The 115343-nt window shown below is 67.5% G+C and carries 111 protein-coding genes and 1 tRNA gene (2 of these 112 running past the window's edge); 60 read left to right on the top strand and 52 right to left on the bottom strand.

From position 1 onward, the window contains the following. The 3 genes in view from V9G04_17425 to V9G04_17435 are tightly spaced (each overlapping or abutting the next) and all read right to left on the bottom strand, a layout consistent with a single transcriptional unit that may run on beyond the window. On the bottom strand, positions 1-479 hold the beginning of the coding sequence (locus tag V9G04_17425) for a patatin-like phospholipase family protein (GenBank protein ID MEI2715017.1). The gene continues 505 nt to the left of window position 1, outside the view; 479 of the gene's 984 nt are visible here — the first part of the coding sequence; it begins with the start codon at positions 477-479; its stop codon lies off the left edge, out of view. Beyond that, positions 476-1126, bottom strand: coding sequence for an ArgP/LysG family DNA-binding transcriptional regulator (locus V9G04_17430; GenBank protein MEI2715018.1), 651 nt, complete (start codon positions 1124-1126; stop codon positions 476-478). The genes V9G04_17425 and V9G04_17430 overlap by 4 nt, the downstream gene beginning before the upstream one ends. Continuing rightward, positions 1020-1349: a LysR family transcriptional regulator gene (locus V9G04_17435; GenBank protein MEI2715019.1), complete on the bottom strand. Its 330-nt coding sequence runs from the start codon at positions 1347-1349 to the stop codon at positions 1020-1022. Before V9G04_17435 ends, V9G04_17430 begins: the two co-directional genes overlap by 107 nt. Before the next feature lie 78 nt (positions 1350-1427). Between V9G04_17435 and V9G04_17440 the strand changes: the two genes are divergently transcribed. Then, positions 1428-2027: a LysE/ArgO family amino acid transporter gene (locus V9G04_17440; GenBank protein MEI2715020.1), complete on the top strand. Its 600-nt coding sequence runs from the start codon at positions 1428-1430 to the stop codon at positions 2025-2027. Positions 2028-2234: 207 nt separating this feature from the next. On the opposite strand, the gene V9G04_17445 is transcribed toward V9G04_17440, so the two are convergent. Beyond that, positions 2235-3560 carry an aspartate aminotransferase family protein gene (locus V9G04_17445; GenBank protein MEI2715021.1) on the bottom strand — a complete coding sequence of 442 codons (1326 nt, stop codon included), beginning with the start codon at positions 3558-3560 and terminating at the stop codon, positions 2235-2237. 39 nt (positions 3561-3599) lie between these two features. On the opposite strand from V9G04_17445, the gene V9G04_17450 reads away from it, so the two are divergent. Both V9G04_17450 and V9G04_17455 read left to right on the top strand, forming a co-directional pair. Continuing rightward, positions 3600-5417, top strand: a complete 1818-nt coding sequence (locus V9G04_17450) for an endonuclease/exonuclease/phosphatase family protein (GenBank protein ID MEI2715022.1) — start codon at positions 3600-3602, stop codon at positions 5415-5417. Further along, positions 5414-5815 (top strand): hypothetical protein, encoded by a 402-nt coding sequence (locus V9G04_17455; protein ID MEI2715023.1) that lies wholly within the window; start codon positions 5414-5416, stop codon positions 5813-5815. Before V9G04_17450 ends, V9G04_17455 begins: the two co-directional genes overlap by 4 nt. A 26-nt stretch (positions 5816-5841) precedes the next feature. Here V9G04_17455 and V9G04_17460 read toward each other — a convergent pair whose 3' ends face one another. Together V9G04_17460 and V9G04_17465 are read right to left on the bottom strand one after the other, a co-directional pair. Then, on the bottom strand, positions 5842-6297 hold the full coding sequence (locus V9G04_17460; protein MEI2715024.1) for a TfoX/Sxy family protein: 456 nt from the start codon (positions 6295-6297) through the stop codon (positions 5842-5844). After that, positions 6290-6865 carry a dihydrofolate reductase family protein gene (locus V9G04_17465; GenBank protein ID MEI2715025.1) on the bottom strand — a complete coding sequence of 192 codons (576 nt, stop codon included), beginning with the start codon at positions 6863-6865 and terminating at the stop codon, positions 6290-6292. The genes V9G04_17460 and V9G04_17465 overlap by 8 nt, the downstream gene beginning before the upstream one ends. A gap of 115 nt (positions 6866-6980) precedes the next feature. On the opposite strand from V9G04_17465, the gene V9G04_17470 reads away from it, so the two are divergent. After that, positions 6981-7481, top strand: coding sequence for an OsmC family protein (locus V9G04_17470; GenBank protein MEI2715026.1), 501 nt, complete (start codon positions 6981-6983; stop codon positions 7479-7481). 81 nt (positions 7482-7562) lie between these two features. Here V9G04_17470 and V9G04_17475 read toward each other — a convergent pair whose 3' ends face one another. From V9G04_17475 to V9G04_17490, 4 genes are all read right to left on the bottom strand, one after another. Further along, entirely contained in the window at positions 7563-8498 is a 936-nt protein-coding gene (locus tag V9G04_17475) for an SDR family NAD(P)-dependent oxidoreductase (protein MEI2715027.1), read from the bottom strand. After that, positions 8495-11023 carry an MMPL family transporter gene (locus V9G04_17480; GenBank protein ID MEI2715028.1) on the bottom strand — a complete coding sequence of 843 codons (2529 nt, stop codon included), beginning with the start codon at positions 11021-11023 and terminating at the stop codon, positions 8495-8497. The genes V9G04_17475 and V9G04_17480 overlap by 4 nt, the downstream gene beginning before the upstream one ends. Position 11024: 1 nt before the next feature. After that, positions 11025-11648, bottom strand: a complete 624-nt coding sequence (locus tag V9G04_17485) for a TetR family transcriptional regulator (GenBank protein ID MEI2715029.1) — start codon at positions 11646-11648, stop codon at positions 11025-11027. Positions 11649-11984: 336 nt separating this feature from the next. Continuing rightward, positions 11985-12620 carry a hypothetical protein gene (locus V9G04_17490; protein MEI2715030.1) on the bottom strand — a complete coding sequence of 212 codons (636 nt, stop codon included), beginning with the start codon at positions 12618-12620 and terminating at the stop codon, positions 11985-11987. On the opposite strand from V9G04_17490, the gene V9G04_17495 reads away from it, so the two are divergent. Both V9G04_17495 and V9G04_17500 read left to right on the top strand, forming a co-directional pair. Next, entirely contained in the window at positions 12595-13854 is a 1260-nt protein-coding gene (locus V9G04_17495; protein MEI2715031.1) for a hypothetical protein, read from the top strand. The two genes, V9G04_17490 and V9G04_17495, sit on opposite strands and share 26 nt — an antisense overlap. Further along, a complete protein-coding gene (locus tag V9G04_17500; protein MEI2715032.1) occupies positions 13851-14681 on the top strand; it encodes an SDR family NAD(P)-dependent oxidoreductase in 831 nt (276 codons plus the stop codon). The genes V9G04_17495 and V9G04_17500 overlap by 4 nt, the downstream gene beginning before the upstream one ends. Before the next feature lie 9 nt (positions 14682-14690). Here the strand turns inward: V9G04_17500 and V9G04_17505 are convergent, their stop codons facing one another. From V9G04_17505 to V9G04_17535, 7 genes are all read right to left on the bottom strand, one after another. Beyond that, a complete protein-coding gene (locus V9G04_17505; GenBank protein ID MEI2715033.1) occupies positions 14691-15863 on the bottom strand; it encodes an acetate kinase in 1173 nt (390 codons plus the stop codon). Continuing rightward, on the bottom strand, positions 15860-17926 hold the full coding sequence (gene pta / locus V9G04_17510; protein MEI2715034.1) for a phosphate acetyltransferase: 2067 nt from the start codon (positions 17924-17926) through the stop codon (positions 15860-15862). Before pta ends, V9G04_17505 begins: the two co-directional genes overlap by 4 nt. Positions 17927-18055: 129 nt before the next feature. Further along, the gene (locus V9G04_17515; protein ID MEI2715035.1) at positions 18056-18889 is read right to left on the bottom strand and encodes a patatin-like phospholipase family protein; all 834 of its coding nucleotides are present in this window, start codon (positions 18887-18889) and stop codon (positions 18056-18058) included. Between the two features lie 156 nt (positions 18890-19045). After that, positions 19046-19921, bottom strand: coding sequence for a hypothetical protein (locus V9G04_17520; protein MEI2715036.1), 876 nt, complete (start codon positions 19919-19921; stop codon positions 19046-19048). After that, on the bottom strand, positions 19903-20667 hold the full coding sequence (gene hypB, locus V9G04_17525) for a hydrogenase nickel incorporation protein HypB (protein ID MEI2715037.1): 765 nt from the start codon (positions 20665-20667) through the stop codon (positions 19903-19905). The genes V9G04_17520 and hypB overlap by 19 nt, the downstream gene beginning before the upstream one ends. Next, the gene (locus V9G04_17530) at positions 20667-21053 is read right to left on the bottom strand and encodes a hydrogenase maturation nickel metallochaperone HypA (GenBank protein ID MEI2715038.1); all 387 of its coding nucleotides are present in this window, start codon (positions 21051-21053) and stop codon (positions 20667-20669) included. The genes hypB and V9G04_17530 overlap by 1 nt, the downstream gene beginning before the upstream one ends. 12 nt (positions 21054-21065) lie before the next feature. Further along, positions 21066-22124, bottom strand: coding sequence for an AraC family transcriptional regulator (locus V9G04_17535; GenBank protein MEI2715039.1), 1059 nt, complete (start codon positions 22122-22124; stop codon positions 21066-21068). 134 nt (positions 22125-22258) lie between these two features. On the opposite strand from V9G04_17535, the gene V9G04_17540 reads away from it, so the two are divergent. From V9G04_17540 to V9G04_17595, 12 genes are all read left to right on the top strand, one after another. Next, positions 22259-22819 (top strand): DUF1641 domain-containing protein, encoded by a 561-nt coding sequence (locus V9G04_17540; protein MEI2715040.1) that lies wholly within the window; start codon positions 22259-22261, stop codon positions 22817-22819. Between the two features lie 14 nt (positions 22820-22833). Further along, positions 22834-23805 carry a hypothetical protein gene (locus tag V9G04_17545; GenBank protein ID MEI2715041.1) on the top strand — a complete coding sequence of 324 codons (972 nt, stop codon included), beginning with the start codon at positions 22834-22836 and terminating at the stop codon, positions 23803-23805. 14 nt (positions 23806-23819) lie between these two features. Continuing rightward, positions 23820-25463 (top strand): nickel-dependent hydrogenase large subunit, encoded by a 1644-nt coding sequence (locus V9G04_17550; protein ID MEI2715042.1) that lies wholly within the window; start codon positions 23820-23822, stop codon positions 25461-25463. Beyond that, the gene (locus V9G04_17555) at positions 25450-26292 is read left to right on the top strand and encodes a hydrogenase maturation protease (protein ID MEI2715043.1); all 843 of its coding nucleotides are present in this window, start codon (positions 25450-25452) and stop codon (positions 26290-26292) included. Before V9G04_17550 ends, V9G04_17555 begins: the two co-directional genes overlap by 14 nt. Next, positions 26289-27668: a hypothetical protein gene (locus V9G04_17560; protein ID MEI2715044.1), complete on the top strand. Its 1380-nt coding sequence runs from the start codon at positions 26289-26291 to the stop codon at positions 27666-27668. The genes V9G04_17555 and V9G04_17560 overlap by 4 nt, the downstream gene beginning before the upstream one ends. Continuing rightward, complete coding sequence (locus V9G04_17565) at positions 27665-28564, top strand: NifU family protein (protein MEI2715045.1); 900 nt, start codon at positions 27665-27667, stop codon at positions 28562-28564. Before V9G04_17560 ends, V9G04_17565 begins: the two co-directional genes overlap by 4 nt. Continuing rightward, positions 28564-29760 carry an NHL repeat-containing protein gene (locus V9G04_17570; protein MEI2715046.1) on the top strand — a complete coding sequence of 399 codons (1197 nt, stop codon included), beginning with the start codon at positions 28564-28566 and terminating at the stop codon, positions 29758-29760. The genes V9G04_17565 and V9G04_17570 overlap by 1 nt, the downstream gene beginning before the upstream one ends. Beyond that, a complete protein-coding gene (gene hypF / locus V9G04_17575) occupies positions 29757-32090 on the top strand; it encodes a carbamoyltransferase HypF (GenBank protein MEI2715047.1) in 2334 nt (777 codons plus the stop codon). The genes V9G04_17570 and hypF overlap by 4 nt, the downstream gene beginning before the upstream one ends. A gap of 5 nt (positions 32091-32095) precedes the next feature. Then, a complete protein-coding gene (locus tag V9G04_17580; protein ID MEI2715048.1) occupies positions 32096-32380 on the top strand; it encodes a HypC/HybG/HupF family hydrogenase formation chaperone in 285 nt (94 codons plus the stop codon). Further along, positions 32377-33486, top strand: a complete 1110-nt coding sequence (gene hypD, locus V9G04_17585; protein MEI2715049.1) for a hydrogenase formation protein HypD — start codon at positions 32377-32379, stop codon at positions 33484-33486. The genes V9G04_17580 and hypD overlap by 4 nt, the downstream gene beginning before the upstream one ends. 7 nt (positions 33487-33493) lie before the next feature. Then, a complete protein-coding gene (hypE, locus tag V9G04_17590) occupies positions 33494-34591 on the top strand; it encodes a hydrogenase expression/formation protein HypE (protein ID MEI2715050.1) in 1098 nt (365 codons plus the stop codon). 129 nt (positions 34592-34720) lie between these two features. After that, positions 34721-35998 carry a hemolysin family protein gene (locus V9G04_17595; GenBank protein ID MEI2715051.1) on the top strand — a complete coding sequence of 426 codons (1278 nt, stop codon included), beginning with the start codon at positions 34721-34723 and terminating at the stop codon, positions 35996-35998. A gap of 140 nt (positions 35999-36138) precedes the next feature. Here the strand turns inward: V9G04_17595 and lhgO are convergent, their stop codons facing one another. After that, entirely contained in the window at positions 36139-37332 is a 1194-nt protein-coding gene (lhgO, locus tag V9G04_17600) for an L-2-hydroxyglutarate oxidase (protein ID MEI2715052.1), read from the bottom strand. 24 nt (positions 37333-37356) lie between these two features. On the opposite strand from lhgO, the gene V9G04_17605 reads away from it, so the two are divergent. The 4 genes from V9G04_17605 to V9G04_17620 all read left to right on the top strand — a co-directional run bounded on the left by V9G04_17605 (position 37357) and on the right by V9G04_17620 (position 40689). Further along, positions 37357-38604, top strand: coding sequence for a low temperature requirement protein A (locus tag V9G04_17605; GenBank protein ID MEI2715053.1), 1248 nt, complete (start codon positions 37357-37359; stop codon positions 38602-38604). A 20-nt stretch (positions 38605-38624) separates the two neighbouring features. Beyond that, positions 38625-39773 (top strand): aminotransferase class V-fold PLP-dependent enzyme, encoded by a 1149-nt coding sequence (locus tag V9G04_17610; GenBank protein MEI2715054.1) that lies wholly within the window; start codon positions 38625-38627, stop codon positions 39771-39773. A gap of 33 nt (positions 39774-39806) precedes the next feature. Continuing rightward, positions 39807-40082: a hypothetical protein gene (locus tag V9G04_17615; protein ID MEI2715055.1), complete on the top strand. Its 276-nt coding sequence runs from the start codon at positions 39807-39809 to the stop codon at positions 40080-40082. Between the two features lie 304 nt (positions 40083-40386). Continuing rightward, on the top strand, positions 40387-40689 hold the full coding sequence (locus V9G04_17620; protein MEI2715056.1) for a transposase: 303 nt from the start codon (positions 40387-40389) through the stop codon (positions 40687-40689). Between the two features lie 151 nt (positions 40690-40840). On the opposite strand, the gene V9G04_17625 is transcribed toward V9G04_17620, so the two are convergent. Together V9G04_17625 and V9G04_17630 are read right to left on the bottom strand one after the other, a co-directional pair. Beyond that, positions 40841-41938: an IS630 family transposase gene (locus V9G04_17625; protein MEI2715057.1), complete on the bottom strand. Its 1098-nt coding sequence runs from the start codon at positions 41936-41938 to the stop codon at positions 40841-40843. Positions 41939-42007: 69 nt separating this feature from the next. Beyond that, positions 42008-44413 (bottom strand): glycoside hydrolase family 3 C-terminal domain-containing protein, encoded by a 2406-nt coding sequence (locus V9G04_17630; protein ID MEI2715058.1) that lies wholly within the window; start codon positions 44411-44413, stop codon positions 42008-42010. Positions 44414-44479: 66 nt separating this feature from the next. On the opposite strand from V9G04_17630, the gene V9G04_17635 reads away from it, so the two are divergent. From V9G04_17635 to V9G04_17645, 3 genes are read left to right on the top strand one after another with little or no spacing between them, the layout of a single operon-like run. After that, positions 44480-45463, top strand: coding sequence for a (p)ppGpp synthetase (locus V9G04_17635; protein ID MEI2715059.1), 984 nt, complete (start codon positions 44480-44482; stop codon positions 45461-45463). A 31-nt stretch (positions 45464-45494) separates the two neighbouring features. Further along, a complete protein-coding gene (locus V9G04_17640) occupies positions 45495-45797 on the top strand; it encodes a GNAT family N-acetyltransferase (protein MEI2715060.1) in 303 nt (100 codons plus the stop codon). A gap of 6 nt (positions 45798-45803) precedes the next feature. Further along, positions 45804-46187: a DUF488 family protein gene (locus tag V9G04_17645; protein ID MEI2715061.1), complete on the top strand. Its 384-nt coding sequence runs from the start codon at positions 45804-45806 to the stop codon at positions 46185-46187. Here the strand turns inward: V9G04_17645 and V9G04_17650 are convergent. Further along, positions 46147-46455, bottom strand: a complete 309-nt coding sequence (locus V9G04_17650; protein MEI2715062.1) for a GNAT family N-acetyltransferase — start codon at positions 46453-46455, stop codon at positions 46147-46149. The two genes, V9G04_17645 and V9G04_17650, sit on opposite strands and share 41 nt — an antisense overlap. A 32-nt stretch (positions 46456-46487) precedes the next feature. Here V9G04_17650 and V9G04_17655 point away from each other — a divergent pair, with 32 nt between their 5' ends. Further along, positions 46488-47858, top strand: coding sequence for an aldehyde dehydrogenase family protein (locus V9G04_17655; protein MEI2715063.1), 1371 nt, complete (start codon positions 46488-46490; stop codon positions 47856-47858). Between the two features lie 215 nt (positions 47859-48073). On the opposite strand, the gene V9G04_17660 is transcribed toward V9G04_17655, so the two are convergent. Beyond that, a complete protein-coding gene (locus V9G04_17660) occupies positions 48074-48979 on the bottom strand; it encodes a cation diffusion facilitator family transporter (protein MEI2715064.1) in 906 nt (301 codons plus the stop codon). A gap of 187 nt (positions 48980-49166) precedes the next feature. Here V9G04_17660 and V9G04_17665 point away from each other — a divergent pair, with 187 nt between their 5' ends. Beyond that, positions 49167-49343: a hypothetical protein gene (locus V9G04_17665; GenBank protein MEI2715065.1), complete on the top strand. Its 177-nt coding sequence runs from the start codon at positions 49167-49169 to the stop codon at positions 49341-49343. Here the strand turns inward: V9G04_17665 and V9G04_17670 are convergent. Further along, positions 49322-50194 carry a universal stress protein gene (locus V9G04_17670; GenBank protein ID MEI2715066.1) on the bottom strand — a complete coding sequence of 291 codons (873 nt, stop codon included), beginning with the start codon at positions 50192-50194 and terminating at the stop codon, positions 49322-49324. The two genes, V9G04_17665 and V9G04_17670, sit on opposite strands and share 22 nt — an antisense overlap. Positions 50195-50330: 136 nt before the next feature. On the opposite strand from V9G04_17670, the gene V9G04_17675 reads away from it, so the two are divergent. Further along, positions 50331-51728: an APC family permease gene (locus tag V9G04_17675; GenBank protein ID MEI2715067.1), complete on the top strand. Its 1398-nt coding sequence runs from the start codon at positions 50331-50333 to the stop codon at positions 51726-51728. An 84-nt stretch (positions 51729-51812) separates the two neighbouring features. On the opposite strand, the gene V9G04_17680 is transcribed toward V9G04_17675, so the two are convergent. The 4 genes from V9G04_17680 to V9G04_17695 are packed head-to-tail and all read right to left on the bottom strand — an operon-like array spanning position 51813 to position 55208. Beyond that, positions 51813-52286, bottom strand: a complete 474-nt coding sequence (locus V9G04_17680) for a phage tail protein (GenBank protein ID MEI2715068.1) — start codon at positions 52284-52286, stop codon at positions 51813-51815. A 33-nt stretch (positions 52287-52319) separates the two neighbouring features. Beyond that, a complete protein-coding gene (locus V9G04_17685) occupies positions 52320-54425 on the bottom strand; it encodes a molybdopterin-dependent oxidoreductase (GenBank protein MEI2715069.1) in 2106 nt (701 codons plus the stop codon). Positions 54426-54434: 9 nt separating this feature from the next. Then, positions 54435-54581, bottom strand: coding sequence for a hypothetical protein (locus V9G04_17690; GenBank protein ID MEI2715070.1), 147 nt, complete (start codon positions 54579-54581; stop codon positions 54435-54437). An 18-nt stretch (positions 54582-54599) separates the two neighbouring features. Then, positions 54600-55208 (bottom strand): hypothetical protein, encoded by a 609-nt coding sequence (locus V9G04_17695; GenBank protein MEI2715071.1) that lies wholly within the window; start codon positions 55206-55208, stop codon positions 54600-54602. Positions 55209-55297: 89 nt separating this feature from the next. Between V9G04_17695 and yaaA the strand changes: the two genes are divergently transcribed. Further along, positions 55298-55981 carry a peroxide stress protein YaaA gene (gene yaaA, locus V9G04_17700; protein ID MEI2715072.1) on the top strand — a complete coding sequence of 228 codons (684 nt, stop codon included), beginning with the start codon at positions 55298-55300 and terminating at the stop codon, positions 55979-55981. A 1-nt stretch (position 55982) separates the two neighbouring features. On the opposite strand, the gene V9G04_17705 is transcribed toward yaaA, so the two are convergent. The 3 genes from V9G04_17705 to V9G04_17715 all read right to left on the bottom strand — a co-directional run bounded on the left by V9G04_17705 (position 55983) and on the right by V9G04_17715 (position 58904). Next, positions 55983-56636, bottom strand: a complete 654-nt coding sequence (locus V9G04_17705) for a hypothetical protein (protein ID MEI2715073.1) — start codon at positions 56634-56636, stop codon at positions 55983-55985. Then, positions 56633-57637 (bottom strand): hypothetical protein, encoded by a 1005-nt coding sequence (locus tag V9G04_17710; protein MEI2715074.1) that lies wholly within the window; start codon positions 57635-57637, stop codon positions 56633-56635. Before V9G04_17710 ends, V9G04_17705 begins: the two co-directional genes overlap by 4 nt. A 127-nt stretch (positions 57638-57764) precedes the next feature. Then, complete coding sequence (locus V9G04_17715; protein ID MEI2715075.1) at positions 57765-58904, bottom strand: hypothetical protein; 1140 nt, start codon at positions 58902-58904, stop codon at positions 57765-57767. A gap of 424 nt (positions 58905-59328) precedes the next feature. On the opposite strand from V9G04_17715, the gene V9G04_17720 reads away from it, so the two are divergent. Then, the gene (locus tag V9G04_17720; GenBank protein ID MEI2715076.1) at positions 59329-60951 is read left to right on the top strand and encodes an FAD-dependent oxidoreductase; all 1623 of its coding nucleotides are present in this window, start codon (positions 59329-59331) and stop codon (positions 60949-60951) included. Positions 60952-60972: 21 nt separating this feature from the next. On the opposite strand, the gene V9G04_17725 is transcribed toward V9G04_17720, so the two are convergent. Together V9G04_17725 and dnaB are read right to left on the bottom strand one after the other, a co-directional pair. After that, positions 60973-61233 (bottom strand): metal-sensitive transcriptional regulator, encoded by a 261-nt coding sequence (locus V9G04_17725; GenBank protein ID MEI2715077.1) that lies wholly within the window; start codon positions 61231-61233, stop codon positions 60973-60975. Between the two features lie 708 nt (positions 61234-61941). Then, positions 61942-63300, bottom strand: a complete 1359-nt coding sequence (gene dnaB, locus V9G04_17730) for a replicative DNA helicase (GenBank protein ID MEI2715078.1) — start codon at positions 63298-63300, stop codon at positions 61942-61944. A gap of 519 nt (positions 63301-63819) precedes the next feature. Between dnaB and V9G04_17735 the strand changes: the two genes are divergently transcribed. Continuing rightward, positions 63820-65160 (top strand): MATE family efflux transporter, encoded by a 1341-nt coding sequence (locus tag V9G04_17735; GenBank protein ID MEI2715079.1) that lies wholly within the window; start codon positions 63820-63822, stop codon positions 65158-65160. A 141-nt stretch (positions 65161-65301) separates the two neighbouring features. Here the strand turns inward: V9G04_17735 and rplI are convergent, their stop codons facing one another. From rplI to rpsF, 4 genes are all read right to left on the bottom strand, one after another. After that, on the bottom strand, positions 65302-65748 hold the full coding sequence (gene rplI, locus V9G04_17740) for a 50S ribosomal protein L9 (protein ID MEI2715080.1): 447 nt from the start codon (positions 65746-65748) through the stop codon (positions 65302-65304). Between the two features lie 14 nt (positions 65749-65762). Then, the gene (rpsR, locus tag V9G04_17745) at positions 65763-65999 is read right to left on the bottom strand and encodes a 30S ribosomal protein S18 (GenBank protein MEI2715081.1); all 237 of its coding nucleotides are present in this window, start codon (positions 65997-65999) and stop codon (positions 65763-65765) included. 242 nt (positions 66000-66241) lie between these two features. After that, complete coding sequence (locus V9G04_17750; GenBank protein ID MEI2715082.1) at positions 66242-66802, bottom strand: single-stranded DNA-binding protein; 561 nt, start codon at positions 66800-66802, stop codon at positions 66242-66244. A gap of 90 nt (positions 66803-66892) precedes the next feature. Beyond that, positions 66893-67183, bottom strand: a complete 291-nt coding sequence (rpsF, locus tag V9G04_17755) for a 30S ribosomal protein S6 (GenBank protein ID MEI2715083.1) — start codon at positions 67181-67183, stop codon at positions 66893-66895. A gap of 208 nt (positions 67184-67391) precedes the next feature. Here rpsF and V9G04_17760 point away from each other — a divergent pair, with 208 nt between their 5' ends. The 4 genes from V9G04_17760 to V9G04_17775 all read left to right on the top strand — a co-directional run bounded on the left by V9G04_17760 (position 67392) and on the right by V9G04_17775 (position 71905). After that, positions 67392-68546, top strand: coding sequence for a protein kinase (locus V9G04_17760; GenBank protein ID MEI2715084.1), 1155 nt, complete (start codon positions 67392-67394; stop codon positions 68544-68546). A gap of 73 nt (positions 68547-68619) precedes the next feature. Continuing rightward, on the top strand, positions 68620-69414 hold the full coding sequence (locus tag V9G04_17765) for a deoxyribonuclease IV (protein MEI2715085.1): 795 nt from the start codon (positions 68620-68622) through the stop codon (positions 69412-69414). A gap of 254 nt (positions 69415-69668) precedes the next feature. Further along, positions 69669-70859 (top strand): peptidoglycan bridge formation glycyltransferase FemA/FemB family protein, encoded by a 1191-nt coding sequence (locus tag V9G04_17770; protein ID MEI2715086.1) that lies wholly within the window; start codon positions 69669-69671, stop codon positions 70857-70859. Further along, positions 70856-71905 (top strand): alanine racemase, encoded by a 1050-nt coding sequence (locus V9G04_17775; GenBank protein MEI2715087.1) that lies wholly within the window; start codon positions 70856-70858, stop codon positions 71903-71905. Before V9G04_17770 ends, V9G04_17775 begins: the two co-directional genes overlap by 4 nt. A gap of 29 nt (positions 71906-71934) precedes the next feature. Here the strand turns inward: V9G04_17775 and V9G04_17780 are convergent, their stop codons facing one another. Together V9G04_17780 and V9G04_17785 are read right to left on the bottom strand one after the other, a co-directional pair. Continuing rightward, complete coding sequence (locus tag V9G04_17780) at positions 71935-73437, bottom strand: glycosyltransferase 87 family protein (protein MEI2715088.1); 1503 nt, start codon at positions 73435-73437, stop codon at positions 71935-71937. Between the two features lie 55 nt (positions 73438-73492). After that, the gene (locus V9G04_17785) at positions 73493-75769 is read right to left on the bottom strand and encodes a transglycosylase domain-containing protein (GenBank protein MEI2715089.1); all 2277 of its coding nucleotides are present in this window, start codon (positions 75767-75769) and stop codon (positions 73493-73495) included. A gap of 107 nt (positions 75770-75876) precedes the next feature. Between V9G04_17785 and V9G04_17790 the strand changes: the two genes are divergently transcribed. The 5 genes from V9G04_17790 to V9G04_17810 all read left to right on the top strand — a co-directional run bounded on the left by V9G04_17790 (position 75877) and on the right by V9G04_17810 (position 79294). Then, entirely contained in the window at positions 75877-76437 is a 561-nt protein-coding gene (locus tag V9G04_17790) for a PadR family transcriptional regulator (protein ID MEI2715090.1), read from the top strand. 76 nt (positions 76438-76513) lie between these two features. Next, on the top strand, positions 76514-77602 hold the full coding sequence (locus V9G04_17795) for an inositol-3-phosphate synthase (protein MEI2715091.1): 1089 nt from the start codon (positions 76514-76516) through the stop codon (positions 77600-77602). A gap of 207 nt (positions 77603-77809) precedes the next feature. Next, entirely contained in the window at positions 77810-77962 is a 153-nt protein-coding gene (locus V9G04_17800; GenBank protein ID MEI2715092.1) for a hypothetical protein, read from the top strand. Positions 77963-77974: 12 nt separating this feature from the next. After that, positions 77975-78883, top strand: a complete 909-nt coding sequence (locus tag V9G04_17805; protein MEI2715093.1) for a hypothetical protein — start codon at positions 77975-77977, stop codon at positions 78881-78883. A 102-nt stretch (positions 78884-78985) separates the two neighbouring features. Next, on the top strand, positions 78986-79294 hold the full coding sequence (locus tag V9G04_17810; GenBank protein ID MEI2715094.1) for a hypothetical protein: 309 nt from the start codon (positions 78986-78988) through the stop codon (positions 79292-79294). A 28-nt stretch (positions 79295-79322) separates the two neighbouring features. Here the strand turns inward: V9G04_17810 and V9G04_17815 are convergent, their stop codons facing one another. The 4 genes from V9G04_17815 to V9G04_17830 form a co-directional block, all read right to left on the bottom strand. After that, entirely contained in the window at positions 79323-80282 is a 960-nt protein-coding gene (locus tag V9G04_17815) for a hypothetical protein (GenBank protein ID MEI2715095.1), read from the bottom strand. 256 nt (positions 80283-80538) lie between these two features. After that, on the bottom strand, positions 80539-81252 hold the full coding sequence (locus tag V9G04_17820) for an AIM24 family protein (protein MEI2715096.1): 714 nt from the start codon (positions 81250-81252) through the stop codon (positions 80539-80541). A gap of 4 nt (positions 81253-81256) precedes the next feature. Further along, on the bottom strand, positions 81257-81712 hold the full coding sequence (locus V9G04_17825) for an SRPBCC family protein (protein MEI2715097.1): 456 nt from the start codon (positions 81710-81712) through the stop codon (positions 81257-81259). A gap of 16 nt (positions 81713-81728) precedes the next feature. Further along, positions 81729-83147 (bottom strand): CCA tRNA nucleotidyltransferase, encoded by a 1419-nt coding sequence (locus V9G04_17830; protein MEI2715098.1) that lies wholly within the window; start codon positions 83145-83147, stop codon positions 81729-81731. Positions 83148-83232: 85 nt separating this feature from the next. Between V9G04_17830 and V9G04_17835 the strand changes: the two genes are divergently transcribed. The 6 genes from V9G04_17835 (at position 83233) to trxB (ending at position 91394) form a co-directional block, all read left to right on the top strand. Then, a complete protein-coding gene (locus V9G04_17835; GenBank protein ID MEI2715099.1) occupies positions 83233-85263 on the top strand; it encodes a DUF6049 family protein in 2031 nt (676 codons plus the stop codon). Further along, positions 85260-87011: a murein biosynthesis integral membrane protein MurJ gene (murJ, locus tag V9G04_17840; GenBank protein ID MEI2715100.1), complete on the top strand. Its 1752-nt coding sequence runs from the start codon at positions 85260-85262 to the stop codon at positions 87009-87011. The genes V9G04_17835 and murJ overlap by 4 nt, the downstream gene beginning before the upstream one ends. Before the next feature lie 5 nt (positions 87012-87016). Next, on the top strand, positions 87017-88882 hold the full coding sequence (locus V9G04_17845; protein ID MEI2715101.1) for a protein kinase family protein: 1866 nt from the start codon (positions 87017-87019) through the stop codon (positions 88880-88882). Further along, positions 88879-89544 carry an RNA polymerase sigma factor SigM gene (gene sigM / locus V9G04_17850; protein ID MEI2715102.1) on the top strand — a complete coding sequence of 222 codons (666 nt, stop codon included), beginning with the start codon at positions 88879-88881 and terminating at the stop codon, positions 89542-89544. The genes V9G04_17845 and sigM overlap by 4 nt, the downstream gene beginning before the upstream one ends. A 54-nt stretch (positions 89545-89598) precedes the next feature. Continuing rightward, entirely contained in the window at positions 89599-90243 is a 645-nt protein-coding gene (locus tag V9G04_17855; GenBank protein ID MEI2715103.1) for a hypothetical protein, read from the top strand. 155 nt (positions 90244-90398) lie between these two features. Continuing rightward, entirely contained in the window at positions 90399-91394 is a 996-nt protein-coding gene (gene trxB / locus V9G04_17860) for a thioredoxin-disulfide reductase (GenBank protein MEI2715104.1), read from the top strand. On the opposite strand, the gene V9G04_17865 is transcribed toward trxB, so the two are convergent. Continuing rightward, the gene (locus V9G04_17865; GenBank protein ID MEI2715105.1) at positions 91384-92031 is read right to left on the bottom strand and encodes a hypothetical protein; all 648 of its coding nucleotides are present in this window, start codon (positions 92029-92031) and stop codon (positions 91384-91386) included. The two genes, trxB and V9G04_17865, sit on opposite strands and share 11 nt — an antisense overlap. 79 nt (positions 92032-92110) lie before the next feature. On the opposite strand from V9G04_17865, the gene trxA reads away from it, so the two are divergent. Then, entirely contained in the window at positions 92111-92428 is a 318-nt protein-coding gene (trxA, locus tag V9G04_17870) for a thioredoxin (protein MEI2715106.1), read from the top strand. A gap of 4 nt (positions 92429-92432) precedes the next feature. Here the strand turns inward: trxA and V9G04_17875 are convergent, their stop codons facing one another. Further along, on the bottom strand, positions 92433-93086 hold the full coding sequence (locus V9G04_17875; GenBank protein ID MEI2715107.1) for a GNAT family N-acetyltransferase: 654 nt from the start codon (positions 93084-93086) through the stop codon (positions 92433-92435). A gap of 44 nt (positions 93087-93130) precedes the next feature. Here V9G04_17875 and V9G04_17880 point away from each other — a divergent pair, with 44 nt between their 5' ends. Then, positions 93131-94345: a pyridoxal phosphate-dependent aminotransferase gene (locus V9G04_17880; protein MEI2715108.1), complete on the top strand. Its 1215-nt coding sequence runs from the start codon at positions 93131-93133 to the stop codon at positions 94343-94345. A 9-nt stretch (positions 94346-94354) separates the two neighbouring features. Further along, positions 94355-95110, top strand: coding sequence for a lysophospholipid acyltransferase family protein (locus V9G04_17885; protein MEI2715109.1), 756 nt, complete (start codon positions 94355-94357; stop codon positions 95108-95110). 191 nt (positions 95111-95301) lie between these two features. Here the strand turns inward: V9G04_17885 and V9G04_17890 are convergent, their stop codons facing one another. The 8 genes from V9G04_17890 to rpmH all read right to left on the bottom strand — a co-directional run bounded on the left by V9G04_17890 (position 95302) and on the right by rpmH (position 100430). Beyond that, positions 95302-96315, bottom strand: coding sequence for a ParB/RepB/Spo0J family partition protein (locus tag V9G04_17890; protein ID MEI2715110.1), 1014 nt, complete (start codon positions 96313-96315; stop codon positions 95302-95304). Next, positions 96308-97129, bottom strand: coding sequence for a ParA family protein (locus V9G04_17895; protein MEI2715111.1), 822 nt, complete (start codon positions 97127-97129; stop codon positions 96308-96310). Before V9G04_17895 ends, V9G04_17890 begins: the two co-directional genes overlap by 8 nt. A gap of 299 nt (positions 97130-97428) precedes the next feature. After that, positions 97429-98088, bottom strand: coding sequence for a 16S rRNA (guanine(527)-N(7))-methyltransferase RsmG (gene rsmG, locus V9G04_17900; protein ID MEI2715112.1), 660 nt, complete (start codon positions 98086-98088; stop codon positions 97429-97431). Between the two features lie 30 nt (positions 98089-98118). Then, on the bottom strand, positions 98119-98640 hold the full coding sequence (locus V9G04_17905; protein ID MEI2715113.1) for a R3H domain-containing nucleic acid-binding protein: 522 nt from the start codon (positions 98638-98640) through the stop codon (positions 98119-98121). 25 nt (positions 98641-98665) lie between these two features. Then, positions 98666-99643 carry a membrane protein insertase YidC gene (gene yidC / locus V9G04_17910; protein ID MEI2715114.1) on the bottom strand — a complete coding sequence of 326 codons (978 nt, stop codon included), beginning with the start codon at positions 99641-99643 and terminating at the stop codon, positions 98666-98668. 3 nt (positions 99644-99646) lie between these two features. Further along, on the bottom strand, positions 99647-99934 hold the full coding sequence (yidD, locus tag V9G04_17915; protein ID MEI2715115.1) for a membrane protein insertion efficiency factor YidD: 288 nt from the start codon (positions 99932-99934) through the stop codon (positions 99647-99649). After that, positions 99931-100266, bottom strand: a complete 336-nt coding sequence (rnpA, locus tag V9G04_17920; protein ID MEI2715116.1) for a ribonuclease P protein component — start codon at positions 100264-100266, stop codon at positions 99931-99933. The genes yidD and rnpA overlap by 4 nt, the downstream gene beginning before the upstream one ends. Before the next feature lie 26 nt (positions 100267-100292). After that, a complete protein-coding gene (gene rpmH, locus V9G04_17925) occupies positions 100293-100430 on the bottom strand; it encodes a 50S ribosomal protein L34 (GenBank protein MEI2715117.1) in 138 nt (45 codons plus the stop codon). A 524-nt stretch (positions 100431-100954) separates the two neighbouring features. Here rpmH and dnaA point away from each other — a divergent pair. The 11 genes from dnaA to V9G04_17980 form a co-directional block, all read left to right on the top strand. After that, positions 100955-102358 carry a chromosomal replication initiator protein DnaA gene (dnaA, locus tag V9G04_17930; protein MEI2715118.1) on the top strand — a complete coding sequence of 468 codons (1404 nt, stop codon included), beginning with the start codon at positions 100955-100957 and terminating at the stop codon, positions 102356-102358. Positions 102359-102755: 397 nt separating this feature from the next. Beyond that, positions 102756-103895: a DNA polymerase III subunit beta gene (gene dnaN / locus V9G04_17935; GenBank protein MEI2715119.1), complete on the top strand. Its 1140-nt coding sequence runs from the start codon at positions 102756-102758 to the stop codon at positions 103893-103895. A gap of 39 nt (positions 103896-103934) precedes the next feature. Continuing rightward, the gene (gene gnd, locus V9G04_17940; GenBank protein MEI2715120.1) at positions 103935-104846 is read left to right on the top strand and encodes a decarboxylating 6-phosphogluconate dehydrogenase; all 912 of its coding nucleotides are present in this window, start codon (positions 103935-103937) and stop codon (positions 104844-104846) included. Between the two features lies 1 nt (position 104847). Further along, the gene (gene recF / locus V9G04_17945) at positions 104848-106230 is read left to right on the top strand and encodes a DNA replication/repair protein RecF (GenBank protein ID MEI2715121.1); all 1383 of its coding nucleotides are present in this window, start codon (positions 104848-104850) and stop codon (positions 106228-106230) included. Continuing rightward, the gene (locus V9G04_17950; GenBank protein ID MEI2715122.1) at positions 106223-106747 is read left to right on the top strand and encodes a DciA family protein; all 525 of its coding nucleotides are present in this window, start codon (positions 106223-106225) and stop codon (positions 106745-106747) included. The genes recF and V9G04_17950 overlap by 8 nt, the downstream gene beginning before the upstream one ends. A gap of 307 nt (positions 106748-107054) precedes the next feature. Then, a complete protein-coding gene (gyrB, locus tag V9G04_17955; GenBank protein ID MEI2715123.1) occupies positions 107055-109106 on the top strand; it encodes a DNA topoisomerase (ATP-hydrolyzing) subunit B in 2052 nt (683 codons plus the stop codon). A 290-nt stretch (positions 109107-109396) separates the two neighbouring features. Then, entirely contained in the window at positions 109397-112213 is a 2817-nt protein-coding gene (gyrA, locus tag V9G04_17960) for a DNA gyrase subunit A (protein MEI2715124.1), read from the top strand. A gap of 57 nt (positions 112214-112270) precedes the next feature. Continuing rightward, entirely contained in the window at positions 112271-112732 is a 462-nt protein-coding gene (locus V9G04_17965; GenBank protein ID MEI2715125.1) for a DUF3566 domain-containing protein, read from the top strand. A 98-nt stretch (positions 112733-112830) separates the two neighbouring features. Then, a tRNA-Ile gene (locus tag V9G04_17970) sits at positions 112831-112907 on the top strand. 96 nt (positions 112908-113003) lie between these two features. Further along, positions 113004-115160, top strand: a complete 2157-nt coding sequence (locus tag V9G04_17975) for a hypothetical protein (GenBank protein ID MEI2715126.1) — start codon at positions 113004-113006, stop codon at positions 115158-115160. Next, positions 115157-115343: the 5' portion of a hypothetical protein gene (locus tag V9G04_17980; GenBank protein ID MEI2715127.1), read on the top strand. The gene runs 173 nt beyond the window's last position; 187 of the gene's 360 nt are visible here — the first part of the coding sequence; it begins with the start codon at positions 115157-115159; its stop codon lies off the right edge, out of view. The genes V9G04_17975 and V9G04_17980 overlap by 4 nt, the downstream gene beginning before the upstream one ends.

Raw genomic sequence — 115343 nt, forward strand, 5'->3', positions numbered from 1 at the left:
GGCAGCGGGTTCAAGATGCCACCGTCGACGAGGAAGCGCCCACCCATCTCGACCGGGGTCAGCGCCCCCGGAATCGCGATCGAGGCCCGGATCGCCGCCATCAGCGGGCCGCGCTGGAACCACACCTCGCGCTGATTGGTCAGATCCGCCGCCACCGCAGTGAACGGGATCGACAGTTCCTCGATGTGGGTGTCACCAAGGAATCCCTCGATCTTCTCGATGATCTTGTTGCCGCGCACCGCGCCGGGTCCGGAGATCGAAGGGTCCATCAAGCGCAACACGCCACGCTGGGTCAGCGTGCGGGCGTACGCCGCGAACTCCTCGTCCTGGCCCGCCGCCGCGAGCCCACCCACGAGAGCACCCATCGACGTACCTGCGATGGCGACGACCTCGTGGCCGCGCTCTCGCAGCACTTCGAGTACGCCGAGGTGGGCATACCCGCGGGCCCCGCCCGCACCCAGTACGAGTGCCACTCTCACGGCCGCAAGCCTGCCAGAGCAGCGGCACGTACGACTTCGGTGAGTCGGTCGAGCAGGGGTGAGTCCAGGCGCCAGCGCTGCCAGTACAACGGCACGTCCAGGCGGTCTCGGCCCAACCTGACCACCTCTCCGCGGGCCAGAGCATCGGCTATCTGGGGCTCCGGCAGCATCGCCCAACCCAGGCCCGCCTCTACCGCAGCGCAGAAGTCGCTCGACGACGGCACCTGGTGTACGACCGCGGGCCGCTCGATCCCACGCGCGGTCAACTGCTGATGTTGCAGGCGGTCCTTGGCATTGAAGACCACGACCGGCATCCGCGCCCAGTCCAGCCGATTGCCGCGGCGCCACCGATCCGCGAAGTCGCGCGTGGCGACCGGCAGATAGCGCAGCGTGCCCAACAGTTCGACCGAGCACCCCTGTACGGCGGTCGGGTCGCTGGTCACCGCGGCAAGCACCCGCCCGGCGCGCAGCAGTTCCTGCGAGTGCTCTTGATCCTCGATCGTGAGTCGAAGGGCGACTGGCGCGTCCCAGTCTGCGATGTCAACGAGGGCAGGTCGAAGCCAGGTAGCCAGCGAGTCGGCGTTGACGGTCACCGCAAGTTCGGCGGCTGCGTACTCCCCGAGCGCCGCTTCGGCCTCGGTAAGCAAAAGCGCCGTCTGACGGCCCAGTTTGGCCAACTCGGCCCCGGGCTCGGTGAGCTTCGCAAGGCTGCGTACGACTGACCAACACTCGCCCGGCCGCCGTTTCCAGCGCTCGAATCCGTTGACTGACCGCGCTCGGCGTCAATTGCAGCCGACGTGCGGCGGCCTCGAAAGAACCCTCGTCCGCGATCGCCACCAACGCAGCGAGTTGGCCTGGGTTCAGTTCCATGGAGTCAGTGAAGCACTTCTAATGTTCCTGAAGAAACATTCGCTGGCATGAACTGGTCGTCGTCCTTAGATTCGTCGTGTGAACGACTTGATCCCCGGCCTGCTCACCGGGCTCGCGCTGATCGTGGCGATCGGCGCCCAGAATGCGTACGTCCTGCGCCAAGGCATCCGGCGTTCGCACGTCGGCCTCGTGGTGGCGATCTGCGCTGTGTCGGACGTCGTGCTGATCGTCGCCGGCGTGTCGGGCATCGGCACGATCGTCGACCGAGCGCCGACGGCGATCGAAGTCGTACGCTGGCTCGGCGTTGCCTTCCTGACGTGGTACGGCCTGTCGTCGCTGTGGCGGGCACGTCGCGCCGACGCACTGTCAGCCTCCGGCGAGGTAGTGGACGCCCGGCGCTCCGTCGCACTCAAAGCGCTCGCGTTGACCTGGCTCAACCCGCACGTCTATCTCGACACGGTGCTGTTGCTGGGGTCCGTCGCCAACACCCACGGCTCGCCGGGGCGCTGGTGGTTCGCCGCCGGTGCGTGCCTGGGGTCGATCCTGTGGTTTTCCGGGTTGGGCTTCGGCGCCCGGCTGCTCGCCCCGGTGTTGGCGCGCCCTCGGGCCTGGCAGGTGCTCGACGTACTGATCGGGATCGTGATGCTGCTGATCGCGCTCAAGCTGGCGATGGGCTAACGACTCGCCTGATCCCGCAGTCCCTGTGGTTTCGATCGGAGTCGCGGATCGGCACCGTGACTGAACCTCACGCCCGTTGCGGTGCCTAGCGGTGTCACCCAGTGGCACCTGCAAGGACCGCAAGGCGTGGCGTGGGTTCGAGCCCTTCGAGACGCCGACTTCGTCGGCTCCTCGGGAACCAACGCGCCTTCGGCGCTCCTCAAACGGTCAACCGGTCGCGGTCAGCGCCTCATCGATCGCGGCGATCCCCTCGCGGGCCAGTTCGTGGTCGATGTTGAGCGCGGGCACGACATGGATCCGGTTGAAGTTCACGAACGGCAGCACGCCGCGCTCCTTGAGTGCGCCGACGATCGCGTTCATCTCCGGGCTCGTCCCGCCGTACGGCGCCAGCGGCTCGCGGGTCTCGCGGTCGGCGACGAACTCGATCGCCCAGAAGGCACCGACCCCGCGTACCTCCCCGATGCGGTCGTGCTTGTCGGCCAGGTCGCGCAGGGCCGGGCCGATCACATCCGTTCCCAGCAAAGCAGCCGCCTCGACGGCCCCCTCATCCTCCATCGCAGTGATCGCGCCGACCGCCGCTGCACAGGCCAGCGGGTGGCCGGAATAGGTCAGTCCGCCGGGATAGACGCGCTCGGCGAACGTACGGAAGATCTTGTCGCTGATCGCCACACCGCCGAGCGGCACATAGCCCGAGTTCACGCCCTTGGCGAATGTCAGCAGGTCGGGGACCACGTCGTCGAGCTCGACGCCGAACCACTTGCCCGTACGCCCGAAGCCGGTCATCACCTCGTCGGCGATGTAGACGATGTCGTGGCGGTCGCACAGTTCGCGTACGCCTCTCAAATAGCCCGGCGGCGGCACCATGATCCCCGCCGTGCCGGGGATGGATTCGAGCATGATCGCGGCGATCGTGCCCGGGCCTTCCAGCGCGATCACCTGCTCCAGGTGCTCCAGCGCGCGCTGGCATTCCTCGGCCTCGGTCGTCGCGTGGAAAGCGCTGCGGTAGAGGAACGGGCCGAAGAAGTGCACGGTGCCGTTGTCGCCCTGATCGTTGGCCCACCGCCGCGGGTCACCGGTGACGTTTATCGCCAGATGCGTACCCCCGTGGTACGACCGATAGATCGACAACACCTTCTGCCGCCCGGTGTGCAGCCGCGCCATTCGGATCGCATGTTCGTTGGCGTCGGCACCGCCGTTGGTGAAGAAGACCTTGTCGAGATCCCCCGGGGTGTGACTGGCGATCAGGCGCGCGGCCTCGGAGCGCGCGCCGTTCGCGTGCTGCGGCGCGATCGTGCACAACTGCGCAGCCTGGGCCTGGATCGCCTCGACGATGCGCGGATGCTGATGCCCGAGATTGGTGAAGACCAACTGCGAACTGAAGTCGAGGAACTTGCGACCCTCGCCATCCCAGACGTACGACCCCTCGGCCTTCGTGACGACCATCGGGGAGATGAGTTCCTGGGCCGACCAGGAGTGGAAGACGTGGGCCCGGTCGAGTTCGTACGCGCGGGCGGGGTCGGTCAAGTTGGCCATGGCCGACCATAGCGCCCGATTCCGCGATACAACCTGCGTATGCGCCGAGACATCTTGCCTGTGCTCGCGATCGGAGCCGCCTGGTGGCTTTTCAGTGATCTGGCCGCCGTGTGGGGGCCGTCACTGATCACCATCTTCGGGCAGGCGGCCGAGACTCCGGCAGAGCTGATGGGCCTCTTCGCGCTCGGGTGCGTGCTGAGTTCGTACGTCGTGGTCGCGCTCGCGCGTCGACTCCCCACCGCCGCGCTGGGGATCGCCATCCTTTGCCGGATCGTGCTGCAATTTCAGCCGGGCGGACAGGTGCAGTTGTACGTCGCCTCGCTCGGCGTCGCAGCCGCGCTGGCGTGGCTGTCGATGCTGGTCGCCCGTCAGGCGTCGATGACCGCTCAGGGCATCTGCTTGGGCTGGTTGCTGTCGGCGACGGCCGCTGCAGTCGGCGGCACCTGGCTCGCCGTGTGGCGTCTCGACGTGACCGGCATCGGCACCCTGGGGGTGCTGCTGGTGCTCAACACCGTGGGATTGCGGGTGGACGTGGGCGAGTCTGCACCTAGTCGTCGGCTTGCCTGGTCGGTGTTGCCCGTCGGCGTCGTGGCGGGCATCGCGATCGTCAACGCCGGCCGCGCTTCGGCGCTCAACCCCGACCACGGGCCGACTTTGCTGGTGGTCGGCTGCGCGCTCGCGTCGATGCTGATGTCGCTGCCGCTTTCTCGCTTTGTCGGTCTGGGCCTGACAGGGGTGGGTCTGATCGCTATTTGCCTGAGCCTGATCGTCACCGCTCGACGCGACGGCATCCCGGGCGTGCTCACCGACTGGTCCGAGCTCGCACTGCTGGTGGGTCCTGCCGGACTGGCCGAACTCCTGCGGCACGAATCGGGTGCTCGTACGTCCGGAGCGCGCGCCGTGCTCGGCGGTGCGGTGTTGTGGGTGGTGCTGTTCTTCGCCTATTACGCCGGCTATGACCTGGGCTATCGCGCGGACTGGCTGATCGTCGGCGTCACGGCGGCACTCGTGATCGCGTACGGCGTGGCGAGCGTCAGCCGGATCCGGGTCGTACCCGATCAATTCGGCGCCGCAGCCGCAACCGGCGGCGTCGCGGTCGTCCTAGCCCTGCTCGCCGCGCCAGCCCTGCCCTCGATTAGCTCGTCATCGTTCGCGCCGCCCGAGTTGGAGGTGGTGACGTACAACCTGCGGATGGGCTATGGCATGGACGGGCGTTTTGACCCCCGCGCGGTCGCGGAGGTCATCGGCGATGCCGACGTCGCGATGCTCCAGGAGGTCGACCGGGGGTGGTTCCTCAACGGTGGTCAGGATCAGTTGGCGATCCTGGCTCGGCTGACCCACAAGAACTTGTATTTCAATCCGGCCGCAGACCAGATCTGGGGGGACGCGATCCTCACCAGCCTGCCCGTCGAAAGCGTCACCGGCGAGCCGCTCTCGTCGTACGACGCCGTCACCGGCGCTGGTCTCCTGGCACTGCATGTCGACCTGCACGGCACACCGATGTGGCTGATGTCGACGCATGTGCAGCCGACGACGGCGCGTGAGGACGGGACCATCGATCAGGCGCGTGAGATTGCCGCGCTGGCAGAGCGGGGCGGTGCCGACGAGCGCGTGATCTTGGCGGGCGATTTCAACTTCGAACCCGGCTCGCCCTCGTTTCAGGCGATTCTCGGGTCGGGGCTTGTCGATGCCCTCGCCTCTCAACGCCCGGTCATGACCTCCGACTCGGTCTCTGCTGAGGAGCAGATCGACCACGTCTTCGCATCGTCGCACTTCGCGACCGTCTCAGCGTCGGCTGTCGATTCGCACGCGTCGGACCACCTGCCCGTACGCGTGGTGCTGAAGTTGCGCCCATGAGCGAGCCTTCGAGCAGCGACAGAAGGACCGAGCCGACCGACGAAAGCATCGATTCGGTGTTGTCGAAGGCGTCGTTGCTGCGCCGCGAGCAGGCCGAGACAGTGCTCGAACTGATGGAGTCGATCACCGGCGAAGCACCCGTCGCATGGGGTTCGATGATCGGTTGCGGCACGTCGGCCTATCTCACGGCGGACGGCAAGACGCACGAGACGTTCGCCCTCGGATTGGCCGCGCGCAAGGCGGCGCTGACGCTCTATGGCTTGACCTACTACGGCTCCAACACCGACCTGCTCGACCGGCTCGGACCGCACACGACCGACCCTCTATTTGCGAAGAACTGCGGCCGCGGGCGGGATTCGGGTCGCGCCGACCCGGCGTACGGCCGCAGTTCGTGCTGATTCGGGGGCGTGCTGCGCCGGTCTGACTACTTGGGCGGCAACGACAGTGCGTAGTCGCGCCCGATCCCGACGACCTGCGCGAAGTCCTCGTCGGATTCGATCCGCTCCAGGTCGACGTGCAACCAGCCGCCCATGGCCCGGCCGTTCATCTCCATCGGCCGGATGTGCTCCTCGACGAAGTCATCGATCCGCTTGGGGTCGGACCGCAGGATCAACTGACCTTTGCTGCCCGCACCCGCCGCCATGTTGCCGTGGAGCATGAACCCGATGCCGCCGAACATCTTCTTCTCGGTCAGCCCGGGCTCGTCGGCAAGGAAGTCACGGATGCGGGCGGCCAGCGCCTCGTCGTACGCCATGACGTCATCATGTCGGATCCAGCCCCGGTGGTTGAGGAGGGCGAAGCAACCCCGGTGGATGAGGAGGGCGAAGCAACCCCGGTGGTTGAGGAGGGCGAAGCCCGTCTCGAAACCCCCGTCAGTCACGCACCACGTCAAGCACCAACTTGGTGATGCCGTTGGCGTACGTCTGCGAATCCACGACTTTCAGCTTGGCCTTCTCGCCATCGTCGGCGAAGAGCCGCTTGCCGCTGCCGAGGATCACCGGGAAGACCAGCAGGTGATAGCGATCCACGAGCCCGGCCATGGCCAGCGACTGCGCCAGCGTGGCACTGCCGTGCACGATGATCGGGTCGCCAGCTCCCTCCTTGAGTTTGGCGACGTCTTCGACCGACCGCAGCACCGTCATCGGCTGCCACGGCGAATCGGCCACGGTCTGCTCTTCGAGAGTCGTCGACACGACGTACTTCGGCATCTGGTTATAGAGCGGGAAAACCTCACCCATCGTCGGCCAGATCTCGTGGAACTCCTGCCACGACTGACGACCGACCATCAGCGCACCGGCCTCCTGCTGCTCGGTGCCTTTGATCTCGTACGCGGCCTCGTCGAACTCGATGTCCTGGAAGGTCCAGCCGCCATGGGGGTGGTCGCCGCCACCGGGAGAGTCGATGACGCCGTCGAGGGTGATGAACTCGGTGATGATCAGTGTGCGCATGGTTTCTCCCGACGTGCTTTTGTGCCCGCTCGGCGGGTTTCTTGCGAACTTTTGTGCCCGCTCGGCGGGTTTCGTGCGTGCTTTTGTGCCGGGTCGGCGGGTTTAGGGTGCCGGGGTGAGCACCCACGAGTACGCCTGCCAGGTCTCGTGGCGCGGCTCCACCGGGGCGGGCTACGACGCGTACGACCGTACTCACCGCGTGTCGTTCGGCGGGCTGCAGGTGCGAGCCGGAGCGGTCCTCACGTTGTCGAGCGATCAGGCCTTCCGCGGCGATCCGACGCTGCTGAATCCCGAGCAACTGCTGCTCGCGGCAGCGGCGTCGTGTCAGTTGTTGTCGTTTCTCGCGGTCGCTGCGCGAGCGCGCTTGGACGTGACGTCGTACGACGATCACGCCAGCGCCGCGATGCCCGAAGACGACCCCCCGGTGCGGGTCACGGCGATCGAGTTGCGGCCCCGCGTGGTGGTGGCCGCGACCCGCGCCGATGGAGTCGCCGTGACAGCCGAGCGGGTGCAGCATCTCCTCGAGGTCGCACATCGGGAGTGCTTCATCGCGAACTCGCTCACCGCGTCGATCAGCGTCGTGGGCGAGGTGGAGTTGCTGACGCCGCGCGGCTGAGCGTGGACATCTTCGGGCGCCGGTGGCGAACCGGCCCGACCAGAACGGGTCGGTCCGACCCGAGACTGCGGTCGCAGTGTCTCAGCGGTAACGCTCGATCGCGGCGATGGCTTCGGGCGTATCGGCGTCCCAGCCGAACTCCGCCAACAACCCCCAGCAGTCCGGTCGGCTTCCGTCGGCATCCGTGACGCCATAGCGATCCGACAACTCTCGCGCGGTCATGACGCGACCCCGCCAGTCAGACGGCCGCGCACCATCTGAGGCCAGCGCGGCGACGCCGCGCGCAACGTACGTCGGCGACTCACTGATCCCGAACGACGGCTCCTTCGCGCAGAAGTCGCGCCAGTTCGACTCACTGACTCCGAAGCCGCGCAGCATCGACTCCGAGCGCAACCAGCCCGGCGTGACCCCGATGACGTCGAGCGGAAGGGATGCCGCATCTCGCGCCAGCACGTCGATGATCCGCTGCACCTGGGCCTTGACCAGGTCGTAGTAGACGCCGCCGGGTCGCGGCGTCCGGTTGACCTCGGCGTTGCCGTCGGTGACCTCGATCAGCAGTCCGCGCGAGTCGGGAGAAGACGAGGACAGCAGCAGCGGCACCGCGTGGTGCAGCGTCACCAGGTGCGAGTGCACGCCGAGTTCGAGCATTCGCAGACCGTTCGCGAGGTCGTGCGACCACAACGGCACACCCCATTCGGCAAAGGCATCTCCGCCGAACATGTCGTTGACCAGCACATCGAGGCGTCCGTACGACGACTCGATCCACGCCACCAAACCCGCCACCTCCGACGACGAGGTGTGGTCGACGACCCGCGCCTGGCACGAAGGCCCGGCCAGGTCGGCCGTTTCCTCGATCGTCTCGGGCTTGTCCTGATCGGACGGGCCAGAGACTCGGCTGCTGCGCCCCGTCGCGACGACCTGGAAGCCGGCTCGCGCCAACTCGACGGCGATGGCGCGGCCGGCTCCACGAGTAGCACCGGCAACGAGGGCGACAGGCTGGGCGGAAGGGGAGGTCATCCCCCCACAGTGCCAGCAAGCTCGCGCGCAGGCTTGACCTCGGTTGCGGCATCCAGGCGCTCACTCAACTTCGCGCCCTCGACATCGAGGTCGGGCAGCAGCCGGTCGAGCCACTTCGGGATCCACCAGGCCCGCTCTCCGAGCAGGTGCAAGATCGCGGGCGTCAACGTCATCCGTACGAGCAGCGCGTCCACCAGCACACCCACCGCCAGGCCGAAGCCGATCGGCCGGATCATCACCATGTGGGAGAAGACGAACCCACCGAAGACCGCGAACATGATGCCCGCGGCGGCCAACACGACCTGCGCGCCGTGGGTGAAGCCCGTACGCACCGCCTTGCGCGCGTCCTCGCCGTGTGCCCACGCCTCGCGCATCCCGGACACCAGGAACATCTGGTAGTCCATCGCGAGTCCGAAGAGCACCCCGATCAGCAGGATCGGACCGAAACTCATCAGCGGTCCGGGCGTATGCACCCCGAAGAGCGACCCCAGCCAGCCCCACTGGAAGACCGCGACCAAAGCACCGAACGCCGCGCCCACCGAGAGCAGGAAGCCACCCGTCGCGATCAGCGGCACCAGCACCGAGCGGAACACCCCGACCAGGATGAACATCGACAACCCGACGACCACCGCGAGATAGGTGGGCAAGGCGCCGCTGAGGCGTTCGGAGATCTCGATGTTGGCGACCGTACGCCCGGTGAGTCCCACGTCGATCCCGAGCGCCTCCTCCCAGGTCGCCTCGCTGTCGAGCAGCGCGTGCACGGTCTCGGAGGTGGCCTCGTCGGTCGGTCCGGAGTCGAGCACGACCTGGTAGGCATGCGTACGGCCGTCCTCGCTCGATCCGACCGGCACGACTTGGGCGACACCGCGGGTGCGGGAGAGGTTCTCGCCCAGGGTCGCGGTGACGTACGACGTCTCGTCCTTCGACAGGCCGGCGGGCAGATCCGCGGTGACCAGCACCGGACCGTTGGCGCCGGGACCGAACTTGTCGGCGATGGTGGTGTACGCCTGGTAGGCACTCGACGACGGCGCCTCGCTGCTGCCGTCGGGCAGTCCGAGCCGCAGGCTCATCGCCGGGAGAGCGGTCAGGCCGAGCAGGACCAGCACGCCCACCACGGTCAGCCAGGGGCGTGCGGTGATCAGGCGCACCCACCAGGAGCCGTGCTCCTCGTCGACAGCGATCCCATCGCGACTGCGCGCTTTGCGCCACGCACGCTTCGACGCGATCCGATGCCCCAGCAGTCCCATCAGCGCAGGGCCGAGTGTGATCGACATCAGCACGGCCGACAACACCGCCCCGGCGGCGACCAGACCCATCTGCGCCAGGATCGGCAGCCCCGAAAGGACCAGCGCGACCAGGGCCACGATCACCGTCGCGCCGGCGAAGACGACCGCGTTGCCAGACGTCCCGACCGCGCGGCCGACCGACTCTGTCAGCGGCATCCCGCGCAGCAGTTGCGTGCGGTGCCGCATCAAGATGAAGAGCGTGTAGTCGATGCCCACAGCCAGGCCGAGCATCAGCGCCAGCGCCGGGGTCATCGAGTGCATCTCGAAGAAGTACGTCGCGGCCATCGCACCGCCGAGACCGGTTGCGACGCCGATCAGTGCGACGAAGATCGGCAGCCCGGCCGCGATCAGTGAGCCGAGCAGCGCGAGCAGGATGACGCCTGCGGTGACGAGGCCGACGATCTCGCCGACACCGACCACGGACGACTCCATGGTGAGTTCGCTGCCGAAGTAGACATCGACTCCCTCGTCTGCCAAGGATTCGCCGAGCTTCACGATCGCGTCGCGGTCCTCTTGGGCCATCGACTGCGGGTCGAGGTCGAGGCCGATCTGACCGAGCGCGGTGGTGGCGTCCTTGCTGACCATCCGGAAGTCACCCGCCGCGGCGCGGACCTTCTTGCCGCGTTCGAGTTGGATGCGGCCATCCTCGATCTGCGTGCGAGCCTGAGCAATGCGGGCGGTGCCCGCCTTGAGTTGCGCGCGACCAGTCTGCAGTTGCGCTCTCAGCTCGGCTGCCTGCGGCGAATCCGAAGGCAACTGCGCCAACAACTCTCGACCGAGCTTGAGTTCCTTCTTGCCCCGCTCGAGTTCCATCGTGCCGACCAGCAGCTTGCGCTGCCCCTGCTTGAGCCGCTGCTCCCCGTCGGCCAACTGCCGCTCACCGTCATCGAGTTGGCGCTGGGCGACGAAGGGGTCCGCGACAGTCGAGACGTACGGCAACTCCTCCCACTGCGCGATGACGTCCTTGATCGCGTGGCGTTGTGCGGGCGTGAATTCCGAACCGTCGTCGGTGACGAAGACGGCCGTGCCGTTGTTGCCGCTCACCTCGGGCACCTTGGCTTCGAGGTCGTGGAGCACCTTCTCGAACTTCGCGTCCGGGATGTGTACGACGTCGGTGGGCTCGGAGCGTACGAAGCCCGCGGTGACGCCGAGCGCGATCAAGATGACGGTCCAGGCGGCGACCACGCGCCACCCGTGCGCCGCGCTCCAGCGCCCGAGTCGGTAGAGCAGGGTTGCCATGTCAGGCCTTCCGAGAAGTCGAGTCGAAGCCGGCGCCGAGCAGGTCGAGGGCATCGGCCATCAGGTCGCGGCGCAGGCGCAGGGTCTCCGGCGTCAGTTCGCCGCCCGTACGGTCGAACCACACGCGAGTGGAGGCTTCGAAGGCCGAGATCAACCCGGTGGCAGCCGCGTGCAGCCACAGGTCGTCGACGTCGTCGCCGAACTGCGTACGCAACTTGGCGACGAAGTCGTCGTGCCATTCGCGCGAGCAGCGTTGCAACAGTCCGGCGTGTGAGGGCGACTGGAGGGCGGCCAGGCCCAGCACCGTCACGAGTTCGATGAGGTCGGCGTCGTCGTCGCCGCGCGCCAGGTCGGCCAGCGTGGCCATCGGGTGGTCGCCGTACGCCTTGGTCGCCAGCAACTCGCCGATCGCGGCGAGTGCGTCGGTCACGACCGGCACGAGTGCGGACTCGACGGTCGGGAAGTAGTTGAAGAACGTCCGCCGGGAGACTCCGGCCAGGTCGGCCACCGCCTCTGCGCTGAGCGCGTCGACGCCGTGATCGCGGACGACCTCGTACGCCGCCGCGGCAAGCAGTTCGCGGGTCGCCTTCTTCTTGCGATCGCGCAACGAGAGGAGCTTGGTCATGTCTCCAGTGAACGCTTCGTTGCACTGTGATGCAAGTTTGCACGGATGTGCATCTAATCACGTGGCGATCGGGAACTTCTCCACGTCGAGTGCGCCGAACCCCCATCCCACGCGGGCGATCTCGCTGCGCGCCGCCGCCTTAACTGGAAGGATTGGGCCATGGTGCGCCCGATCATCGTCAACGTCAGCCTGGCCGGTCCCGAACTCGACTACGACGTGCAGGCCACCCTGCTCGGACAGACCTACCGGTTGGTGCGCCGCGGCACCTCGGGCGATGTCGCCGCCGCCGTCGCGATCGTCGAAGAATGGCGAGACCGCGCGGCTGCGTTCGCACTCTCAGGCGTACGCGAGGCGCGCGCGGTGGGCCTCTTCGACGGCACCGATGCCGAGGTCGAACCGATTCACGACGCCTGTGGAGACGTCCCCATCACCTACGGCGACCAACTCACCGACGTACTCCAGGAGTGGGCCATCCGGACGGTGCAGGCCCAGTCCCCGGGCTACTTCTCCAACGCTCGCACCCTGGTTCTCGGCAGCGGCAACCACGCGCGTACCGCGAAGGTCCTGGCGGAGTTCACCCCCAACGTCGAGTACGCCGACCCGTTGGCCACCCTCGACTCGACAGCGCTGCGCGCCGCCACCCGGGTGCTCGGCATCGCCGGCGACGTGGCCAGCCTGTCCATGCGGCTGATTCCAGGAAGGATCCGGGAGAGCCTCGTCGCCCCGGCGCAGTGGGTCAGCCACGAGATCGCACGCCGCGCCACCCGGGACTGCGACGTGGTCGTCGCGTCGTACGACGAACTCACCGGATTCGGTCTCGAAGACCTGGCCGGCAAGACCGTCGTGTCTTCGGCCATCTCCGAGGACCGCCTGGCCGAAGCTCGCCAGCCGCGGAGTCGACCGCGTCGTCGACACCACCCCGCAGCCGTTCCGGCACGTCACGGTCGTGGCCGCGGTGCTCGAGGCGATCATGATGATCCACGACGGCGACGGGAACCTGACCGCCGACGACGTCCTCCAGATCATTCAGGAAGCCGGGTTGGAGCCTCGCTCGCTGATGCCCAACGGGCCGCGACGCAAGAGCCGGTTCGCGTTCGTGATCCACCCGCTCTCGACCCAGTACTTCCGCAACGTCGAGCCCCTCGGCACCATCACGCAGGTGCCCGGGATGACGCCCGTCGTGGAGAAGGCCGCCGCTTATCTCCCGCCGTTCGTCTACAGCCACGTCACCGGCATCACCTCCCCGACCGGCGCCGAGACCGAGGGCTGGCTGATCACGGTCGGGGGGACGCCCAAGGAACTGTTGGCGCACAGCCCCGAGTTCACGTACGCCCGCCTGCTCGCTGCCGCCGAGATCGCTCGCAAACTCGGCGCCCAGGTGATGGGCCTGGGGGCCTTCACCAAGGTGGTCGGTGATGCCGGGGTCACCGTGGCGCGGCAGGCACCGCTGCCGGTCACCACGGGCAACAGCTACAGCGCGTCCGGGGCCTTGTGGGCGGCCCACGCGGCGCTGCGTCGCCTCGGGATCGTCGAGGTCGACTCGCGGGGGCGCCTGCGCGGCAAGACGATGGTGATCGGCGCGACCGGTGCCATCGGGTCGGTGTGCGCCCGCCTGCTCGCCCTGGCCAGCGACGAGTTGTGGCTGGTCTCCCCCGAGTCGGCCAAGCTGCTCGCCCTCAAAGCCGAGATCGAGTCGGAGAACCCCCGCGCCAGGATCTTCGTCGCGGCCAAACCCGACGACGCGCTGCCCGACATGGACATGATCGTCACCGCCACCTCGGCCGCGGGGCAGAAGGTGCTGGACGTGATGGCGCTCAAGCCAGGCTGCGTGATCACCGATGTCGCGCGCCCCCTCGACCTGTCGGCCGAAGACGTGGCCAAGCGACCCGACGTACTCGTCGTCGAATCCGGGGAGATCGAGTTGCCCGGCGACGACATCCACATCGGCGACATCGGACTGCCCGACGGCGTCGTCTTCGCCTGCCTGGCAGAGACGATCGTGCTCGCGCTGGAAGGGCGCTACGAGACCTTCACCGTGGGCCGCAACATCGAATGGACCAAGGTCAAGGAGATCTATCGCCTCGGCCTCAAACACGGGATGAAGTTGGCCACGATCTCCGGGGTCAACGGAGTCTTCACCGAGGCTGACTTCGACAGAGTCCGCGAACTCGCGCTCACCGCGCGCGCAGAAGGAGAGCAGTCATGAAGGACGTCGCCGGCCGCACCGTACTGATCACGGGAGCGGCGATGGGGATGGGCAGGTTGTTCGCGCAGCGCGCGGTGTCGGAGAAGGCCGCTGCCGTCGTCCTGCTCGACGTGAACCAGGAAGCGCTCGAGGCGACCGCGGCAGAGCTGGCCGGGCACGAGACCACGGTGCTGAGCGAGGTGGTGGACGTACGCCGCCTCCCCCAGATCCGGGCCGCCGCGAAACGGATCCGCAAGGCCGTCGGCGGCATCGACGTGCTGATCAACAACGCAGGCGTGGTCCGCGGCAATCACTACTTCTGGGAGACCGATCCGGTCGCGGACACCCGGTTCACCCTGGAGGTCAACACGCTGGCGCCGATGCAGTTGGCGCGGGAGTTCCTGCCCGACATGATCGAGGGTGGCCGCGAGTCGCGACTGGTCAACATCGCCTCTGCTGCCGGGCTGACCGCCAATCCGCGGATGGCGGCGTACGCGGGCTCGAAGTGGGCCGTGGTGGGCTGGTCGGACTCCGTACGCCTCGAGCTCGAGCAGGCCGGTCACGAACACGTGAGGGTGACCACGGTGTGCCCGTATTACGTGAAGACGGGGATGTTCGACGGCGCCAAGTCGGCCCCGCTGCTGCCGCTGCTGGAGCCCGACGACGTGGTCAACCAGACCTGGGCCGCGATGCTGAAGGGCCAACCGCTGCTGGTGATGCCGAAGACGGTGCTGATCAGCGAGGCCGCCAAGGGCGTCCTCCCGCTCGGGCTTCGTGACTTCGTGGCGGACAAGGTGCTGGGCATCTACAACACCATGGACGACTTCACCGGGCGCGAGAAGAGCTAGAGCCGGGGGTCAACGCACCAAGGCGGCGGCTTGCTGTGCGATCTCGAGTTCCTCGTTGGTCGCCACGACGTACGCCGCGACGTGTGACGTAGCCGTGGTCAGCAGGGCTTCGCCGGATGCTGTCTGGTTGGCGCCATGGTCCACCTCGACACCCAGGATCGTGAGCCGATCGAGCACGGCCGCCCGCAGCAGCGCGCTGTGCTCACCGATCCCGGCCGTGAACGCGATCGCGTCGAGACGACCGAGGACGGCGGCGTACGCCCCGACGTACTTCACCAGGCGATGCACCACCACGTCGAAGGCCAGTTTCGCGCGCTCGTCCCCCGCCGTCACGCCTTGCGTCAGTTCGCGGAAGTCACCGCTGCCGTTGAGGGCCACCAGGCCGCTGCGCCGATTGAGCGCCGCGTCGAAGTCCTGCACCGAGATCCCGGCGACGCGTTCGAGGTGCGCCACCAGTGACGGGTCGACGTCTCCCGAACGCGTCCCCATCACCAGGCCTTCCAGGGGAGAGACTCCCATCGAGGTCTCGACGCTCTCACCACCACTGACCGCGCAGGCCGACGCCCCGTTGCCCAGGTGCAGCACGATCACGTTGACGTCCGCCTCGGGCTTTCCCAACAGGGCCGCGGTGCGGCGGGCGACGTACGCATGCGAGGTGCCGTGGAAGCCATAACGTCGCACTCGATAGTCGCGACGCCACTCCTCGGGGATCGCATACGTGTACGCCGCGGGCGGCATCGTCTGGTGGAATGCGGTGTCGAAGACCGCCACGTTGGGCAGATCGCCGAAGACCTCACGCGCCACCTCGATGCCGCGCAGGTTGCCCGGATTGTGCAGCGGCGCGAGTGGGATCAGGCGTTCGATCTCGGCGATCACCTCGTCGGTGATCACCACCGGTTGGGTGAACTGCGCGCCGCCGTGGACGACCCGGTGACCGATCGCGATCAGGTCGGATTCGGCGAGCGAGGGGCCGTGGGTCTCGAAGGCCTCCAGCAGCACCTCGAAGGCGGCGCCATGGTCGGGGCAGGAGGTCGTACGCGTCTGGCTGTTGTGCCGCGTCGGCGACGACGGCTCGCCGATGCGCTCGATCAGACCGGCAGCGAGAGTGGAGCCGTCGCCTGCGTCGATCAACTGGTATTTCAGTGACGACGACCCCGCGTTGATCACCAGCACGCTGCTCATCGGCCCGCTCCCTGGATCGCGGTGATCGCGATCGTGTTCACGATGTCCTCCACCAGCGCGCCGCGACTGAGATCGTTGACCGGTTTGTTGAGCCCCTGGAGCACCGGCCCGATCGCGACCGCCGAGGCCGAGCGCTGCACGGCCTTGTAGGTGTTGTTGCCGGTGTTGAGGTCGGGGAAGATCAACACCGTCGCGCGACCCGCGACCGGCGAGTCCTTGAGCTTGGTGGCAGCCACGGCCGGGTCGACGGCCGCGTCGTACTGGATCGGACCCTCCACCAGGAGTTGTGGAGCACGCTGGCGTACGAGTGCGGTCGCCGCCCGCACCTTCTCGACATCGGCACCAGTTCCGGAGGCACCGGTCGAATAGGACAGCATCGCCACCCGAGGCTCGATCCCGAACTGGGCTGCCGTGTGCGCCGACGAGATCGCGATGTCGGCCAACTGCTCGGCCGTCGGGTCGGGGTTGATCGCGCAGTCGCCATAGACCAGGACGCGGTCGGCCAACGCCATCAAGAAGACGCTGGAGACCACGGAGACGTCCGGTGCCGTACGCACGACCTCGAGCGCCGGCCGTACGGTCGCCGCTGTTGTGTTGATCGAGCCGCTCACCATGCCGTCGGCCTCGCCGGCGAGCACCATCATCGTGCCGAAGTAGGACACGTCGGTGACGATGTCGCGGGCCTGGTCGAGGGTGACGCCCTTGTGCTTGCGCAATTCGGCGTACGTCTGGGCGAACTGCTCGCGCAACGGATCGGTGATCGGATCGACGATCCGCGCGTCGTCCAAGTCGATGCCCAGGCTCCGGGCTTTGGCACTCACCTGCTCGGGGTCGCCGAGCAGGACGAGGTCGGCGATGCCGCGTTCGAGCACGATCTGGGCTGCGCGCAGCACCCGCTCCTCCAGCCCCTCGGGCAGCACGATCGTCGACTCGGCGCTGCGAGCGCGTTGCACCAGACGATGCTCGAACATCAGCGGCGTGATCACAGTGCTGCGGGTCAGGTCGAGGCGTTTGACGATCGCACCGACGTCGACATGCTCGACCACGAGGTCGATCGCCGCCGCGATCTTGGCGGTCGAGGTGGCGGTGATCCGGCCGCGCGCGGCATGCAGAGCCGTGGCCGTGGCCATGGTGCCCGGCTGGCACGCGATCACCGGCAGTGTGATGCCCAGACCGTCGAGCAGGCGGCGTACCTGCGGCGACATCGGGAAGCCCCCGTTGAGGACGACGCCGGCCAGGTTGGGGAACGTCTCTGCGCGGTGCGCCATCAGCACGGCCAGCGCGATCTCCTCGCGGTCGCCGGGTGTGATCACCACGCTGGACTCGACCAGTCGGTCCAGCACGTGCGGCATCGTCATGGCGGCCACGACCAGCCCGAGCGACTCCTTGTCGAGGTGGGCCTCGTCGCCGTGGATGAGGTCACCGCCGACGGCCAGCATCAGATCTCGCACAGTGGGTGCGCGCAGGAGAGGTACGTCAGGGGTGGCCGACGTGACGATCTCGGGGTGGCGTCGGGTGAACTCGGAGCGGAACGCCGAGGCCTCATCGGCGGCGATCCGGCTCGCGATCACGCCCACGACGTGCGCGTGATGGTCGGCGGCAGCCTGGATCGCGATCTCCGCGGCGGCGCCCGACGCGGCGGCCGTACGCTCCGCAGCCGGCAAGATCACCAGCATCGCCGCCCCGAGATTGGCCGCGATCCGCGCGTTGTCGGCGAACTCGGTGGGCGTGGTCACGTCGGTGAAGTCGCTGCCGACGACGACGACGACTTCGGCCTGCTCGCTGACCGCGTGAAAGCGGTCGACGATGCGAGACATCGCAGCGGATTCGTCGGCGTGGAGGTCGTCGTACGTCACTCCGACGCAGTCTTGTTGAGCCGACTCACCTGGCAGGCGCGACAGCAGGAGTTCGAGCAGGTGATCGGGTTCCTCGGTGGAGCGTACGAGCGGTCGAAAGACCGCGACCCGTCCGGCCGTGCGGGCGAGGTGTTCGAGCAGTCCGAGCGCGATCGCGGACTTGCCCGAGCCGCCTTCGGTAGAGGCGAGGTAGATGCTCGTGGCCACGGGTCGAAACTACCGGCTGCTCACCACGCCCTCCACCCGCCGGTGGTTGAGGAGCGCCACAAGCGCGTTGGTTCCTGAGGAGCCGACGAAGTCGGCGTCTCGAAGGGCTCGAAACCACGCTGCGCGCGATCACCCTTCCCAGGCGGCGCGCACTTTCTCGGCGACCTCTTCCGCCTGACGTAGACCCTCACGGGCCGCGTCCGCGCGCTTGGCCGGATCGAGGACGTTCTTGCCGAAGGCCGCCAGTGCCTGTGCATCCGGCGTGATCACGACCTTGCGCTCGGCCTTGCAGCGGCCGAGTTGGGTGGAGATGCGGGTGCTGCGGCTGAACGCCTGCGGCAGCGGAGCGATCACCACCACTACGTCGGTGGCGTCGCTGGCGACGTCGACGTTCGCGGTCGAGCGCATCCCACCGTCGATGTAGGGCTCGTCCGCGATCGAGACCGCAGGCCAGATCAGCGGCACCGCGCAACTGGCTGCGACCGCGTGTACGAGGTCGATGCCGGAGTCCTTGGTGAAGACGCGGAAGGCGCCGGTGTCGGCCTTGACGGCCGTGATCCGCAGCTCACCCTCGGGCCACTCGGTCATCTTGATCCGGTCGCGGATGATCTGCACCCGCTCCTTCCCGCCGGCGGGATGGGCTCTGAGCGCGACCGACCCGATCCGTTTGCGCTTCGTACGTGAGGCGCCCGGCAGCAGCACGGCCGGCGCCAGCTTGAGCATCGTCATCGGACCGAACTCGGCCCCGAGTTCGGCATCGGCAGGTGCGACCTGGAGGTCGTACACCTCGTCGAGCGGGAGACTGCGAATCAGGGTGCCGACGACCGAACCGGCCGAGGTGCCGACCACCGTGTCGGCCGTGCTGAGGTCGATCCCGCGGTCGGCGAGGCCCTTGAGCAGCCCCGCTTCCCAGCCGATGCCGGTGAGTCCGCCGCCGCCCAGGACGAGCGCAGAACTAGTCATGAAATCCAGGTTACTCCTCGGTAATGCGTGGGTCGCGAAGAACTGCGGCCGGGGCCGCCCGAGCTGGAAGAACTGCGGCCGGGGTGGATCAATCCGGCGTTGCGAGCCCGCCTGGGGCCGCAGTTCTTCCGCATCGGGGGAGCACCCCGCCTGCAACTAGTCCAGCAACCCCAGGTCGAAGCGGGAGCGTACGGACGCCGAAGTCGCCGCCGCGAGAACGAGCATCCGGACATCGGCGATCCGGCCCGAGCGGATCTCCACGGCTCCGGAGTCCGGTGATTCGCGGTGCGCCATGATCCAGTCGAAGAGCAGCCAGTCGAGCGCACCGGAGGCGGCCATCGGTTCGATCCCGGGCGCCAGTGCAGCCGGCTCGGCGCCTCGATCGCCGACGCCACCCAACGCACGGGTCACCCGGGTCAGCGCGTCACGATGCTCGTCGAGAGCCGCGTCCTTGTGTACGCCGGAAGAATCGAAGAGCAGCATTCCCAAGGTGGCGGGCAATCGCTGCCCGGTGGTCGTGGTCACGATCCACCGAGCGCCGCGCCAGTCCGCATCGGTCGACGCCCAGGTCAGGTCGCACGTCCCGCCGACCGCGCCCTCCGGCGGAGAATCCAACTCCCCCTCGAACGGAGCTGGCCCGGTCAATCCCAAAGCGAATCTCGCGCGGATGCTCATCAAGGCGCCGGTCCCGATGATCTGTCCGGCTCGTACGTCGTCGGGCAACGCAGCGACCGCGTGAGCCACTGCGTACTCGTGCGAAGCCCGATCGATCTCGCGGTAGGCCGAGGTCAACCCCTCGCGCTCGTCGCGAGTCGCGGGACGCGCGCCGCCGAGCACCTCTCCGTACGACGAGGCGACCGCGATCAGCAGGTCGTCGAGCGCCTCCAGGTGGGTCGGCAACCAACGGTCGGGCTCGGCGCCCGGCAGGTCGAGCAACGTCACCAGCGGCGCCGGCTCACCAGATGGCGTCGCCCAGCGGAAGCCGAGGTCGCGCGAGAGGATCTGCGGCAGCATCAGTCGGCGGCCAGCCACTCGTACCAGGCCTCGACGCCCTCACCAGTACGAGCCGACAACTCGATCACCGTGACGCCCGGGTTGACCTGCTGGAGGTTGGCCCGGAAGCGTTCGAGGTCGAAGTCGAGGTGCGGCAGCAGGTCGAGTTTGTTGACGACCACCGCATCGACGGCGCGGAACATGACAGGGTATTTCAGCGGCTTCTCCTCCCCCTCGGTGATCGACGCGACCATCACGCGCCGGTGCGCGCCCACGTCGAACTCCGCAGGGCAGACCAGGTTGCCGACGTTCTCCACCAGCACCAGATCGAGACCGTCGAGGTCGAGCCCGGCGAGAGCGCGCGCCACCATCGGCGCGTCGAGGTGGCACTCGCCGCCGAAGCCGTTGCCGGTGTTGAGCAGCGAGATCTGCGCACCGAGCCCGGCAAGGCGATCCGCATCGATCGAGGTCTCGATGTCGCCCTCGACCACCCCGACGCGTACGCCTTGGTCGCGCAGGTGCGCGAGCGTGTGGACGAGCAGCGTGGTCTTGCCGGCTCCGGGTGCGGACATCAGGTTGAGGCAACGTACGCCAGCGGCATCCAACCGAGCGCGGTTGGCCGCTGCCGCACGGTCGTTTTCGTCGAAGATCCGCTCCAGGACCTCGACCCGTTCGGTGCCGGTGTCGTACGCGCTGTGGTCCCCGAAATCGTGCCCGAGATCGTGGTCGTGGTCGTGGTCGTGCGAGTGTTCGGTGCCATCGTCGTGGCGATGGAATCGGCCCATCAGGACCCTCCTTGCTGCGTAACTTCTGCGGACTCGGCGGGGATATCTGCTGACTCGACGTCGAGGGAGGTCACCATGAACTCTTCGCCGCTCACCATCTCGATGTCACCTGACGTGCAGGCGGCACAGACCAGGACGAGTACGTGGCCTACTTCGGTCGTCTCCCCGCACGCCCGACACGAGAGCCGGACGGGTACGTGGTCGATCTCCAGCGCCGCCTCGCCCAACGAGGACCCCTCGGTGACCAGACCCCAGCAATACACCAGGGTCTCGGGGACGACCTGGCGCAACTGCCCGACCTGAAGATGCACGGTCCGCACGGCGCGACCGGCGGCTGCCTCGTCCACCACCGCGAAGATGCTGCGACACAGCGAGAGTTCATGCACGAGCGCGTCCCCTCATCGGCGCAACGTCTCCGACGGCGACTCCCCGAAGCGCTGTCGATAGGTCACCGAGAAGTTGCCCAGGTGGCTGAATCCCCACCGCTGTGCTGCCTCCGTGACGTTGGTGCCGTCACCGGGTTGCGCCGAGATCAGGGTCTGGCGCACCCGATCCAATCGACGATCGCGGATGTAGGCCACGGGCGTGGTGTCGAGGTCCTCGCGAAAACCGGCCTGGATCGAGCGCGGCGACATCTTCGTGTGCTCGGCGAGATCGGTCAGGCTGATCGGCTCGGCCAGGTGCTGCTCGATGTAGTCCACCGAGCGCGTGACCGCGACCCGACCCGACTTGGTCGGCGCCAGCCGCAGCCGCGACGAGTAGTTGGACGGCTGCAGATAGAGCAGCGTGGAGATCAGCAGTTCCTCCAGCGCCGTGGCGCCCACGCCCGCGTGCAGCAATGAGCGCGGCGACATCAACTCGGTCGAGATGATCGTCAGCGCACCGTGCCACCGCGTCGCGGCCTCGGTCGTCAGATCGCTGACCGGCTCGAACCGCAACGTCTCCGGCAGGGAGCGCCCGATCATCCGGGAGAGCTGGCGCTCCATCGCATCGCGTTCGATCCGCACGATCAGCTGCGGCGAGTCGTGGGCGAGGTTGAGTTCGTACGCCGTTCCGGGCGAGACCACCAGAGCCGAGTACGCCGACAGGTCATGCGCCTGGGCGCCGATGCGTACGCGTGCCTCGCCGAAGGTCGTCATGTGCACCGTGTAGCAGTCGTGCGCCGACGAGACCGCCACATCCGTAGCCACCCCGTAGTCGAGATAGGCCAAGGTCACGTCGAGGGCCTGGAAGGCGTACAGGTTGCACTGCAGCCGCTCTCGCTGGCCCGGCCGGGGACGGACTTCGCAGCGCCCCAACAGTTGGCTGGTCACCTCGACCGCCATCTTGCGATCGGCGGTCGACGCAACCGGATAGTCCGCCAGCGCGTTGGGTACGCCGCGCGGACGCTTGCGCTGGCGTACGGGCAGGCGGGTGCGATCGCTGTTGATGAACCGCAGTCGAGGGACCCACGCCATGGCGCCGAGGGTAAGCGCGATTTCGCATCCGTACCAAGGTTCTTGCGCTTTTGTGATAGTCCCTGCGGGTTCTCGATATTCAAGTCATTGTGATCGGACTTACATTCCGCGGACGTCAAGACGGGGAGGGGACCATGACCGCGACGCACACTGCCACGCAGGCTCAGTCGGCCGACGCCCTGGTCGAGCGTCTCCAGGACCCCGCCGTCGTGGGCGCGCTCTCCAAAGTGCTCGACCACGCCGACCTGCTCGCGCTGCTGGTCGAGAGCCTCGACCAGTTCGTCTCCCGCTCCGAGGTGATCGGCGACAGCCTGGCCGCGGGACTGGACGAACTTCGCGGCGCGGTCGAGGGCGGCGCTTCACAGTCCCCGCTCGACCTCGCCGAACTCGTCGCGGCAGGCAGTGCGATCGCGCGTACGCTCCCCGCCGCCGCGCCGGCCCTGAGCCGGATGGCCGACAGCGGAGCGATCGACAAGTTGATCGCCACGGCCGAGGTGAGCGCAGGCGCACTCGACCAGGTCGACACGCTGGCCCGCGGCCTGGTCCGCGGCAGCAACGACTTCGCCGGCCAGCCGGTCGAGATCGGCGGTCCGCTGACTTTGCTCAAACTGCTCAAGGACCCCGACATCAACCGGGCCCTCAGCTTCTTCGCCACCGTCGCCCGCGCCGTGGGGCGCGAACTCAAGCAGGCCTGAGGAAAGGATCCGTCATGTCATCTGTGCTGTGGTTCCAAGCCGGCGCGTGTTCGGGCAACACGATGTCGTTCCTCAATGCCGAGGAGCCCAACGTGGTCGACCTGATCGTCGACTTCGGGCTTGAGTTGCTGTGGCATCCCTCGCTCGGCATGGAGTTGGGCGACCAGGCCAAGAAGATCTTCACCGACTGCGTCAGTGGCGAGCGCCCCCTCGACATCTTCGTCCTGGAGGGCACCGTCATCCAGGGGCCCGACGGCTCGGGCGCGATGGACATGTTCGCCGACCGGCCGATGATCGACTGGATCACCGAGTTGTGCGAGGCCGCCAGCATCGTGGTCGCGATCGGCGACTGCGCCTGCTGGGGCGGCATCCCCGCGATGGAGCCCAACCCGAGTGACTCGACCGGCCTGCAGTTCCACAAGCGCGAGCGCGGCGGCTTCCTCGGCCCCGACTGGAAGTCCAAGTCCGGCCTGCCTGTCATCAACATCCCCGGCTGCCCGGCCCACCCCGACTGGATCACCCAGATCCTGGTCGCGCTGGCCACCGGCCGTGCCGGCGACATCGCCCTCGACGACCTGCACCGGCCGCAGACGTTCTTCAAGACCTTCACCCAGACCGGCTGCACACGCGTGCAGTTCTTCGAATACAAGCAGTCGACGATGGCGTTCGGTGAGGGCACGCGTACGGGCTGTCTGTTCTACGAGTTCGGCTGCCGTGGCCCGATGACGCACAGCCCGTGCAACCGGATCCTGTGGAACCGACAGTCGTCCAAGACCCGCGCCGGGATGCCGTGTCTGGGCTGCACCGAACCGGAGTTCCCGTTCTTCGATCTCGCCCAAGGCACCGTCTTCAAGACCCAGAAGGTCTCGGGGACGATCCCCAAGGAGGTGCCCGAGGGCACCGATCACCTGACCTACATGGCGCACGCCGCCGCCGCCCGGATCGCTGCACCGCAGTGGTCCAAAGAAGACATGTTCGTGGTCTGAAAGGCAGCTGACCCATGACCGTCACCGAGAACCCCGCCTCCGGCTCCGAAGCTCTCGACCTCTTCGTCTCTCCCCTGGGGCGCGTCGAGGGCGACCTCGACGTGCGCGTCACGATCGAGGACGGCGTCGTCACGTCGGCGTGGACCGAGGCCGCGATGTTCCGCGGCTTCGAGATCATCCTCAAGGGCAAGGACCCGCAGGCCGGCCTGGTCGTGACGCCGCGGATCTGCGGCATCTGCGGCGGTTCGCACCTCTACAAGGCCTGCTACGCACTCGACACCGCCTGGCAGACCCACGTCCCGGAGAACGCGACGCTGATCCGCAACATCGCGCAGGCGTGCGAGACGTTGCAGTCGATCCCGCGCTACTTCTATGCGCTCTTCGCGATCGATCTGGTCAACAAGAGCTACGCGAGTTCGCCGATGTACGACGAGGCCGTGCGCCGGTTCGCGCCGTACGTCGGCACCGCGTACCAGAAGGGTGTCGTGCTCTCGGGCAAGCCGGTCGAGGTGTACGCGATCTTCGGCGGGCAGTGGCCGCACTCCTCCTTCATGGTCCCGGGCGGCGTGATGAGTGCCCCCAACCTGGCCGACATCACCCGCGCCACCGCGATCCTCAACCACTGGAAGGACAACTGGCTGGAGAAGGAGTGGCTCGGCTGCTCGGTCGACCGCTGGCTGGAGATCAAGACGTGGGAGGACATGCTCGAGTGGGTGGAGGAGAACGAGTCGCAGCGCAACTCCGACTGCGGTTTCTTCATCCGCTATGCGCTGGAGATCGGACTGGACAAGTACGGCGCGGGTCCGGGCAACTTCATCGCGCCGGGCACGTACTTCGATCCCAGTCGCTACACCGATCCCACCGTGGAGGGCCGCCAGGACGCGCTGATCGGCCGCGGCGCGATCTATGCCGACGGCCAGTGGCACGACTACGACCAGATGCGGGTCGCGGAGGACGTGAGCCACTCGTTCTATTCGTACGAGGGCTCGACGCTGCTGCACCCGTGGGAGGGCCAGACCAACCCGCTCGACCCGCGCACGGCTCGCCAGGACGGCAAGTACTCGTGGGCGAAGTCGCCGCGCTATGACGTGCCCGGCGTCGGGTACGTCCCGCTGGAGGCCGGACCCCTGGCGCGCCGGATCGCCGCTGCCGGACCGAACGCAGCGGCGCACCAGGACAACGACCCGCTCTTCAAGGACATGCTGGACAAGATCGGCCCCTCGGTCTTCACCCGCCAGATGGCCCGGATGCACGAGGCGCCGAAGTACTTCAAGTGGGTCATGCAATGGCTCGGCCAGATCGACCTGCACGGCAGCTTCTACGCCAAGCCCGAGGAGTTGACCTCGGGCAAGGGTTGGGGCGCCACGGAGGCCGCGCGCGGTGCGCTCCAGGACTGGATCGTGATCGAGGACGGCAAGATCGAGAACTACCAGGTGATCACGCCGACCGCCTGGAACATCGGCCCGCGCGACGCCGAAGGCTCCGTGGGACCCATGGAGCAGGCTCTCGTCGGCACGCCCATCGCCGACATCGAGGACCCGGTCGAACTCGGCCACGTCGCGCGGTCGTACGACTCGTGCCTGGTCTGCACCGTGCACGCCTACGACGGCAAGAGCGGTCGCCAACTGAACAAGTTCGTGATCAATGGCATGGTCTGACACCGCGACAGCGCCGCACGAATTGCTCGACGACGGGTTCGAGCCGGATCCGTGCGCCCTGCTGGTCATCGGCTGCGGGAACATCCTGCGCGGCGACGACGCCGCGGGGCCGGTGTTGATCCGTCGGCTGTTCACGCGCGGGGTGCCCGACGGCGTACGCCTGGTGGACGGCGGCACGGCCGGGATGGACGTCGCGTTCGCCATGCGCGGCGCTTCCCGAGTCGTGATTGTTGACGCCTCGTCAACGGCTGCCCAGCCGGGCACGCTCTACCGGGTCCCCGCCGACGAGTTGACCGACCTGCCGATGGACGGCCTGCACTCGCACAACTTCCGCTGGGATCACGCGCTGGCGTTGTCGACCTGGCTGCTCGGGCCGCAGCGACCCACCGACATCACCGTGTTCCTGATCGAGGCGGAGTCGTACGAGCCGGGCGCCGAGCTGTCGCCCGCGGTCGACGCCGGGGTCGAGCAGGTCGCGGCGATGTTGGAACGCGACTTCTATCCGGCTGACTCTCACCAGGACACCGTCGAGCTGACCGCCGACGGCTATCTCCACCTCAGTGCCGAGCTCGCCGCGAGCCGCTTCCCGCACGACGTGCTGGTCGCCGCCCTCGACGGCTCGGACCTCATTCTCGTTCCGCTCCGTTCACCAGCCAATGGGGGCCTGGTGCTGCGGCAGCGAAACGCGGCCGGCGAGCGTACGGTCCTCATTCACGAGGTGTTCGACTTCGCGCAGGTGCCGGGGGGCACCTTCGACGCGGAGTGGGACGCAGCGCGTGGCGCGCTGATCGTACGACTCGCCGGCCCCTTCTCGGGGGCTGGAAGTTGACCGACCTCGACCATCCGCAGCCGCTGGGGGCCTTCGGTTTCCCAGCGGGCATGCTCCTGGTCCCGTCGGGTCGTGACACCGACGCCGCCAGGACGGCGTTGGTCCAGGGGCGTCGCCCCGAGGTCTGGCCGCCGTCGATGCAGGGCCATCGGGCGGTGCACGAGGACGAGCCGACGTCCGGATTCTTCACCGGGGACGACGCGATCTCGGCGTACAACGCCTGGGTGCTCGACCCTGATCCTGGCCGGGCCGAGGTGATCCGAGCGGAGCTGCCGGGATCCGTCGCTCCACTGGTGGACGTCGTGCTCTCCATGATCAGCCACCACCCGATGGCGCCGCCGTTGCCCGGCCCGGACTGTGTCGCGGAGGTGGCCGCGCTCGTGCTCGCAGCACGCGCGACGAGTGGGGCCGGCGACCTCGTCGACGGTTTGTTGGCGGCGGCCGATCTGGCCGAGGGTGCCGCCGCGGCGGTCTTTCGCGGCAACGCCGGGATGCTGCTGGCCCAGTCGGGGGACCCGCGCGCGTACGAGTCTCTGACCCGAGCGATCGACGAACTCGCCGACACCGACCTCACCGACGTCGCCGCCGAACTCTGCCTCCAGCTCGGCTCCTCGGCCCAGCAGAACGCGGCCAGTGGACACGGCGACCCTCGTGAGTCGCTGCAAGAGGCGATGGGGCACTACTACGCGGGTCTGCAGCGCGTCACCGAACAGTCCGATCCGGTGCTGTGGGCGAGCCTCAACCTCAACCTGGCGACGGCGCAACTGGCCGTCCCGATGACCGAGGCGACCGACCAACTCCGCCTCGGCGTGGCCACCCAGGCACTGCGGGCCTGCCGGCGGGTGTTCGAGGTGGACCGCTATCCCGCGCAGTGGTCGACGGCGACGCTCAACCTGGCCAATGCCTTGATCTACACGCCCTCGACGCACCAAGGCGACAACCTGGTCGAGGCGGTCGAGCTCTATGAGGAGGTGCTGGCCTCCGGCGTACGACACCACGACCCGCTCGGGCGCGCGCGGCTGCTCGCCAACCAGGGCAACGCTTTGGCCCACCTCGGCGTCTTCGAGGACGCACGCGCCAAGCTGGTGGAGGCCAGGTTCCTCTTCGAGGAGCACCTCGACCACGACGCGGCGCTGGCCGTACGCGGAATCCTGGACGAGATCCGCAAGGCGAGTGTCCAAGACGTCGATGCCGAGCTCGCCGATCTCACCCGCCAGGTCGAGCAGATGGCCCGGATGCCCCAGACCGAGGGGGTCTTCACGTCCGGGATGGGCGTCACTGCGATGCCCGCAGGAGAGGGTCCGCCGCCGCGCCCGACCGTGACCGTGGTCGACCCGTCGACTCGGCCGACTTCGGATCCGAGCGAGTCGCGATGACGATGACCGACGCCGATCCGGACGCACTCGAACGCCACGCCGCGCGCCTGGACGACGCGATGGCCCGGATCGCCGCTCTTGACCCGACTGCCCGCGCAGCGGCTCAGGACGCGCTCGATGCGCTCAACGCATTGCACAAGGACGGTCTGGTGACGGTCGTACGCCGTCTGCGCGAGGACGATCGTGGGCGCGAGCTGCTCTACGGGTTGGTCGACGATCCGGGCGTACGCATGCTGCTCGGGATGCACGGCATCATCCGGCCCGACCCGCTGACGCTGGCCCGCCAGGCACTGGATCAGGTGCGTCCCGGATTGCAGTCGCACGGCGGGGACGTCGAGCTGAGCCACGTCGAGGATTCGATCGCGTACGTGCGCCTCCAAGGCGCCTGCAACGGCTGCTCGATGGCGGCGGTGACGATGCGCAACGGCGTCGAGGAGGCGCTGCTCGCGGCCGTGCCCGGACTGCGCGCGATCGAGGTGCTGCCCAATGATCCGACCCCGACTCTGATCCCGCTCGACTCCTTGACGGTGCGTCCCGTCGACGAGTCCGAGGAACTGCTCGCCGCCGGGTGGACTCGGGTCGCCTCGCTCGGCGACATCGACAGCGATCGGTTGCGGGGGGTCACCCTGCGACCGACCGACTCGGCTCCAGTCGAGGCGATCGTGGTCAACATCGGCGGTCGGCTCACGGCGTACGTCGATGCTTGCGCACACCAGGGCCGCACCTTGGTCGACGCATTGGTCGACGAGTCCGCAGGCACCTTGACCTGCGCGGGACACGGGATGTGTTTCGACGCCGAGGAAGGGCAGTGCCTGACGCTGCCGGGCGCCGCACTCGAGTCATTGCCGTTGCGGGTGGTGGGCACCTCGATCTGGGTCCGAGCCAGGGACGACTGATGGTACGGATCTCGGTGTTGACCTCAGATCAACCTCCTGGAGCGCAGGACGGGTGGCTGATGGGCTCGGGAGCGCCGGTGCCGCTGGCGGCGTACGGGGGTTGGGTCCCCCGGGTCGTCCTCGGCGCTCCGGCCCCTGGTGGGCTGTTGCTGCCGCCCGCTCAGCCGACCGCCGCCTGGTTGTACGCACCGCGCGCCGTCCACGTTGATGACGAGTTGGTGATCGTGGCCGACACCGGCAACCACCGCGTGCTGATCTGGCAGGCAGTGCCGGACGCCGACGGCGCCCCCGCGGCAGTCGTACTCGGTCAGCCCGACGAACACAGCGAAGGGCCGGGGGCCGGAGGACCTGCTCGTGGAATGCACCTGCCGACAGGCATCGTGCGCGACGGCGACCGTCTGGTCATCGCCGACGCCTGGCATCACCGACTGCTGATCTGGGACTCGATCCCGACGCGGACCGACACCCCTCCCGATCACGTGATCGGGCAGCCGTACGCCACGGTCACCGAGCCCAACTCCGGCGGCGAGCCGAGCGCCACCACGTTCTATTGGCCTTTCGGGATCGCCCTGCTCGACGGTCGCTTCTATGTCGCCGACACCGGCAACAGACGCGTCCTGATCTGGCACGACGGCATCCCGGCGCCCGGCCAACCGGCCGACGTGATCCTCGGCCAGCCCGGCCCGGCAGCGCGCGAGGAGAACCGCGGTGGCCCGGTCGCCGCCGACTCCTTCCGGTGGCCGCACGACTTCGCCCCGATGGCAGGAGGCGGGGTGTGGATCGCCGACGCGGGCAACCACCGCGTCCTCGGCTGGAAGACGCACCCGGCGTCGGACCAGCCGGCCGACCTGGTGCTGGGGCAGGAGGACTTCGCCTCCGGCGGCGAGTTCCCCTACCAGTCCCAGGTCGGCCGGCTGCGGTTCCCGTACGGCATCGCGGGCGTCGACGGCGCGCTCGCGGTCGCGGACACCGCCAACAACCGGGTGCTGCTGCAGGAGTCGGTCTCCCAGGTGTGGGCGCCGACCACTGCACTGGCCCAACCCGACCTCGGCGCCAACGGCGAGAACCGTTGGGACCAGGTCAGCGCCGACACGCTCTGCTGGCCCTATGGCCTGTGCTGGCACGCCGGTGAGCGCGAACTCCTCGCGATCGCCGACTCGGGCAACAACCGGGTCGTGATCTGGGAACGCCGATGACGACCGTGGTGATCCGTCGCCGGTTCCTCGTACGCGGCATCGTGCAGGGGGTCGGCTTCCGCCCCCACGTGGCCCGGCTGGCGCGGGAGTTGGGCGTGAGTGGGGAGTGTCGCAACGACTCGGCCTGCGTGGTGATCGAAGTCGAAGGGTCCGAGCACGAGCTCGTGGAATTCGGGCGGCGCCTGGAGCAGGAGGCGCCCCCGCTCGCGCGGATCGACTCGGTGGGATCGTGCGACATCGCGCCAATCGGGGCAGCCGCGTTCACCATCACCGAGTCTTCGGCCGGCGGCGGCGTGCGTACGCTCGTCTCCCCCGACACGGCCGTGTGCGCCGAGTGCCTCGCCGAATGCGCGGACCCGACGGATCGTCGCTTCCGGCACCCCTTCATCACCTGTACGAACTGTGGCCCGCGGCTGAGCATCATCCGCGACCTGCCGTACGACCGCCCGGTGACCACGATGGCGCCCTTCGAGATGTGCAGTCGCTGCCGCGAGGAGTACGCCGACCCGCTCGACCGGCGCTATCACGCGCAGCCCATCGGATGCCACGACTGCGGGCCGGTGCTGCGCTTCAGCGTCGCAGGTCTGGAGTCCAGTCGTGAGGTCGCCCTCGCGTCGGCGGTCGACGCGCTGGCGTCGGGCGCGATCTTGGCAATCAAGGGGATCGGGGGCTATCACCTGGCCTGCGACGCCACCTCGACGTCGGCCGTCGAGACATTGCGCGCTCGCAAGCAACGTCCCGCTCAGCCGTTCGCGGTGATGGTGGCGGATGTCGACGCGGCGGCATCGATCGTCGATCTCGCCCCGGACGCTGCCAGGCTTCTGGTCTCACCAGCCCGTCCGATCGTGCTGCTGCCGACACTGCCGGACGCCCGAGTCGCGGCGTCGGTCGCGCCGGGGCTCGACGAACTCGGCGTGATGGTGGCCTACGCCCCGGTCCACCACCTGCTGCTCGCGGACCTGCGCGCACGCCTGGGTCGTACGCCGGTGCTGGTGATGACCTCGGGCAACACCTCCGGGGAGCCGTTGAGCTATCGCGACGAGGACGCGTTCGCGCGGCTGAGCGCGCTCGCGGACGGGTTCTTGTGGCACGACCGTGAGATCGCGGTGCCGGTCGAGGACAGCGTGATCGCGTGGGGAGCGACCGGCGCGGTGCCCGTACGCCGCTCGCGCGGCTATGCGCCGCTGCCGGTGGACCTCGGGTGTGACACCGCTCCCGTGCTCGCGGCGGGCGCCGAGCTCAAGAACACCGTCGCGCTGGCCGCCCATGGCCGCGCCCACGTCTCGACCCACGTCGGGGACCTGGAGGCGCTGGCCGGCCGAGTCGCACACGGTCGCGTGACTGCTGCGTTGTTGGACTTCCAGCAGGTCGCGCCGGCTCTCGTGGTCGCCGACCGGCACCCTGGGTATGCCTCGCGAGCCTGGGCGCAAGATTTCGCGACGACGGCTGGCGTACCTCTCCTGGAGGTGCAGCACCACCACGCCCACCTGGCGTCGCTGGCGGCCGAGCACGGGCGCCTCGATGCGCCGCTGTTGGGGTGGGTGCTCGACGGCACCGGCTTCGGCTGCGACGCCACGATCTGGGGTTGCGAGCTGCTGCTGCTCGACCAGCGCAGCACGGTCGCGACCCGGCTCGGGCACCTCGGGCCGGTGCGGTTGCCAGGCGGAGATGGGGGCGTACGCCACCCCGCACGCACCGCGCTGATCGCCCTGCTGGACGCAGGCGTCGATCCCACCGCCGTCGACCTCGGCCTGTCGGACGCAGAGTCCTCATTCCTGGCCAAGTCGCATGCTCTCGACTCCGGCCTGCTCGCGACCAGCAGCGCCGGGCGGCTCTTCGACGTGGTCTCGGCACTGCTGGGCGTACGGCAGCGGATCTCCTACGACGCCCAGGCCGCCATCGAGTTGGAGGCGACCGCGCGGCAGTGGCGGCGCGCTCATCCTGACGAGCCGGTCGTGGCCTTGTCGTTGCCGACGCTCGACGGCGTGCTGGACCCGGCGCCGCTGATTCGCGCGCTGGTGACGTCGCAGGCCGAGCCCGGCGCGCTGGCGTACGCCTTCCATGTCGAGCTCGCGCGCGCCTGCGCTGGGCTGGCGGCTTCGACGGCCGCCCGCGTGGGCGTCACCGAGGTCGGACTCAGCGGCGGAGTCTTCGTCAACCGGCTGCTGCTCGCCCTGCTCAGCGACGCGCTGCGCGAGCACGGCCTGACGCCACTCACCCACCGGCTCGTCCCCGCGAATGACGGCGGTCTGTCTCTGGGACAGGTCGCCGTCGGAACCCGTACGCTCGCTCACTCGGACGAGCTCAACTCCACCCTTCGAGAGGTCTGAACGCCATGTGTCTAGCCGTCCCCGGCCGGGTCACCCGCATCTTCGACGAGAGCGGCACCCGGATGGCCGACGTCGAGTTCGGAGACGTCACCAAGAAGGTCTGTCTGGCCTATCTGCCCGACACCGCCGAGGGCGCGTACGTCATCGTGCACGTCGGTTTCGCGATCCAGGAACTCGACGAGAAATCCGCGATGGAGACGCTCGCCATGTTCGAGAAGCTCGGCATCTTGGAGGAGGAGTTCGGCGACGGTTTCGAACTCGCCGCCCGCGAGAAGGGAGTGCAGTTGTGAAGTATCTCGACGAGTTCGGCAACCCCGAACTGGCGATGAAGCTGCTCGACCAGATCAAGGCGATCACGACCCGCAAGTGGGCGCTGATGGAGGTGTGCGGCGGCCAGACACACTCGATCATCCGGCACGGCATCGACCAGTTGCTGCCCGACAGCATCGAGATGATCCACGGTCCCGGCTGCCCGGTGTGCGTGACACCGCTGGAGATCATCGACCGGGCGCTGGCGATCGCGCGGCGGCCCGAGGTGATCTTCTGCTCCTTCGGCGACATGTTGCGGGTGCCCGGCAGTCGCGACGACCTGTTCACGATCAAGAGCCAGGGCGGAGACGTACGCGTCGTCTATTCGCCGATGGACGCGCTCACGATCGCGCGAGAGAACCCCGACAAGGAGGTCGTCTTCTTCGGCATCGGCTTCGAGACCACCGCGCCGGCCAACGCGATGACGGTGGTGCAGGCACGCAAGCAGGGGATCGGCAACTTCTCCCTGCTGGTCTCCCATGTGCTGGTGCCGCCGGCGATCGCGGCCATCATGGAGTCGCCGTCGTGTCGGGTGCAGGCCTTCCTCGCCGCCGGTCACGTGTGCAGCGTGATGGGCACGGCCGAATACCCGCCGCTCGCGGAGAAGTACGAGGTGCCGATCGTGGTCACCGGATTCGAGCCGCTCGACCTCCTGGAGGGCATCCGCAAGACGGTGCTGCAGTTGGAGGAGGGGCGCCACGAGGTCGAGAACGCGTACCCCCGCGCCGTGCCGCCGGCCGGCAACCCGGCCGCTCAGGCGGTGCTGCGCGAGGTCTTCGAGGTCACCGACCGCACCTGGCGCGGCATCGGCGAGATCCCGCTGTCGGGGTGGCGGCTTTCGCCCGCGTACGCCGAGTTCGACGCCGAGCAGCGCTTCCACGTCACCGACATCCGCACCGAGGAGTCACCGCTGTGCCGCTCGGGTGAGGTGTTGCAGGGCTTGATCAAGCCGAACGAATGCTCGGCCTTCGGCAAGGAGTGCACCCCGCGGGTCCCGCTGGGCGCGACGATGGTGTCGTCGGAGGGTGCGTGCGCGGCGTACTTCGCCTATCGCCGCCTCGACCTGGTCGACGTCTCGGCTCGGTGAGGGACTCGTGAACGACCTCGACTTCGAGGGCTGGTCCTGCCCGCTGCCGTTGCGCAACACGCCCCAGGTGCTGATGGGCCATGGCGGCGGCGGGGTGCTCTCGGCCGAACTGATCGAGAACATATTCCTGCCGTCGTACGGCTCGTCGGCCCCGTCTTCGGCCTCGGCCTCGGCTTCGGTTCCGCCCGTCTCCGAGGCCGGGCTCGGGGACTCGGCCGTGCTGCCCGCACCGGGTGGACGGCTGGCGTTCTCGACCGACTCCTACGTCGTGAAGCCGATGTTCTTCCCCGGCGGCTGCATCGGCGATCTCGCGGTCAACGGCACGGTCAACGACCTGGCCATGATGGGCGCGCGCCCGCTCTACCTCTCGGCCGGTTTCATCATCGCCGAGGGCACCGAGATGTCGACGCTGGGTCGGATCGCGTCGGCGATGGGTGCGGCGGCGTCCCTCGCGGGCGTGCAGATCGTCACCGGTGACACCAAGGTGGTCGATCACGGCAGTGGCGACGGTGTCTACATCAACACCGCCGGTGTCGGCGTGATCGCGGACGGCGTCGAGATCGGGCCAGCGCGGGCGCGACCGGGCGACGTGGTGCTGATCAACGGCGACATCGGCGTGCACGGGATCGCGGTGATGTCGTGTCGCGAAGGGTTGGAGTTCGGCACCAGCGTGTCCAGTGACAGCGCGGCGGTGCACGAGTTGGTCTCGCTCCTGTTGGAGGCCGACGTGGACGTCCGCGTGCTGCGCGACCCGACCCGCGGCGGTGTGTCGGCGACGACCAACGAGATCGCGAAAGCGTCCGGCGTCGGCATCGACCTGGTCGAACGCGATCTGCCGATCCCCGAATCCGTACGCGATGCGTGCGGCCTGCTCGGCCTCGACCCGCTGCAGGTGGCCAACGAGGGCAAGGTGATCGCGATCGTGGCGGCTGACGACGCCGAGCGTGCGCTGGAGCTGTGGCGCTCGCACCCCCTCGGCGCTGGTGCCTGCCGGATCGGGACGGTGGTTGCCGAGCACGCCGGGATGGTGGTGTCGCGCACCGGCCTGGGCGGCACCCGCGTGATCGACCTCCCGATCGGGGAGCAGTTGCCGCGCATCTGCTGAGCAGTCCGGATTCGGTGCGGGTTCACGCGTACGCTCGAACTCGCCCGTCTTTGCACGACCCAGGGCGCACCGCTTCACGCGTACGCTCGAACTCGTCCGCCGCACGAGGGGCAGATAGCCTTCCCGGTCATGGATTCCTCCACCCTGACCGGCTTCGGGCTCGTCCTGCTCTTCGTGCTGGTGGGTGGGGTGTTCGCGGCTACCGAGCTCGCGCTCGTCTCGCTGCGCGACAGCCAACTCTCGGCGTTGGAGCGCCAGAGCGGCCGCGGGGCCAAGGTGGCGAAGGTGGCCCGCGATCCCAACCGGTTCCTGGCAGCGGTGCAGATCGGCGTCACGGTCGCGGGATTCCTCTCGGCGGCGTACGGAGGCTCGACCCTCGCGCCCGCGTTCTCGCCCTATCTGGTGGACGCCGGGCTGTCCGAGGGGGCGGCGGACACGACCGCGCTGATCGTGCTGACCCTGTTGATCGCGTACCTCAGCCTGGTGTTCGGCGAACTCGTGCCCAAACGCCTGGCCCTGCAGAAGTCGCAGACCATCGCGCTGGCGGTCACACCGATCCTCGACCGCTTCGCGACGCTGATGCGCCCGGTGATCTGGCTGCTGTCACTGTCGACCAACGTCTTCGTACGCCTGCTGGGGGGCGACCCGCACGCGGCGGGCGAGCAACTGTCGGAAGAAGAACTGCGCGAACTCGTCTCCACCCACGACGACCTGGAAGACGACGAACGCCGCCTCCTGCAAGAGGTGTTCGAGGCGACCGAGACTCCCGTCAAGCGCGTGATGCGCCCGCGGACGGACGTGGCGTTCCTCGACGGCAGCGCGCGACTGGCTGACGTCGCCGACGAGGTACGCGACCAGCCGTACTCCCGCTATCCCGTCACCGGCGAGGGCTTCGACGACGTCATCGGCCTGCTGCACATCCGCGACCTGCTCGGTCTCGAAGCGGGCGACCAACGCCGAGTCGCCGCCATCGCGCGCCCGATCCTGCGGCTGCCGTCGACCGTGCTGCTCCTCCCGGCGATCGCGCAGATGCGCGAGGAGAACACGCATATGGCGATCGTGGTCGACGAATACGGCGGCACCGACGGCATCGTCACGCTCGAGGATCTGGTCGAGGAATTGGTCGGTGAGATCACCGACGAGTACGACCTGGGCGAGCAGGTCTCGCTCGACCCCGACCACGTGCCGGGGTCGCTGACCCTGCCCGAGTTCGAAGAGGCCAGCGAGATCGCGCTGGAGGAGGGCGACTACGAGACGGTCGCGGGCTTCGTGATCGCGGCGCTCGGCCGGATCCCCCAGGTGGGTGAGGTCGCCGAGTTCCCGGCCGGGTCACTGGAGGTGACGGAGATGAGCGGTCATCGGATCGTCTCGTTGCGGTTGACGCGCGCGGCGGCGGAGCCTTCCTGACAGGCGGCGTGGTTTCGAGCCCTTCGAGACGCCGACTTCGTCGGCTCCTCAGGACCCAACGCGCCTGCGGCGCTCCTCAACCACCGGTAGTGCGACCTCGGTGGTTGAGGAGCCCGCGCAGCGGGCGTCTCGAAACCACCTCAACCACCGGGAAGAACGGCGACCACGTGTTCGGCGATCGCCAGGCTCGAGGTCGCGGCCGGTGATGGCGCGTTGCGCAGGCACGTCACCCCGTCGGATCGCGTGATCCGGAAATCGTCCACCAGCGCACCATCGCGCTCGACCGCCTGGGCGCGTACGCCGACCCGCCCGCGCTCCACATCCGCTAAGCCGATCGACGGGACGTACGCCTGCGCGAGCCGCAGGTAGGCACGCACCGAGAGCGACCCACGCAGTTCGCGGGCACCTGTCCGCCAATGCCGACGCGCCAATCGCCAGGTGCCCGGCCAGGTCGCCAGATCGCGAACATCGGCGAGCGAGACGGAGCCGCGTCGATAGCCCTCCCGCGCCAGCGCCAGCACCGCGTTCGGCCCGATCTCCAGCCCGCCGGTGACGGTCCGGGTGAAGTGCACGCCCAGGAACGGATAGCGGGGATCGGGCACCGGATAGACCAGCCCGCGTACGACATCCTGTTTGGCGGGCAGCACCGACAGATACTCGCCGCGAAACGGCACGATCCGCAGGTCGTCAGACCCCGGGCCGGCCAGCCGGTCCGACTGCAACCCGCCGCACACGATCACCTGCCGGGCCAAGACCGACTCCCCGGACGCCAGCACGATCCGCTGCCCACCGGCCGTACGCACGAGAGCGACGACCTCACATCCGAGCCGCACCGAACCACCCGCAGCCACCACGTCGGAGGCCAGCGACTCGGCAATCGCGCGGAAGTCGGTGATGGCCGTCTGCGGCGAGTGCAGTGCCGCGATCCCGCGTACGCCCGGCTCGATCGCCGCGATGCCCGCCGCGTCCACACGGGTCAAGCCCGGCACGAGGTTCGACGACGCCGACCGCTCCAACGCCGCCAGCCGATCCAACTCCGAAGACGACACCGCGACGACCAGCTTGCCGAGGGTCTCGTACGCCAACCCTCGCGACGCGCAATATTCACGCAGCAGCGACCTGCCACGCGTACACAAAGCAGCCTTCAAACTGCCAGGCGCGTAGTAGAGGCCCGCATGCACCACGCCGGAGTTGTGTCCGGTCTGGTGAGTGCCGACAGCCGACTCCTTCTCCAGGACGACCACGTCAGAGCCCGGGCGGCGCAAGGTCAGTTCCCGCGCGATCGCCAACCCGACGATGCCGCCGCCGATGACGGCCGTAAGTTCACGGGCCATGGCAGCCAAAACTACGCTGCCGTCGTGAGTGAACGCCCCCATGGCCTGGTCCCGATGCGCGGACGCGACACCCGTGAGGAGCATCGCGTCGCCAGCACGCTCGAACTGCTGTACGACCTGACGATCGTGGTGTCGTTCAGCCTCGCGGGTGCGGCGTTCGCGCACGCCACGGTGTCGGGCCATTTCCTCAACGGGTTGGTGGCCTTCCTGATCGCGATGTTCGCGATCGTGTGGGCCTGGCTCACCTTCACCTGGTTCTCCTCGGCGTACGACACCGACGACTGGGGGATGCGACTGTCGGTGCTGATCCAGATGATCGGCGTCATCGTGCTCGCCCTCGGGTTGGGCGACCTCTTCCACGGGATGAACGAGTGGGAGTTCCACAACACGATCGTGGTCGCGGGCTATGTGATCATGCGGATCTCGATGGTCGGCCTCTGGCTGCGCGCGGCCAACGCCGACCCGACCCGGCGTACGGACTGCCGCAGGTACGCCGCGTACACCCTCGTCGTGCAGATTCTCTGGATCATCACCGCGATGCTGCACATGAAGATGTCCGTCGCGGCCCCCGTGATCGCGGTGATGTTCGCCATGGAGATGCTCGGCCCGCGCCTGATCGAGGGCCGGCAGACCCTGACGCCGTGGCATCCGCACCACATCGCCGAGCGGTATTCACTGCTGATCATCATTACCTTGGGTGAGGTCATCCTCGGCACCACGATGGCGGTGCAGTCCGCGGTCGACACGGCCGGCTGGTCGTGGGATGCGGGCCTGATCGCCCTGGCCGGCGTCGGCATCGCGTTCGGGCTCTGGTGGACCTATTTCGCGATCCCATTCGGCGAGGTGCTGCAGCACGAGCCCTCGCGCGGCTGGATCTTCGGCCACGGTCACATGCCGCTGTATGCCGCGACGGCCGCTACCGGCGCCGGACTGCATGTGGCGGCGTACTTCGTCCAAGGCGAAAGCGACCTCTCCGAGGGCCTCACGATCCTCGCGATCGGCCTGCCCCTGGCGGCGTGGGTGCTGCTGTTCTTCTTCCTCGCAAGCCGCATCCTCGCAACGTCGGAGCGGTTCCACCTGGTGCTCTGCATGGCCACCTTGGTGACGGTCGGAGTCACCGTCGCGCTGGGCTTCACCAACGCGCCCCTCGGCCTGTCCTTGATCGTGCTCGCGCTCGCGCCGTGGATCAGCGTGATCGGGTACGAGACCCTCGGTCACCGCCACCTGGACGAAGCCATGCAGCGGGTGACGTCGCAGCCGGTGCGACGCTGAGGGACGTACGCTCTATGGGCATGACACTGCCCCTGAATCTGCCTCGCCCCGAGATCGACCCTGACGGCTTGCTCGAATATTCGGTCGTCTTCACTGACCGCTCGCTCAACCACATGTCGGCGCGTTTCACCGGTGAGATGCAGAGCCTCCTGGAGGTGCTGCGTACGACGTATCGCGCTGCTCAGGTGGCCCTCGTGCCCGGCGGCGGGTCGTACGCCATGGAGGCGATCGCGCGGCAGCTAGTGCACGGCGATCCGGTGCTGATCGTGCGCAACGGGCTCTTCTCCTATCGCTGGTCGGCGATCATCGAGGCGGGTTCGCTCACCGACGACGTGACGGTCTGCCAGGCACGCCCGACTTCCGACTCACCCCTGGCGGCGTGGACTCCTGCTCCGATCGACGAGGTCGTCGCCGCGATCGCCTCGTCGAAGCCGAAGGTCGTCTTCGCCCCGCACGTCGAGACAGCGTCGGGGATCGTCTTGCCAGATGCGTACGTCCGCGCGCTCGCCGACGCGGTGCATGCCGTCGGCGGGCTGCTGGTGCTCGACTGCATCGCCTCGGGTGCGTTGTGGGTCGACATGACCGCCTTGGATGTGGACGTCCTGGTGTCGGCGCCGCAGAAAGGCTGGAGCGGCACGCCGTGCACGGGCTATGTGCTGCTCGGGCCGCGCGGTGTCTCGGCAGTGGCGGCGACTCAGTCTTCGAGCTTTTCGGTCGATCTGGGCAAGTGGCTCGGCATCAGCGAGGCGTACGTCGCGGGTCAGACGCCCTATCACGCGACGTTGCCGACGGACTCGATCGCGCACAACGCGGCCATGGCCCGCGAGACCGTGTCGCGGGGGTTGCCCGAGTTGCGCGCGGCTCAGGAGAGCCTGGGCGCCCAGGTGCGTTCCTTGTTGGCCGATCGAGGGTTCGCCAGTGTGGCGGCGCCCGAGTTCGCAGCCCCGAGCGTGGTGGTGGTGCACACCGACGACCCGGATCTGAAGTCCGGAGCCGCGTTTAGGGCGCTGGGCATGCAGGTCGCCGCGGGCGTACCCCTGATGTGCGGCGAGGGCGACGACTTCTCGACCTTCCGCCTCGGGCTCTTCGGGCTCGACAAGCTCGGCGATGTCGAGGGGACGGTTGCCCGCCTGGCCGGGGCGCTAGTGTCGCGTGTCTTTAGTTCCTGAACAGTTCGGGTCTGAACTCAGAGCACCTTCTGGGTGGATCGCGAACGTTCCAGGCGGCCTCGCGAGGTCGATCGCGCGGCGGTGGTGACCGCGACGCTGACCCGGCCCCCGAAGAGGCTTGCCGTGACGCACTGGTCGAGCAGGCTGCTTGCCGGCGAACTCGGCGTGAGAGACAAGACCGTGACCCGGGCGTGGAAGGCGTACATGATCAAGCCGTGGAAGGCAGAGTCGTTCCGGTTCTCCACCGATCCCGAGCTGGTCGAGAAGGTCACCGACATCTGCGGGCTGTTACCTGGGCACCAACGCTGACATCCCCGGCGAACGCGATCGTGATCAGCGTCGATGAGAAGTCCCAGATCCAGGCACTGGACCGCACAGTGCCGATCCCGCCGATGCAAGCCCGACAAGGTGGAGCGTCGCTCCCACGACTACTACCGGCACGGCACCACCACCCTGTTCGGCGCACTCGAGATCGCCACCGGCCAGGTCACCGCCGCACTCAAGCCCAAGCACCGCCACCAGGAGTTCCTCGCCTTCCTGCGTCAGATCGAGCGGGCCTACCGCGACGCCGTGGACCCCCGAGACCGGCGAGCCGGTCGAGCTGCACCTGGTGATGGACAACTACGCCGCCCACAAGCACAAGAACATCCGCGACTGGCTGGATGCGAACCCGCGGTTCAAGGTCCACTTCACCCCCACCCACGCCTCGTGGATGAACCTGGTCGAGGTCTGGTTCGGCCTCGTCGAACGCCAGGCTGTCCGCCGCGGCGTGTTCAAGTCGGTCAAGGACCTCAACGGCAAGCTCCGTGCCTACATCGAGGGCTGGAACAAACGCGCCCCCGTCCAACAACTTCAAATCCGCGCCACTAGTCGAGGAAGAACAGTAGGGGTACGCGGTGTAACGGCGCATACCTGAGGTCGTGACACAACACCGGCGACCCCTCGCGCGCATGATCTCTGGCCGCGGTTCTACCTCTTCTCGACATCAGTGACCAACCACCAGTCAGCGTATCGACTGGCTCCAATGGCCCTCCGGCACGCGCGAAGGCTTCTCTGGGCGGAGTTGTCTAGTGCCGCGGATTTGAAGTTGTTGGACGGTTGGCCTTCGCCAGGATCTGATCGGCGGTCTTGGTCCACACGAACGGATGCGCTCTTTCGTGCCAGCCGTCGATGAAGGCGCGGATCTTGGCGTTGAGGTCCTTGACCGACTTGAACACCCCGCGGCGGATCGCCTGCCGCTCGACGATGCCGAACCAGACCTCGACCAGGTTCATCCAGGAGGCATGGGTCGGGGTGAAGTGCACGACGAAGCGCGGGTTGTCGGCCAGCCAGGTCTTCACGTTCAGGTGCTTGTGCGCGGCGTAGTTGTCCATCACCAAGTGCAGCTCGACCGGCTGCCCGTCGGCGTCGCGGACGTCGCGGTAGGCCCGCTCGATCTGCTTGAGGAACGCCAAGAACTCTTGATGACGATGGCGCGGCTTGAGCGCCGCGGTGACCTGCCCGGTCGCGATGTCGAGCGCTGCGAACAGCGTGGTGGTGCCATGCCGGTAGTAGTCGTGCGACCTGCGCTCGACCTTGCCCGGTTGCATCGGCAAGATCGGGACCGTCCTGTCCAGCGCCTGGATCTGGGACTTCTCGTCCACGCACAGCACGATCGCGTTCTCCGGCGGCGCCAGGTACAGCCCGCAGATGTCGGTCACCTTCCCGACCAGCTCGGGGTCGGTGGAGAACCGGAACGACTCCGCCTTCCACGGCTTGACGCCGTAGGCCGACCAGGCTCGGGCGACCGACTTGTGGGAGATCTTCAGCCGGTTGGCCAGCAGCCGGGTGGACCAGTGCGTGACACCGAGTTTCTTCGGTGGCGGCTTCAACGTCTCGGCCACGATCGCCCGGTGATCGAGCTCCCGCGGACGTCCCGAACGCGGAGCATCTGCCAGCCCCGCCAGTCCCTTGGACTGGTAGCGATCCCGCCAGCCCAGCACCGTGGTCACCGTCGCACCGACCAACTCCGCGATCCGCGTATTCGCCACCCCGTCGGCCGCGAGCAACACGATCCGCGCCCGCTTCGCCGCCGACGCCGGCACCGTCGAAGCCCGGGCCCACCGCTCAAGCTCCTCGCGATCGCCTGGACGCAGAACCAATGCAGGAGCAGGACGATTCGCCATGCCTCATGATTTCAGATCCCAACTATCTAGGAACTTACGACACGCGGCACTGGACACCCGTTTGGGCCGCTAAGCACCCGGCTCGCCGGGGGCTGAGCGGACCAGGGTCCGCTCGACACCCGAAATGGCCAGCCTCCGCAACACCCGCGCGACCACCCGCGCCGCCCGCCGACCGTCTCCGTTGGCCGCGGCCACGATCAGGTCCACCGTCGGCAGCCGGAACTTGCCGGCCGAGAAGATCGCGACCGAGCGCAGCGGCAGTTCGCGCAGCGACCGCTCGACCATCTCCTGGTCCAGCGGGTCCTCTTCGACCGGCGCCATCTTGGTGATCGCCTTGAAGAGCAAGCGCCCGACACGGGTCTCGGCCAACTCCTCCATCGTGGAATCGCGGGTGAAGGGGCGTACCGATTCCGGCGCCGGGATGCGGTGACCGAGCAGTCGTACGAACTCCTCGTCCGAGGCCGCCAACAACTCCGACCGCGGCGGATCGGCGCTGTCCTCGACTCCCCCCACCACCGAGAGCGGCAGGCTCGCCACCACCGACGCACTCGACCGTGCGATCAGCAGTTCGTAAGCCCCGCTCGGCGTCGACCAGCCATCGATCCGGACATCCCAAAAGGCGATTGCGCGGGCATCCACGGCCACCGACACGACCCGGCTCTCCCCCGGCTCCAGGTGCACCTTCGCCCACCCGGCCAGTTCCCGCTCCGGCCGCTGCACCACCCCGCTGCGGTCCGCGCGATAGACCTGCACGACGTCGGAGCCGGCCCGGGTCCCGGTGTTCGTCACGCCCACCTGCACGGTGACTCCCGCACCCGCCTCCACCTCCTCTGCCGAAAGCGCGCACTCGTCCCACTCGAAGGTCGTGTACGACAACCCGTGCCCGAACGCGTACGCCGGTTCGACCCCCGCGCTGACGTCGTGGCGGTAGCCGACGAAAAGTCCCTCTCGATGTTGCACCTGCCGGGCGGCACCGGGAAACCACGGGTCACTCGCGACCATGTCCAACGAGGCAGGAAAGGATTCGGCCAGCCGTCCGCCCGGCTCCGCCTCACCCAGCAGCACCCGAGCCAGGCCCTCGCCGCCGGCCTGCCCACCCAGATAGGACTCGACGATCGCGGCCGGCCGGTCGCGCCACGGCAGCACCACGGGCGAGCCGTTGGTCAGCACGACGACGACCCGGTCGTGCACAGCGCAGATCGCCTCGACCAATTCGTCGTGTTGTGTCGGCAGCGCGAGCGTGTCGCGATCCCAGCCCTCACTTTCGAATCTGGCGGGAAGGCCGACGTGGACGACCACGACCTCGGCGTCTCGCGCCACCTCGACCGCGGCCTCGATCAGTGCCCGGTTGGGTGCCGAGTGCGCCGGGTCATAGCCCGGGGCGTACGCCGGATCGATCCCCCGTGAGCGCAGCGCGGACAGCAGCGACGACACGCGCGTCGGCTCGACCTTGCTGCTGCCGCCACCTTGGAATCGCGGCCGGTCCGCGAAGGCGCCGACCACGGCCAACCGCTCACCGGGCGCCAGTGGCAGCACACCGTCGTTGGTCAGCAGGACCGTCCCTGCCGCCGCCACCCTCGCAGCGAAATCGTGGTGCGCGTCGTAGTCGGCCGTCACGTCGCGTGGCTGCACCCGTCCCGCCAGATCGAGCACCCGCTGCGCACTCGCGGTCACCTCACGCCCGGCCAGCGACCCACGCTCGACCGCCGCGATCACCTCGGCGTCGAAGAGTCCGTGGCTGCCCGGCATCTCCAGATCCATCCCGGCCGCCACCGCCGCGACCCGGTCCCGGGTGCCGCCCCAGTCCGACATGACCAGGCCGTCGTACGCCCATTCGCCGCGCAAAATCTCGGTGAGCAGGCGCCGATTCTCCGACGCGGGCGTGCCGAGCACCCGGTTGTACGACGACATCACCGCCCACGGACGCGCTTGCCTGATGACGTGCTCGAAAGAACTCAGATAGAGCTCACGCAGGGTGCGCTCATCGAGGATCGCGTCGACGACGAAGCGGTGACCCTCCTGGTTGTTGACCGCGAAGTGCTTCACACAGGCGCCGACGCCTTGCGACTGCAGGCCGGTCACGACGGCCGCCGCCATCCGACCCGACACCAGCGGATCCTCGGAGAAGTACTCGAAGTTGCGCCCGCCCAACGGATGCCGTTTCAGGTTCAGGCCCGGCCCCAGCACCACGTCGACGCCCTGTGCTGCCGCCTCCGCGCCGAGCGCCGCGCCGTACGCCGTTGCCAACTCTTCGTCCCAGGTGCTCGCCAGCGTCACGGCGGGGGGAAAGCAGGTCGCCGGCTCGCTCGCGCCCAACCCCAGGTGATCTTCCGCGTCGGGCTGTACGCGCAGGCCGTGCGGTCCGTCGGCCAACTTCACAGCCCGTACGCCGGGCAGCGCCCGCGTGTGCCAGTGCGAGGCACCCGAGAGCAGTCGGACCTGGTCACGCAGAGGGAGTTCGTCGGCTCGAGGCATCGTCACGCGGCTCACGCTAGGCGATGCGCCAGCCGCGCGGGCAGGTCGTCGGCTAGCGTCTCGCGGGTGAGTGAGGTGCCGGTCGCGACTGCCGTAGCGGACTATGCGCGGTTGCAACCGACCCTGCAGCGGGCGGCGGCGGACGCGGCGACGCTGATCACGACCATCCTCGACGAGGCGAGCATCAACTACCTGGCCGTGACCGGACGGGCCAAGACGCTGCAGTCCTTCGCCGCGAAGGCCTCGCGGCTCAAGGACGGCGTACGCGAGTTCACCGATCCGCTGGCCCAGCTCGGGGACCTGATCGGGCTGCGGATCATCACCTACGTCCGCAGCGACGTGGCCGCGGTCGTCGCCTTGCTGGCTGACGAGTTCGAGTTGCTCGACGATCGCGACCTCGGGGCGGAGACCGCCAGCGAAGGGCGATTCGGGTACGCCAGCCGCCACCTCCAGTTGCGCCTCCCACCCGCGCGACAGGTGGCGTACGCCGACATCGGCACCCGCCAGATCCAGGTGCAACTACGCACCGTGCTGCAGCATGCGTGGGCGGAGTTCGAGCACGACATCCGCTACAAGGGCAACATCCCCGAGGAGCATCGGCCCGACTTCGACCGCCGGTTCAGCTTGGCTGCGGGCCTGATCGAGTTGGCGGACAACGAACTCTCGACCATCCGTGACCGGCTGCGAGAGTCTCAGGGGCCCGTCACGTTGACCAGCGACGAGGACCCGCGGATCAGTGCCACCGAGCTCGCGGCCTTCCTCGCCGGTCAGTTCGCCGACGCAGGGTGGTCGCGCACGGATCGCTATGAGTGGATGGCCGGCATCGTCCTCGAACTCGGGATCACGTCCCTTGCCGAGCTCGCCGACATCGTCCGCTCGGTCGACGCCGACGCCATCGATCGGGCGATGGCCTACCACTACCCCGCAGGTGCGGTCCGACGCCTCGACGACATCCTGCTCAGGATCTATGCCGAGCGTTATCTCGGCCTGCGCGGCAACGCGCATCGCGTCGAGTTGCTGCGGGCGCGGCTGGCGAAGTTTTCGTCCTGACCTGATTCGTAGCCGCGCTAGGTTGGCAGACATGAGTGATGTCAGCGTCAGCTTGCACGAGAACCGGTCCCGTTATCAGGCCGAGGTGGACGACGCCGTCGCCGGTTTCGCCGAATACCAACTCGCAGAAGGGTTGATCGTCTTCACCCACACCGAGGTCGATCCGGCGTACGAGGGTCGCGGCGTCGGCAGTGCGTTGGCCCGCTTCGCCCTGGATGACGTACGCGCTGCCGGGGACCGCAAGGTGATCGCGACCTGCCCCTTCATCAAGGCGTGGATCCAGAAGCACCCCGACTACCTGTCGCTGCTCTACGACGCCCCGAAGTCGGACTGATCCCTCATGCCCGTCCAGGTCCGGCGCATCTATGAGCCCCCGTCCGACGACGACGGGCAACGGGTGCTGGTCGATCGGCTGTGGCCGCGCGGGATCAGCAAAGCGCGTGCCGACCTGGACGACTGGGCCAAGGCCGTCGCACCGTCGACCGACCTGCGCAAGTGGTATGCCCACGACCCTGCGAAATGGAAGGAGTTCGCCAAGCGCTATCGCGCCGAGTTGAAGTCGGATCCGGAGCAGAAGGAAGCCTTGGCCGCACTGCGCGAGCGCGCCGCCGCAGGTCCCCTCACGCTGCTCACGGCCTCGAAGGCCGTCGACATCAGTGAGGCCGCGGTGCTGGCCGAGCACCTCAATCGGAGTCTGGCGGCGTCGAAGAAGCCGCGGTCGTGAGGTCGGCGTACTCCGGATGCCGCGCGATCCACGCCCGGACGTACGAACATCTCGGCACCACCCGTCGACCCCCCGTCGCGCGGATGTCGTCGAGGGCTGCCTTGACCAGATCGCCCGCGATCCCCTTGCCCTGATGGGCCCGATCGACTTCTGTGTGATGCAGCACGATCGTGTCGTCGGTGAGCAGGTAGTCGGCCAGTCCGACGAGTTCACCGTCGTCACGGACCTCATAGCGGGCAGCGGCTTCGTTGTGGGTCACCTCGATCACGTCACCGACCCTAACGAGAGTGAGTTCACGCGATGGAGAGCATCGACCAGCAGATCGGCGCGGCGCGACGGGCGTACGACTCGGGGCGGACCGCTTCGATGCAGTGGCGCCGCGAGCAACTCGAAGCCCTGGACCGGATGCTCGGCGAGAACTCGACGGCGATCGAGGAGGCCGTGCAGGCCGACCTCGGGCGGCACCCGCTCGACGCATTCGTGACCGAGGTGATGGAGAACCAGACCGAGGTCCGCTATCTCCTCAAGCATCTCGACGACTTCACCCGCGATCGGAAGGTGAAGTCGCTGCCGGGCCTGGCCCCTTCGCGCGCGTACATCCGGCGCGAGCCCCTCGGCACCGTGCTGGTGATCGGGCCGTGGAACTTCCCCGTACACCTGCTGATGATGCCGCTGGCTGGCGCGCTCGCGGCAGGCAACAGCGTCGTACTCAAACCGAGCGAACTGGCTCCCGGCTCGTCGCGGATCGTCGCCGAACTGATCCCGCGCTATCTCGATCCCGAGGCCGTGCAGGTCGTCGAGGGCGGCATCGACGAGACGACCTATCTGCTCGACCAGCGCTGGGACCACATCTTCTACACGGGTTCGACGCGGGTCGGCTCGATCGTGATGGCGGCCGCCGCGAAGCACTGCACGCCGGTCACCTTGGAGTTGGGCGGCAAGTGTCCGGTCTGGGTGGACGAGACGTTCCCGCTCAAGCGGACCGCACGCTGGCTGGCCTGGGGGCGTTTCTCCAATGCCGGTCAGACCTGCGTCGCGCCCGACTACGTGCTGTGTCCGCCCGGCGTTGCGGCACCGTTGGCGGCGGCGTTGGAGAAGGAGGTACGCCGGGTCTACGGCTCCGACGTCAAGGCATCACCCGACTATCCGCGGATCATCAACGAGCAGCATGCGACTCGGCTGCAGGGGCTCCTCGGCGACGGACGCGTGGCCTTCGGGGGCGAGGTCGACGTCGCCGCGCGCTATGTCGCGCCGACCGTGCTGCTCGACGTGGAGGTGGACGCCCCGGTGATGGCCGAGGAGATCTTCGGACCGATCCTGCCGATCATCGAGGTGGCCGACCACCACGCGGCGATCGCCGAGATCCGAGGCCGAGAGAAGCCGCTCGCGCTCTATGCCTTCACCTCCGACGAGGCGATCCAGCAGGACCTGGTCCACGGCACCTCGTCCGGCGGTGTCGTCTTCGGTGCGGTGATGCTGCACCTGGGCGTGCCTACCCTGCCTTTCGGCGGCGTCGGCGCCAGCGGGATGGGCAACTACCACGGCGAACACAGCGTGCGTACGTTCAGCCACGAGCGCGCGATCCTGCACAAGGGCAAGGGCCCCGACGTGGCCCGGATGGCGCGCGCGCCGTTCACGAAGTTCAAGGACAAGGCCCTGCGGCGGGCGTGAGACACCCCCCGATGGTTGAGGAGGGCGAAGCCCGTCTCGAAACCACACCCGACCCTCGGTGGTTGAGGAGGGCGAAGCCCGTCTCGAAACCACACCCGACGAACGCACAGTGGTTTCGAGACGCCCGCTCCGCGGGCTCCTCAACCACCGGCAACACCGGACCCCCCGGTGGTTGAGGAGGGCGAAGCCCGTCTCGAAACCACCCGCCGCGCGACCTACCAGTCGTACGACAAGCACTCCGCGCCGGGCGCGGCCTCCACCTGCAGCGTGGCGTGGGCAATCCCAAAGCGAGTCCGCAACACGGAACTGGCCTCGGCCAATGCCGCAGCCCCGACGTCTGGTGAGGCGACCAGGTGCGCAGTGGCGACGTTCATCCCTGAGGTCAGTTGCCACACGTGCAGGTCGTGCACCTGGCGTACGCCGCCCACCGACTCCAACGCCGCCAGGATCTCACGCGGCTCCACATCCGCGGGGGCGTGCTGACCCAGCACGGCCAGCACTTCACGCCCGAGCATGACCGCTCGTACGGCGACGAAGACCGCGATCGCCAGCGCGATCACGGTGTCCCACACCGGCGACCCGGTGACAGCCACCAGCACACCGGCCGCGATCACCCCGAGGGAGCCGAGAGCGTCGGCGAGCACTTCTAGATAGGCGCCCTTGACGTTCAGGCTCTCCGCCGCCCCGCCGCGCAGCAGGGCCAAGGAGATCAGGTTGATCACCAGACCGACCGCACCGACGATCAACATCATCGTCGAGGCCGGGGACACCGACGCACCGATCCGGCCAATCGCTTCGATCGCGATATAGACCGAGACCCCGAGCATCATCAGCACGGCCAGCCCCGAGGCGAAGACCTCGGCGCGATAGGAGCCGAACGTACGCCTTCCCGTGCTGTCCGGACGCGTCGCGATCCGGGTCGCCACCAGCGCCGCACCGAGCGTCACCACGTCCGCGGCCATATGCCCCGCGTCGCTGATCAGCGCGAGCGACTGCGAGGCGATCCCGGCGACGAGTTCGACGACGAAGAAGGTCGCGACCAGCACAAAGGCCACCGCCAACCGCCAGCGGTGTCGCCCCGCCGCCGAGTGCCCGTGTCCATGCCCGTGCCCGTGTCCCATCGGCCCCAGCCTGCCACCCGGTGCGCGACTTCACGCGTACGCTCGAACTCGCGCATTGTGGAACGTTCCAACCGCACGCCTTCACGCGTACGCTCGAACTCGCGCAGGGTTGATCCCCTCCGAGCCGCCGGACCTCCTGACCCTTTGGGGTGCGGTCCGGCACCCCGACCACGGCCTACCGTGCCCCATGACCAGACTGCGCCACGTCCGTCCGCAGATGCCGAGCTGGACCCGCAAGCGAGCCGGGCGCGGCTTCAGTTATCGCGACCAGCACGGCGACGCGCTGCCGCCCGAAGAGGGTCGAGCGGATCAAATCGCTGGCAATCCCGCCGTCGAGCTGACTCAGCCGACCGGCGGCTCGTAGTCACGCGGCACGACCACCATCGGCACCGGCAGCGCCCGCGAGATCCGGTTGGCCGACGCGCTGAGGAAGACCTGACGCGGGCCTGCGAGCCGGCCCGAGCCGATCAGCACCATCTCGGTGTCGTCGAACTCCAGCGATTTCACGCACTTGCCGAGAGACTTCCCGGTGCCGACGACGCCCGTCACGCCGGTCGACAGTTGCGACGCGGCGCGGGCCACCAGAGAAGACTCGTGCGCCTCGGCTGCCGCGATCCGCTCGTCGCGGCTCTCGTCGTGCTTGTCCAGTGCCAGCAGGGACATCAACCGCAGGGGTACGCCGCGCGCGGCCGCCGCCGCGATGGCGACCTCCAGCAGTGCGTCGGCGCCGTGTCGATCACCGAGCGCACAGGTAATGCGGGTGATCGCCGGATGGCCCCGATATCCCTTGGGCGCCAGCGCGACCGGCACCGGCGCCGAATGCAGCAGGGAGCCCGCGACGCTGCCGATCTTGAGTCGACCCATGGGTCCACTCGACGCGGCGCCCACCACGATCCCCTCCGCCTCCGGGCCCAACTCGCCCTGGGTGGCCGCCTCGATCAAGCCCGCGGTGATCGAGTCTGCTCGGCGCAGATGACCACGTGCTTCGATGCCCTCGGGAATACGAGCCAGCGCCTTGTCCAGCCAGCCGCGAGCCTGGGATTCGAGTGCGGCCTGATAGGCCTTGTCCGGCGAATACATGTCGAAGGTCGGTTCGTCGCTGGGCAGCACGACCACCACATCGAGCGTGGCCTCGCGCGACCCCGCCAAGGTGGCGGCCAGGTTGATCGCCTCGACACCGCGCTTTCCGGGCACGTACCCGACAACAATTCTCACGTCGTCTCCTTCTCGCTCCCGAGTGGTGGCGGGTCGAGGGTAGTGGCCCCGAAGACCTCATCGAAGCGAAATCAACAGAATTGCGGACGCCGATGCTCGCTGACTGCTACTTTCCAGCGCGCACCAAGGGAAAGGGATGGCGATGGCACAACATCAAGACGTCGCGGAGTCGGGCCAGGGATCGGCTCACCTTTCCCGGACACTCGGACTCTGGGCGATCGTCGCCCTCGGTCTGGGCTACATGACCCCGACGGTCATTTTCGACACCTTCGGCATCGTCGCCGACGAGACCAACGGCGTGGTGCCCAGTGCGTACGTCCTGGCGCTGGTCGCGATGACCTTCACCGCCATCTCGTACGGCCGGATGACCCGCGTCTTCCCGTCCGCCGGGTCGGCGTACACCTATACGTCGAACACGATGAACCCCAACCTGGGCTTCCTGATCGGCTGGTCGTCGCTGTTGGACTACCTGCTGTTGCCGTTGGTCAATGCGTTGATCATCCGCAGTTATATGGAGTCGTTCTTCCCCGACGTGCCGCCGTGGATCTGGGTGGCGGTCTATGTCGTGGCCATCACCACGATGGTGACGGTCTCGATGACCAACACCTCGAGGGTCAACGGCCTGCTCGTGGTGTTCGAGGTCGTCCTGATCGCGGTCTTCCTCGTGCTGGCGATTCGCGCCTTGTCCCAGGGCGACGGCAACGGCACCATCTTCTCCAGTGCCCCGGCCTGGCATGGCGGCGTCGAACTCGGGCATGTGATCACGGGGGCGACCCTGGTGTGCTTCTCGTTCATCGGCTTCGACGCAATCACGATGTACACCGAAGAGGCCAAGGACCCCGACACCGTGCCGCGCGCGATCGTGCTGGCGTTGATGATCGGCGGCGCGATCTTCTTCATCGCCGCCTGGTTCACCCAGTCGCTGTTCCCCGACCTGTCGGACTTCAGCAAGGACTCACTGGAAAACAGTGCGCTGCCACAGATCGCGTTCCTGGTCGGTGGCACCGCCTTCAAGATCCTGCTGACCTCCGCTGCGTTCGCCGCGACCGTCGCCTCCAGCCTGGCCTCGCACGCCTCGGTCGCGCGCCTGCTCTATGTGATGGGCCGCAACGGCACCGGGCCCGTATCGAAGTTTTTCGGCCAGGTGTCGCCACGGTTCCGTACGCCCGCCGCCGCCATCATCTTCGTCGGCGTCGTCTCGCTCGGGGCGATCCCGTTCAACCTCGACTTCATCGCCGCGCTGATCAACTTCGGCGCCCTGATCGCGTTCAGTTTCGTCAACCTGACCGTGATCGCGCACTTCGCCGTACGCAAGGGAGAGCGCGGCACGGCCCAGGAGATCTTCCGCAACATCGTGCTGCCGCTGATCGGCGTCTGCTTCACCCTCGTGCTGTGGGCCAAACTGTCCCACGACTCGCGCAACTACGGCCTGGTCTGGTTCGGCATCGGGATCCTGGTGCTGCTGTGGGTGACCAGATTCTTCCAGAAGCCGCTGACGATCAACATGGGCGACGAGGACCTGGCCGAGGCCTGATCTCCCTCTAGTGCCGGTCGGACGTTAACTGGTAATTCACTGTCACCGGGTGACAGCAATCTTCCCCGTTGTCGGCTGACCTGCTCATCTGATCGGGTCGTGCACACCCTTGATCACGAAGTACGACCCGCGGATCGTCCCGGCCAGCTTGGACTTCTGCCGCGCCCACTTGAAGGCGTCGAGTTCGACCGGAGGCTCCATGCCCTCGGACAGCTTGAACCCGACGGCGCGCTTGCCGCCGTCTTCGCGGGTGTAGAGCACGTTGACCGCCAGCCCCGACTCATAGAAGACGTGCACCCAGTGGATGCCGTCGACCTCGGCGATCGACACCTCCAGCGGCCTCGACGCGATCTCGATGTCGCGCTCACTGGCCAGGATCTCGGCCACCCAGGCCACGGTCGCCGGGTCCTCGTCAGCAGGAGTCACGGCGAAGTCGTGATCGTACTTGTTCTTGAAATAGCGCGCCTCGTTGGCCCGCAACCCGGCGAGCGCCTCGGCCACGGGAGAGGACTGGAGTCCCTGCGTGGAGACATCCTTGAAGTCGACGACGTGGCCCATGATTCCTCCTAAGACGAGTGCGGCAGCGCGAAACTAGCAGCCCGGCGCGATCTGCACCGGCACCCCGTTCAGGTGCGACATCCCCGCAAGCGGTTCGACCACATCACTGGGCGTCAGCAGGTTGCTGTTGGCGCCGCGCCAGCCATGCGGCACGGCGATGGTGCCCGGTCGCAGTTCGTCGGTGAGTTTGGCGTACGACTCGATCCGGCCGCTGCGCGAGGTGACCGTGATCGCCTCACCGTCGGTGATCCCGTACGTCGCCGCATCGTCAGGGTGTACGCGCACCTCGTGGCGCCGCTCGCCCTTCATCAGTGTCGGGCTGCGATGCAGCCAGGAGTTCAACGACCGCATCTCGCGCAGGCCGATCATCCGCAGCGGGAAGTCGGGATCGTCCTCGCGCCGCAAGGCGGTGATCGCGTCCAGGATCTGTGGAGCGGCCAGCTCGACGCGCGCGTTCGGGTGGCGTACGACCTTCTCTCGCAGACCGGTCGGCGCGAACTCCGCGAGACGGATCCCGTGTGGGTGCTCGCGCAGTCGTTTGGGGTTCAGGCCGCCTCGACGCAGACCGAAGCGGTCACCGTACGGCCCGATCCGCAGCACCAACTCGACCATCTGCCTTGGCCGGAGCATCGGCAGCCGCCGCGCGATCCGCGTGACCCACGAGTTGGCGCCGGGGACGAAGAGGGCGAAACCGGCGCGTGCGGCGATGTCGCGATAGATCTCCCACTCGTGGCGCGCCTCGCCATAGGGCTCGACGACGGCTTCGGTGTGCTGGAGGAAGGGGTAGGGCGTGGCGCCCGCGAAGATGATCGGGACGTCGTCTCGCTCCAGGAAGGTGACGGCGGGCAGTACGAAGTCGGCGTACTTGGCGGTCTCGCTGACGAACAGGTCGATGCACACGAGCAGGTCGAGCCGGGGCAGCGCCGCAGCCAGAGCGCCGCCGTCGGGCGTCGACATCACCGGATCACCGGCGGTGCAGAACATCGCCCGCACCTGCCCCTCGCCCGGCGTCGTGATCTCCTCGGCCAGCGTCGAGGCAGGAAAGGTGCCGATCACGTCGGGGTGGTCGCCGATGCGCGAGCGGCGGTCGGCGTATCCCAACTGCCCGGCCCGCTCGGCGAGGTCCTGCAACGGGATCACGTCCTGGGCGAAGAGCAGCCCACCGGGCCGATCGAGGTTGCCCGTGACGATCGAGACGGCATCGAGCAGCGCATTGACCAGGGTGGCTTGGCGGCCCAGGCAGGTGCCCGTACGCCCATAGGTCGAGGCGCGGTCGGCGGTCGCGAAATCACGGGCAAGACGGCGTACGACCTCCGGCTCGACGCCGGTGATCTCGGCGGTCTCCTCGGGAGCGAAACGGTGCAACGTCGCCCGCAACGACTCCCACCCGGTGGTCTGCTCGGCGATCGCTTGGGCATCAACCAGGCCTTCGGCGTCGATGCTGTGCAGCAGGCTCAACAGCAGCCAGGCGTCGGAGTCGGGGTGCAGTGAGACGTGTTCGTACGCCTTCGCGGTCTCAGTGCGACGGGGATCGACCACGACGACTCGCCCACCGCGCTTGCTGATGTCGGCCAGGTCCTGACGGATCCGTGGCGCCCGCAGCAGGCCGCCGTGCGACACCAGCGGGTTGGCGCCGAGCATGAGCAGGAAGTCGGTGCGCGGCAGATCGGGGAAGGGAGTCTGCACGATCGCGTTGTAGAGCAGCTTGCTGGCGACCCAGCGGCTGTTGGTGTCCTGGGAGCCGGCCGTGTATTGCTTGACGTCTCCCAGCGCCGCTCCGAAACCACCGGTCCACAGGGCGGCCGAGTAGGAGAAGGCGCTCGGGTTGCCCAGATAGAACGCGATCGACTCGGGGCCGGTCTGGTCCCAAATGGTGCGCAGTCGGCTGGCGATCTCGTCGAGCGCCTCATCCCAGCTGACCTGCTCCAACTCCCCGGCGTCGTTGCGGCGCATGGGATGGAGCAGTCGATCGGGTGCGTTCTGGATCTCGGTGAACGAAACGCCCTTCGGGCACACGAATCCGCGCGAGAGCGGGTTGTCCGGGTCGGGAACGAGCGAGACGAGGCGGCCGTTCTCCACCGTGGCGATGAGTCCGCACAGCGGCTCGCACAGCCTGCAATAGGTGACGTGCTCGCTCATCGAGCCAGGTCAGCCTCGGCGCTTGTCGCGAGCCTTCTTGATCGCGTCCTTGGCGACGTCGCGGAAGAAGAGCGCAGCCCCTTTGGGGTCCTCCTTGGCGCCCTTCAGCATCGCCTTGAGCATTTCCTTCTGTTCTTCACGCTTGGGATCAGCCATGCCAGATTGAAACACGTTCTAGTTCTGCGCGCAGCCCTTCTCGAACTCTGCGCGGCTGACGATCTTGCCCGTGTCGCCGACCTGCACCTGATCGCGCGAGAGTCGATCGAGGTCACCCGGGTTGACGATCACCGGCGTGGCAGCCACGTCCTCGTCGGCCGAACCGGCCCCGACGATGACCACACGTCCGGTCTCCCACTCCCATCCCGCACCCGACCACCCCGCCGGGTTGGCCGGATCGAGTTCGACCAATCCGGTCTCGGGTGTAGCCGCCGTCCAGTGCCCGAGCCGGGGATTCTCCTCGTCCTCGTTCAGCCCGGTGCGGTCACCTGAGACGTCGAGGATGCCGAGCGCCGCATCGCACGACAGCACCAGGATCGTCGGATGCCCGTGCGCCATGGTGACGCCGACCTGGCCGGAGATATCGGTGGTGACGATGTTGCAGCCGGAGACTGTCACGGCGAGGGCGGCGCCGGCGAGGAATCGGGTGGTGTTCATGACTCCAGCGTCCGCTGCTTCACCCAGGTCCGCCTGAGCCGTGGTGCTCAGCCTGGCGACCGAAGCTTCGTCTCGCGGCCACGAGCCGCCGCCGTACGCGAAGTAGGCTTCGGTGGTGCTGGCCGTCATCTCTCCCGCGAAGTCGCTGGACTACGAATCCAAGCTTCCCCACCCGCAGACACACCGAGCCGCGACTGCTGGACCAGTCTCAGCAGCTCATCGACGTGATGCGTACGAAATCACCCGACGAGGTCGCCGACCTGATGGGCATCTCCGACGAACTGGCCGCGCTCAACGTCGAGCGTTATGGCGACTTCGAGACACCGTTCACGATGCGCAACGCACGGCAGGCGCTGTTGGCGTTCAACGGCGACGTCTATCAGGGCATCGATGCGGCACACCGTTTCGACGGACGCGACTTCGCCGAAGCGCAGAAGACACTGCGCATCCTCTCGGGGCTCTATGGCGTGCTGCGCCCACTCGACCTGATGCAGCCCTACCGGCTGGAGATGGGGATCCAGGTCGCGAACCCCGGCGGCAAGAATCTGTACGACTTCTGGGGCACCCGGATCGCCTCGATGTTGGCCACCGATCTCGAGGCCTCGCCGGGCGCTGCGGTGCTGGTCAACCTCGCCTCGAACGAATACTTCTCGTCGGTCGACGTCTCGGCCCTTCCCGGCGTGCCGATCATCTCGCCTCGCTTCGAGGACGAGGACGCCAAGGGCAACTACAAGGTGATCTCGTTCTTCGCCAAGCGTGCCCGCGGTGAGATGGCGGCGTGGCTGATCCAGAATCGCGTACGCACTCCTGGGGCGCTGAAGAAGTTCGACGCGGCCGGGTATGCGTACGCCCCCGAGATTTCGTCCAAGTCGGTCCCGGTGTTCCGCCGGGCACGAGGCTGACCTAGGGGTCCAACTCCCCACCCAGTCTCGGCCACGTCACGTCCCAGGGCGGCAGGTCTTCGACACCGAGCAGCACCGGCAGCGGTTCGACGGCCCGCGTCTCGCCCATCCCTTGGGCGAGGTAGCGACCCGGGTAGCCCAACACCTGGACGGTCTCGTCGGACTCCGAAAGCTCGGTCGACCCGATCCGCTCGTCACTGACCGTCGACACGACGTTGAAGTACGCGTGGTGGATCAACGCATCCGTGACCCGCCACGACTCCTGCCGGGTGGGGTCCGTATCTTCTTCGAGCGCGAGTTCGAGCGTGTCACCGCCCGTGAGTCCGTCGAGCGTCCACGAGACCTGGAACGTGTGGGGTTCCTCCACCGAGGGGTAGTCGGGGCCAATCAGGCGTACCCAGGGGTCTTCGATGTGCGCGTCCGCGTCGGGCAGTTCAGCGCGGATGTCCTGGCCGTCGTCAGGGTCCGACGGCAGCCCGATTGCCTGGTCGCTGGTCAGGGCCTCGACGGTGTCCAGGTCCCCGTCGGCGATGGCGTCGACGTACGCCTGGGCAGCCTGGGTCACCGCCCGTTCCACGGCCTCGTCGTCGCTTTGCGCGCAACCTGCGGCAGCAATCAGGACCGCGAGCACGGCCGCGTTCGTACGCCACCTCACCTCGGAGCTCCATCCACGTCGTAGGTGAAGATGACCGGCGTCCAACTCTGGTTGTCCAGGCCGATGACGAGCGAGCCGTCGATCTTGATCGTACGCGTGGGCAGGCCGCCCGCAGTTGCGCGCAGCCTGCCACCTGACACCTTGACGTTGGCCTGGTCGAAGGTCAGTCGCGGTTCGCGCAGCCAGTCGTATTTGTACCGCCCCTCCCACACCTCGATGCCCGCCGCCGCGAGTCGGTCGTCGATCCGGCAATAGCTGGAAGGCCTCTCACAGGCTCGAATGCTGGCGTCAAAGAGTCTGGAGATACGACGTCGGGTGCGTGGGGTGGCGTGCAGCGTCTGCGTGGGTGGCTCGACAGTGCCGGTGCTGACCTGGACCTGTTTGGTCTGCGAGACGAACCATGGGTTGACCCGATCCTGCGTGCGGTAGACACCCGGATAGAGGGGCTGCGTGTCCTCGGTATCTCCTCCAAATCCGAGCATTCGCACCACGCGGTGCTCACCCAGGTAGGTCTCGACCGTGAGGTCGGCGAAGCCCGGTTGCTTCCAGCCAATCAGACCCTGCAGGCCGGACACGATCCACCAGTCCTCGCGGGATCTGCCAGAGCGGTCTCGCAACCTGCCGAGCATCACCGACGTCTTGACAGTCTCGCCCGAGAGTCGATAGGTCACCGGCACCTTCACGAAGGCCTCCATCGGGACTTCGTAGTTGCCACGCTCCTCGGTCGCTGTGACCTCACCGACCTCGACCACCTCGATCCGCTCCTCGGCTTCGACCAGGAACCGCCCAGCCATCCGCATCGCGCCCGGGGACTCGTGCAACTCCGCGGACCACAACTTCTGCAGGTCATCGGACTCGGCCGTCGCGACGAGCTCGACGTACTCCTCGACGAGCGTGCGTACGGCATCTTGTCGCTGCTGCTCTGCGCGCCACCGCAGGCCGACGACCAGCCCGACGACGATCAAGATCGCGATGCCGACACGGACGGACTTGCGCTTCACAGCCTGCACCCTTCCCACGGGATCCGGCTCCAACCGTCACCGCGTCGCGGGCATCTCGATCGCCATCACCCGGTTGGTGAACCCGTGCGTGGGCCGCGTTGTGGCGCCGTGCTCACTAGCGGCTGGGTCAGCAGGACATCCAGTCGAGAGTCACCAGGCCGTCCCCGTAGGTCGAGCGCGTGTCCCCGCTGGACGGTGTCACGGTGGCGCCGGCACCTGACTGGGCATAACTCGAACCGGCACCACCGGTGCCGCCATTGGTGTTCTCACCCGCGTAGGCCACACCGTTGCGCGTGCTCGTCACGCCCGTCGCGACGCTGCTGCCGCCGGCGCCGCCGGCGCAACCGCCGCCACCACCACCGGCCGAGGCCGGGATGTCGCCGTAGCCCGAGAGCAACAGGCCTGGGGCGCCCTGTCCGCCGTTGCCGCCGCTGCCGTTGCTGCCCAAGGCCTGGTCCGTGGCACCGGTCGTGGTGGCTGCGGCGGCGGACAAGTCAAGCGTGGCCGTCGACGCGACGGCCGTGCCTGGGGTGGCACCAACGGCGCCCTTGCCCGCACTGGCCGTGTGCGTCGCGACCGTACTGCTGTTGGTCTGGTCGAGGATCGAGCGCGTGGCGTTCTGACCGTCACCACCATCGGTCCCCGTACCCGAGCCGGCGAGCGAGGTGAGGTTCGGGCTGGCCGTGAAGGGGTTGGCCGGGTTGGTGACCGTGTAGTTGGCATTGCGGGTGTACGACCCCCCACCCCCGCCTGCCACGACCAGTGGCGTCGTGCCGATCAGAATGGCCGAGCCGCCACCGCCACCCGAACCCGTACGGCTGGCGGACGGACCCGAATCGCCGCCGCTGCCATAACCCTTGCCGCCCTTGGCGACGTACGCGGCACCCGCGAGGTAGTTGTTGGAGACCTTCGTGTCGCCCACGCCACCGGCGACGAGCGTCAGGGTCGTCCCGGCCGGGACCGTCACCGTGCCCTTGAGTTCAGCACCCTTGCCCGCCCCTGTGAACGTGGCAGGGACATCCGCGCCACCCGAGCCGCCTGTGACGGTGTAGGTGACGACGGTCGTGCACGCAAAGGCGACCGTGGTGGTGCTCAGCGCGCTCGATCCGGTGCCGTTGATCGTGAGGGTCTGTGGCTCCTTGACCGGGGTGCTCGCTACGGCCGGAGCGGCTGTGGCGATCGCCACGGCTGGCGCGGACCAGAGCGCTCCCTGGGTGAGAGCGCGGCGGGTTGGCGTCTGGGCGCGGTTGGAAGAGTCGGTTGCCATGGCGGGGGGAGCCTCTCAGCGAAGATCGAAGATCGAAGGTTCGCGGGACTCTAACAACCAGGGGTGAGACTCACACCCTTTTTGGTGCCTAGCATGCGGGCTGTCTAGACCAGAGATCGTCTCGGTCTCGGTCTCGGCGCAGGCGCTGGCCCATGCGTACTCATGCAGGAGGCATCGCGCCGGTGCCCGGCCGGCTCGCGTCAGCGTCGGAAGAGTTTCGCGAAGATGCCCGTACTCGGCTCATCCTGGTGCCCCTCGCATCGTTGGGCCTTGGGGACGCCACGCATTACCTGATCTACGTGCTGGCCGCACCCGGCCCACGTCGTTTTGCCGCACTTGCGGCAGGTCACTGCTCGGCACATCGTTTGGTCCTCTCGGTTGGCTGGTTTCGCGTTCATCATACCCCAGGGGGTATTGTGTCACCATGACGAACCAGACCTTCCTCATCATCGGCGGCGTGGCGGGCGGGATGTCGGCGGCCACGCGACTGCGGCGGCTGGACGAGACTGCCCGCATCGTCGTGATCGAGCGCAGCGGCTACGTATCCTTCGCCAACTGCGGCCTGCCCTATCACGTGGGCGGCGTGATCGAAGATCGCTCCGCGTTGCTACTCCAGACGCCGGAGTCGCTCGCCGCGAGGTTCGACCTCGACGTTCGGGTGCGCACGGAAGCCGTCTCGATCGACGCGGGCGCCCGCAAGGTGCTGCTGCGCGATCTGACCACGGGCGCCGAGTCGTCGCTGGCCTATGACGCGCTCGTGCTCTCGCCCGGCGCACGACCCGTACGCCCTCCCATCCCCGGCATCGAGCGCGCACTGTCTCTGCGCGACATCGAGGACACCGACCGGCTCGTCGCGGCGGTGGCCGACGCGACCACTGCCGTGGTGATCGGCGGCGGCTTCATCGGTGTGGAGATGGCGGAGAACCTGGTTCACCGTGGATTGCGGGTCGCGTTGGTCGAAGCCACCGATCAGGTGATGGCACCGCTGGATCCCGAGATGGTCGCGCCGGTGCATCAGGCGTTGCGCGACGGCGGGGTCGACCTGCGGCTCGGCGCGTCGGTGACCTCGATCGGCGATGAGGACGTCACGCTGTCCGACGGGTCGGCCTTGGCTGCCGACCTGGTGGTGGCCGCGATCGGCGTACGCCCGGACGCCTCGCTGGCGCTCGCCGCTGGCCTGCGGGTCGGCGAACGAGGCGGGATCGTCGTCGACGATCACTTCCGGACCAGCGATCCACACATCTATGCGGTCGGCGATGCGGTCGAGAAGCCCGATGCGCTCAGCCACGAGTCCGGCCTGGTGCCCTTGGCCAATACCGCCAATCTGCAGGGGCGTCGGGTCGCCGACGTGATCGCCGGCCGCCCAGGGGTGGACCGACCCGTCCGGGGTACGGCGATCGTCGGCGTGCTTGGCTTGCAGGTCGCGGCGACCGGCTGGAACGAGAAGCGCCTGCGCGCGGCGGGTCGTGCGTATCGCGCGATCCACACTCACTCGGCTTCGCACGCCAGCTATTACCCCGGTGCCGCGACGATGGCGTTGAAGCTGCTCGTCGACCCCGAGACCGACGAGATCCTGGGTGCCCAGGGCGTCGGCCGCGAGGGCGTCGACAAGCGCATCGACGTGATCGCCACGGCGATGACCGGAGGGCTGCGGGCCAGCGATCTGGCCGAGCTCGAGCTGGCGTACGCCCCACAGTTCGGCTCCGCGAAGGACCCGATCAACATGCTCGGCCACATCGCCGACAACCTGCGCAGCGAGGTCTCGCGCTCGACCCAGTGGCACGAACTCGACGCGGCGGATGCCGCGATCATCGATGTACGGACAGCGTCTGAATTCGCTGCGGGCGCGATCCCGAGGGCTGTGAACATCCCGCTCGACGAGCTCCGCTCGCGGCTGGACGAGGTGCCGTCGGGGCCGGTCGTGGTGCACTGCGCGGTCGGCCTGCGCGGTCATCTGGCCGCGAGGATTCTGCGCCAGCGGGGCTGGGCTGACGTACGCAATCTCAGCGGCGGCTACACCACGTGGGCAGCAGGCGTGCGCGGCTGAGGGGACGCGCGAGAGCGAGCGTCACGCGAGGGAGAGGAAGAGCTTTTCCATGGCCGCGACGTCCATCTGATTGTGCTCGGGGTCGCTCATGCACTGACGCAGCCCGAGCGAGATCGTCGCGAATCCCGCGCGGTCGAGAGCCTTCGACACTGCGGCCATCTGGGTAACGATGTCCTGGCAGTCGCGGCCGTCCTCGATCATCTTGATGATGCCGCCGATCTGGCCCTGGGCGCGCTTGAGGCGCTTCACGACTGCCTGCATCTGCTCAGCATCGAGTTCCATGCGTCCAATCATACCCCGGTGGGTATTTGAATCCGGTCCGGCTTTTCTGGGGCTTGCCCGGGTGTGGGGTTTGCTTCTTGGTGGACTCCAAGCCGTCGAAGCCACAGAACTGCGGCCGGAGTCGCGACCAGAGACACTCCGGCCCCGCATCCGGCCGCAGTTCTTCCTCGCCGCACACCGGATACGGACCTGCCCGTACCTCCTGCCCAGGCACGCCCCTGCTGCAGCGGTACGGGTACGTCACCAACTCGGTCAGCAAGAGTGCCGGGTCGGCGCAGGAGCAAGCTCAGGCGGATCGGGCCGCGCGCATCGCACGCGCCCCGAGGGGCGGGACCAGACACCGTTCCTGCCATCGGACGGGCGTCGGTTGCCGAGGCTGACACAGCGCGCCCCGATGCGTTCGCGAGTCGGGGGGACCGTGCAGAGTTTGTTGAGTTCAAGCGGGTACTTACTCTCACGGTTAATGCGGGATCATCTTCCCATGGTCGGCGCCGCTGGACGGACACCGGCGCTTGCGGTCTTCGCCGACCTGGACGCTCACGGACTCAACATTAGACGTGTTCACCATCGCCCTCCGTCATGCTGGCCCCTCTAACCGCGAGCCGACACCGGCACGTGGAAACCACGTACATAAAGTCGACTGATCTTGTGGATCTTGACATGGACAGCGACTTGTCAAAGTTCGCTGCATCTCGACACCATGCAGGCTCAGTGCGCCATATCCACAAACCGCGAGTAGTGCCCCTGGAACGCCACGGTGGTGTCACGGGTCGGGCCGTTGCGGTGCTTGGCCACGATCAGGTCGGCCTCGCCGGGGCGGGTTGATTCCTTCTCGTAGACGTCGTCGCGGTGCAGCAGGATCACCATGTCGGCGTCCTGCTCAAGCGAACCTGATTCGCGAAGGTCGCTCATCATCGGGCGCTTGTCGCCTCGCTGCTCGGGACCACGGTTGAGCTGCGAGAGCGCGATGATCGGGACTTCGAGTTCTTTGGCCAGCAACTTGATCTGGCGAGAGAATTCCGAGACCTCCAGCTGCCGCGACTCGACCTTCTTGCCGCTGGTCATCAACTGCATGTAGTCGATCACGATCAGGCGCAGGTCGTGGCGCTGCTTGAGCCGACGCGCCTTGGCGCGGATCTCCATCATCGTCATGTTCGGCGAGTCGTCGATGAACATCGGCGCACCCGACACCTCACCCATCTTGCGGGCCAGTCGCTCCCAGTCGTCCTCGGTCAACTGGCCGTTGCGGATGTGGTTGAGGGGTACGCGAGCCTCGGCGCTCAACAGACGCATCGTGATCTCCGAGCGCGTCATCTCCAGGCTGAAGAAGACACTCGCGAGGTTGTTGTGGATCGACGCGGCCCGGCAGAAGTCGAGGGCGAGAGTCGACTTGCCCATCGCGGGGCGCGCAGCGACGATGATCATCTGGCCCGCGTGCAGACCGTTGGTCAGATCGTCCATGTCGGCGAACCCGGTCGGGACGCCATAGAGCCCGGCCTCCCGGTTGCCGATCGCCTCGATCTCGTCGAGGACACCAGCCATGATGTCGCTCAGCGGCGCATAGTCCTCCGAGGCGCGCTTCTCGGTGATCTTGTAGACCTCGGCCTGCGCCTGGTCGACCACGTCGTCGACCTGGCCCTCCCCGGCGTACCCGATCTGCACGATCTTGGTCCCCGCATCCACGAGCCGACGCAAGATCGCCTTCTCGCGCACGATCTCGGCGTAGTAGCCGGCGTTGGCGGCAATCGGGACGTTCGCGCTCAGGGTGTGGAGGTACGGCGCGCCGCCCACGCGGGCCAACTCGCCACGGCGGGTCAACTCGGCCACGACGGTGATGGGATCGGCCGGCTCACCACGGCCGTAGAGGTCGAGGATCGCGTCGTACACGATCTCGTGGCTCGGGCGATAGAAGTCGACCCCGCGCAGCACCTCGGCGACGTCGGCGATCGAGTCCTTGCTGATCAGCATGGCGCCCAGCACCGACTGCTCGGCGGCCATGTCCTGCGGCGGAGTGCGATCGCCAGGGCGGCCGACGTGCTGCGGAGCCTCGCCGGGGGCGAACGACACCGGGCCGTCGCCCCATTCGTCGGCGACGATGGAGAAATCCTCGGGGAACTCCGAGGAGTCCTGCTCGGTGATGCTCACGTGCGTACGCCTCCACATGCTCTCGATATCGTGATCGAGCCTTCGTTGGGGTTCCTCAGGAGCACGGTAGGGACGACCACCGACAAAAGGACTTCCGCGCGGGAACGTACGCGTTGCAAGACCACCGCGACAGCGGCCTATCCCCAGCGCCTGGGGATAACTCTGTGAGTCTTGTGAGGGAGCCGTGGACGACACGCGATGCGATGTGGATAGCGGTGTGGACATTCTGCGGCGATTCTCGCCAGTCCTGCCTCTGACCTGCGCGAACACGTATCCACAGCATGCAGCCAGGAACCGTGCAGAGAACATTTTGTTCATCTTCTCGCCATCTGGACGACGTTGCCGGTTAGTCGACAAAGAGCCCGAAGAACCCGCCTTTCCACAGGTAAACGAGGTTCTCCACAGGAGGTGTGAAGGTCGTGGAGGTGTCACACTCAGCCGGTGAAATCGGTCGACCGCGAGATCTGGCGTCTGGCCGTACCCGCCTTCCTCGCGCTCATTGCCGAACCCGTCTACCTACTCGCCGATGCGGCCATCGTCGGTCATCTCGGCACCGCCGAACTCGCGGGGCTCGGCTTGGCCGCCGCGATACTCCAGACCGCCATCGGCCTGTGCGTCTTCCTGGCCTACGGCACCACGGCGTCGGTCTCACGCCTGCTCGGCGCGCGCGACGAACGCGCGGCGCTGGCCCAAGGCGTGGACGGTCTGTGGCTCGCCCTGGTGATCGGTCTCGGTGTCACCGCACTCGGCGTCACGCTCACCGACTGGCTGATCGGGCTCTTCGGCGCCAGCGCCGTCGTGACCGACTCTGGTGCCACCTATCTGCGGATCGCGTTCTTCGGGACCACGCCCCTACTGCTGATGCTCGCGGCCACGGGCGTTCTGCGCGGACTGCTCGACACGCGTACGCCCTTGTATGTCGCGGTCGGGGGCAACGCGCTAAACGTGGCGCTCAACTTCCTGCTCGTCTACGGCTGGGGGCCGGTGTCCGCGTACGGCATCGCCGGCGCCGCGATGGGTTCGGTGGCGGCGCAGGCGCTCAGCGCGTTCGCGCTGGTGGCGGTGGTCGTACGCGCGGCTCGACAACGCGGGGCCTCGTTGCGCCCGGACCTGCCCGGCATTCGAAGCGCTGGACGCGCGGGCGTGCCATTGCTGATCCGTACCCTCACGCTGCGGGCTGCGCTGCTTGTCGGGACGTACGCCGTGGTGCTCGCCAGCCCCGGCGGCACCCGGGACGAAACCAACCTGGCGGCACATCAGATCGCGATCACCTTGTGGGGCTTCCTGGCGTTTGCTCTCGATGCGATCGCGATCGCCGCGCAGGCGCTGACCGGGCGGGCGCTGGGATCTGGCGATGTCGACTACGCGCGTGCCGTGACGCGCCGGATGATCCGGTGGGGCCTGTGGTCGGGGATCGTGACCGGGGTGCTGCTGGCCTTGTCCTCGCCCTGGTTGGGACGGCTGTTCACCGGCGACGCTGCGGTGCGCGAACTGCTGGTGCCGGTCTTGCTGGTGGCAGCGCTGGGTCAACCGCTGGCGGGCGTGGTGTTTGTGCTGGACGGGGTGCTGATCGGCGCGGGCGACGGGACGTACCTGGCCTGGGCAGGCCTGGTCGTGCTGGTGGTCTATGCCCCGGTCGTCATGGTGGCCGCGCTCGGCCCAGGTGGGTTGGTGCCGGTGTGGGTCGCGATGTGCGCGGTCTTCATGGGCGCGCGGGCGGTCGTGCTGTTGCGCCGGGAACGCGGCGATGCCTGGATGGTGGTGGGTGGTCGGTCGGGGTAGGCCCCCGCTTCGTCCGCTCAGCCCCCGGATCATCGGGGGTTGAGCGGACCACAGTCCGCTCGACCCCCACCTGCCGCCCGGGAAATGCACCACGGCCCGCCACCCCGGGGGTGGCGGGCCGCGCAGAGCGAGAACTCGGGGTCAGCCCGGGATCACGTTGAGCGCCACGTTGGCGCTCACGCCGTCGATGAGCTTCACCGACACGGAGTGGGCACCGAGCGACTTGATCGGGTTGCCGAGCACGATCGAACGCTTGTCGACCGACTCGCCGGCGACGGCCGACAGAGCCGAGGCGATCTCGTTGGTGGTGACGGCGCCGAAGAGGCGGCCACCCGCACCGGCCTTGACCTTCAGGTCCACCGGCGAGCCCTCGAGCTTGCCCTTGACCTCGGTCGCGTGGTCAGCGTCGCGCAGGGCACGAGCCGAACGAGCCGACTTGATCGCGTCGACCTCCTTCTGGCCGCCGCGGGTCCAGCGGATCGCCACGCCACGGGGCAGGAGGTAGTTGCGGGCGTACCCGTCCTTGACCTCCACCACGTCACCGGGGGTGCCGAGGTTGTCGACTTCCTGAGTCAGGATGATCTTCATGCCAAAGCCTCCCTTCAGCGACCGGTCGAGGTGTAGGGCAGCAGCGCGAGTTCGCGCGCGTTCTTGACCGCGATGGCCACGTCACGCTGGTGCTGGACGCAGTTGCCGGTCACGCGACGCGCACGGATCTTGCCGCGGTCGGAGATGAACTTGCGGAGCAGCGTGGCGTCCTTGTAGTCGACGCCCTCGGCTCCTTCCTTGCAGAACTGGCAAACCTTCTTCTTGGGCTTGCGAATCACTGCCTTGGCCATTGTGGTGCTCCCTTTCAGTGAGCCCGGCCCTCAAGGCGGAGGGACGGAATGGAATGTTGTGTGCTTCTCACCGTGGTTTCGAGACACCCGCTGCGCGGGCTCCTCAACCAGCAGTGGGTGGTGCTTCGTGCCGGTTTCGAGACGCCCGCTGGCGCGGGCTCCTCAACCACCGGTGGGTGGTGCTTCTCACCGTGGTTTCGAGACGCCCGCTGCGCGGGCTCCTCAACCACCGGTGCTGTTGATCAGAACGGGGGCTCGTCCGAGCCCACGCCGGGGGCGTTCCAGGGGTCGGACCCACCGGAGCCGCCCGAGTTGCCGCCCTGCTGGCCACTGGGCCGGCTGGGCTGGGCCCACGGGTCGCCACCGCCGGAGCCACCCTGCTGGCCGCCCCCGTAGGAGCCGCCACCCTGGTTGCCGCCGTAGGACCCACCGCCGCCACCCGACGAACGGGTGACCTTGGCGGACGCATAACGCAACGACGGACCAACCTCGTCGACCTCGAGCTCGATGACGGTGCGCTTCTCACCCTCGCGCGTCTCGTACGACCGCTGCTTGAGGCGGCCCTGGACGATCACCCGCATGCCCTTGGTGAGGGTCTCTGCGGCGTTCTCCGCGGCCTGCCGCCACACCGAGCAGGAAAGGAACAGCGCGTCGCCGTCCTTCCACTCGTTGGTCTGACGGTCGAAGGTGCGCGGCGTCGACGCGATCCGGAAGTTGGCCACGGCCGACCCACTGGGGGTGAAGCGCAGCTCGGGGTCGTCGACGAGGTTGCCGACAACGGTGATAACGGTTTCGCCTGCCATCTGGAGGTCTCCTGTTCGGATGCTTCGCTCTTAGGTGTCACTGCTCATGGTGCCAACCCCCACTGACATTGCGGGAGGGTTATCCACAGATCAGTGAGCGTCGGGGCGAAGGACCTTCGTACGCATGATGGACTCGTTGAGGCTGAGCTGACGGTTGAACTCCTTCACCGTCGCCGGCTCGGCCGTCAGGTTGAGGATCGCGTAGATGCCCTCAGCGTTCTTGTTGATCTCGTACGCCAGGCGGCGCTTGCCCCAGACGTCGACCTTGTCGACAGAGCCGCCGTCCTTGCGGATGACGTTGAGATACTTGTCCAACGAGGGCTCGATGGTCCGCTCGTCGAGACTCGGGTCGAGGATGACCACTACTTCATATGCGCGCAAAGCTGTCTCCACCTCCTGTGGGCTCAGCGGCCACGGACTGTCCGTGGCAGGAGGGCTTTCGCAAATCGAGACTCCCACGTCATGCTGACCAGTGAGTCTCTGCACCCGGCACGGATCGCCGCGCAGGGAACACCGAAGGCTAACAGCGCACGCGCGAGCCGACCCAATCGCGCGTACGCCCGCAACGGAGAGGGTAGGGAGGGCGTCGATGTCCGAGCCCAGCACTCCTCACCCCCGCGACCGCGCGATCGCCGGTCGCTATGTGCTGCTCGACGTCATCGGCCATGGCGGCATGGGCACCGTGTGGCGGGCCTGGGACCTCAAGACCGAGGACCACGTGGCCGCGAAGGTGCTGGCCCATCACTCCTCGTCGATGCTGTTGAGGTTCGTACGCGAGCAGGGTCTGCGCATCCACCACCCACATGTCGTCGCACCGACCTCGTGGGCCGCGGAGGACGACGCGGTGGTCTTCACGATGGATCTCGTACGCGGTGGGTCGCTCGCGGGCCTGCTCGCCGAGCACGGGCCGCTGCCGCAGTCGTACGCCGCGATCCTGCTGGATCAACTGCTCGCCGCACTCGAAGCCGTGCACGAGCAGGGCGTCGTACACCGCGACGTGAAGCCGGCCAATCTGCTGCTGGACCCGACCGGGCCGGGTCGCCCGCATCTGCGGTTGGGCGACTTCGGCGTCGCGGTCCCACTGGACGACGCGCGCCTCACCCATGCGCCGGGCGTGGTCGGCACCGAGGGCTACATGCCACCCGAGCAGCAGGCCGGCGAGAAGCCGGACCCGCGCTCGGATCTCTACGCCGCGGGTGCGGTGATCTGTGAGGCCATCACGGGCGTACGCCCCCAGCCAGGCCAGTCGATCCAGGCCCCGGCCGGGCCGTTGCACGATCTGCTCGCGGCACTCACTCAGCCGGACCCGGCACAGCGACCCGCCAGCGCCTCAGCGGCACGACACACACTGCACGCGCTCGGCCTGCCGACCGACGAGCCTTGGCGGCGCGATCCGCGACCGCCGTACGTGCCCGACCGCATCGCGCCCGATCCGAGCAGCACCGCAGCCACGAGCCCTGGCCCGACCAGAGTTCGCCCCCGGCCTCGCGACGACCGCTCGTGGCTGATCGAGCCACCGCAGCAGGACGACACGATCCGGCCCGAGGGGTTCGCGGTCGACCCGATCGCCGCAGAGGCGATGCACATCCGGATGGCGCAACGCGCCGTCAACCCGCTGCCGTCACACCTGCTCAGCGAGTCGCCCGATCAGCCGGCCTCGCGTCCGCACTCGAAGGTTGCCATCGCGATCGCCGGTGGTCTGATCATCGTGTTGCTCGTCGTGCTGGTCCTGACGCTGCTCTGACCTGCGCGGATGCGTACGCGTCCGCTTTGAGTCCGCAGAAGACTCAAAGTGCAGCCGGGCTAATCTCGGCCCTATGACGCTCCCCATCGGCGCCCACGTCGACCAGACCGACCCGATCGCCGAGGCCAAGGCTCGCGGCACGAATCTGGTGCAGTTCTTCCTCGGCGACCCGCAGGGCTACAAGGGTCCTGAGATTCGGTACGAAGGCGGCGCGGCAGCCCTCAAGAGCGACGCCGAATCCGCAGGGATCGATCTCTACGTCCACGCTCCCTACATCGTCAATGTCGCCACCACGAACAACCGGATCAGGATCCCGAGCCGCAAACTGCTCCAGCAGCATCTCGACGCGGCGGCGAGCATCGGCGCCAAAGGGCTGATCGTGCACGGCGGTCACGTCAACAAGAGCGACGACCCCGCGGTCGGTTTCGACAACTGGCGCAAGGCCATCGAGGCCACCGACCTCAAGATCCCGCTGCTGATCGAGAACACCGCAGGCGGCGACAACGCGATGGCACGCCACCTGGACAGGATCGCGGGCGTCTGGGCCGCTATCGAGACGGCCGAAGGCGCCGAGAACGTCGGTTTCTGTCTGGACACCTGCCACGCGTGGGCTGGCGGCATCCACCTCGGCGACGCAGTGCAACGGATCAGGTCCATCACCGGGCGGATCGACCTCGTACACGCCAACGACTCTCGCGACGGCTTCGACTCCGGTGCCGACCGGCACGCCAACTTCGGCAACGGCAACCTGCCTGCGGACGAGTTCGCGGCGGTCGTACGAGACGCCGGTGCGCCCGTCATCTGCGAGACCCCGGGCGGTGCGGAGGAGCACATCGCCGACTTCGCCTGGTTGCGCGACCGGCTCTGACACTGCCCGATGGGGAGTTCGCCCCATCGCCAATTCGGCCGGTCGGTCGCAGTCTGGTCTCACCAACCACCGGAGTGTTCGGGCCTCCAGAAACGAAAGGTGAGACAGATGAAGACCTTGCTCCGAGCACTGCTCAAGGCCCGCTGCGCCTGCGCGTTGACCTGATCGAAGGGGAGCGGAAGGGACCCGGGCGTGGGGCCGGGTTCCTTCCGCACTTCGCGGGGTCGGGCAGGTGCCCCGCTAACCTGACGCACGTGATCGTCGTACGACCGCTGACGCCCGAGCAGCACCTGGAGTTCTTGCGATCTCGCGACTCCGCGAGCTTCCTGCAGACCCCCGCCTGGGCCAAGGTGAAGCCCGAATGGCGCGCCGAATCCCTCGGCTGGTTCCGTGGCGACGAACTCATCGGAGCGGGCCTTGTCCTGCACCGACAACTGCCGAAGATCAAGCGCTCGTTGGCCTACCTGCCCGAAGGTCCCGTACTGGACTGGGACCTCGACGACCTCAAACCCCTGCTAGACCCGATGGTGCGTCACCTCAAGAAGCAGGGGGCGTTCGCCGTACGCATGGGGCCACCGGTGATCACCAGACGCTGGAGCGCAGCCCAGGTCAAGGAGGGGATCGCGAATCCGGAGGTACGACGGCTCGGCGAGATCGCGCCGCTCGAACGTACGCCGGTCGGCGCGCGCGTCGTCTCGCAACTGCACGAGTTGGGCTGGAAGCCGCAGGCCGTCGAGGGCGGCTTCGCGGCCGGGCAACCGCAGTACAACTTCGTGATCCCGCTCGCGGGTCGCACCGAGGACGACGTCCTCAAGGGGATGAACCAACTCTGGCGCCGCAACATCAAGAAGGCGGCCAAGGAGGGGGTTGTGGTCACCCGTGGTTTCGAGACGCTCGCTAACGCTCGCTCCTCAACCACCGGGGCGGCTGCGCCGGTCGATCAGGGCACAGCTCGTCTCGAAACCACCGGGGCGGGCCTCAAGGCGTTCCACGACCTCTATGTCCACACCGCCGAGCGCGATCACTTCACGCCCCGGCCGCTGAGTTACTTCCAGACGATGCTCGACGCCCTCGGCGCCGAGGATCCGAGTCGGATCACGCTGTGGTTCGCCCACCACGAGGGCGACCTGGTCGCGAGCACGATCGCGATCCGGGTCGGCACCCACGCCTGGTATTCGTACGGCGCCTCCTCCACCGAGAAGCGCGAGGTCCGCGGCTCCAACGCGATCCAGTGGGAGATGATCCGCGACGCGCTCGCGAACGGCTGCGCCGTGTACGACCTGCGCGGCATCACCGACACCCTCGACGCCGAGGACTCCCATGTCGGGCTGATCCAGTTCAAGGTCGGCACCGGAGGCGAGGCCGTCGAATACGTCGGCGAATGGGACCTGCCGATCAACAGGGTGCTCTACAAGGCCTTCGAGCTCTACATGGCACGCCGATGAGCCTGACGCTGCACGTGGACGGTGACTGCTGGCGTACGCACTTGCGCGCGCTGGCCGACTCCGAACCCGCACTGGTGCCGGTCGTCAAGGGCAACGGCTACGGCTTCGGCCTGGCCCGGCTCGCACGCAAAGCCGAGTGGCTCGGCGTCGACACGTTGGCCGTGGGGACGTACGACGAGGTCTCGGCCGTCGAGCCGCGCTTCGACCAAGACCTGTTGGTGCTCACGCCGTGGCGTCCGTTCGGGGCGGCGAAAGATCAGCAGTCCAATCCCCGACTGATTCACACGGTCAGCCGTGTCGTCGACATCGCCGACCTGCTCAACACCCAGCCGGGAGCGCGCTTCGTACTCGAACGCGCCACCTCGATGCTGCGCCACGGCATGGACGCGCGCGCCTTGCGGGCAGCGGGAAGGGTCCTCAAGGAGGCCGGGCGGCACCGCCTCGAGGGCATCGCATTGCATCTGCCACTGGAGCAGGGATCGCACCTGTCCGAGGTGCAGCGGCTGATGCACGACGTCGTCGCCGCCGAACTCGACACCCGCACGATCTGGGTCAGCCACCTGACCCGCGGCGAGCTGGCCAGCCTGCGCGCCGCCTTCCCCGAGTACGTCTTCCGTCCCCGCATCGGCACCGATCTATGGCTCGGCGAACGGGCGGCCCTGCGGGTCACCGCAACAGTGCTCGACGTCCACCCGGTGCAGCGTGGCGACGTCTTCGGCTACCGCGGGCGTACGGCTCCTCGTGCCGGCCACGTCCTGGTCGTCTCCGGCGGGACCGCACACGGCATCGGGTTGGAGTCGCCGACCGGCGACACGTCGCTGAAGTCGCGCGCGGCCAGCATCGCGCGCGGCGGGCTCGACGCGATGGGATTCGTACGCTCCCCCTACTCCATCGACGGAAAGCAGCGGCTCTTCGCCGAGCCGCCGCACATGCAGGCCTCGATGTTGTTCCTGCCCGCCGGTGCGCGGGTGCCGCACGTGGGGGATGAGATCGACGTACGGGTCCGGTTCACCGCGACGCAGTTCGACCGGGTGGTCGTCAGTTAGGTGGTTTCGAGACGCCGCTGCGCGGCTCCTCAACCACCGGAGGACGGGCTGCGCGGCTCCTCAACCACCGGAGGACGGGCTGCGCCCTCCTCGACCACCGGAGGACGGGCTGCGCCCTCCTCGACCACCGGAGGACGGGCTGCGCCCTCCTCGACCACCGCCGCGCGCACGGGGTCCTGCTCGGGGTGGTACATGTCCCGCACGACCATTGCGCACAGATACAACTCGGCGGCCATGCGCAACACGATGGCGATCCAGTACGTCACCGCGTCGCCGTCGGAGCTGCCCGGAGCCAGGAACCCGCCGAGATACCACCACACGGACGCGAAATAGAGCGTCTCGCCCACCTGCCAGATCAACAGGTCTCGCCAACGCGGGCGCGCCATCACGGCCAGTGGCAGCAACCACAACACGTACTGCGGTGAATACACCTTGTTGACCAGCAGGAAGCCCACCACGATCAGGAAGCCCAGTTGGGCGAAGCGCGGGTTCACCGGCGCTCGCAACCCGACGATCAAGACGACCACGCACCAGGCGATGAAGAAGATCCAGGAGCCCCTGTTGATCGTCTCGGGAGTGAAGGTCTTGTCCATCGCCTGCGAGAGCACCAGCCAGATCGAGCCCAGATCCGCGCCTCGGGAGGAGTTGAACTCCCAGAAGTGCTTCCACTGTGCCGGGCCGGTCAGCAGCGCGGGCGCATTGACCAGCACCCAGGTGATGATCGAGGTCGACACGACGTTGAAGAAGTCGGCCAGTCGCTTCGACCGCAGACAGATGATCAGCAGCCCGCCGAGCAGGAACAGTGGATAGAGCTTCGTCGCGACACCGAGCCCGATCATGATCCCGGTCCATGTCGGCGACCCGCGAGTCCACGCCCACAGTGCCCCTGCGACGAAGAGCACCGCTACCAGATCCCAGTTCACCAGGCCCGAGAGCGCCAGCGTCGGCGCCAGCGCGAAGGGCGCGGCATCCCAGGGGCGTCCCGGATTGACCCGGGTCAGCAACCCCGCGGCCAGCAGCGTCACCAGCGCGAAGCCGATCGCGTTCACGACGACGTAGACCCGGACCTCCTTGACGATCTGCTTATCGCCCCAGAAGGAATCGACCGGCACCGCGGCTCGTTGCGCCAGGTCCGGTGCGCCGGTCACCCAGTGGGTGACGTACGCGGTGCCCCAGGCCCAATAGGAGATGCCGACGGGATACTCCATCACCTCGGGGTAGCGCCGCCGCGTCTCGGTGTCCTCGGAGTACGGCCACTCGAGCTCGGCCATCCCGCGCCCGGTGTAGAGGTAGGGCAGGTCGGAATAGCACATGTGGGTGTAGCGGGACTCGCCGTTGGTCCAGGACGCGTCGTAGCAATTGCCCTTCTGCCACATCCCCACCGCGAACGTGAGTGCGGTCAGCACCAAGATCACCCGCAGCGGCGTCCACCAGCGGTGCCGGCCCGCGCGCGACCCCAATGGCCCGCCGATGCTCTCGGAGAGTCGGCGGACGAGGGGATCCTCCACGGAAGGGGCCTGCACGGTGGCCATGGTGTCGTACGCCCACAAGGCCCGTCGAGAGGGACCTGTCGAAAGAACCCGCTGGCTAGCGCGTTCGCCCGTTGACCCACGCGGCTGCCGAGGCCGAGTCGGTCGGCACCGGGGTGGGCGGTGCGGTCGGCAGGACGGTCGGCACCTCGGTCGGCAACGTCGGCGGCGCGATGGTGGGCTCGGTCGTCGGCGCCTGTGTGGTCGGCGGCGCCTCGGTGGTGGGCGCCTCGGTGGGCCTGGTCGTCGGCACGCCGAGGCTCTTGGTGGGCCGGGGCTTGTTCGTACGCCGGGTCGGGCGCGGTCGCTGCGACTGCGTCGGCGGGGCGTACGTCTGCTCGTGGCCGCTCGACGGCGCGTCACCGTCGACGAATGCGGGCTCGGGGAACTCCTCGACCGGCAGACCATCCATCATCGTCTGCATGAGCGCGGTCCAGGTCTGCGCCGGGTAGGAGCCGCCGTAGTACGACGGCAGCCATGCGTCGAGTTGGTCGTCACCGTCACCACGCACGTACATCACCGCCGTCGCGATCTGCGGTGTCATGCCGACGAACCACGCCGACGAGACCTGGTCCTTGTCGTTGGTGGCCGTGCCGGTCTTGCCTCCCGCCGGGCGGCCCAGTGGGCGAGCCGCGGTGCCGGTGCCCTCGGTCACGACCTTCTGCATGGCGTACGTCGTGTCGGCTGCGATGTCGGGGTCGATCGCCTTGGTGCTCGCCGTCTTGTGCGCATAGACGGTCTCGCCGGCTTTGTCGACGATCTTGGAGATCACGTAGACGTCGTGGCGCCGGCCTTCGTTGGCCAAGGTGGCGTACGAGTTCGCCATGTTGATCGGGCTGATCCGCGCGCGGCCCAGCGTCACCAGGGTGTCGTCGGGGGACAGGTCGCGGCTCGTCGACGGAATGCCCGGGTACTTCTTCGACGCCTTGTCCGGCGGGATGCCCAGGCGCAGCATAGTGTCGTAGGTCTTGGCGGGTCCGTCGTCCATCGAGTCGGTCATGTCCACGAACGCGGTGTTGATCGACTCTTGCAGCGCATAGGTCATCGACACGGCCGAGCCGTAGTCGGTGCCGGTTCCCGAACCCTCGTTCTTCACCTCGAGGCCGTCGGGGAACTCGAACGGCGAGTTGCCCTCGAAGGTGTCCTTGAGCGCGAAGCCCTCCTCCAGCGCCGTCGCGACCGTGAACGGCTTGGCCGTCGAGCCGATCATGCCGCCCGCGACGGCCCAGTTGATCTGCGAGTCCAGGTAGTCCTGGCCACCGTAGAACCCGAGCAACGCGCCGGTCTTCACGTCGACGCTGGCGGTGGCGACGTGCAGCGCTCCCTTGTCGAACCCCTCGGGTCGCACCTCGATCACCGCCTGCTCGGCCGCACTCATCGCCGCCGGGGTCAGCGTGGTGGTGACCCGATAGCCGCCCGAGTCGATGTCCTGGTCGGTGTAGCCCAGGCGCAGCATCTGGTCGCGCACCAGCCGCAACATGTGCCCACGCTGGCCGCCGTACCTGCTCTCGCCCTGGATCTCGGGGAAGGCCGGCAACTTCTTCTTGGCCTTGTCGGCCTGCGCCGGGGTCACGGCACCCATCGTCGCCATTCCGCTCAGGACATAGCGATAGCGCTCGCGCAGGCGGCGCTTATCGTCCTTGCCATTGGCCGGGTCGAGGTTGTTGGGGTTGTTGATCACCGAGGAGAGCACCGCGCACTGGCGCAGGTTGAGGTCCTTGGCGGGCACGTCGAAGAACGCCTCCGCCGCGGCCTGGATGCCGTACGCGCCGCGGCCGTAATAGATCGTGTTGAGGTAGCCGGCCAGGATCTCCTCCTTGCTCTGCTGGCGGTGCAGCTTGAGCGAGATGATCGCTTCCTTGATCTTGCGGGTGAGGGTGCGCTCCTGGGTGAGGTAGAGGATCTTCACGTACTGCTGGGTGATCGTCGACGCGCCCTGGGTCGAGTTGCCGCGCGCGTTGCTGAAGGCGGCGCGAATGATGCCCTTGGGGTCGATGCCGCGGTTGGTCCAGAACGTCCGGTCCTCTCCCGCGACGACGCCGTCCTTGATGCAGTCGGGCATCTCTTCCAGCGGGATCGACTCGCGGTTCTGGGTCGCGAAACTGCCGATCTCCTGCGTGCCGTCGGCGTACAACACCTTCGTGGTCTGCGCGGCGAAGTCGCGATTGGGGCTCGGGATCGAGATCGCCCGATAGAGCACTGCGAAGGTGAGTACGCCCATCAGCCCCAGGACGAGTCCGAGGATCAGCAGTCGACGCAACCATCGCCACGGCGACTTCGGACGGCGACCCGGACGCTTGGTGACGGCCGGCCCTTCGGCTCTGCGCTTGCTCACAATCGCTCAGGGTACGCACCCGACCTGGCAACGCCCCTCCCGTCGCGTACGTGACACTGGACGCATCGATTCGTCGGATCGGTGGGATATATCGCTACGATAGGTCGGTGGCACGGCGCGCGGAGACGATCGAGTTGGCAGTCCTCGGACTGCTGCACGAGGGTCCGATGCACGGCTACCAGTTGCGCAAGCGCCTCAACCTGATGCTCGGCTGGGGGCGCGTGCTGTCGTACGGCTCGCTCTATCCCACCTTGAAGACACTGCTGCGAGCGGGCTTCCTGGAGGAGATGCCCGGCGAGGCGACCGCGATGACGGGGCGCCCGCGCATCGTCTATCGGGTCACCGAATCCGGACATCGCGAGTTCGAGCGCTTGATGTCGGAAGTGGGTCCCACCGCGTGGGAGGACGACAACTTCGACATCCGCTTCGCGTTCTTCGGTCGCACCGACATGGAGATCCGGCTGCGGGTGCTCGAGGGTCGTCGCACCCGGCTGCAGGAGCGCCTCACCCGGATCCAGGACGACCTCGAGGCCACGCAGGCCGAGGTCGACCGGTATGCCGACGAGTTGCAACGCCACGGGGTCGAGTCGGTCGAGCGCGAGGTGCGCTGGCTGTCCGACCTGATCAACAAGGAGCACCAGGGGCGCGCCCCCGACTCCATCACCTGAGCGAACGACAGCCTCCGGGCTGATTGAGCACCATCCACCACTTCAACAAAGCACCACATCTAGTTAGGAGAGCCCCATGGGTTCGGTACGAGTAGCCATCGTCGGCGTGGGCAACTGCGCCACCTCGTTGATCCAGGGTGTCGAGTACTACAAGGACGCCGATCCCGCCGGGACCGTCCCTGGGCTCATGCACGTCACCTTCGGCGACTATCACGTCTCCGACGTGGAGTTCGTCGCGGCGTTCGACGTCGACGACAAGAAGGTCGGCAAGGACCTGTCCGAGGCGATCAACGCGTCGGAGAACAACACCATCAAGATCGCCGACGTGCCGACCTTGGGTGTCGAGGTGCAGCGCGGCCCGACGCTCGACGGCCTGGGCAAGTACTACCGGATGACCATCGAGGAGTCCGCGGCCGAGCCCGTCGACGTGGTGTCGGTGCTGCGTGAGCGCGAGGTCGACGTGATGGTGTCGTACCTGCCTGTCGGCTCCGAGGAGGCCGACAAGTTCTACGCCCAGTGCGCGATCGACGCTGGCGTGGCCTTCGTCAACGCGCTGCCCGTCTTCATCGCCTCCGACCCCGAGTGGGCCGCGAAGTTCGAGGCCGCGGGTGTCCCGATCGTCGGTGACGACATCAAGTCGCAGGTCGGTGCGACCATCACCCACCGCGTGCTGGCGAAGCTCTTCGAGGACCGCGGCGTGTCGCTCGACCGGACGTACCAGCTCAACGTCGGCGGCAACATGGACTTCAAGAACATGCTGGAGCGCGACCGCCTGGAGTCCAAGAAGGTCTCCAAGACCCAGGCTGTCACGTCCAACCTGCACGGCTCACTGGCCGGCAAGGTGCACGACAAGAACGTGCACATCGGCCCGTCCGACTACGTGCAGTGGCTCGACGACCGCAAGTGGGCGTACGTGCGCCTCGAGGGCCGTGCCTTCGGTGACGCGCCGCTGAACCTGGAGTACAAGCTCGAGGTCTGGGACTCCCCCAACTCGGCCGGCATCATCATCGACGCGATCCGCGCGGCCAAGATCGCCAAGGACCGTGGCCTGGGCGGCCCGATCATCTCGGCGTCGTCCTACCTGATGAAGTCTCCGCCGGTGCAGCTTCCGGACGAAGAGGGTCGGGCCCGGGTGGAGGCCTTCATTGCGGGTGCCGAGGAGTGAGCCCGGAGGTAGCGACGAAGTCGCTGCCGTAGAGCGAGCCCCGATTTTCTGAAGAACTGCGGCCGGAGGGCCGGTCCGTCTCGATGACGGGCCCCCTCCGGCCGCAGTTCTTTTCCGAGTGATTCTTGTATCACCTCCTTGACACAAGGGCTGGCCGAGGTGCACGCTGATCTTGTCCCAATCATTTGATACAAGTAGGTGGATCCGATGGGCGCTTCACTCCTCGCCGTTCTCGTGCTGGCCTTCGCCGTGCTGGTCGGTCTCGCCACGGTCGTCCTGATCGTGGTTCTGGTCGCACGATCTCGCCACCAGTCGAACGCCGCAGTCGCACAGCAGCCGCACCCGCCGATCGCCGATTGACAGGCGGCCCAGGTGTTCGTGGCCAGTTGGCTGATCGTTGCGGTCCTCGCCTTCGCGCTGATCTTCCTGGGGTTGATCTCCGTCATCGTGATCGCCCTGAATCGTTCCGCGCCGGGCAGTGTCGTACGTGAGGACCTGCGGGTGTTGCTCGTACGCGCGCTCGGCCTCACTGTCGGGGCGGCCAGCGCACTGTGGTGTGTCTACGGCGTAGCGCCGTTCCTCGAACTCGGCCGAGGCGCCATGCTTGCCCCCGTCGCGCTGGGCATCGGCGTGCTTCTCGGCGCGATCCTGGGCGAGACCGTCGCGCGCCGACGTCCCCGTACCGGAGTGCGCAGCGCCAGTCTGGACACTCGTCGGATCCGCGACCATCTGCCGCGCGCCCTCACGGCGGCGGTCGGGATCAACTTCGTCGGCGCCTTGGCTCTGCTGGCCTTCACCACCGCATCTGCGCATCCCGACGATGCGGGGCGCACGGGGCGGACACTGTGGCGCGCCTGCACCACCGCGTACGCCTCGGCGCGAGGTCCCTATCCCGGCTCCTTCTACAGCCTGTGGTTGTCCGTCGGTCTGCTGATCGCCCTCGGCTTGGCGCTGATCGCGGCACGGCAGGTCGTCCTCCGCCCGCGCGGCGTCGCGGCAGACACCTTCAGCGACGACGTGCTGCGCCGGCGGTCAGTGGCGGCGGTCGTCGCCGGTCTCGGAGTCGCTGTCGCGGCGCCGACCTTCGGCGTCTCCGCCGTTGCGGGCATCGCACTGGGCAGCCACTCGTGCGCTGCCACGAGCTGGATTCTGATCGCTCTCGGGGCAGCCTGCCTGGCACTACTCAGCCTCGCAGTGGTGGTGTGGTCGGCGTTCACGCTGCTGGCCCCTGGGATCGCCGTCCGCTCACGAGCGCCCGGGCGCGCGCAGGTCGGCGCATGAGTGCAGCCGAACTGACCGTGGATCCGAGCGATCCGACCCCGCCGTACGAGCAACTGCGCCGCCAACTGGTCGAACTCATCGCGACTGGGAGGCTCGCTGGCGGTGATCGTCTGCCACCCGTACGCCAGCTCCGCCGGGGACCTCGGTCTGGCCAACGGGACCGTGGCGAGGACCTACCGCGAACTCGAATCAAGTGGCCACCTGGTCACCAGCCGCGGCGCGGGCACCCGGGTCGCAAAGGACATACGCCCAAGCCCTGCGGTCGAACTGTTGCGCGAGCATGCCGAGACGTACGCGCTGCGCGCCCGCGCGCTCGGCGTCGGCAAGGCCGATGCACTCGCCGCTGTGACTGCGGCGTTCGGCCACCCTCCCAGCGGGTCCAACGAGGCCGACCGTAGGGGCGCGAACTGACCGCAGCCTTCACCACGTTAGTCAGCCTTCACGCAACGCGCCGCTTCTGGATTTCGGGAGCGACATGTTCCAGCAGCGCTGCGCGACCCGAGCTGGCGAAAAGGGACTCGCGAAACAGGCGCCACCACGCTCGGATCCGACGTGGATCGTGCGTCCTGCCGATGGACCGATCAGCATCCGCAAGGATGCCGACTGGGCGACTGAACAGGTCTCGGTCGGTGTAACCGTTTCGCAGCCATCCGACGCTGTTGATCGCGCGATCACGGACGCGGTCTTGGCGGTGCTGCTCGACTTCGGCATGGTGTTGCCCGTCGTACTCCTGGAACGTCTGAGTGCCCACGAGCAGCAGCTCACCGCGAGCAACGAAGTTGCCATCGGCATCGCAGAGCTCGAACTGGCTGACCACGTCGATGCCACACACAACGTGGAGCACCCGAAGTAGGTCCTCCATCACCGATTCAGCCATGGGATCGATCAGCGCCATCGCGAGACGTAACCGCCCGATGCCGCGGCGATGCTCGGGGGTCGTCATCCAGAGTTCGATGAGCTCGATCTCCTTGGCCCGCAAGGCTGATCCGATGATCACCACCAGGTCGAGCACGGACAGATAGGCCGCACACGTCAAGATCGTCTCGGCCGGAGTCGTGACACGTAGTCCGTGGACAAGCTCGGCCGGTGGCACCTGCCGATGTCGCGTCACCTTGATCGCGCCAGGGCGCACCGGGGCAGTCCGCCCATAGTCCATCGCGGCGAACACCGGCAGTCCCGCGGGCAGCGGCGGCAACGCCCAGCCACGCACCTGCGCTGCGGTCAGCCCACTGAAGGCAGCGGTGCCTGGAAGCAGCAGTTGCCAGGCCGTCAGCCGTGCTCGAAACGGGTGGGGAGCGTCCCGCCGCACGTGTACGCCGCGGGTGACTGACTCGTACGCCGCTCCAGGGCGCCGACCCGCGACGGCCTGATCGGAAACTGGTCCTGGTATGAACTCCATCCCGGCAGGCTTCGCGAGCGGACGGACAATCCAGGCTTTGTCCCGAGTGGGCTGTGGAAAAACTCGCCGATGCAGGACCCTGTGGAGAAGAAGTGGCTCGTGAGGGGACAGGCCCGCCAAGGGCGGCGAAAAGAACTGCGGCCAAGAGCCGCCAACTTCGCGACCCTGGCTGCCACGCGGCCGCAGTTCTCCAGGGGGGGTGGACGCCGGCCGCAGTTCTTCAGCAGGGGTGGTGGACGCCCACTCGCAGCCGAGCTCAGCTCAGCAGGTTCCCGATCACACCACCGGGGCCGCCCGACGAACTGCCTCCTGACTGCGGCGGCGTCCACTCGTACGCCTGGACGACCACGAAGCCAGGGCCGTGGAAGACGTATTGGAACGCCTCGCCGGAACCGCCGCGCAGCATCGACTTCATGTTCATCGAGTTGTGCATCGTCGGCACGAGGTTCGCCGACCAGCACACCGCAGCCTGGACGTCGACGTACGTCGGTTGCTGCGAGCAGTCGAGCACCACCGGGTGGCCGACCACATTGATCGCGACCGTACCGCTGCCGTTGATCGTGGTGTTGAAAAGCCCGCCGGCCATCATGCCCGCGCCCTTGACCCGGTTGATGTCCCACGACAGCGAGTCGTCGAACGCCATCAGGTTGCGGGCGTTGATCGACAGCGCCTCGTTCTCCAGGTGGAGCAGGTGTACGTATCCCGCCTGATCGGCGAAGAAGACCTCACCCTGCCCCGAGACCCGCATCAGCGACACGTCCTCCGACGTCATCACCTTCTTGGCGAGCTTGGCGAAGCCGCCGCTCTTCTCGTGGTCGAAGCGCACCTGGCCCTGATAGGCCACCATGCAGCCCTTGGTCGCCAGCACGTCCTGACCCAGATGGACGCGAAGCATCTGGGCGTTCTGGAGGACGAAACGCTCCTGGCTCTGCTTCTCGAGATTGTCCTGGGCGAAGAGGTCGCTGCGCATGACCTCAGCCTTCCACGTCTGACTTGATCCGAACCAGGGTCTGGCGCATCCCTTCGGCCAATTCCTGCTCGAAGGTCTCCGCGCCGCCGAGGATGCGTTTGGTCAACACCTTGGACAGCCCGGAGATCCCCTTCGGGGTCTCCCGGCGCTGAGTCAGTCGCGTTCCGGCCGCGGTCGGCTCCAGTTCGAAGGACCAGACCGACCAGTTCTCCTTCACCCGGAAGGCGAAGTCGCGGTGCGGTTCGAACCGTACGACCTGAGACTGCGTCGGCCAGAACAGCGGACCGCGACGGTTGAAGTTGAGCACCTTCGTGCCCTGCTGCACCGGCCCTCGTACGACCGACTTCACCACCTGCGGGCTCCACTGCGCCATCCGTGCCAGGTCGGTCACCGCCGCCCACACCTTCACCGGCGGCGCGGCGATCTCGATGGACTCCTGCAACTGTGCGGGCTCGCTCATGCGCAGAGCGTACGGGTCACTCCCGCTCGGCCCACCAGGAGCGCAGCGCCGCCTCGGCTTCCTGCGCCGTGGAGGGGCCGTGATCCATCCGGCGTTCCAGCAGGAATTTGTACGCCTGACCCACCACCGGGCCGGGCGGGATGCCCAGGATCGCCATGATCTGACTCCCGTCGAGATCGGGGCGCATCGCGGAGAGCTCTTCCTCTTGCGAGAGGCGCTCGATGCGGGCTTCGAGATCGTCGTACGTGCGCCGCAGCCGCTCGGCCTTGCGCGCGTTGCGCGTGGTGCAGTCGGCGCGGGTCAGGATGTGCAACCGCTCGAGTTGGTCACCTGCGTCGCGGACATAGCGGCGTACGGCCGAGTCGGTCCACTCCCCCGAGCCATAGCCGTGGAAGCGCAGGTGCAACTCGACCAGCTTGGAGACCGCCTCGATCTGGTCGTTGGAGAAGCGCAGCGCCTTCATCCGCTTGCGGGTCAACTTGGCACCGACCACGTCGTGGTGGTGGAAGGTCACGGTCCCGTCGCCGACGAACTTGCGGGTGCGTGGCTTGCCGACGTCGTGCATCAACGCCGCGAAGCGCGATACGAAGTCGGGTTCTCCACCCAGGCGGGACTCCTGGGCCATCGCCTGTTCCAGCACGGTCAGGGTGTGCTGATAGACGTCCTTGTGCCGGTGGTGCTCGTCGCGTTCGAGGGCCAGCGCGGGAAGTTCGGGCAGTACGTGTCCGGCCAGCCCGGTCTCCACCAGCAGGGTCAGCCCCAGGCGGGGGTGTGGCGCGCAGATCAACTTGACCAACTCGTCACGCACCCGCTCGGCCGAGATGATCGTGATCCGTTCCGCCATCGCCGTCATCGCCGCCACGGTCGCCGGATCGACCGAGAAGCCGAGCTGAGCCGCGAAGCGCGCCGCGCGCATCATCCGCAAGGGGTCGTCGGAGAAGGAGTCCTCGGGACGGCCGGGCGTCCGGATCAGGCGGTGCGCCAGATCGACGATCCCGCCGTACGGATCCTCGAACACCCGGCCAGGCACCGACACCGCCATCGCGTTGATGGTGAAGTCGCGCCGGCCCAGGTCTCCGGTGAGCGAGTCGCCGTAGTTGACCTCCGGCTTGCGCGAGGAGGGGTCGTACGTCTCGGACCGGAACGTGGTGATCTCGACGATCCAGTCGCCCTTGCGGCAGCCGATCGTGCCGAATGCGCGTCCGATGTCCCACACCGCGTCCGCCCAGTCGCGGATCAACCGCTCGGTCTCCTCGGGACGCGCCGAGGTGGTGAAGTCCAAGTCGTTCTGCAGCCGCCCGAGCATCGCGTCGCGTACGGGACCGCCCACGAGCGCCAACTGGTGGCCGGCGTCGGCGAAGCGGCGGCCGAGCGGATCGATGACCTCGGCCATCCGCTCCAGTTCCGCGCCGACGCGCTGCTGGACCTCGACCATGCTGAGGACGTCGGTGAGCTCTGACACGACCGCACACTCTATGGGGCTCACCGGTTCGAAGCCTTGTCGCCGGTACCGTGGACGGGTGCGCGGTCCCCGATCCTTGATGGCTGCTTTCGCGGTCGTCAGCCTGATGGCCGCGCCCGCGCCGACCGTGGCCGCTCCGCTCGACCTCGGCAGCGACGACCCGTTGACCGTCACCATCGACCATCTGGCACCTGCGGTGATTCCCAAGAAGGGCAGGATCCGCATCAGCGGCACCATCACCAACGAGACCGACGACACCTGGACGGCCATCAACGTCTATCCGCTCACGTCGCAGACCGCCCCGATGACCACCGAGGCCGAACTCGCCGCCGCCACCGAGGCCAACCCGGACCTGCCGGTGGGCAGCCGGATCACGGCCGTGTCCCAACGCATCGACAGGCTGGCTCCGGGTCAGAGCACGAACTACTCGCTCAGCATCCCTCGGTCTCTGCTCGGCATCGACGGCAGCGACGGCGTGTATTGGCTCGGTGTCCACGCCCTGGGGCACAGCCCGAACGACGAGGACCCCGACTCCGACGGGAAGGCCCGCACGTTCATGCCGTTGCTCGACGCCCCGCGTGCGAAACAGGAGATCGCGCTGGTGGCGCAGATTCGCCGGCGCGTCCCGCGTCAGGCGGACGGGCGGCTGGGATTCCCGGAGCGGTGGTACGCCGACCTCGAACCCGACGGCAATCTCGACTGGGCGCTGAATTTCGCTGCCGCCGCGACCGATCGCCCCCTCACCTGGATCATCGACCCAGCGGTGCTGGAAGCACTGAACACGCTGGCCAACGGCAACGAACCCCTCCTGCCCACGGAGGTGGCCACCACCAACCCGGACGGGGAGCAGGAGCCGCCCGCCGACGCGGCCAACCCACTCCCTGGCGAGTGGTTGAACACGTTCGAACGCCTGACCTCCGGGGATCAACTGCTCGCACTGCCGTACGGGGATCTCGACGCCTCTGCCGCGAGTCGGCTCGACCCCGACCTCCTGGAGCGCGCCAAGACCAAGTCGGAGGCGGCCGCCGCAGCACTCGGCCTGACGACCTCGCGAGTCGTCTCGGCACCGAACGGGCGGCTGTCCCCGGAGGCGATCGCCGACGGCAGTGGCGAGACGGTGATCGTGTCCGACGTCTCTGCTGGCATCGATGCGTCCGCGCGGGCCGTCATCGGCGGCGTACCCGTCTATGTGAACTCCACCGGCGCCGTGTCGGGTGGACCCGGCCCCGACGACCGCGTGACGACCACGCAGATGCGGCAACGCCTGGCCAGCGAGGCGGCCGTACGCATCCTCGGTCACGAGCGCGAGCCGCTGGTGGCCGTGTTGCCCGTCGGATGGCGAGGAGCCGATGTCGACGAATTCTTCGCCGGGCTCGACGCGAACTGGATGCGCTTCGTCACCTTGGACCAGATCACCCCCTCGGCACGGACCCCGATCCTGGATGCGGACGCCTTCGACTACTCCGACGCCCGGGAAGTCCCCCCGGAGAATTTCACGACCGCCGAGGAGATGATCGCCAGCGGGGAGCGCCTGCAAGCGCTGCTCGTCGACGCCGCCGGAGTCGGCGCAGCCGTGACCGGTCAGGCCCTGTCCGCACTGTCCTTCTGGGAGCGCGGCCAACCCCTCACCTCCCGATCCGCGATGCTGCGCGCCACGGAGTACCTCGACACGAGTGCGGGCAGCGTCACCCTCAACACCCGACCGTCACTGACGCTCACCAGCGAGTCCGGCGTGTTCCCGGTGGGGGTGACCAACGACCTGTCGGTGCCCGTGCAGGTGCGCATCGGGGCCGAGTCCGACGACGACCTCACGATCACCGGCACCGAACTCCTCACCCTGCAACCCGGTGAGACTCAGGTCTCGCAGCTGACCGCAACCGCCCGCAGCATCGGCGTCCACAACCTGACGCTCTATCTGACGACGACCGACGGCACCCGGCTGCCCGCCGAGGTGGAGTTCCCGGTGCGGTCCAATCAGGTCAGCCAGGTCATCTGGGTGTTGATGGGTCTGGGGGGCGCGGTGCTGTTCTGGGCGGTGCTGATGCGAGTCGTACGCCGGATCCGTCGCGGCCGAGGGGTCACCGAGTGAGCACCGACGACGATCAGCGCAAGATCCTCAACTCCAGCGCGGTGATGGCGGCCGGCACCCTCTTCTCTCGACTCAGCGGGTTCCTGCGTTCGGCGCTGCTCGTCGTCGTGCTCGGCAACCTGCTGCATGCCGACATCTACAACCTGGCCAACACCGTGCCCAACATGCTCTACATCCTGTTGGCCGGCGGCATCTTCAACGCGGTGCTGGTACCGCAGCTCGTACGCACGATGAAGGCCGACGCGGACGGCGGGGCGGCGTACGCCAACCGGGTCGTCACGCTTGCCGCGCTCTTCCTCGGCACCGTCACGGTGCTGCTCGTGATCGCGGCCCCCTGGGTGATGTCGGTGTTCCTCGACTCGTCGTGGGATTCCGCGGCGCTGGCCGGGCAACGCGAATCGCTGGTCACCATCGCGCGCTATTGCCTGCCGCAGGTCTTCTTCTACGGCATGTTCGTGCTGGTCGGGCAGATCCTCAACGCCCGCGGCACCTTCGGCCCGATGATGTGGGCCCCGATCGCCAACAACGTGATCTCCATCCTGGTTCTCGGGCTCTATCTGGTGACCTTCGGCCCGGCCGCGAAGATCTGCTCGGAGCTGTACGACGGCCCGGCCGCTCCGGTCGACTCCGTACTCAGTGCCTACACCCCCGGCCGGGAGGCACTGCTCGGACTCGGCTCCACCCTCGGGATCGCGGCTCAGTTCGTGATCTTGTTGCCCTATCTGCGCAAGGCGGGCTTCCGGTTCTCGCCCCGCTTCGACTTCCGCGACACCGGACTCGGCCACACCCTGCGTCTGGGCGCCTGGACCGTCGCGTTCGTGATCGTCAACCAGATCGCCTACACGGTGGTCGTACGCCTGGCCTCCTCAGGCACCGCGAGCGCAGCAGCCGAGTGCGCGGCGCCCGCCACCCAAGGCACCGGCTACACGATTTACAGCAACTCGTTCCTGCTGGCGATGGTGCCGCACTCGATCATCACGGTCTCGTTGGCGACCGCGATCCTCCCGACGCTGTCGGCGCGCGCCGCGGACGGTGACCTGGTCGGGCTCGGGCGTACGCTCTCGCGCACCCTGCGCAACGCGCTGGCCGTGATGATCCCGTTCGCGCTCTGCCTAGCGGTGATCGCGCCGTTCCTGGCCAAGGTCGTGTGGGGGCTGGGCGCCGGATCGGACTCCTATCAGCTCTATGTCCCGACGCTGACCCTGTTCGCGGTGGCGATCGTCTGCTTCACCGTGCACTACCTGATGCTGCGCGGCTTCTATGCCCTGGAGCTCAATCGCACGGTGTTCTTCGTCCAGTGCGCCATCGCCACGACCAACATCGTGGTCGCGATCGTGCTGGTGCGCGCCACGTCGGCCCAGCACACCGCACCGGCGTTGGTGTGCGCGTACCTGAGCGCGTACGCCCTGGGTGCCGCGGTCTCGTACGCGTGGCTGCGCCGGCTCGTGGGCGGGTTGCAGACCCGCGAGACCATCCGTTTCCTCGTCCGCGCGTTGATCGCCGCGTCGATCGCGGCGGCCAGCGCCTACCTGGTGTTGCAACTGTGTGACGCGCTGTTGCCCGAGCGTCCCAACTGGTTCGTGGCGGTGGCCGTGGTCGCCGTGGTCGGGCTGCTGGACGTGCTGGTCTTCGTGGGGTTGGCCAAGGCGATGCGACTGGATGAGGTCACCTCCGTCGTCGAGACCGTGACGGGTCGACTAGGGCCTACGATGGCCATCGGTTCTAGACGGTCTCCACGGAAAGGCTAGGAACTGTGCCCGGCAGGATCCACGCCGGCGACTTGATCGCAGGCAGGTATCTGGTCGCCGACCTGCTGATCGAGAGTGAGGGCGGCCGTTTCTGGCGCGCCGAGGATCAGGTGTTGGGTCGCCACGTCGCGGTTCATATCGTGGCCGAGGACGATCCGCGCGCGGAGTCGCTGATGGCCGCGGCGCGTGCGTCTGCCCGACTGCACGATCCCCGGGTGCTGCGCGTGCTCGACGCCGACGTCGAGGGCGGCATCTGCTACATCGTCAACGAGTGGGGTGACGGCACCTCGCTCGACATCAAACTCCTGCGCGACGGCCCGCTCTCCCCGCGCAAGGCGGCCTGGGTGGCCGGTGAGGTCGCCTCCGTGATCGCCGCCGCGCACGAGGCAGGCGTCGCGCACGGCCGGTTGGCACCCGAGAACGTGCTGTTCGACCCGCACGGCGCCGTACGCGTGATCGGCCTCGCGGTCGAGGCCGCGCTGTGGGGCCTGCCTGCCGATCGCCGCGGCACCGATGTGCACGACCTGATCGGCATCCTCTACGCCGGACTCACCGGTCGCTGGGCGGGGGTCTCACGCTCGGAACTGCCGCCCGCGATGACCGAGACCGGTCGGGTGCTCCGGCCCCGGCAGGCCCGCGCCGGCATCCCGCGCCTGCTCGACGACATCTGCGACCAGGGGCTCAACCCGTCGCTCTATTCCGGGCGCAGCCATGCGCGGATGGCGTACGACCTCGAATCGGCCCGCGGGATCGCCGCGGTGTTGCAGGAGTTCGTGGGTGACCCGGTCGGGCTCGCCGAGACCGGCACGAGGCTGGCGTTGCCGCCGCTGACGGACAGTTCGACCCAGGTCCTGTCCGCGCCCATCCCCGCGGAGTCACAAAAACCCGCCGAGGAGTCACGAACTCCCGCCGAGGAGTCACAAAAGCCCGCCGCCAAGCCGGTCGACGGGGTGGACCAGCCCACCGAGGCCGGCATCCCGGTCTTCGACGACTCCGACACGGTGGGCTGGATCTCACGCTCGACCGAGACACCCAAACCGCCACCGGCACTGGACGACCCGCCCGATCGACCGCTGTTCGCGCCGGAGCCCCCCAAGGGCGAACCCGTACGCAAACCGCGTGCCGGCGTCGTTGCCCCCAACCCGGACGACTACTGGCCCTGGGGTGAGGGTTCGCGTTCGGGGAGCCTGGCCGGCATCTCCACGACCACCGGCCACGGCCTGAAGATCGTCGAGGACGAGGTCGACGACAGTCACGTTCCCGGTCGACGCTCGATGCGCGCCGCGTTGGCGGTGGCGGCCATCACGGTGATCGCGGTCGCGACGCTGATCATCGTCAACCTTCTGCAAGGCCGTTCCGCGCTGACGTTCGACCCCATCAGCAAGAATGATCCGACCTCGTCCACGACGACGATCAAAACCGAGCTCGTCGAGCCCGTCTCAGCGCGCGACTTCGATCCGCAAAGCGAGGACGGCTCCGAAAACCCGGACCAGGTGAAGGCCGCCATCGACGGCGATCCGACCACGGCGTGGCGCACCAGCGGGTATGTCCAACAGTTCGGCGACACCGGTCTCAAGACCGGGGTCGGCCTGGTCGTCGATCTTGGCGAATCGCGCACCGTACGCCGGGTCAAGCTGACCTTCCTCGGCCAGCCCAACGGCGTACGCCTGTTCGTCCTCGACCAGGATCCGCAGCGCCTGGCCGGGTTGGATCCGGTCGCGTCGGTGACTGGCGTCGGCACCGAGTGGACTGCGGACGTCAACACGCAGGGGCGCTACGTCGTCGCGTGGTTCACCGCACTCCCACAGGACACCGACGGCCGCTTCCGAGGCCAGATCGCCGAGGTCGCGGTCTCGGCGGTGCAGCCGTGAGTCCCGACCGTACGGATCGCGAACTCCTCCAGGCACACGTCGACGGCGACACCGAGGCTTTCGCTGTCCTCTTCGCGCGCCACCGCGACCGGCTCTGGGCCGTGGCCCTGCGCACGATGGGCAACCCGGACGATGCCGCCGACGGACTCCAGGACGGCCTGATCGCGGCTTACCGTCGGGCTTCGTCGTTTCGCGGGGACAGCGCGGTGACCACGTGGCTGCACCGGGTGATCGTCAACGCCTGTCTGGATCGGCACCGCGCGGCGAAAGTACGCCGCACCGAAGCCTTGCCGGACGATCTCGAAGAGCGCGGCGACCGGGGCTCCCTGGTGAGCGCGGACACCCGCGATCCGGTGGATGCGTCCCTGGAGTCCGAGCAGCGTCGTACGGTGTTGGCCGCCCTCAACAGCCTCCCCGCCGAGCAGCGTGCTGCGCTGGTGCTGGTCGACATGGAGGGTTATCCGGTCGCCGAGGTCGCGCAGATGCTCGACTGCGCCGAAGGCACGGTGAAATCGCGTTGCGCGAGGGGCCGGGCCGAGCTCGCGGTGCTGCTGGGGCACCTGCGTGCGGCGGACCACGACGAGGATCCGCAGCTCGTACGGAACCCCGAGCCGGACTCGGCCGTCCTACCCCACGACCCCGGCCGCGGTCCGCCGCCCTGAGCAGCGACCACGATCCCGTGCCCGGTTCTTTTCACGCACCCGAGGAGGTGACCCATGCCAGACGAGATGCCGCCCGAGGCGGAGACGGCCGTACGCCGTGCCCTCGCCGACGTACGCGTCACCGATCCGATGCCTGCCGACGTCGCCGCGCGCCTCGAGGCGACGTTGCGCGAGTTGGGCGGCGAACGGAACGTCATCGCCCTGGCTCCTCGCCGCCGGCGTCGTTTCGGCCCCGCCCTCGTAGCCGCCGCGGCAGTCGTCGCTGTCGGCGTGGGAGTCGGAGCCATCGTCGCGTCGAGCCAGTCCGGTGGCGACATGATGAGCTCGGACGCGGGTGCCGACCAGAGTGCCCCGAAGGCGGAGGCCGACGACGCGATGAAGGACCAGGCAACCGCGAAGGTCGATCCGCAGTCGAGTGCGCAGGCTCCGCTGGCCACGAAGAGTGACGCGGGCCGCGCCGCGTTGAGCGCCGACACCTTGCGACGCGATCTGTTGTCGGTGCGCGCCTCGCGCGAGGCGTACGCCTTCGACCCACAGCTGTGTCCGCTCATGCCGGACGATGCGGTCGCGGCGGTGTTGGACGACGAGACGGACGTCTTCCTCACCTTCGGGCAGGTCTCGCACGGCAAGCAACGCGTACGCATCTCCAGTTGCGCCGACGGCACCCGGATCGAGTCGGTCGTACTGCCGGCCCCTTGACCTGCCTTGGGCTGACCCGGGTGCGCAAGGAGGTAGGAGGCTCGGGAATGACCATCGCCTACGATCGGTTCCGTCTAGAACGGCTGTGGCCCATCGGCTGTGGCTAGATCGCACCGGCATTCGCCGCCTCGACCAGCGCAGGAGTTCGCACCACCATGGCTGAGACCAGCACCGACGTCCGCAACGTGATCGTGATCGGGTCCGGCCCCTCGGGCTACACCGCCGCGCTCTATGCCGCGCGCGCGCAACTCACTCCCCTCGTCTTCGAAGGTTCCGTGACCGCCGGTGGTGCATTGATGAACACCACCGAGGTCGAGAACTTCCCGGGCTTCCGCGACGGCATCATGGGTCCGGCGCTGATGGACGAGATGCGCGCCCAGGCTGAACGCTTCGGCGCCGAACTGGTGCCCGACGATGTCGTCGAGGTCGACCTGACCGGCGACGTGAAGGTCGTACGCACGGCCACCGGTGAGCACCGCGCGCGGTCGGTGATCCTGGCGACCGGTTCGGGTTATCGCAAGCTCGGGCTGCCGCGCGAGGAGGAACTCTCCGGTCGTGGCGTCTCGTGGTGCGCGACGTGCGACGGCTTCTTCTTCCGCGAGCAGGCGATCGCGGTGATCGGCGGCGGCGACTCCGCGGTCGAGGAGGCCACCTTCTTGACCCGATTCGGCTCCAAGGTCTATCTGATCCACCGCCGCGACGAGCTCCGCGCCTCCAAGATCATGCAGGAACGCGCCTTCGCCGACCCCAAACTCGAGATGGTCTGGAACAGCGAGGTTTCCGCCATCAACGGCGAGCAGAGCGTCGAGTCGATCACCCTGCGCGACACCGTCACCGGCGAAGAGCGCGACCTGGCGGTCACCGGCCTCTTCATCGCGATCGGCCACGACCCGCGGTCGGAGCTGCTCGGCGGCCAGGTCGACCTCGATGACGAGGGGTACGTACTGGTCGACTCCCCCACCACGCGCACCAACCTCGAAGGGGTCTTCGCGTGCGGCGACCTGGTCGACCACTCCTACCGCCAGGCGATTACCGCGGCCGGGACCGGTTGCTCGGCCGCGCTGGATGCCGAGCGGTACATCGCGGCCCTCGACCACGCGGCCTCGACGGCCGGCTCCGCGCAGGAGACCCAGGAGTCGGTCAGCGCGTAGTCACGCCGGTGAGCAGCGCGGCGACCTCGCGCGGCTCGTCCACCCAGATCGCCAGGCTGTCCACCGTCACCTTGCGTTCGTCGTCCCAGAGATTCCAGAGCCTGCTGGGTCGCCGCAACGGCAAGGTGAGATGCTCGCGCAACTCGACACGCAGATTCGTACGACTCGAGACCGCGAGCACCAGCCGATCCTCGATCTTGTGGACGAATCGGATCCCCTCGACCTCCTGCTCCACCGCAGACACCTTCTTGATCGCGGACAGCGGCACTGCGACGTCGGTCAGCGCGAAACTGCGCGCGTACAACGCCTCTGACGTGAGCAGATGCGGTCGGGTCCGATAGGCAGCAGCGAGGCCGATCATCCAGATCACGCCCCAGATGCCGAGAATCAAGACGGGCAGCCGGATGGCGTCGGCCCACGCCTGGTCGAGGCTGCGCAAGATCACCTCGATGACGATCACTTCGATCCCGGATCCGAAGACGAAGAGCCACACCATGGGGGCGGACAGTTGGGCGTACGGGATCGGCCTCGCCCCCGCCGGCACGTCCGGGCGTCTGGTGATCCAGCGCCACAGGCAGGCGTAGAGCGCGACCTCGAGGCGGACGACCTCGACGGCCAGATCCCAGACGCGCCGCATGGGAACAGATTGTCCCTGCTGTGGTGTTCACTAGTGGAATCGCAAGAAAGAGCAACCGAAGGGACATCCCGTGGCCAACATGGCAGCCGTGACCGACGCCGACTTCGAGGCGCAGGTCCTCAAGTCCGACAAGCCCGTCCTCGTGGACTTCTGGGCCGAGTGGTGCGGCCCGTGCCGACAGGTCGCCCCGATCCTCGACGAGATCGCGACCGAGCACGGCGACAAGATCACGTTCTTGAAGATGAACGTCGACGAGAACCCCGTCACGCCGTCCAACTACCGCGTGACCGGCATCCCGACGATCAACGTCTACCACCAGGGCGAGGTCGTGAAGTCGATCGTGGGCGCCCGCCCCAAGGCCGCCATCCTCGGTGAGTTGTCCGACTTCATCGGCTGACGCGTCAGGTCGACTGACCAGCTGACTCTGCAGCCCGCGCCTCTGGTCTGACCGGGGGCGCGGGCCTGCGTACGACTCCGGCAATCAGGTCCAAGGCAGACTCGACCTCATCACGCCACGGTCGCGTGGTCGCCAGATCCATCCGCATCCGCACCAGGTAGGGATGCGAACGCTGGGTACGGAATCCGGTCGCTCCCAAGAACACCGCAGGCAGTACACATCCCGTAGCCGGCCCGGCTTGGACGCCGAAGGCCTCCACCGCGCGTACGTCTCCTCGCTTCACCAGATCGCGCGCCATCGCCTGCACCAACATCCGTCCCACCCCGTGACGGCGCCGATCAGGTGCCACCCAGGCGGCGCCCATCACCACTGCATCGGGTGAGGCCGGCGCGCTGGGAAGCGCCGCGATGCCGGGCAGGAGCGAGCCGGGGGCATAGACCATCAGGCCACGGACCTCGTCGCCCAACAGCGCGACCTGCCCACAGCCGCCCCATTCTGACTCCACGCGGCGCAGCCAGGCCTGCTTCGCCACGAGTCGGTCTTCCGTGTCGATGCGCTCGCGCTCCACCGGCGCGTACTCCCAGAACAGACAGCCGGCGACCTCGGGCGGCAACGTCGCCAGACGATCACCCGTCAGCGGGACGATCTTGCGTGACATCCCCTCGCGGCACCTCCTCTCGGTCATGCTGACACAATCTCGGTGTGCGCCGGATCCGACAGAGCCAGAAACTTCGCGACGTGCGCTATGACGTACGCGGTCCCATCCTGGTCGAAGCCCAGCGCCTGGAGGCGGAGGGCCACAAGATCCTCAAGCTCAACATCGGCAACACCGCGCCGTTCGGGTTCCGCGCACCGGAGGCGATCGTGGCCGACATCGTGCATAACCTGCCCGAGGCGCAGGGCTACAGCGACTCGCGTGGCATCTACTCCGCGCGGACGGCGGTCGCGCAGTACTACCAGTCACACGGACTGACCGACACCAGCGTCGAGGACGTGTTCATCGGCAACGGCGTCTCCGAGTTGATCTCGATGGTGCTCCAAGCCTTCCTCGACGACGGCAACGAGGTGCTGATCCCGGCCCCGGACTACCCACTGTGGACCGGAGCGGTGTCGCTGTCGGGGGGGACGCCGGTGCACTACCGCTGCGACGAGGCGAACGACTGGATGCCGGATCTGGCCGACGTGGAAGCCAAGATCAACGAGAACACCCAGGCGTTGGTGATCATCAACCCGAACAACCCCACCGGTGCGGTCTACAGCCCCGAGACGTTGCGCGGCTTGATCGACATCGCGCGGCGCCACGAGTTGGTGGTGATGGCGGACGAGATCTACGAGAAGATCCTGTTCGACGACGCGGTGCACCACCACGCGGCGAGCTTCGCCGGTGACGACGTGTTGTGTCTGACGTTCTCCGGGCTCTCGAAGGCCTACCGTGTCTGCGGCTACCGGGCCGGATGGGTGATGATCTCGGGCCCCAAGGAGATCGCCACCGACTTCCTTGAGGGGCTCACGCTGATCGCCAACATGCGCATGTGCGCCAACGTGCCCGCCCAGCACGCCATCCAGACGGCGCTGGGGGGGTACCAGTCGATCGAGGAGCTGATCGGCCCGGACGGCCGCTTCTATGAGCAGGCAATGCTCGCGGACCGACTGCTGAACGAGATCCCGGGGGTGAGCAACGTAAAGCCGTCCGGGGCGTTGTACTGCTTCCCGCGCCTGGACCCGGAGATCTATCGCATCGAGGATGACGAACAGTTCGTGATCGACTTGCTGCGCTCGAAGAAGATCCTGGTTACGCACGGCACCGGCTTCAACTGGTTCGAACCCGATCACTTCCGCCTGGTAACCCTGCCCGACGCGGACGTACTGACCGAAGCGATCGGCCGGATCGCTGACTTCTTGGCGACAAGACGATAAGGCGAAGACATGCGTGACGTGACCTATCCCCCCATCATCGCGGCGTGCAAGGGCGCCTTCCGCGCGCTCGGGCAGACCTTCCAGATGACCGGCACGGAGTACATCCCGCGTACGGGTGGCTTCCTGCTCGCGGTGAACCACATCTCCTATGTCGACTTCATCTACTCCGGCCTCGCCGCCCAGCCGGCCAAGCGCAAGGTGCGTTTCATGGCCAAGCGCGAGATCTTCGATCACAAGATCGCGGGGCCGTTGATGCGCTCGATGCACCACATCTCGGTCGACCGCGCCTCTGGCGACGCGTCCTTGCAGGTGGCGTTGGAGTATCTGCGTGCCGGCCAGGGTGTCGGCATCTTCCCCGAGGCCACGATCTCGCGGGCGATGGAGCTCAAAGAGTTCAAGACCGGGGCCGTACGCATTGCCGCCCAGGCCGAGGTCCCTGTCATTCCGGTGGTCTTGTGGGGCACCCAGCGGCTTGTGACCAAGGATCACCCCAGAGACTTGTCCCGCGGCAAGGCGATCACCATCTCGGTCGGCGAACCCCATCGTCCGACGGGTGCGGATCCCCTCGCCGAGACCGCTGCGCTGAAGGCCTCCATGTCGCAACTGCTCGACCATGCGATCCGGACCTATCCCCAGCACCAGCCCGGCGCATGGTGGGTGCCGGCGTCCTACGGCGGCAGCGCCCCGACCCTCGCGCAAGCCAAGGTGCTCGAAGAAGCAGAGAAGGCCCGCCGCGCCGCCCGCAAGGCGGCCCGCGCCAAATAGCAGAGCCCCCGGTGGTTGAGGAGCGAACACAGCTCGCGTCTCGAAACCACACCCACCGGTACGAGCGACCCACCGGTGGTTGAGGAGCGAGCAAAGCTCGCGTCTCGAAACCACACCCACCGGTGGTTGAGGAGCGAGCAAAGCTCGCGTCTCGAAACCATATATCCCTATGTCGACATATCTATAAACCGCTAGATCACCCGATCGGTGCGGTTCCTCGGGTCCATGATGTCGATGATCCGTCGCAGATCCTCCAGCGTCGCGAAGTCGACGGTGATCTTGCCGCGAGTCTTGCCCAGGTCGATCTTGACCCGGGTCTCCAGCCGGTCGGACAACCTTTCGGACAACTCCTCCAGCCCCGGGGCGAAAGGCTTGTGCCGTGCCGGACGCCGCTTGCGTTCCCCGGCGCCACCGAGGGACACGATCTCCTCCAGAGCGCGGACACTGATGCCCTCGGCAACCACACGCTGGGCCAGGTGGTCTTGTGCCGACGAATCCTCCACACCCAGCAGCGCCCGGGCATGACCCGCGCTCAGCACCCCGGCCGCTACCCGACGCTGCACTGCAGGCGACAACTTCAGCAGCCGCAAGGTGTTGCTGATCTGTGGCCGCGAACGCCCGATGCGTTGGGAGAGTTCTTCATGGGTGCAGCCAAAGTCCTCGAGCAACTGGCCGTACGCGGCAGCTTCTTCCAGCGGATTGAGTTGTGACCGGTGCAGGTTCTCCAACAACGCATCCCGCAGCAGGTCGTCGTCGCCGGTCTCCCGGACGATCGCCGGGATCGTGTCGAGGCCCGCAGCCTGGGTGGCACGCCAACGGCGTTCACCCATGATCAACTCATAAGCCCCCTCACCCGCGGGCCTGACGACCACAGGCTGAAGCAGTCCGACTTCGGTGATGGAGTGCACGAGTTCGGCCATCGCCTCCTCGTCGAACACCTCACGAGGCTGGCGCGGGTTCGGCGTGATCGTCGCCACCGGGAGCTCGGCGAAGTACGCACCAGCCGCAGTGACTGGGGGAGCCGCGGCAGTGCCCGGTTGAGAAGTTCCGACGGTCGGTGCAGGCGGTGTTGTCGACCCGGTCGCGGACTCTCGCGCGGCTTGCGAAGACCCGGGAGTCGCGTCGGGAGCACTCGGCCCGGTCGGGATCAGTGAACCCAGACCGCGTCCGAGACCTCGACGAACCGGACGGCTTGCATCACTCATGGGGCACTCCTCTAGAAACGATCTCGCGCGCGGCCTCCAGATAGCTCAGCGCGCCCGGTGATGTGGGGTCGTAGGTGAGCACCGTTTGACCGTACGACGGGGCTTCGGACACGCGTACCGAACGCGGAATCGCGGTCTTGAGGACCTGGCCACCGAAGTGCTCGCGGACCTCCTGCGCCACGCCGGCCGCAAGGCGGGTCCGTGCGTCGAACATGGTGATCAGGATCGTGGAGACGATCAGGCGCGGGTTGAGGTGCTGCTTGACCAGGTCGACCGTCTCCAGGAGCTGACCCAGGCCTTCGAGGGCGTAGTACTCCGCCTGGATCGGAATCAGCATCTCGGCGCCCGCCACCAGCGCGTTGAGGGTCAACAACCCCAGAGAGGGGGGACAGTCCACGATCACGAAGTCGAAGCGGTCGTCACCGGCATCTGCCGCCGATCCGACGCGGGGATCCGCGAAAATCGCCTTGTGCAGCCGGTTCTCCCGCGCCACGACGCTGACGAGCTCGATCTCAGCTCCGGCTAGATCGATGGTCGCGGGCACCACGCGCACGTTCGGCAGATCGGGTGCCTGGGCGAGCACCTCGGCGAGCGGTGACCCGCCGACCACCAGGTCATAGGTGGACGGTACGCCGCGACGGTGCTCGACCCCCAGCGCGGTGGAGGCATTGCCCTGCGGGTCCAGGTCGACGACCAACACGCGCATTCCGAGCTGGCCCAGCGCGGCAGCAATGTTCACCGACGTGGTCGTCTTGCCGACCCCGCCCTTCTGATTGGCGACAACAAAGACGCGGGTGCGCTCAGGTCTGCGCACAGGGGGAGCCGAGGCGAGACTCGTACGCGCGCGCAGATTGTCCGCGACCTCTTGCGCGAGGGGTGTTTCGTCCTGGGGACCGAGCAACGCAGAATCGTCGGCCAACTCGGCCGCCGTGCGTACGACGAATCCAGGGGCCCTTGTGGGCGCTGCCGAACTCGTGGTGTCTGGTGGCGTTGTTTCACGTGAAACCACGTTGAGTACCTAATCCGTTCCCTTGTGGATGAACGACCTAATTCTGTGGATAAATGACCCTCTTTACGCCTGGCGCGGCCGGTGGATAACTTCGACGCGTCAGCCTAGACGGGAGTGCCGACACGTCCCTTTCCGGTACGCCGTACTTCGAGGAGCGTGGTCGGGGGATCCAGAACATCTGCACCCACCGTGAAGATGCGCGGCTCGCCGCAGCCGAACTTCCGCAGCACTTTGGTGGCCGCGCTGATTTCGTCCCCCACCTTGGAACCCTTCATCGCCAGCATCGCACCTTGGAGCCCCACCAGCGGCATCGACCACCGCAGCAGTCGGTCCAATGGCGCGAGCGCTCGCGAGGTGACGACGTCGAACGTACGACCTGAGGGCAACTCCTCGGCGCGGCCTCGCACGACCTCCACGTGGGTCAACGCCAGATCGGCGACGACCTCGTTCAGGAAGTGCACTCTTCGCTCAAGTGGTTCGACCAGGGTGAGGTGAAGGTCAGGCCGTACGATCGCCAGCACGAGGCCGGGCAGGCCGGCCCCCGAACCGAGATCCGCTACTCGCGCCTCCCGGGGGAGCGCCTCCTGCACCACGGCGCAGTTGAGCAGGTGCCGCTCCCAGAGCCGGGGCACCTCTCGCGGCCCGATCAGTCCGCGTACGGTGCCAGCGTCTGCCAGCCAGCTGGCGAAGTGTTCGGCCAACTCCAGGCGAGCCCCGAAGACCGCCTGCGCCGAGTCGGGCGGTGGGGGCGCGAGTTCGTTCACGACGGCTCACGTTTCACGTGAAACCACGCCTCAGGATGCAGAGATCACGATGTAGCGCCGCGGCTCGACGCCCTCAGACTCGGAGACCAGCCCGGAGGCCGTCACCACGTCGTGTACGACCTTGCGTTCGAACGACGTCATCGGGGCAAGTGACACCGCCTCGCCCGAGTCGCGCACCTGGGCGATCTTGTCCTGGGCGAGTTGTTCCAGGTCGGCGCGCCGCTGCGCGCGATGACCCGAGATGTCCAGCATCAGACGCGAGCGCTCACCGGTCTCGCGGTAGACGGCCAGTCGGGTGAGTTCCTGCAGGGCATCGAGCACCTCGCCATTGCGACCCACCAGTTGCTGTAGGTCCGCACCGACGATCGACACCGCGGCACGGTCGCCCTCGACATCCATGTCCAAGTCACCGTCGAGATCGGCGATATCCAGCAACTCCTCGAGGTAGTCCGCAGCGATCTCGCCATCGTTCTCCAGACGCTGGGTCCGCGAGGGTCGCTCGGACTCCTCCACGACTGCTTCGTTCTCCACGGTCTCGTCGTGCTCGCTCATGGCTGCTCCTGTCACTGTGCCGGTGTCATTGGCCGGGCTTGCCGGTCGACTTGTTCTTGCGTTGGGAGCGCGTCTGCCGCTTGGGCTGCACGCGCTGGGTGGGGCCGTCCGCATCGCCGCCTGCCTCGCTCTCCGCGGCGGCCTTGGCGGCCTCCAGCGGGTCCTCGGTCACGTTGCGCCCCTTGGCGCGGTCGCGCTCCTGCTTGGCCTTGAAGGCGGGCGTACCGGGGGCAGGGTTGTTGCGGATGACATAGAACTGCTGGCCCATCGTCCACAGGTTCGAGGTGGTCCAGTAGATCAGCACACCGATCGGGAACGCGATGCCACCGACGCCGAACACCAGCGGGAGAACATAGAGCAGCATCTTCTGCTGCTGGGCGTACGGACCGGTAAGCGCGTCGGCCGGCATGTTCTTGCTCATCAGCTGACGCTGGGTCATGAAGGTCGTGGCCGTCATCGCCAGCACCAAGATGATCGCGGTGATGATGACCGCGACGTTGCCTTCGGCACGCAAGAGCGTGTCCGACAGGGGGATGTGACCGAAGAGCTTGGCCTCGCTGAAGTTGTGCGCATCCTCCGCCGTCAAGATGCCCTTGGGCTGCTTGTGTGAGGCTCTGTCGATGATCCGGAAAAGAGACAGGAAGATCGGCATCTGCACGATCAGCGGCAGACAGGAGGCGAACGGGTTGGTGCCCGTCTCCTTGTAGAGATTCATCGTCTCCTGGGTGAGCTTCTCCCGGTCATGGGCGTACTTCTTCTGAAGCTCCTTGACCCGCGGCTGCACCAACTGCATGTTCCGGCTGGACTTGATCTGCTTGACGAACAGCGGGATCAGCGCCGTGCGTACGACCAGCGTCAGGCCGATGATCGAGAGCACCCAGGCGGCTCCACTGTCGGCACCGAAGATCGCGCCGAAGACACGGTGGAAACCGATCAGGACCGCGGAGATCACGTAATACAGCGGCGTCATGATGAAACTGCCGAGGGTGCCTAGGAATTCCACTGATCAGGCTCCTTGTGTCGGGGCTGGTCTCGAACGTCGCGCGTCCGAGCGAGGGGGGACGGGGTCATAGCCGCCTGCGGCCCAGGGATGGCAGCGGCCGAGCCGGCGGACAGCGAACCAGGAGCCACGCAGGGCCCCGTGGGTCTGGACTGCCTCCAGTGCGTACGCCGAGCACGTCGGGTGGTAGCGACACACCTGGCCGTACAGCGGACTGATCACGGCGCGATAGAGCTTGAGGAACCCGATCAGCACCCACGCCAACGGCGAGCGGAAGCGACGCTCGCCGTTCATCCGGCGCACGCTCGGCGCAGGCAGCGGTCCAGATCGTCACCGAGTTGGTCGTACGACGCGCTCGCCGCCGCGGGCAGGGCACGGACGACCACCTGACTCGTCGCCAGGGCCTCAAGGCGCAAGCGCATCAACTCGCGCAGCCGCCGTTGCACCCGATTGCGGATGACGGCGTTGCCCACCGCCTTGCTCACCACGAAGCCGGCACGTGCGGTCGTCTCCGGATCGCCGGCGCAACAGTGCACCACCAGGGTCGCCGAACCGGCACGACGCCCGCCACGGACGACGCGCTGGAACTCGTCAGCTGAGGTGAGCCGACTTCTGCGAGTCAGCACGACTCGGTGGCCGCTGATCTCGTGGATCAGACGGCGAGGCTCTTGCGGCCCTTACGACGGCGGGCAGCCAGGATGGCGCGGCCGGCGCGGGTGCGCATGCGCAGACGGAAACCGTGCACCTTGTGACGGCGACGGTTGTTCGGCTGGTACGTACGCTTGCTCACGACGATTACTCCATTGGGGATTGCTGAATGGCTCGGTGTCGCCGGCCTGCGTGACCTGACGAGCGGTGCGGTGCAATGAGACCGCACAGGCGGACTCGTCGACCCCATGTGGCTGGCCACGTGTCTGGGGAGGGCGACCTAGCAAAGGTACGCGGGCCATATTGCCGGGTCAAACCCTCGCGACCCGCTCCGGCCGCAACCTGTGGATGACGGGTTGCCGGGACCGCCTGACTGCGGTTACGTTCGTGGCTTCCCAGACCCCGTTCGTGACTCTCTTCCCCGGTGCTCAACCCGACGACAAAGAGTCCGTGCCAGATCTGGATCAGCACCCTGACCTGCAGAAACAACGAGCACTTCAACAGATGTAGACGATTTTCCGCAGGTCTTTCCACAGCCGTGGACAACCATTCACACCCTGTGGACAAGATTGTGGAGAATTTTTCTTCACATTGGATCGAAGGAAGTTCGTGGACCCAGTGACCGACCCTGTGACTCCCGAGAACGCCGCCACCGACAACGAGCGCCTGCGCGCGGCCTGGTCAGGACTCATCGACGACCTTCTGCCCAACCAGCGGGCGTGGCTGCGCAACAGCGAGACATTGACCCTCCACGGGTCAACGGCACTGATCGCGGTGCCCAACGACTTCACCCGCGGCCAACTCGAGGGTCGGCTGCGCGCGCAACTCGAAGACACCCTGAGCGACGCCTTCGATCGCGAGATCCGGATCGCGGTCACGGTCAATCCCGAGCTCGACCAGCCGGAGCCACCGGCCATCGACACCTCAATCGACCGATTCGAGGCCACACCTGGCGATATGTCGACAAAGATACAAAGTGATTCATCTGTTTTTGTGGTCGAGGATGAACCCTCTGTGAAGGCTCCGCCCACTCTCGAGACCCGCCTCAACCCGAAATACACCTTCGAGACCTTCGTCATCGGTGCCTCTAACCGTTTCCCCCACGCCGCCGCGGTCGCGGTCGCGGAGACGCCGGGCAAGTCCTACAACCCGCTGCTCATCTATGGAGACTCCGGGCTCGGCAAGACCCACCTTCTCCACGCGATCGGCCATTACGTACGCAGCCTCTACACCGGGGCGAAGGTGCGCTACGTGTCCTCGGAGGAATTCACCAACGAGTTCATCAACGCGATCCGTGACGACCGACTCGACCGCTTCAAGAGGCGCTACCGCGAAGTCGACGTACTCCTGATCGACGACATCCAGTTCTTGGAAGGCAAGACCCAGACGCAGGAGGAGTTCTTCCACACGTTCAACGCGTTGCACAACGCCAACAAGCAGATCGTGTTGACCTCCGATCGCGCCCCCAAGCGACTTGAGGCACTCGAGGATCGACTCCGCAACCGGTTCGAGTGGGGACTGATCACCGATGTGCAACCGCCCGACCTGGAGACCCGGATCGCGATCTTGCGCAAGAAGGCCGCGATCGAGCGGATGTCGGCGCCGGCCGACGTGCTGGAGTTCATCGCCAGCAAGATCCAGACCAACATCCGTGAACTCGAAGGTGCTCTGATCCGGGTCACGGCGTTCGCCAGCCTCAATCGCCAGGAGGTCGACATCACGCTCGCCGAGATCGTCCTCAAGGACCTGATCCCCGAGGGCGGTGAGCCCGAGATCACCGCGGGGCTGATCGTGGCGCAGACCGCGGCGTACTTCGGGATCTCGCTGGACGACCTCACCGGCCCGTCGCGTGGTCGCCACCTGGTGCTCGCACGACAGATCGCGATGTACCTGTGCCGTGAGCTCACCCCGATGTCACTGCCACAGATCGGCGAGGAGTTCCACCGCGATCACACGACGGTGATGTACGCCAACAACAAGATCAAGGACCTGCTCGCCGAACGTCGCGCAGTGTTCAACCAGGTCAGCGAACTCACCAACCGGATCAAGATGCATGCGCGCCAGTCCTGAGCCCGTTCGAGCTTGACCTCGCGAGCCGCACGACATGTGGAAAACGTGTGATGCGCCGGCCGAATTCCTCAACAGCACGTGTGCATGAAGGACGTACGACTGTCGACGACGCGCCACCTTCCACAGTCAGGACGCCGAGTGCCACCGGCTCGTACACACCCGTTGTGGATGACAATCTGCCCGCTGACCTGCAGCTTCGAGGGTTCTCCACATATCCACCGGATGCTATGACTCCCACTCACCTACCAATTCGACCGGTCCCTGTGAAAGTTCTCCCGCTCTCCGGCCTGGGGAGAACTCGCCCTGACGGGGTCACACCCGCCCAGGACGTGGCAGGATGCACACTCCGTACTCGTGGCCGTGCTCTGTGGCTGTCACTCGTGGAAGAGACCCAATCGTGAAGTTCACCGTCGAACGCGACGTCTTCGCCGACGCCGTCGCCTGGGCTGCGCGCAGCCTGCCCGTACGCCCCAGCGCCCCCGTCCTCGCAGGACTGCTGATCGAGGCGGGAGCCGACGGCCTGGTGCTGTCGACCTTCGACTACGAGACCTCCGCGCAGGCGAGCGTACGAGCCGACGTCTCCGACGAGGGCCGCGCGCTGGTCAGCGGGCGCCTGCTCGCCGACATCTGTCGCAGCCTGCCCGCCAAGCCGGTAACGCTCAGTCGCGAAGAGTCGCGCGTCGTACTCACATGTGGGGCCTCGCGTTTCAGTCTGCAGACGATGCCCGTCGAGGACTACCCCACACTGCCCGACATGCCGTCGGCCTCGGGTTCGGTGCGCAGTGACGAGTTCGCGCACGCCGTCGCCCAGGCCGTCACGGCTGCAGGTCGCGACGACATGCTTCCGGTGCTGACCGGCGTACGCATCGAGATCGAGGGCGACACGATCAGCCTGCTCGCCACCGATCGCTTCCGGCTGTCCCACCGCGAGCTGACCTGGATCCCGCGTACGCCCGACGAATCCCTGGCCGCGCTCGTGCCCGCCAAGGTGCTCGGTGACACCGCAAAGTCGATGACCTCGGGCGAAGAGGTCACCATCGCGTTGTCGCACGGTGGCAGCGGCGAAGGGCTGATCGGATTCGAGGGTCAGGGCGCAGGAGGCTCTCGGCGTACGACCACTCGGTTGATCGACGGCGAGTTCCCCAAGGTCCGCAACCTCTTCCCGGCCGAACACCTCACGGTAGCCAAGGTCGACAAGACCACGCTGATCGAGGCCGTCAAGCGCGTCGCGCTGGTCGCCGAGCGCAACACGGCCGTGCAACTCGCCTTCGAGGACTCCTCCCTCACTCTCGACGCCGGCTCCGGTGACGAGGCGAAGGCCAGCGAGGCCATCGAGGCCGAACTCAACGGCGAGGCGATCACCACGGGCTTCAACCCGCAGTTCCTGCTCGATGGTCTGGGTGCCATCGACCAGTCGGTCGTCGAGTTGGCCTTCACCCAATCGTCCAAGCCGGTTGTGATCAGCGGCTCGACGGGCGACAGTGGGGATGACGCGGCCTTCCGCTACCTGCTGATGCCGCGTCGCCTGCTCTCCTGAGAAGCTTTCTCGGGCCTACCAATCTTGAAGGGATCACCCATGCACATCGGACTGATCGGTCTCGGCAAGATGGGCGGCAACATGCGCACTCGGATGCGCAATGCCGGCCTCACCGTGACGGGGTACGACCGCAATCTGGACGTGAGCGACGTCGAGTCACTCGAAGCCCTGGTCGAGGCACTCCCGTCCCCCAAGGTGGTCTGGGTGATGGTCCCGTCCGGAGACCCCACGCGCGACACGGTCAAGGCGCTGGGTGAACTCCTGAGTGAGGGCGATGTCGTGGTCGACGGCGGCAACTCGCGCTGGACCGACGACCTGGCCAACGCCGAACTGCTCGAGGAGAAGCAGATCGGGTACGTCGACTGCGGCGTCAGCGGAGGCGTCTGGGGTCTGGAGAACGGCTACGCGCTGATGTACGGCGGCGACGCCGACGACATCGCCAAGGTCCAGCCGGCCTTCGACGCCCTCAAACCCGAAGGCGAATTCGGGTCGGTCCACGCGGGCAAGGTGGGCGCCGGGCACTTCTCGAAGATGGTCCACAACGGCATCGAGTACGCGATCATGCAGGCCTACGCCGAGGGCTGGGAATTGCTGGAGAAGGTCGACCTGGTCGACAACGTGACCGAGGTCTTCCGGTCGTGGCGCGAGGGCACCGTGATCCGTTCCTGGCTGCTCGACCTGCTGGTCAACGCGCTGGACGAGGATCCGGGCCTGTCCGAGATCGCCGGGTACGCCGCCGACTCCGGGGAGGGTCGTTGGACGGTCGAGGCGGGCATCGAGAACGGCGTGGCAACACCGGCGATCACGGCCGCGTTGTATGCCCGGTTCGTCTCGCAAGCCGATGACTCGGCGACGATGAAGGCGGTTGCCGCGATGCGCAACCAGTTCGGCGGGCATGCGATGAGGACGGCCCCGCCTAAGGGTGGCGACGCTGCTGGCGCGGGGTCCTGACCTGTACGTCTCGCATCTGACCCTGCACGACTTCCGCTCCTATCCGGAGCTGGAACTCGAGTTGGGCCCCGGGCCGATCGCGTTCGTGGGCCGCAACGGGCAGGGCAAGACCAACATCGTCGAGGCGATCGACTACTTGTCGAGGCTGGCCTCGCACCGGGTCTCGTCCGACGCACCGCTCGTACGCTCGGGTGCCGAGCAGGCGGTCGTCCGGGCGGCGGTCGTCAAGGACGGGCGTACGGCGACCCTCGAAGTCGAACTCAATCCTGGCCGGGCCAACCGGGCGCGGGTGAATCGTGCCCAGCTGCCGCGAGCTCGTGAGTTGATCGGCCTGGTGCGTACGGTCGTCTTCTCGCCGGAGGATCTTTCGCTGGTCAAGGGTGACCCGAGTGAACGCCGGGCGTTCCTGGACGACCTGCTGGTGTTGCGTACGCCTCGTTTCGCCGGTGTGCGCAGCGACTATGACCGGATCCTGCGCCAGCGCAACTCGTTGCTGAAGACGGCGCGACCCGGCCCGGGATCGGCGCAGCGTCGCGAGGCCGCGTTGGCGACGCTCGACGTGTGGGACGAGCAGTTGGCTCGCGTGGGTGCGGAGATCCTGGCGGCGCGGTTGGAGTTGGTGGACGCGCTGCGTCCCTATGTCGGCACGTCGTACGAGGCCGTCGCGCGCGGCGCCAGTCGTGAGGACGCGGCGATCGAGTACAAGCCGTCGCTGGAGCTGGGGGTGGTTTCGAGACGGGCTGCGCCCTCCTCAACCACCGAAGGGAGTGACCTACCGGTGGTTGAGGAGCGAGCGGATGCGAGCGTCTCGAAACCACGCGGTGCTGAGGACCTACCGGTGGTTGAGGAGCGAGCGGATGCGAGCGTCTCGAAACCACTCGGCGCAGACGACCTCTCCGACGCCCTCCTCGCCGAGATCCAGCGCCGCCGCAGCGACGAACTGGACCGGGGGCTCTCCCTCGTCGGCCCACACCGCGACGAACTCCTGCTGACGTTGAGCAATGGCGAGACCCGGTTGCCCGTACGTGGGTACGCCTCCCACGGCGAGTCCTGGTCGTTCGCGCTGGCGCTGCGGTTGGCAGCGTACGACCTGTTGCGCCATGAGGGCGACGACCCGATCCTGATTCTCGACGACGTCTTCGCCGAACTCGACACCCAGCGGCGTGGCCAACTCGCCGCGATCGTCGCCGGGGCCGAACAGGTCTTGGTCACGGCTGCCGTCGGCGCAGATGTCCCCGAAGCGCTGGCCGGGCGCCGCTTCGTCGTGGAGGGTGGCACGGTGCAGGAACAGTCAGGGCAGGAACAGTCTGGGCAGGAACAGTCCGGCCAGGAACAGTCCGGGCAGGAACAGTCGAGCCGAGTCGAAACCACGGCCAATGACTGACACACCGCCAGAACCCACAGCCGCCGACGGGCTCGATCTCGCCAAGTTGATCACCCGCTCCCTGGCCAAGGCGGGCGGTCGCCGGACCACCGCGAAACGAGCCCGCCCGAGAGCGGGTCGTACGCCTCGCGGTGAGTTCAGCGGCCCGCGCCCCGACGAACGCGACCCCCAGACCCTCGACAACCTGCTCGGCAGACTCGTGCGCGACGAGGGCTGGGAAGTCGACCTCAAGGTCCATTCGGTCTTCGGCCGCTGGGGCGAACTCGTCGGCGACGAGGTCGCTGCCCACGTGACTCCGGAGGCGTTTGAAGAGGGACGATTGGTCGTACGCACCGACTCGACCGCGTGGGCGACCCAACTCAAACTGCTCGCACCAGATGTCGTACGCCGTCTCAACACCGAGCTCGGCCACGGCACGATCACCGTGATCGAGGTGCTCGGGCCGCACCTGCCGACCTGGGTCAAAGGCAAGCGTTCGATGCGTGACGGGCGAGGCCCGCGCGACACGTACGGCTGAGTGCGAACGTCGCATCCAGAACCGCGAAGAGCCGATCTGGCGCCCTTTCGGACGTATAGGCCCCCACCCGACCCCCTCTGAGAGCCTCTGATCGGCTCATAATCGCCTCCCAGGGCACGTTTTATCCACATTCACCCGCGATTCTGGGGGGCAGGGCGTGGAATCCGGCGCTCAGACCGCTAAACTAGGCACTTCGGTCGCCATCCCCAGCGCCGCAGCCATCAAGGTGGCTGAGCCCGGGTTTCGCGACCTTCTCCATGTCGTGGCCTCCTCGGGCGCCACACTGAATCTCTAGAGAGGGCGACGCGTGTCCGAACGGGTCACCAATGAATACGACGCCTCAGCCATCCAGGTCCTCGAAGGACTCGAAGCGGTCCGCAAGCGGCCAGGGATGTACATCGGTTCGACCGGTGAGCGAGGCCTGCACCACATGGTCTGGGAGATCGTCGACAACTCCGTCGACGAGCGGATGGCCGGCTATGCCGACCGCATCATCCTCACCCTGCAAGCCGACGGTGGCGTACGCGTCGAGGACAACGGTCGCGGCATCCCGACCGGCACGGCGCCCGGTCAGGAGTTGCCGGCGGTCACGCTGGCGCTGACCGTGTTGCACGCCGGCGGCAAGTTCGGTGGCGGCGGATACAAGGTCTCCGGCGGTCTGCACGGCGTGGGCGTCTCGGTCGTCAACGCGCTGTCGAGCAAGTTGGTCGTGGAGGTGAAGAACCGCGATCACCTGTGGCGTCAGGAGTTCGCACTCGGCGACCCGGTCGGGCCGTTGGAGCAGGTACGTCCGCTGGAGGACGGCGAGGAGACCGGCACGGCGGTGACGTGGTACGCCTCGCCCGACATCTTCGAGACCACGATCTACAGCCTGGAGACGATCACGTCTCGCATCCGCGAGATGGCGTTCCTCAACAAGGGCTTGGAGATCGTCGTACGCGACCAGCGCCCGCAAGCCGACGAGATCGTCGAGGCCGTCGAGGACCCGACCGTCGACGCGAGCATCGACAGCGCCGGCCACGACGCGATCAAGCGCGGCGAGCAGGGCGGGTTGCAGCAGGTCTTCAAGTACGACCGCGGCCTGGTCGACTATGTCGAGCACCTCAACCGTCGCAAGGACAAGATCACCAACTCGATCATCTCGCTCGAAGCCGAGGGCACTGACGACAAGGGCGACATGAGCCTTGAGGTCGCGATGCAGTGGAACACCTCGTACGTCGAGTCGGTCCACACCTTCGCCAACGCGATCAACACCCACGAGGGCGGCACCCACGAAGAGGGCTTCCGGGCCGCACTCACCTCCCAGATCAACAACTGGGGTGAGGAGTGGGGGATGATCAAGAAGCGCGAGGACCGGCTGTCTGGTGAGGACATCCGCGAGGGCCTGACCGCGATCGTGTCGATCAAGCTCGGCAACCCCCAGTTCGAGGGGCAGACCAAGGAGAAGCTCGGCAACACCGAGGCCAAGGGCTTCGTCCAACGCCTGGTCAACGACCAACTCGGCGCTTGGCTGGAGCAGAACCCCAGCGAGGGCAAGGACATCATCCGCAAGGCCCAGGCCGCCGCGACCGCTCGGATCGCGGCGCGCAAGGCGCGCGACCTGGCCCGCAACCGCAAGGGTCTGCTCGGCGGCGGCGGTCTGCCGGGCAAGTTGGCCGACTGCCAGTCGACCAACCCGGTCGAGTGCGAGGTCTTCATCGTGGAGGGCGACTCCGCGGGTGGCTCGGCCAAGCAGGGCCGCGACCCGCGGATCCAGGCGATCCTCCCGATCCGCGGCAAGATTCTCAACGTCGAGAAGGCGCGCATCGACAAGGTGCTGGCCAACACCGAGGTCCAGGCGATCATCTCCGCGCTCGGCACCGGCGTACACGAAGAGTTCAGCGTCGAGAAGCTGCGCTACCACAAGGTTGTGCTGATGGCCGACGCCGACGTCGACGGTCACCACATCAACACGTTGTTGCTGACGCTGCTGTTCCGGTTCATGAAGCCGCTGATCGAGCACGGGTACGTCTACATGGCGATGCCGCCGCTGTATCGGTTGCGCTGGAACAAGCCGGCCGAGCACGAGTTCGTCTATTCCGACGCCGAACGTGACGCGCTGATGAAGGACGGGTTGGAGCAGGGCAAGAAACTGCCGAAGGAGAACCCGGTCCAGCGTTATAAGGGTCTGGGTGAGATGAACGCCGACGAGTTGTGGGAGACCACCATGGATCCCGAGGCGCGCCTGATGAAGCAGGTTACCCTGGAGGATGCCGCCCAGGCCGACGAGATCTTCTCGATCCTGATGGGCGAGGACGTCGAGCAGCGCCGCTCGTTCATCCAGAGGAACGCCAAAGACGTGCGGTTCTTGGACATCTGATGGTTTCGATGGTTTCGAGACGCTCGCTTCGCTCGCTCCTCAACCACCGGGGACCGCTCCTCAACCACTGGGGGCCGCTCCTCCACCACCGGGGAGTCGTGGTTTCGAGACGCTCGCTTCGCTCGCTCCTCAACCACCGGGGTCCGCTCCTCCACCACCGGGGACCGAGCACCGGTGGTTGAGGAGGCGGCATAGCCGCCGTCTCGAAACCACACTCGCTGAAGAACTATCCGCAAGTATCCAAGATTTCCTAGACACGACCAGAAAGATCAATCGTGACTGACACCCCGATCGAGAACCCCGACAACAGCGGGGGCACCGGCGACGGCGACGGCACCGACGTACGCGTCCAGCCAGTCGCACTCCAGACGGTGATGCAGCAGTCGTACATCGACTATGCGATGACGGTGATCGTCGGGCGCGCGCTGCCGGACGTACGCGACGGGCTCAAGCCGGTACACCGCCGCATCCTCTATGCGATGTACGACGGGGGCTACCGCCCCGACCGCGGCTTCAGCAAGTGCAGCCGCGTGGTCGGTGACGTGATGGGTCAATATCACCCGCACGGCGACTCGGCGATCTACGACACCATGGTTCGCCTCGCGCAGCCGTGGGTGCTGCGCTCACCGCTGATCCACGGCCAGGGCAACTTCGGCTCGGCGGGCAACGACCCGGCGGCGGCGATGCGATACACCGAGTGCCGGATGGCGCCGCTGGCCATGGAGATGGTCCGCGACATCGACGAGGACACGGTCAACTTCCAGCCCAACTACGACGGCCGCAGCGAAGAGCCGACGATCCTCCCCGCGCGCTTCCCCAACCTGCTGGTCAACGGCAGCGCGGGCATCGCCGTCGGCATGGCGACCAACATCCCGCCGCACAACCTGCGCGAGGTCGCGTCCGGTGCGCAGTGGGCGTTGGAACACCCCGACGCCACGCGTGAGGAACTCCAAGACGCGTTGATCGAGCGGATCAAGGGTCCCGACTTCCCGATGGGCGCACTGATCGTGGGCCGCGCGGGTATCGAGGAGGCCTACCGCACCGGTCGCGGCTCGATCCAACAGCGGGCCGTGGTCGAGATCGACGAGGACGCGAAGGGCCGCGTACAACTCGTCATCACTCAGCTGCCCTACCTGGTCAACCCGGACAATCTGGCGCTGAAGATCGCCGAACTCGCCGACTCCGGCAAGGTCCAGGGCATCGCCGATGTCAAGGACAACACGTCCTCGCGCACCGGCCAGCAGTTGGTGGTCGTACTCAAGCGCGACGCGGTCGCCCGCGTCGTACTGAACAACCTGTTCAAGCACACCGAGCTCCAGACCAACTTCAGCGCCAACATGCTGGCGCTGGTCGACGGGGTGCCGCGCACGCTGACGATCGACCAGTTCATCTCCAACTGGGTCACGCACCAGATCGAGGTCATCCAGCGGCGTACGCGCTTCCGCCTCGCCGAGGCCGAGAAGACCGCGCACCTCTACCGCGGTCTGGTCAAGGCACTCGACGCGCTCGACGAGGTGATCGCGCTGATCCGCGCGTCGGCGACCACCGACGACGCCCGCACCGGCTTGATGCAGTTGCTCGACATCGACGAGTTGCAGGCCAACTTCATCCTCGACATGCAGTTGCGCCGCCTCGCGCAGACCGAGCGACAGAAGATCATCGACCGCCTCGACGAGCTCGAAGCGATCATCGCCGACCTCGAGGACATCCTGGCCAACGAGGCGCGCCAGCGCTCGATCGTCTCGGAGGAACTCGCCGCAATCGTCGACAAGTTCGGTGACGACCGGCGTACGCAGATCATCGCCGCCGACGGCGACCTCTCGATGGAGGATCTGATCCCCGACGAGGAGCTGGTCGTGTCGATCACGCGGGGTGGGTACGCCAAGCGCACCCAGCGCGCGCAGTACCGACTTCAGCGTCGCGGCGGGAAGGGCGTACGCGGGGCAACCCTGCGCGGGGACGATGTGGTGCAGCACTTCATCGCCACCACCAACCACCACTGGCTGCTGTTCTTCACCACGGCAGGGCGGGTCTATCGGACCAAGGCCTACAACCTGCCCGAGGCGTCGCGTGACGCGAAGGGCGGCCATGTGGCTGGCCTGCTCAGCTTCCAGCCCGATGAGCAGATCGCCCAGGTGTTGGCGATCCGCGACTATGAGCAGGCGCCCTATCTGGTGCTGGCGACCAAGAGTGGTCTGGTGAAGAAGACCCGGCTGGGCGACTACAACTCTCCGCGTCAGGCCGGTGTCATCGCGATCAACTTCCGCGAGGACGACGACGAGTTGATCGGGGCCGAGTTGGTCAACGCCGAGGACGACATCTTGTTGGTCTCGCGCAAGGGCCAGGCGATCCGGTTCAAGGCCGACGACTCCCAGTTGCGCCCGATGGGTCGCGCCACCTCTGGCGTGACCGGGATGAAGTTCCGTACGGACCGTGACTCCGTGTTGTCGATGTCGGTGATCCGCGCCGCCCAGGTGGCTGCCGAAGAAGGCAGTACGCCCGAATCGCTGGTTGAGGAGGCTGCCGAAGGCGGCCGTCTCGAAACCACACCCGACTCGGTGGTTGAGGAGGGCGCAGCCCGTCTCGAAACCACGCCCGACTCGGTGGTTGAGGAGGGCGCAGCCCGTCTCGAAACCACGCCACCCACCTTCGGCGTCAACCCCCAATACGTCTTCACCATCACCGACGGCGGTTTCGCGAAGCGTTCGCGGATCACCGAATACCGCACCACCAACCGCGGCGGCGTGGGCATCAAGGCGATGGCGCTGGAGAACGAGGAGCGCGGCGGTCTGGTCGGCGCGTTCATCGTTGAGGACGGCGACGAGGTCATGTCGATCACCACGGGTGGACAGGTCGTACGCAGCCCGATCAACGCCGACTTCCGGCCCACGGGCCGCTCCACGATGGGCGTGAAGTTCGTGACGCCCAAGTCGGGTGACTCTGTCGCGGTCGTGGCGCGCTCGGTGGAGGCCAAGGAGGATGAAGAGGCGGTTGAGTCTGTCGCGACCTCGGCCGCTGAATCGCCCGAGGTGGCGGCGGGTGCAACAATCGACGACACCACCCAGCCGACCGACCAGGCGAGCACCGATGCGGAGGATGACTCCTGATGAGCGATCAGGCCCCAGGCTTCGGCCAGCGCATGCAGTCGAAAGCTTTCGCAGGCGATGGAGGACTTCAAAGCCAATCGTGAGGCTCCTGTCGAGGGTGGCGTCACGACGGCGGAAGGCCCTGCTCGCGAGTCGTCGTTGCGCCGTCGCCGCAGTGCGCGCCGGGCCCGGCTGCGGCTCACCCGGGTCGACCCCTGGTCGGTGATGAAGACGGCGTTTCTGCTGTCGATCGCCTTCGGTGTCGTCACGGTGATGTCGGTGTTGGTGGTCTGGTCGGTGCTCGGCGCGACCGGCCTGTGGGACTCGATCAACGCCACGATCGGCAACGTCTTGGGGTCCAACTCGACCTTCGACATCACGCAGTATGTCGGCACCTCGCGGGTCATCGGCTTCACCTTGCTGGTGTCGGTGATTGACGTGATCCTGCTGACCGCGATCGCCACGCTGGCCGCGTTCATCTACAACATGGCTGCGGCCTTGCTCGGTGGCATCGAGGTCACCCTGGCCGAGGAGAACTGATCGGAGTTGAGTCACAGGGCGGCCGATTTCGTCGCCCCGTGCCGGGTCCGGTAACCTCACTCCTCGGTCGTCCTCGTGGATCCCATGAGAGCGCCAGCGGGCCTATAGCTCAGACGGTTAGAGCGCTTCCCTGATAAGGAAGAGGTCACAGGTTCAAGTCCTGTTAGGCCCACCATCTCTTTCATGGCAGCGGCCTCCCCCGATCAGGGGAACTCGACCCTCAGCAGGCAATCCAGCGTCTACGCTCGACGGGTCGTACCGCAATCGGTTCTTGCGTGAGGCTCAGACGCTGGCGGCGGTGCAGTCGGAGCGGATCGTGCGGGTGTACGACGCGGGTGAGCATGAGGGGTGGTTGTTCCTCGCGACCGAGATCTTGGGCATGCCCGCGTCCGCGACCGGTCAGAACGCGATCGTTTTCGAACTCGAGCACGACTCGGGGCCGGTCGCGCTGCGCTGCTTCACCCACCTGCCTCCCGATGCGGCCAACCGGTATCGCCAGATCGATGAGTTCCTCTCGACCGCACCGTTGCCTCGCGTGGCACCGGTGCGTTGGGTCGACTACGGGCTCGAAGTCTCGGGGGCCCGCTGGCCCGCGGTCTTGATGCCATGGGCGCCGGGACTTCCCCTCAACGACGCGGTAGGCGACGCCGTCGAGGACCCGGCGCGACTGATGGCGTACGCCGACGAATGGCTCGCCGTGGGAGCGAACCTTGCCGCTGAGGGAGCCGCTCACGGTGATCTCCAGTGCGGCAATGTTCTGGTGGATGAGTCAGGCGTCTTCCGCCTTGTCGATCTCGACGGCTTCTATGCACCTGGTGTGACGACCGCTCCGACCGAGACCGGGCATCCCAACTTCCAGCATCCGAAGCGGTCGAAGGCTGACTGGGGACCCGACGTGGATGCGTTCAGCCTGCTCGTCGGCTATCTGTCCTTGCGCGCGCTCGCCGTCGATCCGGGGCTGTGGCGTTTCCACAATGGCGAGAATCTGATCCTTACGCAGGCCGACTTCGAGCAGCCGGCAAACACGGATGTCTGGCGCGCTCTGGCGCAGAGCCCTGATCAGGACGTACGACGTCTCGCGTCCCAACTCGAGGAGTTCTGCGGCGCCAGCAGGCCACCGACGTTGCCGCAGGTCTTGACCGCGATCCACGGTGAACCCCAGACCAGCACGGTGGTGCTGCCGATCTCGGAGCAGCAAGATCACGCGGCGTTCGGCGCAGTGTCTGCCGGCGAGGCGGCGACCGTGCTCGCGCCGGCGCCAGGCAGCAACGGCTCAGCACACTCTGCGCCGCCGGTGAACCCGGAGGCGGACTGGTGGACAGACGCCACGCCCACCGAAGCCACTGCCGCAACCGCGCTGGCGTACTCGATTCCGACTCCCGCCGCTACCCCGGCCGCTGCCGACCAGTGGTGGGACGACGGCGCGGTCGCCGGTTCACCGGGCGCAAGAGAGACAGGGACTCGGGACTACGGGGATGCTGGTCGGCCGGGCAGTGACCCCGCTCGGTTCGGCGCCGGTCAGAGAGTGGTGTGGAGCGCGCCCGTTGTCGGCGCGACCGCCGGCCTCGTGGCCGGACTGGTCGTGTGTGTGCTCCAGGTGCTGGTGTGGGCGATCCTCGGAGGGTCATCGTCGGCGGGCGGCGTCTTTCTCGTGGTGGTCGGCATGGCCCTGGCTGGGGCGCTTGCCGGTGCTGGCGTCGTGATCCGTGGTGACCTTGCGGCCAGCGTACGTCAGGGCGCCGGCGCAGCCGCGTTGTCGATCCCGGTCTCGTTGCTGTCCGCGCTGGTGTTCTACCTGGTGAGCCGGAGTGGGAGTGATACCGACTTCCAACCCGTGGTGGCACCCGCGATGGCCGTGCTGTCGGCGTGGGTTCTCGAGGCCGTCGGCATTGGCGTGGTCGTGGGCCTGTTGCGTCGCAGTGGTCGCGCTGTCGCAGCCGGCGTGATCGGGGGACTCGTCGGTGGAGCGCTGGGAGGTGCCCTGCACGCGGCTGTCCGGCCCTTCATGATCTATTCCAGGTTGGACCAGCGTTATGGGCTGGACATGACGCCGTCGGCCTTTCTCTCGGTGGCGATTTTCCTGGCGTGCGTCGTCATCGGTCTGGCGATCGGCCTCGCCGACCGGGTGACCCGACGGTTCTGGGTCGACCTGATCGAGGGCCCCGGGGCAGGACACGAGGTGGTGGTGGACCGCGAAGTCATCGACCTCGGCGGCGTTGGTGCCCACCGGGTCCGCGTCGAAGGCACTGGGGACATGCCGTGGGCCTATCTGTCGGCCGGTGCAGCAGGCCTCACCCTGAATCCCCAGCGCCCGATCGAGCTGAACGGCGTGACCCGATCGGTGGGCGAGTCGGTCCAGCTTCACGACGGAGACGTGATCCGAGTCGCCGACACCTACCTGCGCATTCGCACCAAGGCAGGTGTGTGATGGGGGTGCTCGTACGAGTCCTGGGTGCCGCTGTCGGTGCTGCGGTTTCGCTCCTGGTCGGGATCGTCGGCGTTGTAGTCCTCGGCAACAGTCCGACCGTCCCAGCGCCGAGGAAACCGGCGCCGTCCGCTGGTCCGGTGACCGTGACGGTGACCGCAGCAGCGCCGACGGCGACCCCCACCG

The sequence above is a fragment of the Nocardioides sp. genome (genome assembly GCA_037045645.1).
In the GTDB taxonomy this organism is placed as follows: domain Bacteria; phylum Actinomycetota; class Actinomycetes; order Propionibacteriales; family Nocardioidaceae; genus Nocardioides.

What these genes read in the sequence shown, in the direction of transcription:
- V9G04_17555 (MEI2715043.1), top strand. Translation starts at nt 25,450, where the DNA reads ATGGCATGGTCTGACACCGCGACAGCGCCGCACGAATTGCTCGACGAC.
- V9G04_17675 (MEI2715067.1), top strand. Translation starts at nt 50,331, where the DNA reads ATGGCGATGGCACAACATCAAGACGTCGCGGAGTCGGGCCAGGGATCG.
- V9G04_17485 (MEI2715029.1), bottom strand. Translation starts at nt 11,648, where the DNA reads ATGACCAAGCTCCTCTCGTTGCGCGATCGCAAGAAGAAGGCGACCCGC.
- V9G04_17855 (MEI2715103.1), top strand. Translation starts at nt 89,599, where the DNA reads ATGCCAGACGAGATGCCGCCCGAGGCGGAGACGGCCGTACGCCGTGCC.
- V9G04_17885 (MEI2715109.1), top strand. Translation starts at nt 94,355, where the DNA reads ATGCGTGACGTGACCTATCCCCCCATCATCGCGGCGTGCAAGGGCGCC.
- lhgO (MEI2715052.1), bottom strand. Translation starts at nt 37,332, where the DNA reads ATGGCCCGTGAACTTACGGCCGTCATCGGCGGCGGCATCGTCGGGTTG.
- V9G04_17660 (MEI2715064.1), bottom strand. Translation starts at nt 48,979, where the DNA reads ATGGGACACGGGCACGGGCATGGACACGGGCACTCGGCGGCGGGGCGA.
- V9G04_17655 (MEI2715063.1), top strand. Translation starts at nt 46,488, where the DNA reads ATGGAGAGCATCGACCAGCAGATCGGCGCGGCGCGACGGGCGTACGAC.
- rpsR (MEI2715081.1), bottom strand. Translation starts at nt 65,999, where the DNA reads ATGGCCAAGGCAGTGATTCGCAAGCCCAAGAAGAAGGTTTGCCAGTTC.
- V9G04_17950 (MEI2715122.1), top strand. Translation starts at nt 106,223, where the DNA reads ATGACTGACACACCGCCAGAACCCACAGCCGCCGACGGGCTCGATCTC.
- V9G04_17905 (MEI2715113.1), bottom strand. Translation starts at nt 98,640, where the DNA reads ATGAGCGAGCACGACGAGACCGTGGAGAACGAAGCAGTCGTGGAGGAG.
- V9G04_17780 (MEI2715088.1), bottom strand. Translation starts at nt 73,437, where the DNA reads ATGGCCACCGTGCAGGCCCCTTCCGTGGAGGATCCCCTCGTCCGCCGA.
- V9G04_17695 (MEI2715071.1), bottom strand. Translation starts at nt 55,208, where the DNA reads ATGACGGCCAGCACCACCGAAGCCTACTTCGCGTACGGCGGCGGCTCG.
- V9G04_17595 (MEI2715051.1), top strand. Translation starts at nt 34,721, where the DNA reads ATGGATTCCTCCACCCTGACCGGCTTCGGGCTCGTCCTGCTCTTCGTG.
- V9G04_17765 (MEI2715085.1), top strand. Translation starts at nt 68,620, where the DNA reads ATGACGCTCCCCATCGGCGCCCACGTCGACCAGACCGACCCGATCGCC.
- V9G04_17535 (MEI2715039.1), bottom strand. Translation starts at nt 22,124, where the DNA reads ATGGCGTGGGTCCCTCGACTGCGGTTCATCAACAGCGATCGCACCCGC.
- V9G04_17500 (MEI2715032.1), top strand. Translation starts at nt 13,851, where the DNA reads ATGAAGGACGTCGCCGGCCGCACCGTACTGATCACGGGAGCGGCGATG.
- V9G04_17475 (MEI2715027.1), bottom strand. Translation starts at nt 8,498, where the DNA reads ATGACCTCCCCTTCCGCCCAGCCTGTCGCCCTCGTTGCCGGTGCTACT.
- V9G04_17965 (MEI2715125.1), top strand. Translation starts at nt 112,271, where the DNA reads ATGGAGGACTTCAAAGCCAATCGTGAGGCTCCTGTCGAGGGTGGCGTC.
- V9G04_17825 (MEI2715097.1), bottom strand. Translation starts at nt 81,712, where the DNA reads ATGAGCGAGCCCGCACAGTTGCAGGAGTCCATCGAGATCGCCGCGCCG.
- hypB (MEI2715037.1), bottom strand. Translation starts at nt 20,667, where the DNA reads ATGGGCCGATTCCATCGCCACGACGATGGCACCGAACACTCGCACGAC.
- V9G04_17665 (MEI2715065.1), top strand. Translation starts at nt 49,167, where the DNA reads ATGACCAGACTGCGCCACGTCCGTCCGCAGATGCCGAGCTGGACCCGC.
- hypF (MEI2715047.1), top strand. Translation starts at nt 29,757, where the DNA reads ATGACGACCGTGGTGATCCGTCGCCGGTTCCTCGTACGCGGCATCGTG.
- V9G04_17750 (MEI2715082.1), bottom strand. Translation starts at nt 66,802, where the DNA reads ATGGCAGGCGAAACCGTTATCACCGTTGTCGGCAACCTCGTCGACGAC.
- trxA (MEI2715106.1), top strand. Translation starts at nt 92,111, where the DNA reads ATGGCAGCCGTGACCGACGCCGACTTCGAGGCGCAGGTCCTCAAGTCC.
- V9G04_17685 (MEI2715069.1), bottom strand. Translation starts at nt 54,425, where the DNA reads ATGAGCGAGCACGTCACCTATTGCAGGCTGTGCGAGCCGCTGTGCGGA.
- V9G04_17610 (MEI2715054.1), top strand. Translation starts at nt 38,625, where the DNA reads ATGACACTGCCCCTGAATCTGCCTCGCCCCGAGATCGACCCTGACGGC.
- V9G04_17580 (MEI2715048.1), top strand. Translation starts at nt 32,096, where the DNA reads ATGTGTCTAGCCGTCCCCGGCCGGGTCACCCGCATCTTCGACGAGAGC.
- V9G04_17450 (MEI2715022.1), top strand. Translation starts at nt 3,600, where the DNA reads ATGCGCCGAGACATCTTGCCTGTGCTCGCGATCGGAGCCGCCTGGTGG.
- V9G04_17820 (MEI2715096.1), bottom strand. Translation starts at nt 81,252, where the DNA reads ATGCGCAGCGACCTCTTCGCCCAGGACAATCTCGAGAAGCAGAGCCAG.
- V9G04_17490 (MEI2715030.1), bottom strand. Translation starts at nt 12,620, where the DNA reads ATGATCGCCTCGAGCACCGCGGCCACGACCGTGACGTGCCGGAACGGC.
- V9G04_17760 (MEI2715084.1), top strand. Translation starts at nt 67,392, where the DNA reads ATGTCCGAGCCCAGCACTCCTCACCCCCGCGACCGCGCGATCGCCGGT.
- V9G04_17775 (MEI2715087.1), top strand. Translation starts at nt 70,856, where the DNA reads ATGAGCCTGACGCTGCACGTGGACGGTGACTGCTGGCGTACGCACTTG.
- V9G04_17625 (MEI2715057.1), bottom strand. Translation starts at nt 41,938, where the DNA reads ATGGCGAATCGTCCTGCTCCTGCATTGGTTCTGCGTCCAGGCGATCGC.
- V9G04_17550 (MEI2715042.1), top strand. Translation starts at nt 23,820, where the DNA reads ATGACCGTCACCGAGAACCCCGCCTCCGGCTCCGAAGCTCTCGACCTC.
- V9G04_17620 (MEI2715056.1), top strand. Translation starts at nt 40,387, where the DNA reads ATGGACAACTACGCCGCCCACAAGCACAAGAACATCCGCGACTGGCTG.
- V9G04_17795 (MEI2715091.1), top strand. Translation starts at nt 76,514, where the DNA reads ATGGGTTCGGTACGAGTAGCCATCGTCGGCGTGGGCAACTGCGCCACC.
- V9G04_17715 (MEI2715075.1), bottom strand. Translation starts at nt 58,904, where the DNA reads ATGGCAACCGACTCTTCCAACCGCGCCCAGACGCCAACCCGCCGCGCT.
- V9G04_17540 (MEI2715040.1), top strand. Translation starts at nt 22,259, where the DNA reads ATGACCGCGACGCACACTGCCACGCAGGCTCAGTCGGCCGACGCCCTG.
- trxB (MEI2715104.1), top strand. Translation starts at nt 90,399, where the DNA reads ATGGCTGAGACCAGCACCGACGTCCGCAACGTGATCGTGATCGGGTCC.
- V9G04_17545 (MEI2715041.1), top strand. Translation starts at nt 22,834, where the DNA reads ATGTCATCTGTGCTGTGGTTCCAAGCCGGCGCGTGTTCGGGCAACACG.
- V9G04_17680 (MEI2715068.1), bottom strand. Translation starts at nt 52,286, where the DNA reads ATGGGCCACGTCGTCGACTTCAAGGATGTCTCCACGCAGGGACTCCAG.
- V9G04_17865 (MEI2715105.1), bottom strand. Translation starts at nt 92,031, where the DNA reads ATGCGGCGCGTCTGGGATCTGGCCGTCGAGGTCGTCCGCCTCGAGGTC.
- V9G04_17640 (MEI2715060.1), top strand. Translation starts at nt 45,495, where the DNA reads ATGAGTGATGTCAGCGTCAGCTTGCACGAGAACCGGTCCCGTTATCAG.
- V9G04_17435 (MEI2715019.1), bottom strand. Translation starts at nt 1,349, where the DNA reads ATGGAACTGAACCCAGGCCAACTCGCTGCGTTGGTGGCGATCGCGGAC.
- V9G04_17630 (MEI2715058.1), bottom strand. Translation starts at nt 44,413, where the DNA reads ATGCCTCGAGCCGACGAACTCCCTCTGCGTGACCAGGTCCGACTGCTC.
- rplI (MEI2715080.1), bottom strand. Translation starts at nt 65,748, where the DNA reads ATGAAGATCATCCTGACTCAGGAAGTCGACAACCTCGGCACCCCCGGT.
- V9G04_17690 (MEI2715070.1), bottom strand. Translation starts at nt 54,581, where the DNA reads ATGGCTGATCCCAAGCGTGAAGAACAGAAGGAAATGCTCAAGGCGATG.
- V9G04_17515 (MEI2715035.1), bottom strand. Translation starts at nt 18,889, where the DNA reads ATGACTAGTTCTGCGCTCGTCCTGGGCGGCGGCGGACTCACCGGCATC.
- V9G04_17645 (MEI2715061.1), top strand. Translation starts at nt 45,804, where the DNA reads ATGCCCGTCCAGGTCCGGCGCATCTATGAGCCCCCGTCCGACGACGAC.
- yidD (MEI2715115.1), bottom strand. Translation starts at nt 99,934, where the DNA reads ATGAACGGCGAGCGTCGCTTCCGCTCGCCGTTGGCGTGGGTGCTGATC.
- V9G04_17565 (MEI2715045.1), top strand. Translation starts at nt 27,665, where the DNA reads ATGACGATGACCGACGCCGATCCGGACGCACTCGAACGCCACGCCGCG.
- V9G04_17570 (MEI2715046.1), top strand. Translation starts at nt 28,564, where the DNA reads ATGGTACGGATCTCGGTGTTGACCTCAGATCAACCTCCTGGAGCGCAG.
- V9G04_17875 (MEI2715107.1), bottom strand. Translation starts at nt 93,086, where the DNA reads ATGTCACGCAAGATCGTCCCGCTGACGGGTGATCGTCTGGCGACGTTG.
- V9G04_17890 (MEI2715110.1), bottom strand. Translation starts at nt 96,315, where the DNA reads ATGAGTGATGCAAGCCGTCCGGTTCGTCGAGGTCTCGGACGCGGTCTG.
- V9G04_17720 (MEI2715076.1), top strand. Translation starts at nt 59,329, where the DNA reads ATGACGAACCAGACCTTCCTCATCATCGGCGGCGTGGCGGGCGGGATG.
- V9G04_17505 (MEI2715033.1), bottom strand. Translation starts at nt 15,863, where the DNA reads ATGAGCAGCGTGCTGGTGATCAACGCGGGGTCGTCGTCACTGAAATAC.
- V9G04_17725 (MEI2715077.1), bottom strand. Translation starts at nt 61,233, where the DNA reads ATGGAACTCGATGCTGAGCAGATGCAGGCAGTCGTGAAGCGCCTCAAG.
- V9G04_17445 (MEI2715021.1), bottom strand. Translation starts at nt 3,560, where the DNA reads ATGGCCAACTTGACCGACCCCGCCCGCGCGTACGAACTCGACCGGGCC.
- V9G04_17800 (MEI2715092.1), top strand. Translation starts at nt 77,810, where the DNA reads ATGGGCGCTTCACTCCTCGCCGTTCTCGTGCTGGCCTTCGCCGTGCTG.
- gnd (MEI2715120.1), top strand. Translation starts at nt 103,935, where the DNA reads ATGCACATCGGACTGATCGGTCTCGGCAAGATGGGCGGCAACATGCGC.
- V9G04_17830 (MEI2715098.1), bottom strand. Translation starts at nt 83,147, where the DNA reads ATGGTCGAGGTCCAGCAGCGCGTCGGCGCGGAACTGGAGCGGATGGCC.
- V9G04_17815 (MEI2715095.1), bottom strand. Translation starts at nt 80,282, where the DNA reads ATGGAGTTCATACCAGGACCAGTTTCCGATCAGGCCGTCGCGGGTCGG.
- V9G04_17455 (MEI2715023.1), top strand. Translation starts at nt 5,414, where the DNA reads ATGAGCGAGCCTTCGAGCAGCGACAGAAGGACCGAGCCGACCGACGAA.
- V9G04_17465 (MEI2715025.1), bottom strand. Translation starts at nt 6,865, where the DNA reads ATGCGCACACTGATCATCACCGAGTTCATCACCCTCGACGGCGTCATC.
- V9G04_17480 (MEI2715028.1), bottom strand. Translation starts at nt 11,023, where the DNA reads ATGGCAACCCTGCTCTACCGACTCGGGCGCTGGAGCGCGGCGCACGGG.